Origin of the sequence: Pectinatus haikarae (genome assembly GCF_015732185.1) — a bacterium.
GTDB classification, from domain to species: Bacteria; Bacillota; Negativicutes; order Selenomonadales; family Selenomonadaceae; genus Pectinatus; species Pectinatus haikarae.
The window spans coordinates 115,344-197,348 of the sequence record NZ_WIQM01000014.1; the positions used below are offsets into that span (position 1 = coordinate 115,344).

The window sequence follows — 82,005 nt, forward strand, 5'->3', positions numbered from 1 at the left end:
TATAACTATTCCTGATCCCTCACCCATTACAAATCCGCTGCGGTTTTTATCAAAAGGACGTGACGCTTTTTCCGGATTATCGTTCATATCCGTACACAGTGCCTTCATAGAAGCAAAGCCCGCTACCGGCAACGGAGATATACAAGCTTCCGTACCCCCTGCCACCATAACATCAGCTTCTCCTCTTTGAATCACTCGCATAGCATCGCCTATTGCGTTAGTTCCGGTGGCACATGCCGTTATCGGGCAGGAACTTGGTCCCTGAAGGCCAAAAGTAATGGATGTCTGACCCGTTGCCATATTCGCAATCATCATCGGCACACAAAAAGGACTTACTCTATTCGGCCCTTTTTCCAATATGACAGTATATTGTTCATGCATGGTTTCTATACCGCCGATACCCGTACCAATAAATACGCCTATACGTTCTTTATCTTCTTTCGTCAAATCCATTCCGGCATCTTCAAAAGCAAGCCTGGTAGCCGTAATAGCAAATTGCGTATACCGATCCATTCTTTTTGCTTCTTTTTTATCTATAAAGTCGGTCGGCTCAAAATCATTAATCTGCCCCGCAATCTGAGCTTTAAATTCAGCAGCATCAAAATGCGTAATTTTTCCGATGCCTGATTTTCCGGACAGCAACCCTTCCCAAAACTTATTTTTGCCAATACCAATAGGTGAAACTGCACCTAGACCGGTAATAACTACTCTGTCTGCCAAAATATACACCTCGCCTTTAATTCGCTTCAGCAGCCTGTTGTTTCAAGCGCGCAAATATTTCCCTGACTGGTAATATCTCCTGTATTTTATGAATATATTCACCAGCAAAAACCAATCCTGTTTCAACGTCTCCCTGCTGCGCTCTTTCCAAAGCCTTTATAATACAGAAATTATGCTTGCAATTTTTCAAACAATTATCACACTGCTTAATCGGAACAGGCCCCTGCATTATTTTTTCTGAAAACGGATTGCGCACGGCACGACCTGGAAGGCCCACCGGACTTTGTATTACAACTATATCCTTGGGATCAGCCTTCAAATAAAAATCCTTTAAAGCCGGTGCCGCATTTGATTCCTCACTAGCAGCAAACCTTGATCCCATCTGGACACCGTTAGCTCCCATTTTTATAAAATCAACAATATCCTGACCCGTGAGAACTCCCCCTGCCGCAATAATAGGCAGACTGACTGCATTGCGAATCTCAGGAATCAATGTCTTTATCGAAATATCTGTTCCCAAATGTCCGCCCGCTTCTTTGCCTTCCACCACGACAGCAGCAGCGCCAAGATGTTGTGAAATTTTCGCCAGTTTAGCGGAAGATACTATCGGTACAATAGGAGTAGCCGATTCCTTGCCGATTCCAAACATATCACGGGAAAAACCAGCTCCCGCAACGACAAGGTCTATACCTTCCTTAATAGCAGTCTTCATTAATTCACTAAATTTTTTAGCAGCTACCATTATATTGATACCAATAATCCCAGATGTTAAAGAACGGGCCAAGCGAATTTCATATCTCAATTCGTCATTTGTCATACCGGACGCAGCGATCAAACCAATACCGCCTTCATTTGCTACTGCTGCAGCAAGACGAGCTGTCGACAGTCTTATTGCCATGCCGCCCTGAATAACCGGTACTTTTGCGATCTTATCGCCAATCTTAAGCTCCGGAAGTATCAAAATAACTCCTCCTATCACTTTCGCTTTTATCAGTTAAGGAGGGCAGAAGCCCTCCTTCTGATTAAGAGTCTTATTTGTTCTGGTCTATATAGGTTACAACATCCTGAACGTTTTTGATTTTTTCAGCAGCTTCATCTGGAATTTCAATACCAAATTCTTCTTCAAAAGCCATGATCAATTCAACAATATCAAGTGAATCAGCCCCTAAATCATCAATGAAAGTGGAGTCAATATTAACATCGTCTGCTTCAACACCTAACTGTTCTACAACAATATCTCTAACTTTTTCAAATGTCGACATATGTTGCTCACCTCCTCCCATAAAGTCAACTTATCTAATTTAATATCACATCACCATGCCGCCATCAACGTTTATAACCTGACCTGTTATGTAAGCAGCTCTATCAGAAACTAAAAACAGCACAGTGTTTGCTACATCTTCCGGACTTCCCATTTTACCTAAAGGGATATCACTTAATATATTTTCTTTTGCTTTATCTGAAATTACTGATGTCATATCAGTAGAAATAAATCCCGGTGCCACAGCATTAACTGTTATGCCGCGTGCAGCCAGTTCACGGGCAAGAGATTTAGTAAAACCGATCACACCTGCCTTTGCGGCTGCATAATTGGCCTGTCCTATATTTCCTGTCATCCCGACAACAGATGCCATATTTATTATTCTTCCGGCACGTTTCTTCATCATGAGTTTGGCAACTATCTTTGTACAGTTAAAAACGCCTGTCAAATTTGTATTTATAACAGCATCCCAATCCTGTTTTTTCATTCTGGCCAGTAAAGTATCACGTGTGATCCCCGCATTATTGACCAAAATATCAAGTGTGCCATATTCAGCAATTACCGCATCAATCATTTTTCCAGCAGCTTCCTCATCGGAAACATCAGCCTTTACAATAATGGCTTTACCGCCGTTACCAATAATTTCTGCTTTTACTGCTTCCGCAGCTTTGGTATTGCCTGCGTAGTTAACAGCAACCAGCGCTCCGTTTGCTGCAAGAGATAATGCTATTGAGCGGCCTATACCTCGTGAAGCGCCCGTAACCAAAGCTACCTTGCCTTCTAAAAGCATTTTAGCGAACCTCCTGCAAATAATCAAGCGTTTTTTGTAAAGAAGCTATATTTTCTACATTGAGAGATGTCAACATTTTATCAATACGTTTATTGAATCCGCATAAAACTTTTCCCGGCCCGGCTTCCAAATATACGTCCGCACCGTATTTTTTCATCGTTTCTATACAATCTTCCCATTTTACAGGGCTTGCTGCCTGTTTGACAAGACTCTTCTTAATGTCCTCAGCCTTTACAATCGACGCGCCGGTAACATTAGCCGTAACAGGTATATGCGCATCGTGTATCGCTATCTTATCAAGCTCTGCCGCAAGTTTTTCTGCTGCCGGCTGCATGAGGTCACTGTGGAAAGGCGCGCTTACCGGTAAAAGTACGCATTTTTTAGCCCCGGCCTCTTTAAGTTTTACCACGGCAGCATTCACTCCCTCGGTAGTACCCGCAACGACAACCTGTCCCGGGCAGTTAAAGTTCACTGCCTGAACCAAGGCCGTTTTGCTTATCTGCCCGCAGATTTCAACAATGATGTTTCTGTCAAGACCAATTACAGCAGCCATGCTGCCTTCACCGACAGGAACAGCCTCCTGCATAAAACTGCCGCGTCTGTTTACCAAATAAACAGCATCGGCAAAGTTTAATGCCCCGGCAGTGACAAGAGCAGAATATTCACCCAAACTATGTCCGCCGACTATGTCCGGTTCTATTCCATGTTCCTGCAAAATAGCGGCAGCAATAGCACTCACTGTCAAAATAGCCGGTTGTGTATTAGCTGTAAGACGCAGTTTTTCTTCCGGTCCGTTAAAACACATATCCATTATGGAATAGCCCAACGCATCATCCGCTTCTTTGAACATCTTCTTTGCAAGATCATAGTGTTCAAATAAATCTTTTCCCATACCTACTGATTGAGAACCCTGTCCTGGAAAAACAAATGCAAGTTTATTCATAAAGAACTATGTCCTTTCATTATCTTACTAAAATAATTATAATGCATAACAATTATCCGGTGACCAATTAGCTTATTCATGTGTTCTTTGCATATGATAAAAGAATATATGAATAGCGATCAAATCAGCGGTTATAGTTTTCTATGATTCTGAAAAGAAAACACCTATGCTATTAGGGAATACATCCTTATTTACAGCTGTTTTCAACTCTGTTAAATTCATTATCCATATGTGAAACTATATCTATAATAATTTGTCTGACCGGTTTTATCTCATTCAGCATACCGCTTATCTGTCCGATCATAACAGACCCATTTTCTACATCGCCCTTGTGCGTGGCCAAATTAAGTTTCCCCGCACCGAGTTTTTCAAGTTCGTCAGGAGCAGCTCCCGATTTTTCCAGTTCTTCAAATTTCCTTGTCAGCTTGTTTGACAGGACGCGTACAGGATGCCCTGTAGCTCTTCCCGTTACTACAGTGGATCGATCTCTGGCTTTAAGTACTAATTTTTTATAATTTTCATGGGCGATACATTCGTCCGATAAAACAAATCTTGTTCCCATTTGAACTCCTGAAGCACCAAGAGAAAAAGCTGCCAAGACACCTCTGGCATCTCCTATTCCACCGGCCGCAATGACCGGAACATCAACCGCATCAACTATCTGCGGTACAAGTGACATAGTGGTTATTTCCCCTATATGACCGCCGCTTTCAAGCCCTTCCGCTATAACTGCATCCACACCAGTTCTCACCAGCCTCTTTGCCAAAGCTACCGAGGCAACAACAGGTATGACCTTGCTTCCTATTTCCTTCAACGCAGGTATATATTCTCCTGGGTTCCCCGCTCCGGTCGTTATCACAGGAATTTTTTCCTCTAAGACTACCTGCATGACTTCTTTCACGAATGGAGACATCAGCATAATATTAACACCAAAAGGTTTCTGCGTCCATTTCTTAGCTTTTTGAATCTCTGCCCGCAGCATATCCGGAGGCATATGCCCGGCTCCTATAATGCCAAGCCCGCCGGCATTGGAAACAGCTGCTGCCAGCTCGGCTGTACCGATCCATGCCATACCACCTTGAAATATCGGATATTGTATATTGAGCAATTTGCATAATCTATTTTTTTCAAACATACTATTCCTCCTTAGCCCATTTCATGATGCATGACGCCCATGTAAGCCCTGCACCAAATCCGGAAAAAGCTAATATATCGCCCTTTTTAAAAGTCTTATTATGAGCTGCCTCGGCCAGTGCTATAGGAATAGATGCCGCAGAAGTATTTCCATATTTACCTATATTTACAATGACCTTATCCATGGATAGCTGCAAACGTTTGGCCCCTGTCTGGATAATGCGGATATTGGCCTGATGCGGAATAAGCCAGTCAATATTCTCTTTTTGCAGGTTCGCTCTTTCCAATGAATTTAAAACGGTTTCTCCCATAATTTTCACGGAAAAACGGAAAACTTCCTTGCCATTCATATGAAGATAGTGCAGTCTGTCTTTTACCGTAGCTGCCGATGCCGGATGAAGACTGCCGCCGCCCGGAATGTCAAGGCTGTCGCCGCCGCTGCCGTCAGCGCCCAGATCAAAGGAAAGCATACCATAACCATCATCAACTCGCCCGTAGACTGCGGCTCCGGCTCCGTCACCAAAAATAACACATGTATTTCTATCCTGCCAATCAATGAATCTGGACAGTGTTTCAGCTCCTATGACCAAAATCTTTTTGTATACGCCTGACTGAATAAATTGAGCTGCAACAGACGAAGCGTATATAAAGCCTGAGCAGGCTGCCGTCAGGTCAAATGCACCTGCGTGACTGGCCCCAAGCATATCTTGCAATACACAAGCAGTAGAAGGTATTATCCTGTCCGAAGATATTGTTGCTACTATTATCAAATCCAATTCGTCAGGTTCGACACCTGCATCCTTCAATGCCATCTGCGCTGCCTTGAAGGCTATGTTCGAAGTGGCTGTTCCTTCAGATGCTATACGGCGTTCATGTATGCCTGTCCGCCCTACTATCCAATCATCATTGGTATTGACCATTTTTTCAAGGTCAAAATTCGTCAGCTTATCCTCCGGCAGACAAAAGCCCGTGCCGAGTATACCGGCGCTATTTTTCCCTGTCATCAGCCAGCATCTCCTCTTTCTTTATATTTTCCCTTATGCGGCTTACTACATCCTGTTTAACATATTCACAAGCCACACCGATGGCACTTTTTATTGCCTTTGCATTGGAGCTTCCATGTGCTATTATATAGCATCCGTCAATACCAAGCAAAGGTGCACCTCCATATTCGGCATAATCTATCTGCTGCGCAAACTTTTTCAATGTGGGGGACAGAAGCAAAGCACCTATCTTTGCCAACAGACCGCCCTTCAATATAGCTTCCTTCATTAATTTAAGCAGCGTTTTTGCCAGACCTTCAGCAAATTTCAAAACTATATTTCCCACAAAACCATCGCAGACAACCACATCAAAAGCTCCGTTTGTAATATCACGGCCCTCAGCATTGCCCTTGAAACTAATGGTATGCATTTTTTCCAAAAGCGGATATGTACTGAGAACTTGCTCATTTCCCTTAGTGGATTCTTCTCCGATATTCAAAAGACCTACACGCGGTTTTTCCACGCCGAAAACACATTCGGAGTAGATTGACCCCATAAGAGCACTTTGGACAAGATGCTTCGGCTTACTGTCCACATTAGCACCTGAATCCATAAGAAGCGTAACACCGTGCCCTGTGGGAATAGGTGTAGCTATCGTAGGCCTGTCAATTCCTGTGATACGTCCCAATATAAAAAGTGCTGAAGTGACAGCAGCACCTGTACTTCCTGCGGAAATAACAGCATCGCACTCTCCGCTTTTTGCAAGCTGTGCCGCTATCACCAAAGAAGAATTTTTCTTTTTTCGTACAGCAGCAACAGGATGTTCACCCATTTCTATAACCTCAGCAGCATGATGAATAGAAATGCACAGTCGATTCCAGTCAGGTGTTTTATCTAATTCTTTCTTTATTTTCTCTTGATCTCCGACAAGCACTATTTCACAGTCAAAGTTTCGGGCAGCATCAATCGCGCCAGCGACTATCTGTTCAGGGGCGTAATCTCCTCCCATTGCATCCAGCGCTATTCTCATATTCAGCCTCCCTGTTTGTTGCTTGCTAAAGTATAGTGAACGATTGAATCATTCGTTTTGTTATTATACTGGCTTTAAATTAAAATATCAAGTAAAAGCTTAAAAATGCCAGCAATATTTATTAATAAAATGCAGCTGTATTACATAATTCAGCTGCATCTGAAACACCAGATCATCATCCATAAACAGAATAGTTTTCTTTAAGTAAATTGGAAATCGTATATTAATATAAAAAATAGATAATTCCACATATATTGCCAATTGCTTAAAAACAAAGGTTTTGTATACTGTCCAGATAAAAATAATGAGCAAGATATAGACAACATTATACCTTGCTCGATAGAAATTATTATTCCGCAGAAATTACTTCCTTGCCATCATAATAACCACATTCAGGACAAACATGATGCGGCATTTTAGGCTCATGGCACTGCGGGCATGATACAAAGCCCGGAGCTTCCAACTTCCAATTAGCACGGCGCTTATCACGGCGGGCTTTAGACATTTTACGCTTTGGTACTGCCATCAAAAACACCTCCTTAAAAGATCCAATACTAAACTAATTCTTTTCCAGCAGCTTTTTCAATACTGCCAAACGTACATCAACCACTGTACGGTCACAGCTGCACTCACTTTTATTGAGATTTACACCACATTGAGGACACAACCCCTTACAATCAGGTTTGCAGACATTGCTTATCGGTTGCCCGGCAATAACAACATCACGCACCAAATCAGCGATATCTATAGAATCGCCGCTGAATAAGTTCGCGTCCTGCAAAGCAGAAACATCTTCCTTATAAATTTCATCAAAAGCATGAACCTGATCTTCCGCAACTTCTTCCAGACAATGATCGCAAACAAAGCACCTATGACAATCTATCCTGCCTTCAAAGTGATACCCCACACCTGTATTTTCAGCTGTGCCTCTCACTTTTATTGTGCCATCAATATGATAATCGTCAGCAGGAAAATCAAATTCGCCGGCGGGTATATCAAAAACAAATTCGTATCTCCCACCACTAGCATTGTTTACATCGGATAACTTTATTTTCATCATAAGATAACAACCTCAACTTATTATAGCGGGCACTATATATTTTGTCAAATCAGTTTCAATTTTTTTTGCAAAACTCATTTTTCATCATATAATATATACATTAAAAGCATTTGAAAGGATACCAATATGAAAGTATTTGCCATAATTGCTGAATTCAATCCGTTTCACAACGGACATAAATACCTCATTGAGACAATAAAAAATAATTACAATGATGCTTTCTGCATCGCTTTGATGAGCGGCAGTTTCACGCAGCGCGGTGATACTGCTATTTTTGATAAATGGCAGAGAGCCTCCCTGTCCGTACTCGGCGGCGCCGATCTTGTTCTTGAACTGCCGGCCGCCTTTGCCGTCAGAAGTGCCGAAGGATTTGCACAAGGGGCAGTATCACTGCTCTGTCGTCTCGGCTGCATTGACATGCTTTGCTTCGGCAGTGAAACCGCTGACATAAATGCCTTAAAGAAAGCCGCACATCTTCTCAATCATCAATTGGATGGTAAAAAACTGCGCGAAAGCTTGAGGAGTGGTATGACATATGCTGCAGCAGTGGAAAAAGCAATTGAAGAATACATACCGCAGATAAATTTTTCTCTAAAAGCGCCCAATACGATACTGGCCATAGAATACCTAAAAGCCATGGAAAAAGAACAAGCCAATTTTTCTGCTATAGCGATAAAGAGAAAAAAAGCCAATCATGGAAGCAGCGTTTTCACCGGTTCTTTTTCAAGCGCTTCTTCTATAAGAAAAATTCTTAAAAGCGACAGTACATCATTACAAAAAATACAGTGCGCCATCCCTGACAGCTGTTATTTTTATATGCAAAGCATATTAAAAAATACCGACAACATTTCTTTTACAGAAAATCTGGCGCGCAGTATGATGGCAAAGATCCGTACGTCCTCTGCTGACAGGCTCAGACAATTCAGCGGCATTGGCAGCGGTCTTGAATATAGAATACTCAAGGCAGCCTGCACCGCCGACAGCATTGACGCTATGCTCAGTATGATGAAAAGCAAACACCTGCATTACAGCAGACTGCAGCGCAGTCTGCTGCATATTTTGATGGATCTGGATAAAGCTTCTTTAACTGACTTTGACATATTTGGTGCAGCCTATGCACGCGTACTGGCATTTAATGCAAATGGAAGAAAAATATTAAAAAAAATAAAAACAGATTCTTCCATCCCTCCCATCTTAAAAACGACCAAATTCTTTTCACAAAGACAATTTTGGCAGAATTCAGATGACAAACTGCAGAGCCTGCTGCATTACGATATACTCGCTACAGACCTGCACGCTCTTTCCTTCAATAAAGTAGCACCGGCCGGAAAAGATTTTTATCTATCCCCTGTCTATATAGATACCGATAATGTAAGTCCGCTATAAGTCAAGCATTACATCTATAATCATCGGTAATCTTATTCGAAATCACTTTCTTCAATTTTTTCATAGACTTCTACAGCAGAGGTAAACTCTTCATCAGTAGGTGTTAGATATTCATCCTCACCGATTTTGTTTTTTACGACCTTGGCAATAGTGGTATCATTCTCATGAAAAACTTCTTCGCTGCCATCTGAATCATCTTCATCTGTATTAAAAAAACTTAAGACAGCATATTGAGTTCCCTTCGCCATAAACTTCATTTCTTCATAAAAATAGTGGATATTGCCATCTTCGTCTGTCATTTCAATAATATTATCATCATTGAATTCTGCTTCTGTCTCTTTAAATTTATCGTTCATTTTTTTCTCCTTTTAATTTATACCAAAATCTTTAAACATGCGCTTTACATATCGCCAGCCTTTTTCCGCCTGCCGTATTGCACTCTCCATAATTTGAGGATTTCTGACGACTGCCGAAAGCAGCTTTTTGCGCCAACGTCGATAATCTGCATCAAGCAGCTGCAAAAATTCTTCCATTTCTTTTTCGACAGCCACTTGCGGTATATCTGCGGGAATTATTTTGCAGCCAGTCTCATTTATATCTGCGGTATCAGCATAAAAAGGTGCATATACATTGCATTCATATGCCGTTTTTATTTTATTCTCCAGAGACTTTATTGCCATTGATTCACCATGCACCAAAAATACCTGCCTTGGTCCTTTCAAATTGATATGCTCCATCCATTCAAGTATCTGATTGCAATCTCCATGCGCGGAAAATCCATCCAATTGCGCAATTCTAGCCCGTACAGCAATGTCTTCTCCCAATATTTTTACTCTTTTAACTCCGTCTGTGAGGCGTCGTCCTAATGATCCTTCAGCCTGGTAGCCAACAAAAAGCACTGTCGATTCCGGACGCCAGAGATTATGCTTTAAATGATGAAGTATTCTTCCTGCATCGCACATACCGCTGGCCGAAATAATTATAGCAGAACCTTCACTGCTGTTCAAAACCTTCGATTCTTCAGCAGTCCTGCACATCTTGATCTGCGGCATCGCGGGAAGCTTCCCATTTTGCTGCAGCATAGCGATCGTTTCATCATCAAACAGCTTCATGTTTTCCGCAAAAACCTTTGTCGCCGCTATAGCAAGGGGACTGTCTATAATGATCGGCACATCATCAATGCGGTGCATTTTCCACAGACGATACAGATAATAAAGCAGCGTCTGTGTGCGCCCGACAGCAAATGCCGGAATAATAAGATTTCCGCCACGATCCATTGTATCATTAATTATTTCTGCAAGCGCAGTTTCCTTGTCATATATCTGATGGACTCTGTCACCATACGTTGATTCGACAATCAAACAATCCGCATCATATATAGGCTCAGGATCTTTTATTATTGGCTGGCCCGGTTGACCGATATCACCCGAAAAAACAAATTTAACAGCTTTTTTGCCATTTTCATGCACGTATACTTCAATGAAGGATGAGCCCAGAATATGCCCCGCATCACGAAATACAGCACTTATTTCATTTGTAAGCCTAATTTCTTCACCATAATCAAGCGAAACAAACTGAGCAAGCGATTTTTGCGCATCTTCCACTGTATATAAAGGAGCAGTCGGCACTCTCCCTGTACGCATACCCTTGCGATTTATTATTTCGGCATCACTTTCCTGAATATGAGCACTGTCAGGCAGCATGATTCCCGCCAGATCACAAGTAGCTTTAGTGGCATATATACTTCCCTTAAAACCTTCTCTGCAAAGTTTCGGGATAAGACCGCAATGATCTATATGAGCATGTGTAAGTAATAATGCATCTATTTGCCTTGCCGAAAAAACAAACGGTTTATAATTCATTTCCCTCAGCTGACGGCCACCTTGAAACATTCTGCAGTCAATCAGTATTTTTTTCCCATTTGCTTCCAATAAGTAGCATGATCCTGTAACAGTATGAGCCGCTCCCAAAAATTGTAAATTCACCTATATTCCCCCCTCGGCACATTATTTGATAAACTGACAATGAATATCAGCTTACTCTGACAGAATTTTTCCCCAGTAATCCCTCGATTTCACCGATTACTTCGTTACTGCCGTCGATCCAGTATTCTTCCTGTGCCTTTATTTTTTTATTATTAGTGACAAAATAGAAACAAACCATATGATCGCCATGATGATCTACCAATATATCTTTTAAATTTTTCAACACTTCTTCCTTTTCCTGCATGGCATTTATTTGAATCCAGAAAGTCTCCTTATAATCGGCAAGCGCACATAATTTTCCTGCTATTATCTTAAAACCACTGTCTAGCAGATTTATTTTACCGGAAACAATAATTGCCGTTTCCGGCATTATAATATTTACCGCTTCATAAAAAACATTCGGAAAAACAACTACTTCTACGGTTTTAGTAAAGTCTTCAACTTGCAGCACACACATGGTATCCCCCTTGCGTGTGGTCATTTTTTTCACGTTTGCTATCAAACCGGCTATTTTTACATAAGTGTTGTCCCTGACATTTTCCTCTGTCAGCTGCGCAAGAGATTTTATATTTTTTAATTTTTCTCTGTACAGATCAAGCGGATGTCCCGTGATATAAAAACCTGTTATTTCTTTTTCCGAATTAAGCAGTTCCATTAATGGCAATTCAGGAATATCAGGCAATATAATTTTTTCTGTGCCGGTAGTCTCACCAAACAATGACAGCTGACCACTGTCGGCATCTTTTCTTTTCAGCAGCGCTGTTTCTATAAACTGGTCAATAATTTTTAGCAGTTGTGATCTTTTATCTCCAAAAGAATCAAAAGCCCCCGCACGTATAAGATATTCAAGAACACGTTTATTGACAACGCGGCTGTCAACACGGCAGCAAAAATCCATAACCGAAGAAAAGGGACCGTCATTTTTGCGTATCTCAATAATATCGATCATTGCTGCCTCACCAACATTTTTTATAGCTGCCAAGCCAAATCTTATTCCATTTTTTTGGAGATCGGCGGTAAACCCCGCTCCGCTCAGATTTATATCAGGCGGCAGTATCTTTATCCCCATATGTTGGCATTGTTCTATATAATTTTTGATTTTATCAGAATTTGTCATGAAGCTGGTCAGCATGGCAGCCATATATTCATGCGGATAATGAGCCTTCAGATATGCCGTCTGATAAGCTACAAGCGCATATGCGGCGCTGTGGGATTTATTGAAACCATAATCAGCAAAATTAACCAGCAAATCAAAGATCTTTTCGGCAAGATTTTTATCTATATCTTTTTCAGCCGTACCGAGCAGAAAATTTTCTTTCTGAGCCATAAGAACATCATGCTTTTTCTTGCCCATTGCCCTGCGCAGTATGTCAGCCTGTCCAAGAGTGAATCCTGCCAGAACCTGTACTACCTGCATGACCTGTTCCTGATACAGGACGACACCAAATGTTTCTTTCAAAATAGGCTCCAGCAATGGATGCATATAGCTTACCTTTTTTTTCCCACGGCGGCCATCTATAAAATCCGTTACCATGCCGCTGCCCAAAGGTCCCGGCCGGTACAATGCTACAAGCGGAATAAGATCCACGAATCCATCCGGCTGCAAATCTCTTACCAAGGCAGTCATGCCCGGCGATTCCATCTGAAATACACCGCAGGTATCACCGGTGCGAAGCATTTTTGCGGTTGCCGCATCATTCAGCGGAATATCTCCTATATCGATATTATTTCCTGTATTTTCTCTTATATTCTTTACCGCATCACTTATTACCGTCAGAGTACGCAGACCCAAAAAATCCATTTTCAGCAGCCCAAGCTGTTCAACATAATCTTTATCATACTGTGTAACCAGTGTACCTTCAGATATCTGTACAGGCACATAATCAGTCAGTGGCTGTCTCGCAATCACTATGCCGGCAGCATGAGTTGACGAATGCCGCGGCATGCCCTCGATATCTCTGGCAAAATCTATCATCCGATGTATAACAGCATCATTTTCATAAATATGGTGCAGTTCCTTTGAATTTTTCAAAGCTTTATCAAGTGTCATCCCAAGTTCTGTCGGCACCATTTTTGCTACTTTATCAACATCATTGTAAGGTATATCCAGCACACGCCCTACGTCACGTATAGCGCCGCGTGCTGCCATTGTACCAAAAGTGATTATTTGCGCAACGTGATCTTCTCCATAGCGGCGTTTGACATATTCAATGACTTCTTCCCGTCTTATATAGCAGAAATCAATATCAATATCAGGCATTGTTACTCTTTCCGGATTTAAAAACCTTTCAAAAAGCAAATCATATGCCAGCGGATCGATATCCGTTATACTTAGTAAAAACGCTACTATGCTGCCGGCAGCCGAGCCTCGGCCCGGTCCGACTACTATCTTATTATTGCGGGCAAAGTTGATAAAATCCCAGACTATGAGGAAGTAGCTGTCATATCCCATGCGGTTAATTATGCTCAATTCATAGTCCAGCCGTTTCCGCACTTCATCAGTTATATCGCTATAGCGCAAGGGAAGATTTTTTTCACATAGATCACGCAAATACTGTTTGTCACTGACTCCCTCAGGCAAGGGAAATTGCGGTAAATGCAAATGACCGAATTCAAAATCGACGTTGCATCGCTCCGCTATTTTGAGAGAATTACAAATAGCTGACGGTACAGACGGAAAAAGTGCATTCATCTCCTCTGCCGATTTCAAATAATATTCATCACTCGAAAATTTCATACGATCGGTATCCGTTAAAATTTTTCCCATTTGAATACACAGCAATACATCATGAAATTCGCTGTCTTTTTTTTCCAAATAGTGAATATCATTTGTAGCTATAAGCTCCAAACCCTTTTTTTGAGCCAATTCAATCAATACTGCATTGACTTTTTGTTCTTCTGCAAGACCATGATTTTGCAATTCAAGAAAAAAATTATTCTTGCCGAAAATTTCTACATACTCATTTAAAATTTTTTCCGTATCATCCGGTTCGCCATACAATATAGCGTGAGGAATTTCACCGGCTATGCATGCGCTTAATGCTATTATCCCTGTATGATATTCACGCAGCAGATCTTTATCAACCCTCGGTTTATAATACATCCCCTCTATATTGGCCAGAGACACCAGCTTGACCAAATTTTTATAGCCTGTATCATTTTCTGCCAGTAAAATCAAATGATGATATCTCACACCATTTACTTCAAAATTATCATGGCGGTCATGCGGTGCCACATAAACCTCACACCCGATAACAGGTTTTATTCCCACAGCTTTGGCTGCCTTATAAAATTCCACTGCACCGTACATATTGCCGTGATCCGTTATAGCAACTGCAGGCATGCCCATTTTTTTTGCTTTTTCCACCAATTTCTTTATGCGGCTCGCACCGTCTAACAGGCTGTACTCCGTATGTACATGAAGATGTACAAATTGATCCTGTTCTTTTATTTCCTGCATTTACCCTATTACCTCTGATTCATTTATTGTCTGTATAAACATTTTATCATATCCCTTCATATTATAAAACTGCCTTTACAGTTATCTTGACTTTAGCAGAGTGAACCCTTATAATAGGGACCAGTTTTAAAAAATAACATTTAGCAGTCTATGATGCAGAATAGTAGACTCAGGTATATTTTACAGAAAGCCGATGGTTGATGCAAATCGGTATATATCTGTTTTGAACTCACTGTTGAGACTTCCGATAAAATCGGCGTTGATAGCGTTAATATTTTGAGTGGGCAGCACTGCTGCCAATCAGGGTGGTACCGCGATATTATCGTCCTTGGCTTTTGCGCCAGGGGCTTTTTTATTTTAAGGAGGATTTTCAATGGAAAAATATTGCCCCCAGGAAATTGAAAAAAAATGGCAGACTCAATGGGATAAGGATGGTATCTATACTACTGTTGATAATGTGCCGGATAAGAAAAAATATTATGTTCTCGAAATGTTTCCTTACCCATCAGGAAATTTGCATATGGGCCATGTTAGAAATTATTCCATAGGCGATGTACTAGCACGCTTCAAAAAAATGCAAGGGTTCAATGTTCTTCATCCAATGGGCTTTGACGCATTTGGTATGCCCGCAGAAAATGCTGCGATCAAGCACGGTGTAAAACCGGCTGACTGGACTTATGACAACATGGACAATATGATCCGTCAGCAAAAACAGATGGGACTTTCCTATGATTGGAACAGACTTGTCCAAACCTGCCATCCCGATTATTACCGATGGACTCAATACTTATTCGAGGTTTTCTATAAAAAAGGACTTGCCTACAGAAAAAAGGCTACCGCCAATTGGTGCGATTCCTGCAAAACAGTTCTTGCCAATGAGCAGGTAATCGAGGGCCGCTGCTGGCGCTGTGACTCCCCTGTAGTAAAAAAAGATCTCACTCAGTGGTTTCTTAAAATAACAGATTATGCCGATACTCTGCTTAAAGATCTGGATAAGCTGCCCGGCTGGCCAAACCGTGTCAAAACAATGCAGGATAACTGGATAGGGCGCAGTGAAGGCGCGGAAATCATTTTTGAAATTCCTGATTTCGCTGAGCAGGTCACTGTATATACAACACGTCCCGATACAGCGTTTGGTATAAGTTATATGGTTTTAGCGGCAGAACATCCGCTTGTAGATAAATTGATCAAAGGACGCAATGACGAATCTCTGATACGCAGCTTCATTGAACGTGTACATAATCAAAGTGAGCTTGACCGTACTTCGGACAAATCAGAAAAGGAAGGCGTGTTCACCGGCGCTTATGCGATCAATCCGTTCAACGGTGAAAAAGTTCCTATCTGGATAGCAAATTATGTGCTGTTTGAATACGGCACGGGCGCAGTAATGGGTGTCCCCACACATGACAGCCGTGACTGGATGTTCGCCGGCAAGTATAAACTCGGCAAAAAAATAGTCATAACTGATGCTGAAAATCAGCTGACCCTGGATAGAATGACAGATGCCTATGTGGATGACGGTATATTAGTAAATTCCGGTGAATTTACCGGAATGAATAATCGCAAGGCTATTCCTGCCATGATCGACTGGCTGGAAAAGAACGGCTGCGGAAAACGGCGTATAAACTATCGTCTGCGCGATTGGCTCATATCCCGCCAGCGTTATTGGGGCGCGCCGATACCTGTTATTTATTGTGAAAAGTGCGGCACCGTTCTGGTTCCCGAAAAAGACCTGCCCGTGAAACTGCCGGAGGACGTGAAATTCGATCCGGGTGTTGTATCCCCGCTTGCCCACAGCGAAGCATTTGTAAATTGCACCTGTCCTCAATGCGGCGGTCCCGCTAAGCGTGAAACGGATACCATGGATACATTTATATGCTCATCATGGTATTATATGCGTTATGCAGATGCCAAAAACACCAAAGCTCCCTTTGACAGAGCTCTGGTCAACAGCTGGCTTCCTGTTGACCAATATATCGGCGGTATCGAGCATGCCATTTTACATCTTTTATATTCAAGATTTTTTACTAAAGTATTGAAGGATGCCGGTCTTGTGGACTTTGATGAACCTTTCACAAACCTCCTAACACAGGGCATGGTCATAAAGGATGGCTCAAAAATGAGCAAATCAATCGGCAATGTAGTTTCACCTGAGGAAATAATAGGTAAATACGGCGCCGATACAGCCCGTCTTTTTATCCTATTTGCTGCCCCGCCGGAGCGTGATCTTGAATGGAGCGATCAAGGCGTTGAAGGAGCCTGGAGGTTTTTAAATCGCATTTGGCGTATAGTCCTCCATTTCTCAACAGAAATAAAAGAAAACAAACAAACTGATATTTCGCTTCTCACGGTAAAAGAAAAAGAATTGCGCCGCATTCTCCATGTTACAATAAAAAAAGTCACCGAAGATATAGCGGAACGTTCCAATTTCAACACAGCTATAAGTTCTATCATGGAACTCGTCAATGCATTTTATGCCGCCAGAGATGAATCTCTGCAGGCTGGTCTGATCAACGAAACAGCTACTGATCTTTTACTGCTGCTGGCACCTTTTTCACCCCATATAACAGAAGAACTCTGGCAGAAACTCGGAAAATCCGACAGTATTCATAAAGCTGCCTGGCCAGTGTATGATGTTGAAGCAACCATTGCCGATGAAGTTGAAATAGTAGTGCAGTTAAATGGTAAAGTGCGCGAAAAAATTACGGTAGCTTCACAAATAACCGCAGATGAACTCAAAAAACAAGCTCTTGAACTTCCGCGCATTAAGGAATTGACTGAAGGAAAAACTATTATTAAAACCATTTGTGTTCCAAAAAAACTTGTAAATATCGTCGTAAAATAATTTTATCCGGTTTTGAATCGCTTTTTCTTAAATAAAACTCCGGAGGTATGAACTCACTTCATAAATCAGATTTATAGCCGATTTATAAAAGTTTTTTCATGCCTCCGGAGCTTTTTTATGCACAGAATCAAGTATTAGTTGTGCTTTTTACAGCAGTGCCCATTTTTTATATCGGCATTGCCGATGATAAAAATATTATCGGTGTATTAATATACGTCATTAATCACTGATTTCTGAAAAATTATACATCTGCATTAATCAGTAAAATAGGCCTGCAGTTCAGCATTATTTTTAGAGGCTTTTAATGCCAGCATCAATTTGATGCGCGCCTTTTGTCCGCTGCTTTCCTCTGCCAGAATGACCCCCGAAGAAAGCAGTGAGCCAGCGCTTCCCTCATAGCTATATATCGGTGCCACCCGTCCTGCAGTTACCCGTGTCGCCAAAATCACGGGAATATCATGGCTGCGGGCAATTTCCATTGCTTTTTTTACGGCAGGTGGCACATTCCCGCAGCCGAAGGCTTCCACCACAATTCCTTTGACACCTTTCTTGATCAAACATTCTATGAGAAAACCATCCATTCCTGCGGCTGTTTTTAATAAATAAACATCATTTTCCAATGAATCAGTATAAATTTTCTGTTGAATAGCGCGATGCCGTTTTACAACTACCTGATCACCATAAACATAGCCTATCGGACCCCACCACGGAGAAGCAAACGTCGCCATATTTACTGAATGAGTCTTTGTAACTTCGCTTGCCGCATGTATCTGATCATTTAAAACCACCGTGACACCTTGACCAAACATCTTCTGACTTATCGCTGCCTGAACTGCAGCCAGAATATTTCCCGGCCCATCCCAGCTCATATCAGAAGCACCGCGCATTGCCCCGGTCAAGCAAACCGGTTTTTGTGTATGCGTTGCCAAATCAAGCATATAAGCCGTTTCTTCAATAGTATCTGTTCCATGCGTTATGACAATGCCTGCAACTTCATCATCGGCAGCTTTTTTATCGACCAGCTTGGCAAGTTCAAACATCATTGCCGGAGTTATGTGTCCGCTTGGCACATTTGAATATTCAACAACTTCTACCTGCGCTATACCTTTAAGCGGAGGTACCGCTTCTAAAAGATCTTCACCACTGACCGCCGGAACAAGCCCGTCCTTTTCTCTGTCATATTTCATGGCAATAGTTCCGCCGGTAGTGATAGCTATAACTTTTTTCATTGTAACTTTACCTTCTTGTTTTCAACATTTTTAATACACCTTTTATCCAAAACTATTTTCTATTTATAAATTTCGTTTTTAACATTTCTTATATGTTAAAGTAAAAATTACTCTTATTATACAAAAATTGTATCTTTATGTATAGAAATTGTTTGCAATTTATAATTATTGGCATCTATAAAGAATGACTTGTTTTGTATCCGCTTTATTAGCTATACTTCTGATCATGTTCTCGTATGATATAAAAAATTCTTCTAAATTAATAAATATTGACAGTACTTTGTTCAGCAATAGCAAAAATTTCCGTTATATAATAAAGCTCGCCGCTATAAATATTAATAAGTGGAAATATACAGTTCGGCAAATTGATTGCGGAGAGTTGGCGGTTAATGATCTTATTACACATCGCGCACCACTGACGAAACTCAAACAACTGTTCGATCCAGTAGCCATAGAAAAAACACCGCCAGTCCTTGTAAGTACAATACAGGATTAGCGGTATTTTTTCTATACACTGTTTGATTGTTTACGATGCACAGATTAGTAAGAGAGTTTGTGATTATGCTACACCATAAATTTTTACGTCCGGATCAGTACTCCAAAGTGGTTTAAGGCCGGCGAATACATCATTCTGGAACATCTCGCTGGATAAGTAAGCCTTGGCATGTTCTACACCGTCAAAACCGTGAAGAACCTGAACATCTTCATCGCGAACCAAAAGATCCTTTGTCAAAGCACCTTCAATTGTGTCCAGGAATGAATCACGATAATCGTTATAAACCTCAGCTGCAGCCGGACGATTGCTTTTTGCAATTTTCATTGTGATTTCCAAATAAGCGTTTACTTTCATGGTATTACCTCCAAATTTTTATGTGATTCTTTTCGTTTATTTGAGTCTGCTATCATTATATTTTAAATGCTCTAAGAGGAATAGATATCAATAAAATTATTAGTCACTAATAATTTTCATAGTTACTTGTTGGCATAGGGATTGCCGTCTATAATAGGGATAAACTTGTTTCATGTTAGAGGGGATAAAATGTCAATATCGGTATTTACAACAATGTTAGGCTATATGATCGTATGTTCTTTTAAACCTGGTCCGGGAAATATTCTGGCGCTGAACACGACAATACAATTGGGTTGGAAAAAAGGAAAACGATTAATTTGGGGTATTTGTACAGGTTATGCTGGTGTGCAAGTCCTTTGCACATTAGTGGTATATGAATTAAATGATTTTTTTTCACCCATGATTATTATTATGAAATATATAGTTGGAATGAAAATACAATGCATTTATCAACACTACTATAAAATAATCAATTTTGTATTAAGCTTGTTTTTGTTATATTTCGCTTTCAATATTATAAGGGGAGAGTTTAATGTATCAACATAAACTAGACGAGGATATTCGATGTCCGCTTGAATATGGGCTTGAAATTTTTGGTGGGAAATGGAAATCAAGAATTATATGTGTTTTAGCTGAAAAAGGCACTTTGAGATATAGTATTCTTCGCAAAGAAATGAGCAATATAACAGATGCCGTTTTAGCCGCTACATTAAAAAACTTAATTTTGGATGAGATTATACAAAGGAAGTCATTTGATGAAATTCCTCCTAAAGTAGAATATTGCCTTACCAAAAAAGGAATGTCTGTAATTCCAGTTTTACAAAGTATTTGTCGATGGTCTGGGGCTTATCATAGGGAAGATAATGAAAATACAATGACACAATGTAAAAAATGTGATTATAAAGAAGGATACGGTGATAATTTATGATGGAGATTACCTATACAGAAGAAAAAATTTTTACCCAAGATAAAATACAAGAATTGTTTTTATCTGTTGACTGGGTATCAGGACAGTACCCTGCTCGCTTATATAAAGCATTAAAGAATTCTTCTACTGTTTTGACTGCTTGGGATAAAGAGCGGTTAGTGGGGCTTGTTCGAGTATTAGATGATAGTGAAATGGTAGCTTATATTCATTACGTTTTAGTAAATCCAGCGTATCAAGGAAAGAAAATTGCTGCAACTATGATTAGAATGATTAAGGAAAAATATAAAGACTATTTATATATTGAAATTATGCCGGAGGAAAGAAAAAATGCGGGTTTTTACAAAAAATTTGGGTTTGAAATTATGGAAGATGGTATAGCGATGCAACTATGCAATTTTAATAATAAATATTAAATATTTATATATTTAGGAATAGATAGATCATGAAAAACGGATTAATTCAATATTGCTTTTAAATGTAATTTGTCGGGAGTAGGTCATAGATGCTGTTCCATAAAAGTAAGAATAATCTGCATTTTTATAGGTTATAGTTTTGCAATATGTCCACTTACTCGACGGTGTTCCAGAAAAAAATTTTGCCGGTAATAATATATTATTACCGACAAAATTTTTATCCTCTTTAATTACACAGATTGCTCCAGGTATACTATTTCCTTATTATCGTCATATTCGATAAGTTCAGCATATCTTTCCCAGCCGATAAGCAGCTCAAGCTGCTTTTGTCCTATTTCTTCTCCAAAGGTTTGACTCTGCAGTTCTTCAAAAAATTCAATATTCATTTGTTTATTGGATTTTGACCGCAGGATGTTTATCATTTTCTGAACGAAGGGAATATGTTCCAAAAGCTGCTGCCTGAAAAGTTTTTTTCTTTCCAGAACTGTTGCTCTGGCAAATTCTACTCCATGCTCGGTAAGTTCAATATCGCCTTCTGTGACCTTTGTAAAATGCAGTAGAGCGGATGCTTCTATCAAAGGCAAGAAATCTTCCATATCCATGAGAAATCGATCAGCAAGTTTATACAGATCTATTTTTTCATTGAGATCTTCCAGCAGCTCCAGAAAACCTGTCAACGCACCTGCCGAAACTGATGGAATGATCAAATCTTTCTTTGTCTGCACGAGCATTTCTGTCATCGGTATTTTTTTCTTTGTCATTATCGAATATATCTCATCTACATAAGACAAAAATTCCGGTGATTTTCTGTCTCGCCAGCGCGGCAGAGATATATCTATATTTTTAATTATTGTTGCCGGACCGGAAGATAAAATTATGGCTCTGTCGGCCATATAAACGGCTTCCTCTATTCCATGCGTGATCAATACTATTGATTTTGTCGGTATTTTTTTATCAAGCCACAGTTCCAAAAGATCGCGCCGCAAATTTTCTGCCGTCAGTACATCAAGCGCCGAAAAAGCTTCATCCATGAGCAGTATATCAGGTTCACTGACAAGTGCTCTGCCTATTCCAACACGCTGCCTCATACCACCGGAAAGTTCTTTCGGATAAGCATTTTCAAATCCATCCAAACCAACAATATCCAAGACCTGCATTGATTTTTCTCTTTTATACTCCACAGATATTTTTTTTCGTTCCAGCCCCAGCATAACATTTTCTAATACAGTCAGCCATGGGAATAAGGCAAAAGACTGAAAAACCATTGCCACTCCCGGATTAACGCCTTTAATTTCCTTGCCCAGATAGGAAACGGTACCGCTGGAGCTCGGAATAAGTCCTGCAATAATTCTCAAAAGAGTTGATTTTCCGGAACCAGAAGGTCCAAGAACAGCCAAAAATTCGCCTTCTTTTACATGCAGATTTATATTTTCTAAAATTGTAGAATCAGATGTACCTTTTATTTTAAAAGTTTTATTTATTTCTTTTAATTCCAATAAATTTTTCATTGCTTCACCCCTTTTAATCAACATGATATTTTGTCTGTGCCATATAATACAATCGATGCCATATAAAACGATTTATCAGCACTACTAAAATGCACATGACAGCTATCCCCACCAAAATCCCATTCCAGTCACCGGCAGAGGTTGCTGTGCTGATATATGCGCCTATACCTGAAGCAGTGAGTGTATATTTTTTCCAACTGACAAGCTCAGAGATTATACTCGCGTTCCATGCTCCTCCTGACGCGGTTATAAAACCTGTTACCAAATGCGGAAAAATACTCGGCAATATCAGTGATTTCCACTTTTTCCAGCCGCTCAATTCAAAAATCTCCGTAGCTTCGATCAAATCATTTGGTATACTCATTGCCCCGGCAATAACATTAAAAAGAATATACCATTGCGTCCCCATCATCATTAACAAAATAGAACCGTATTCAAAATTGACATGGTATTCAACAAATAATATTGTAAAGAAGGGAAAAAGCATATTGGCTGGAAAAGAAGCGGCTATCTGCACCAAAGGCTGCATTTTCGCAGAAAGTCTGGGATTAAGTCCTATTTTAACACCCACCGGTATAGTCCAGAGTGCACCCAGGAAAAGTGCTGCCAATACGCGTCCTCCTGTATATAATCCCATGATAAATGCCTGATACAGATCATTGAAGCCTATGTCATACAGCATAAATACAGCCTCTTTTGCCGGTGCATAAAGCTCATACAAAAGAAATAGTGCAATAAATACTTTACATCCCCTTTGCACAAAATAGCCGGCATTTATACTCACATATGTATGCGGTGCTTTTTCCAACCTATCAAAGAACCACAATATACATCTGTTAAAAAAAATACCAATTGGTGCAAATATATGACTGTACAGCCAGTACATTATGAAAGACCTGTATAAAACATTATAGACAAAAGAATCCGGCTGCTCTTTAGCCTCAGAAAACTCAAGTTTAAAGCGCTGCCCCCATACGATAAGCGGCCGCCAAAAAAGTTGATCCACCAAAAGTATCATAACAAGCATGACCAGCATAGCATACAGCATTGCCTGTACATTGCCGGATTCGACTGCAACAGCGAGATAAGAACCTATACCCGGTAAATGAATATCTTCACCTAAAACACTGATTGCCTCACTGGCTGCCAAAAAAAACCAGCCGCCGCCGAATGACATCATCCCATTCCATATAAGGCCGATAGCAGAAATAGGCAGCTCCAGGCTGATGAATCTGCGCCAGGGGTTAAAATGCAGCATTTGCCCGGCTTCTTCCAGATCCTTAGGAATAGTCATCAAGGAATGATAAAAACTAAATGTCATATTCCATGCCTGTCCTGTAAAAATAGCAAAAATGGAAGCACATTCAACCCCCATCAGGCTATTGGGAAAAGCCGCCATAAAAGCTATTATAGTGGCTGATAAAAAACCCAGAACAGGAATAGATTGCAAAATATCCAAAACAGGAACCATTACAGATCCTGCCGTTTTCACCTTTGCCGCTATATATCCGTATATAAAAGTAAATAAGAGAGAAAAGAAAAATGCTATAAACATGCGCAGCAAGGATCTTCCCGCATAATAAGGAAGCATCAGCGGGGAAAGGTCTATATTCAGATGATCTCCCTGAACAAAAGGAATATTCATCCCCGAACTGAGTTTTAGTATAATATACAGAATTATAAAAATAACAGCAATTATTATTATGTCTGTAAAGGAAAATCTTCTCTTAGTTAAAGATTTGGTAAATATTTCCATGGTTTCCTCCTAAAGCTGATTTTATTATTTTTTTTACTATACTCTCGCCATCGTCCATATTTACCACCTCCATAAATACTGCTTCATAACTAAAATAAACCCTCCTAAGAAAGGCAGGAGGGTTCGCAAGCGCAAAATATAAGCATATTTTAATCGTCCAAGCTTTAGCACTGCATAACGTAGAGTAAAATACTCAGCTATTTCGGGTAATACCTTATTTCGATAAAACCTGTCCTACCCATTGGCATCTCTCGATGTTTCCGGGCAATAGCCTATGTTTATTGCAGGAACCTCACCTAACAAAACTATATATAATTATTTACTGGAATATATTATCACTTAAAAATATAAAATGCAATGGTAATTCTCGTTTCATCAAAACATTAATATAAGTTTAACAAAAGTATGTTTTTTAATTTGATGCTTTTACCCCATGGCAATAATTTTTTGACATTGCCGACAATAACCATAAAGCTCCAAACGATGATTCACAACAGAGAAGTGTGTAGATTCTTCAACACTTTTTTCAAAATCCTCCAAAGGACAATGTTCAAGCAAAACGATTTTTTTGCAGCGCATACAAATAAGCTGATGCTGATGCGTTTTCGGATAAAGGGAATACACAGACTTGTCATCCAAAAAAGATGTTCGTATCGTTATATTTTTTTCTGTAAATTTTTCAAGAACTCTGTACACTGTGGACAGATTTATGGAAGAATCACTTTTTATAGCTTGCAAATAAAGTTTCTCTGCAGTCTGAGGAGTCTGAATTTTCGCGAGAATAGACAGCAGTAAATTCCGCTGTTTTGTACTTTTCATACCATGTTCATTTAAATAATTTTTATAATTACCGCAATCATCCACTTTAAATAACCCTCCCAGATCTTACTATGCGTTTATAAGAGAGAACACAAAGCAGCAGCAGTACTGCATTTATTGCTATTATTCCTCCTGGTGCGGCATTTATCCAATAGGAAATGATTATCCCGGAAAAAATGTCTATATAACTGAATATTACACCAAAAAGAAGCGTTTTTCTAAAACCCATTTCCAATTGAAGAGCTGCTGCAATAGGCAGCGCAATCAACGAGCTGATAACTAAAATACCGACAATGCGTATTGAGATAGAAATAGTAGCGGCCACTATAATAGCAAATAAATAGTTTATAAGCCTTACATTGACTCCGGCAATAGCCGCTCCCTCTTCATCAAAAACCATAAACATAAGCGCCGAATAAAATTTATAGACCAAAAATAAAGAGACAACACTAAAGAACAGTACCCAGTAAAAATCTGTAAGTGTAACAGTCAAAATACTGCCGAACATCAATGAATCAATATTAGCATGCACTAGCCCTGAGCTTAAAAGTGTAATAGCTATGCCGATGGAAAGAGAAAGAATAATAACAAGTATCAATTCTGCATACGTGCGAAAATGTTTTCTCAACCATTCAATAATAATACTAAAAAGAGAAACCATTAAAAAGGCACTCAAAACAGGATTTTGCTCAAAAAGCATCCCCACAGAAATACCGGCCAATGACGCATGTGACAATGTATCCCCCATCATTGAATATCGCCGCAAAACGAGAAACATGCCAATAACAGGACATAATGCCGCAATAAAAATAGAAATTAAAAATGCATTCTGCATAAAACTATAGGTAAACATTTCCTTTATTCTCTCCTAAATCACTTTTAATATATTCCTTTACATATTGCTCCGGCAGACAGATGTGGCCTTTACCCTTTTCTATGTGATAAAACGCTGTAGAATTTTTCAATGCTGCCTGTAGATTATGTTCAACACAAATGACTGTTGTTTTATCCTGTCGATTAAGATGCAAAAGGAAATTATATATCTCAGCCTGACTTTGTCTGTCTATCCCATTGGAAGGTTCATCTAAAATAAGCAGCTCAGGGTCGCTTAAAAGTGCTCTTGCGATGAATACTTTTTGACATTGTCCCCCGGAAAGCTGACCAATTAAAGTATTTTCTTCGTTTTCCATATGCAGTAAAGTCAAAACATCGTTTATTTTTTTATTGACATATTTCCTCCTCACATTTTTATAGCAATACAATATTTCTTTTACTGTTATGGGGAAGTGTGTATTAAGTTGATTAAAGCGCTGCGGTACGTAAGCCATATTGGCAAAAGAATTCTCTATCGTCCCCGATGATGGTTGTAATAATCCTAATATCAAACGTACCAGCGTACTTTTTCCTGATCCATTAGCCCCTATTATTGATATATAATCCCCTGTATTCACCGAAAAATTTATATCTTGCAGCAAATTGGGTTTATTGCTGTAAGAAAAATATAAATGCTCTATATTTAGCATTGCGTCCTCCATATTTTTTCATATCGACAATATACTCTTTTATATTATACTTGACATTTTCCTTTTCTTATTATATCTTTATATTGTCTTAAATGCAAATAGTTTGCATTTGCATATCACAAAATAAATCTATATTGGTATAATAACATTATCTATTTGAAAAGGATGGCGTTTTTATGAAAAGAATTTTTCTTATTCAGATTTTTTTATTGATTGCTTTATTATCCATGACCGGTTGCAAGACCGGCAGCGAAGAACAGCAAAGTGCCGGTGAACCAGCAAAAATAAAAATTGCTGCCTCATTTGAAGCTGTCAAAGCCATCACTGAAGCTGTCGGCGGTGAACACGTCGAAGTTTATTCTATCATCCCTGATGGCACTGAGCCTCACAATTTTGAACCCACTGCCAAGGACCTGATGAATCTGCAAAATGCCGACTTATTTGTTTATAACGGATTTGGACTGGAAAGTTCGTGGCTTGATAAAGCGCTTTCCTCAACAAATGAAGAAAAAAAACTTACTGTAGTAGAAGCCTCAAAAGGAGCTGACCCCTTACTTCTTGATGAAAAATCTGATGACGGCAAAGCTGTTACCGATCCTCATATATGGCTGAGCATCAACGGAGCTGAACTTGAAGCAGAAAACATAAAGAACGCCTTAAATAATGCAGATCCTGCTCATAAAGATGATTATGAGAAAAATTTTCAAGCCTTTAAAAATAGTCTAGATGGATTGAAAAAAGAATATACTGCTAAATTTGCTGATTCTCAAAGAAAAGATTTCGTAACAGGACACGCTGCATTCGGTTATTTGGCAAAGGATTTTGGCTTAAAGCAAAACAGCGTTTCAGATGCGCTGCTTTCTGGTGAACCGAGTGCAAAAAAATTGAAAGAGCTCACAGATTATTGCAAAGAAAACAATGTTACTACTATTTTTGTTGAAGATATGGTAAGCCCTAAAGTTTCTGAGACATTAGCCCGTGAAGTTGGTGCTAAAGCCGTCGAAATATATACACTGGAAAGCCTTCCTGAGGGTATGGACTACATTTCAGCACTGAAATACGATCTTGAAAAAATATACGAAAGTCTTAACTGATTAAAGTTATCACTGATCAACAAAGATGAAGGCTGGTATTTTGTCCAGTCTTCATTTTTGTTGATTTTTTCTGTTCTCTTTTTAATTCAGAAAATTTTCTGCCGATATTTTTGTACAGCCTTATAAACCACACTAAAAAAAATAATATTGATTGGCAGAAAGATAAGTCCTTTTATAAACCGGCTCAGTAAAAAAGTCATTGCTGCTTTATGATAAAGCATACTAAGCCAAAGGGTGTTAAAAAATAAATCAACAATAACGAATAAAAATATAAAAGTACAGAATATTCGTTTCATTGAAATATTTTTATTATAAAAGCAATAACCGTATACATATCCGCTAAAAAAAGCACTGAGAGTGAATCCCGGAAAATAAAATCCCGGAGAAAAAAGCATACAGCCGAGTAAATCGGCAGCAGCTCCTACCATACCTCCGTGTAAAGGTCCGCAAATAGCTGCGTAAACAGCCAATGGTAAAAAGCCAAAACTTATCCGCAGAAATGGTGTTTGCACCGCGAATATATGTGTAAAAAGAATTATCAAAGCAACAAATATACCATTCAGAACAACCATTTTAGCTTTAAAGTGATACAAAAAAAACACCTCCATATATTTTAGCATGACGTCACTGCATATCAAGATGTTTTTCTTTTGATGCAGCAGCGGGATGCAATGAATGTACCGCAAGCTTAAAAGCTTTTCGTTCGAATGACAACTCCCCGTTCATCCGACACTTAACGCACAGTCACTTACTCTGCTAAATATTGATTTTTTATAAAGCCATAGTTTAAATTTAGAGATATTCTTGTTCTATTTTTTTTATAATTAACTGAAATGCCCTTTCACACAGCTTATTCAGTCGTACCGTGTTATCTGTCAGCTGCAGATAGCCAATAATTGCCTCAATACCCGTGCTGGTATGATAATCAGCAATACTTGCCGCACGCGGAGCGTGCGACTTTGCATTATAGGCTCTGCGAAAGATATCCCTTTCCTGTAAAGTGAGCTCTTCTTTTAAATTTTTATATGCATAAGCCTGATATACTGCCGATACTATTTTTGCTCCAAAGTCGTTAAGAACCTGAACTTTATTTTTCTCAAAGAGAAGAAGTCTGGTACGCACAAAAAGATGAAAATATGCATCGCCTATATAAGCCAGAACAAGCGGTGGCAGCAGCTCAGCTTCAACACTGTTATAATGCTGCCTTATATTACCGGTATCATCTGTTTCAAACATATGTCTGCACAAATATTGATACTGAGAAAAACGCATTATTTTTTCCACCGCGCCCCTGTGGGCGAATCTTCAATGATAATGCCTATTTTTTTCAATTCATCTCTCAATTTATCGGCAACGGCCCAATTTTTATCTTTCCGGGCGTCCTGACGAATTGAGATTATTATGTTCATCAATGAGTCAACAAGACGGCTGCTTCCTTCATCATCAGACTGTATCTGCAAAATCCCCAGAATATCCGTCATATCCGTATAGACAGATAAAACCTCGTTCAGATTTTTCCTGTCAGCAGCTACTTCCCCTGCTGCCACAGCCTGGTAATACACATTTATTTTTTTTGCCAGATCAAACATATCGGCAAGCGCAAGAGCCGTATTAAAATCATCCTCCATTGCAGCATAAAAACTTTCTTTTGCTTTTTGGGCAAACTGTGCTAAAGAAGCTGCACTGTCAGAATCAGCTCCTGCCGCCGACAACAATTCTTTCAGTGTGTTTTTAGCATTACTCAGACGGGAAAGTCCTGCTTCTGCCTCCTTCAACCGTTCATCGCTGAAATCAAGCGGACTGCGGTAATGAGTTGCCACAAGGAAATAGCGAAGTACCTCTGCGGGATATTTTGCCAAAATGTCTTTCACGGTAAAGAAATTATTTAAAGATTTACTCATTTTTTCCTGATTTATGGTAATAAAACCATTATGCAGCCAGTATCTGGCAAAGGAATGTTCATCACAGCAGTAGGACTGTGACTGAGCTATCTCATTTTCATGGTGCGGAAATATAAGATCACTGCCGCCGCCATGAAAGTCAAAGGTTTTTCCTAAGTATTTCAAAGACATAGTAGAACATTCAATATGCCAGCCCGGACGGCCTTTTCCCCACGGGCTTTCCCATGATGGTTCACCAGGTTTTGCAGACTTCCATAAGGCAAAATCCATAGGGTGATGCTTTCTGTTATCTATTTCGACACGCGCACCCGCCTGCATATCGTCAAGCTTACGACCGCTCAGCTTACCGTAACCAGCAAATTTTTCCACGCTGAAATAAACATCGCCATCCAGAGGATAAGCTGCACCTTTTTCTACAAGACCTGTGATCATTTTTATAATATCTTCCATATTTTCCGAAACACGCGGATATACATCAGCTCGTCCAATATTGAGCTTATCCATAACATCAAAATAACTTGCTATGTATTTGTCAGAAACCTCCTTCCACGTGCGGCGGCTTTCATTGGCAGAGCGAATTATCTTATCATCTACATCAGTAAAATTCTGGATATGTTTCACCTTATATCCAAGTTTGTGGAAAAAACGTTTTATGACATCCCAGGTAACAAACGGACGGGCATTGCCAATGTGAGTATCATTGTACGGTGTTATACCACAGACGTAAATACTCACCTGCCCCGGAATGACTGGTTTAAACTCTTCTTTTGTTTTAGTTAATGTATTATATACTTTTAGCATTTTTCGTATTCACTTCTTTTTCTAGATTTATTACCTTTTCTTCGAGATTTTTAACTTTCTCCAAAAGCCCTTTTATCATATCGAGCTCGGGATCAGGCAGTTTATCATGCGCTAAATCTACATCCAGTTCTTCAGCCAGTTCTTTTTTCAATGCTTCAGAAACAGCCTGATTTTTCGCATTATCAACTAAGGTATATTTGTCTACACGCCTTCCCTTCATCAGCACAACACGCCCTGGAATACCAACCACAGTCGCATACGCCGGGACCTCTTTAAGGACTACAGACCCCGCCCCTATTTTTGCATGATCGCCGACCGAAAAAGAGCCAAGGATCTTTGCTCCCGAGGATACTACTACATTATTGCCAATGGTAGGATGACGCTTTCCCTTTTCTTTTCCCGTACCACCAAGTGTAACCCCCTGATACAGGGTAACATTGCGCCCAAGTTCAGCAGTTTCACCTATAACAATGCCGGTACCATGATCAATAAAAAGACCTGGCCCAATGGTAGCACCCGGATGAATTTCAACACCAGTTAAAAAACGGGCAAAATTAGATATAAGACGAGGAAAAAGTACAAAATTACGGCAATAAAACCAGTGAGCAATACGATAGAACCAAATAGCATGAAGCCCCTGATAGCATAAAACAACTTCCAGCACGCTCCTGGCAGCAGGATCGCGTTCAAAAACCACTCTAATATCTTTTTTTAATATATGCAATAATTTCATAGCATTCTCCTAAAGAAAAAGGTGTGCAAAAAAACACTGTAACCTGTTTTTAGGACACACCTTTAGGTTTCCACTAAAATAAATGAAAAACTACCATCGCTTCTTAACAATACCCATCTTTATAATATCCCGTATTAATGAGCCCAGCAATAAAATCATACAAATACATTATCGCATCAGAATACAAAAACCGTAATAATCATAAAGCGGGCAGTACTTTTTCAATACGGTCAAAAACTCTTTCACGTCCGAGCACTTCAATGATTCCCGCTAAATCCGGTCCATGCATCTGACCCGTCACAGAGATTCTCACCGGCATATATACTTTCTTACCGCCTACTTTTAATTCTTTTGTTATCTGTTTAAATATAGGCTGTATATGCTCCGCATCAAAATCAGCGATTCCGTTCAATTTTTCTTTAAAAAGACCTATGACGGAAGGCACTGTCTCATCAGTCAGGATTTGTTTAGATTCAGCATCTTCGACAACAATATCATCATTAAAATAAAGATCTGCAAAATCCAGAAATTGTGCACCGTAGCTCAGATGGTCACGAATGATTTCAGTGAACCGCACTAGTTTTGCCATTTCATCAGCGGCTATAGGTTCATTCAAATATCCTTTTTCCAACAAATGCGGCACAGCCATCATTGTAATTTTTTTTGTACTTAATTTTTTCATATACTGGGCATTGAGCCAATTCAATTTATCTATGTCAAATACTGCAGGATTTTTTGCTACATGGTCCATTGAAAAAGCTTTTATTAATTCATCTATGGAAAAAATTTCTTTTTCATCCTGAGGTGCCCATCCCAAAAGAGCCAGAAAATTCACTAGCGCTTCAGGCAGATAACCCAGATTTTTATACTGTTCAACAGAAGTAGCACCATGACGTTTGCTCATTTTCGAATGATCTTTGCCAAGTATAAGAGAAATGTGGGCAAATACAGGTACAGTAAAGCCAAGTGCATCATATAACACTACTTGCCGCGGTGTATTGGATAAATGTTCTTCTGCTCTTATAACATGAGTGATATTCATCAACGCATCATCTATGACCACCGCAAAGTTATATACAGGAATGCCATCTGCCTTAACAATAACAAAATCGCCCACTCCGTTTGAGTCAAACTGCATATGTCCCCGCACCATATCATCAAACTCAACTGTTTCATTTTCCGGTGTACGAAATCTTATCGTCGGTTTTCTGCCTTCAGATTTATATTTTTCTATTTGATCAGCTGTAAGATGTCTGCAGTGCCCTTGATAAATAGGCATTTTATTTTCTTTCATCAAGGCTTCGCGTTCTGCAGCAATTTCTTCTTCTGTACAATAGCAGTAGTACGCTTTCCCTTCATCTACAAGCTGCTGTGCATATTTTTTGTAAAGTTCAAGGCGCTCCATCTGATGATACGGTCCATATTCACCGCCTACATCGACACCTTCATCCCAATCAAGACCGAGCCATTTTAAAGATGCCTTTATATTTTCTTCCGACTCTTTGCTTGATCTTACTCTATCGGTGTCTTCTACACGCAGTACAAATTTCCCATTAGAGTACTTTCTTGCGAGCAGCCAGTTAAAAAGTGCACTGCGTGCCCCTCCGATATGAAAAGGACCTGTTGGGCTCGGAGCGAATCGAACCCGGATTTGTTCTGACATTTAACTATTACCTCCAAATAATACTTGTACAGTATATTTTAGCAGAAATACCATTACACTACAACGTCTTTCCGCCAGTTTCAATAAGTGCCACGGCGTTCGAAGATATTCCCTCACCCTTTCCCGTAACTCCTAATTTTTCTTCCGTAGTTGCCTTTACATTGATCTGGTCTTTGCCGATTTTTAAGACATTGGCAATATTGCTGCGCATCTCTTCAATATACGGCGCCATTTTAGGAGCCTGAGCCACTATAGTAGAATCAATATTGGAAATAGCGAATCCGTTTTCTCTTAAAAGTTCTCCCACTCTGCGCAAGAGAACCATGCTTGAAATGCCTTCATATTTTTTGTCATTATCAGGAAAATGATAACCTATATCACCAAGTGCAGCCGCTCCCAGCAAAGAGTCAGCAATAGCATGCAGTAAAACATCAGCGTCCGAGTGACCAAGCAATCCCTTTTCAAAAGGAATATCCACTCCGCCTATGATCAGCCTGCGATTATCGACTAACCTATGTACATCATAACCGGATCCTATTCTTATCATTTCAAATCCTCGTTTTGAATATTTTTGCTTTCATTTCTTCAAGCGCATTGGAGATGGCAACAGATACTCCATTTTTCACTTTTGAAACAGCCTTTTTGCCAAGAACAGCTTCCGCATATATAAGATCGTCGGGCGATGTTATTTTTATATTTTTGTAATCTCCCATGACAACCCTCACCGGATGTCCAATATGCTCGACCAGGCTGGCATCATCAGTGCCAAAATATTTATCCAGTCTGGCTCTTTCATGCGCTTCAAGCAGTAAATCTTTTCTAAATCCCTGAGGTGTCTGCATCATCCATAATTTATTTCTGTCCGGTGTATTCACGACTGTATTATCATCACCAATCACCTTTATCGTGTTTGTTACCGGGACAGCAGCCACAGCCGCACCTGAACACTTCACTTCATCTATAACATTTTTTATTACACCAGATGTAATAAGAGGTCTGGCAGCATCATGAACAAGAACTATATCTGTATCGGCAGAAACTTCCATCAAACCATTATAGACAGAGTATTGACGTTCCGTTCCTCCTGCCACCACCTTGCAAGGTTTTATTCCCGGCAGAGAATTCAATACCTTGGATACTGGTTCTACTTCTCCCGGTGCAGCCACAATAATAAAATTATCCACTAAATTACAGCGTGAAAAACTCAAAAGAGTATGTATAAGGATTGGTTTATCAGATAAAGCGGCAAAGACTTTATTGAAAGAGGCTCCCATACGCCTTCCCTTCCCTGCGGCCGGAAAAATAGCCGTGATCACTTCATATCACCCTTCTTATGCTTCCTAAATAGGCTGCGGTATCACCGCAGCCTATTTAATTCATGATATCATATAACAAAATCCTATTTTTACTAAAATGTATAAACTCCATAATTTTATATTTCCGAACAATTGTGCCGCTCACTTTGGTTTCGCAAAGATCATCCGACCTGCTGCTGTCTGCAAAACTGACGTCACTGCTACCGGAAGAGTAGTATTTATATATTTCCTACCCCCTTCAACAACAATCATTGTACCGTCATCAAGATATGCCACTCCCTGCCCTTGTTCCTTGCCATCCTTCACTATTGTAACAGTCATAGCTTCACCGGGTATTACCACTGGTTTCAGCGCATTAGCCAACTCATTGATATTTAGAACAGAGACTCCCTGTAAATCTGCTACCTTATTTAAATTATAATCATTAGTTATAATCTTCCCGCCGGCTACCTGAGCAAGTTTGATCAGCTTGGAATCCACTTCACTTATTTCGTCAAAATCACGTTCATCTATTTGAACAAACATATCAAACTCTGTCTGTATCCTTTTTAAGACGTCAAGACCGCGACGGCCACGAGTCCTTTTTAAAAGATCAGAAGAATCAGCAATATGCTGAAGCTCTTCCAAAACGAATACAGGAATAAGCAGCGTACCTTCAATGAAGCCGCTCTGACATATATCAGCAATACGTCCGTCAATTATCACACTTGTGTCAAGCAATTTATAATCTGTTCTTAATGCTGATTTTTCCTCTGCATTCTTTTTATCTTTTGGTTGTTCTCTAAACAGACGAGGAAATAACGCAACTATCTCATTACGTTTTTTTATTGTTATATGTATACCCAGATATCCCAATACTATACTAAATATGATAGGCAAATAACTGCCGACGATAGGTACTCCAGAAAAAGCAGCTCCCAAAAGATTGGCGATAACAAGACCAATTGCCAATCCGCACACTCCAGCAATAACATCATGAATCTTCATTTTATTAAGCTGCGTTTCCACCCACATGGAAAATCTTTTTAATAAAATCAATAAATATGGTGAAACCACGTAACCGACAATTCCACCACCGACTATACCGCACAAACCTATTATCAAATGTGCCAGAGTAATACCAAAAACATTGAGATTGATATTGAGATATTCAGAACTTATCACCAAAGCAATCAGCGGACTGACCAGCTGCATGAGTGCCAATCCGAATATAGCAGCAAGAAGAACTATCAAAACACGCAATATCTTTTCTAACACAGACATCATCTCCAAAATAATAAAATATAATTGCAAAAATTTAGATCCGTTATTTACTCGAAGAACGGATCCAGAGCGGCATCTGTAAAAAATGCCGATATAATTATGAATATAAGGACTAAACTAAAATCAAAAGGATTATAAAATATATGAATTAATAGACTTATAATACTAAATGAAAAAGCTTTTGTCAAAATAAATGCCTTTATAGTATTTTGATTCTGTTCATAAAACATAAATTTTTCAAGCCGTCTGTTCCTATAAAAAAGTTAAAGGCAGTATTTCAAAATACTGCCTTTAATGCTTCTTTTACAGTAGTAACTCCGATTACAGATACATTTTTCATATGACCTATTGAGCTGATGTTCTTTTGAGGTATGATAATATTTTTAAAGCCGAGCTTGCAGGCCTCCTTAATGCGTATATCCGCACCGTTAACTGCCCGTACCTCACCCGTCAATCCCACCTCGCCAAAAACAACGGTTCTTTCTTTTACAATCTTATTAGTAAAACTTGAGGCAAGTGCTATGCATAATGCCAAATCACAAGCCGGTTCATCTATTTTTATTCCGCCTGCTACTTTGACATAAACATCACAAGCTCCCATACTCAAATTTATTCTTTTTTCCAGTACAGCCAATAACAGTTGTATACGCTTGATATCCACAGAATCGGCTGTCCGCCGCGGTGGAATATAAGGTGTCGCAGCAACAAGGGCTTGTATTTCCACCAACAAGGGCCGTGTTCCTTCGACTGTAGGAACTATTACAATACCCGGACCAAGCACCGTCTCCGATAAAAATAAGCTAGAGGCATCAGGAACATCTTTAAGCCCTGTATCACGCATCTCAAATAAACCCAGTTCATTTGTGCTGCCAAACCGATTTTTAATGGCACGTAAGATCCGATACTGAGCATTGCGTTCACCCTCAAAATAAAGCACGGTGTCAACAATATGTTCCAAAACACGCGGCCCAGCCAGAGTTCCGTCCTTGGTGACATGCCCGATTATGAAAACTGCTATTCCTCTGCTTTTAGCTATACGCAAAAGCTCAACCGCACACTCGCGCACCTGGCTCACACTGCCCGGAGCACTCTGCACATCAGGCCGGAAAATGGTCTGTATAGAATCCACTATGAGCAGCTCGGGCTTTTCCGCATCCACATGTATTCCGATACGTTCCATATCTGTTTCGCTGAGCACTTTCATTGTATCAGACAGCGCATTTATTCTTTCGGCACGCATACGTATCTGCTGCAGACTCTCTTCACCTGTTATATAAAGAACTTTTTTGCTTTTGGAAACACAGGAGCACACCTGCAGATTAAGGCTGGACTTGCCGACACCAGGATCACCGACAACCAGCACCAGACTGCCAGGAATAATACCACCACCCAGAACCCGGTCTAGTTCGGAAGAACCTGTGGAAAAACGGGGCATTTTTGCCAGAGAAATATCCGAAAGGAGCTGTGCAGATTGCGGACGATCAGTCAGGCCAAGTGATAAACCGTGTCTCACATCAGTTTTTACCGTTTCCTCCACCATAGTATTCCAGGAGCCGCATCCCGGACATTTTCCCATCCATTTGGGTGAATCATATCCGCAGCTTTGACAAACAAATACATTTTTCTTTTTAGGCAACAACATCACCATTTCCTATTTCTAATAAAGCGTGAAATGATTTTATAAAATGACCGGCCAAGCCAGAGGACAGCAATCAGAAAATTCAATAGAAAATTCATCATCCTCTTTATGACCGGTTCATTTTTTTGTAAAAAATTCCTGTGCTTCATTCATCCTGCAGCTTTGCAGCACCGCTGCCAGTCGCAACATCAGCTGCAGCAGTCTTTGCTGGTTCATTTGACTCATTTATAGGCTCTGTTTCCTGCAATGAAAAAGAAAGCTTGTCATTTTTTTTATCATATGAAACTTTTATCGTATCTCCATCAGCAAACTGTTTTTGCAAGAGACTTTCTGCCAGTTCGTCTTCAAGATGTTTCTGAATAGCTCTTTTTAAAGGGCGAGCTCCAAATTTTATATCTGTCCCTTTATCAAGAAGAAATTTTTTTGACTCATTATCAACATTTATACTTATACCAATGTTTTTTAATCTTTTTGTCACATCCAGCAGAAGAATATCCACTATTTTCATCAAGCTGTCCTTATCAAGCGGGCTGAAAACAATCATTTCATCAATACGATTCAAGAACTCCGGTTTAAAAAGATTCTTTACTTCTTCCATTATCTTTTTTGAACGGACAGCAAAATCTTCTGATGCGGCAGATCCCGTATTAAAGCCCATGGTTGAGGTGTTTTTTCTCAGTAATGATGCTCCGACATTCGATGTCATGATAATGACCGTATTTTTAAAATCCACCGTTCTTCCCTGTCCATCAGTAAGACGTCCGTCTTCAAGTATCTGCAGCAGCAAATTGAAAACGTCGGGATGTGCTTTTTCAATTTCATCAAGTAAAATTACTGAATATGGCTTTCTCCTGACAACATCAGTCAGCTGACCGCCTTCCTCATATCCCACATAGCCGGGAGGCGCACCGACCATACGTGACACAGTATGTTTTTCCATGTACTCAGACATATCAAAACGGACCATGGCATTTTCATCTCCGAACAGCACTTCAGCCAGTGAACGGGCCAATTCTGTTTTACCGACGCCTGTGGGCCCCAAAAACATAAACGAACCAATTGGTCTTTTGGCATCTTTAAGCCCTGCCCGAGCCCTGCGCACTGCCTTTGCTACAGCGATAACAGCAGTATCCTGTCCGACTATGCGTTTATGGATTGTTTCTTCCATATGAAGGAGCCGCTTTGCCTCTTTATCAGCCATGCGTCTTGCAGGAATGCCAGTCCATGATGATAGTACATCTGCTATATCATCATCTGTAACAAGGATTTGTTTCTCTTCTTTTGCTTTCAACTCATCATTGGATTTTTTCAGAGCATCTTTTATTTTACTTTCTTCATCACGTATATTGGCCGCTTGTTCAAAATTCTGAGCATCTATAGCGGTCTTTTTCTCAGTATCCAATTTATCCAGTTGTTCTTTGAGCTGCTTTAATTCTTCAGGATAAGAAATAGTTGCCAGTCTTACTTTGGAGGCAGCTTCATCCATCAAATCTATTGCCTTGTCAGGAAGAAAACGGTCATTAATATAACGCGATGACAGTTTTACTGCCGCCTTGACAGCTTCATCCGTTATTTTTGCCTGATGAAACTCTTCATATTTACTGCGCAAACCAAGCAAAATACTTATGGCATCTTCTTCAGACGGTTCATCAAGCAAAATCGGCTGAAAACGTCTTTCGAGAGCGGTATCTTTTTCTATATATTTTTTATATTCATTAAGTGTAGTAGCACCTATAACCTGTATTTCGCCACGTGATAAAGCCGGCTTCAGAATATTAGCGGCATCAATTGACCCTTCGGCAGCACCTGCACCAATAAGAGTGTGCAATTCATCTATGAACAAAATAATATTGCCGGCCTGCATGATTTCATCAATAATATTCTTTAAACGTTCCTCAAATTCACCGCGATATTTAGCGCCGGCAACCAAAGAACTCATGCTCAGACTCATAATACGCTTATTAGCAAGTATTTTTGGCATTACACCTTCAGTCATTCTTTTTGCCAGACCTTCGGCAACAGCAGTTTTGCCGACACCGGGTTCGCCTATGAGAACAGGATTATTTTTTGTGCGCCGCAGCAAAATTTGAATGACCCGCTCTATTTCTTTAGCCCGGCCGATAACCGGATCTATCTTATTTTTGAGGACAAGATCTTTGAGATCACGGCAATATCGATTTAGAAAGGGAGTTTTCTTCACAGCATCGGCCTCACTGCCCGAAGTGCTGCCGTCATTTCCCTCTGTATCATGCTGTCCATTATTGATCATGTCCATTATGGTAGAATGGATTATGTCAAGATCGACTCCCAAGGATACAAGTATCTTCGATGCTATTGCCTCATCCTGCCGAATAAGTCCAAGTAAAATATGTTCAGTGCCGATATAATTATGCCCCAGCGCCGCCGCCTCATCTTCCGCAAAATTCATGACCATTTTGGCCAAGGGAGTATAAGACAATGGATCTCCTGCCATAATAGGCGGAATAATAATAATGTTGTTGAGCCTGCTTTTCACCATATCTCTGGTTATACCGAGAGATGTCAGCGCTTTTGCTGCCAACCCTTTTTCTTCTCTGGACAGACCAAGCAGAATATGCTCCGTACCTATATAACCGCAACGCTGTTTATTCGCTTCATAATTAGCAAGTTCCAATACCTTTTCAGCACTGAAAGTCAATTTATTGTTATTCATGAGATCACTTCCTTATCAGATGAGCTGTCAGAAATTATTTCGCGTGCAATGTCAGCTCTTTTTTTATCAATTTCCCTTTGTGACATGTTTTCCTTTTCCTGCAAATTTGTTAAATAATTTGTTCTACCAGCAATGATGAGTTTATTGAAAACATCAACATCAATACTTGTAATTATCTTTTCGTCAATTCCTATGCGGACATTGCTGACCAAGGATAAAAGTTCTCTTTCTGAAAGGCTGCGTGCGTATTTCAAAATGCCTAATGCTCTCCAGGCCTGATCACACACCTTATCTTCGGCATATGCTAAAAGTGCCCGTCTCGCCTCACGTTCATGAGATACGATTTCCTGAACTGCCCTTGAAAGATTTTCCGTTAATTCCTTTTCATTGAAGCCAAGTGAAAGTTGATTCGCAATCTGAAAAAGATTGCCCGGAGCATTACTGCCATAAAACCCCCGCACTGCCAGTCCCAACTGCGGAGATATGTTTATAATTTTAGCGATCTGATTAGTTGCTGCCAATCCCGGCAGGTGGAGCAGCACAGAGGCTCTCAATCCTGTCCCAAGATTTGTCGGACATGCTGTTAAATATCCCATATTATCATCAAAAGCTATATCATATTCTTCTTCAATGCAATTATCAGTATCAAAAGCCGTCATCATCGGATCTGAAAGATCAAGGCCGCTCTTCATGCATTGAATCCGAAGATGATCATCTTCATTGACCATTATTGATATGTCACTGTCAGCATTTACAATTAATGATCTTGAATCTGAATGCTTTGTAAAATTACCGCTTATAAGATGTTTTTCAACAAGCACTCTTTTTTGGAGATCAGTAAGTTTATCCATATCAAGGCATATATAATTAGTTTTGGTAGTTGCTGATATTTTATCTAGAACACTCAAAAGTCTGCTTCTGGCATCAGCCAATTGCTCTGTTGATGCCCTGTTTGGAAAAGGAAGATCTTTAAAATTTCTGGCAAGACGTATGCGGCTCAATAGAACGATGTCACTGTCTGTCCCCTTACCGTCCATCCATGTAATATTATTGTCTGTAAAAATATTCTGCAGCATCATCCTAAGACCTCCCTTCATTCAGATTCAATTCTTTTTCAAGCCTTCGAATACAGTCACGCACCTGAGCAGCCTTTTCATATTCTTCGCTGTCCACATATGTTTCTATCTGCTTACGAAGTAAAGCAAGTTCCTGCTGTATATTTAATGTTTTTCCTGCACGATGAGGAATTTTTCCTGTATGTTTACTTGAACCGTGGATACGTCTAAGCAAAGGTTCAAGTCTGTTTCTGAATGTATTATAACACGTGCCGCAGCCTATTTTCCCCGATCGTGTAAAATCCATATATGTCATACCGCAGGAAGGACAGGCATATTCTTCTCCCGCCGGAGGTGCATTAGCCGGCGTGGTCTGCTGATCATTAGGAGAATTATTAAAAATTCCAGAAAGGAAATCATTGACAGAGAATATTTCCGGCTGGTTCTCAGAATGCTCCTGCATTATAAAGTCACCATATTTAGCAGCACATTCCTCACAAAGATAACGGTCAATTTTATTATTGCCATTTATCTGAGTAATATGCATACAAGCATCATTTTTCTTGCAGTTATCACATAACATTTTTTATTCCTCCTCTGCAAAATCAGCCAAAGTTATAAATAAGGAACGGAGAAACTTTACCCTGTCTGATGACGAAAGTTTATCGTAAATATTATTGAATGCTTGATAAATCAATGCAGCCTCTCTGTTTTTTAGCAGATCATGCCTTAACATATAATCTATCATATTATGGAGGTCTTTTATAGTAGTTTCTCCATTTATTTTGTCGATCAGATCATTATAAACCAGCTCTTGCAGCGGTACCCGCGTTATTCTTATAAATCCGCCGAGGCCTCTGCGCGATTCCACCACAAACCCCTTATCAGAAGTAAAGCGTGTATTCAAAACGTAGCTTATCTGTGAAGGGGCACATTCTATAACACCAGCAATATCAGCACGTTTCAATATTACATTGCTATTCTGTTGTGCAGCTAAACGCTGCAATATATAATGTTCAATAAGATCCGCTATATTACTCATAATCACTCACCTTCAAATCTTACTTATATTATAGTATATTATATTTGACTTTTTGACTTTTTGCAAGCATTTATTTCTTTTTTCTAAGTAATTATTTGCCGCTTTGAATTAATTATTTTGAGTAACATCACTATATATTTCAATGCTCATTCCTAAATAAAAACAGTGCTGCCCGTCATTTAACAGGCAGCACTGTTTTTATTTCACATACAAAATAACCTTTTCACCATTTATATTCCATTCTTTAGAAAATCCTTCCAATTTACCGGATTCAATGGAATCAGCCAAGACTATTTTTTGTATATCAGTACAATTTCTTTTAAGAATGGAAGCAATTTTTTCATTGCCGTCCACACAAACTTTTATTCTATCTGTGACTTCAAAACCGTTTTCCTTGCGCATAGTCTGTATTTTGCTGATTATTTCACGCACAAAGCCTTCTTCAATCAGCTCAGGAGTGAGTGTCGTTTCAATGGCAACCACAACCTTATTATAAGTTTCAGTTGCGAATCCCTCAGTCTGTGTCACAGAAATTTCAACATCCTCACGAACAAGAGTGAAAGCTCCACCAGACAATGATATTTTCAGGCTGCCATTTTTATCCAGTTCTTCTTTTGCCGCATGTCCATTAAGCGATGCAAGGACTTTTTTTATTTCATTAATCTGTCTACCGGCTTTTGGTCCAAGAATTTTAAACTGAGGTTTAAAGCTATATGCCAAATATTTTTCCATATCATCTTTAAAATCTACATTTTTTATGTTAAGCTCATCAGCAACAATAGCTTTATAGAAAGCATCCAGCACAAAAGGAGCTTTTACAAACATCTGCCCTATAGGCTGACGATTTTTTATATTTGCCGTGTTGCGTGCAGCGCGTCCCAAAGAAACAATTTCCAGCACAAGCTGCATATTTTTTTCTAACTCTTCATCTATATATGCTTCATTGGCAGTAGGAAAATCGCATAGATGGACACTTTCATTAGCATCTGTATAAGAGTTTCTCACTAAATTTTGATAAATAGTATCCGTTATAAAAGGAATCATTGGCGCCGCAAGTTTTATAAATGTAGACAAAGCCATATAAAGCGTCATATAGGCATTAATTTTATCTTCGGTCATATCCTTGCCCCAGAAGCGTTCACGGCTGCGGCGAACATACCAGTTGGATAATTCATCCACAAAATCCTGCAGTGATTTGGCTGTCTCCGTTACACGATAAGCCGATAAATTTGCATCAACGGATTTTATCAGACTATTAAGACGTGAAAGCAGCCACTTGTCCATCACCGGCAGGTTTTCATAGTCCAGTTCATATTTTGAAGGATTAAATTTATCAATATTAGCATAAAGAATATAAAACGCATACGTATTCCATAATGTTCCCAGGAATTTCCGCTGTCCTTCCTGAACGGCATCATCATGAAAGCGATTTGGCAGCCACGGTGCGCTGTTTTCATAAAAATACCAGCGGATAGCATCTGCCCCATGCTTCTGCAAAGCTTCCATCGGTTCTACGGCATTGCCTTTTGACTTGCTCATTTTTTGGCCATTCTTGTCCTGAACATGACCGAGAACAATTACATTTTTATATGCCGGTTTATCAAAAAGCAATGTAGATATAGCAATCAAAGAATAAAACCAGCCGCGAGTCTGATCCACCGCTTCAGAAATAAAATCAGCCGGAAATGTTTTTTCAAACAGTTCCTTATTTTCAAACGGGTAATGCCACTGGGCAAACGGCATTGCTCCAGAGTCAAACCAACAGTCTATTACTTCTGGCACACGATGCATTTTCCCTCCGCACTTAGGACATTTTATGGTAACTGTGTCAAGAAACGGACGATGCAGTTCTATATTGTCAGGACAATTATCAGACATAGCTTTCAACTCATCTATTGAACCGATTGAATGTTGATGACCGCATTCACATTCCCAAATATTAAGAGGTGTCCCCCAATAACGATTACGACTGATGCCCCAATCCTGAACATGCTCGATCCAATCACCAAACCGGCCTTTTCCGATAGTCGGCGGTATCCAGTTGACTTTGTCGTTATTCCTTATCAACTTTTCACGCACAGCTGTCATTCTTATGAACCATGATTCGCGCGCATAATAAATCAGCGGTGTATCACAGCGCCAGCAATGAGGATAACTATGCTCAAAATTTGGTGCATCAAAAAGAAGTCCTTTTTCAGCAAGATCCTTCAAAATAAGAGGATCCGCTTTTTTGACAAAAACACCCGCCCAATCGGTTTCCTCTGTCAGACAACCCTTTGCATCAACGAACTGTACAAAGCCAATATCATATTTGCGGCAGACGCGGGAATCGTCTTCACCAAATGCCGGCGCCATATGAACAATACCTGTGCCATCTGCTGTGGTCACATAATCATCACATGTAACATAGAATGATTTTTTCTTTATCTTCCCAATGGCAAATGGATACAGCGGTTCATATTCCTTGTATTCCAGTTCTTTACCGGGAAGTTTTTCAAGAACAGAAAAATCTTCGCCGAGGACCTTAGATGCAAGTGTTTCAGCCAAATAATATGTGTAATCACCACTTTTGGCTTTTACATACATTACTTCCGGATTTACGCATAAAGCCAGATTTGAAGGCAGCGTCCATGGTGTTGTGGTCCATGCGAGAAAATAAGCGTTCTCTCCCTTGACTTTGAATCGAACTATTGCTGAACGTTCTTTTACATCCTTATAACCCTGTGCCACTTCATGTGAAGAAAGTGGTGTTCCGCATCGTGGACAATAGGGAACAATCTTATGCCCCTGATATAATAGGTCTTTTTCCCAGATGGTTTTCAATGCCCACCATACAGATTCAATATATTTGTTGTCATAGGTAACATAGGGATCATCCATATCTGCCCAATAACCGACAGTTCGTGAAAATTCCTCCCACATCCCCTTATATTTCCATACACTTTCTTTGCATTTCTTTACAAATGGCTCTATACCATATTTTTCGATCTGCTCCTTGCCGTCAAGACCCAACAGTTTTTCCACTTCCAGTTCCACCGGCAGACCGTGAGTATCCCAGCCTGCCTTGCGAACGGTTTGATATCCTTTCATTGCTTGAAAACGAGGTATCATATCTTTGATAACACGGGTCAAAACATGACCTATATGCGGTTTGCCGTTAGCCGTAGGCGGTCCATCATAGAAAGTGAACATATTATTTTTTTCGCGCTGGTCTATACTTTTTTGAAAAATATTGTTTTCCTGCCAAAATTTTTCAATATTCTTTTCTCGCTGCGTAAAGTTCAAACTTGTTTCCACTTTTTCATACATACGATAATTCCTCCAAAGTAAAAGTAATATTTCGCCGGATTGCTGCTATTTGATACAAAAAAAGCCCTCACCCTAAAACAGGATGAAGGCCGGACTGATCATCATACCACCTATTTCACATACCACCATATGCAACCCTTTTAACGGCAGGACCCGGCATAAGCCTAATAATTACCGCAACCAAGTGCCGCATAAGCGCCCTTTTATTGAAGAAAATTTTCAGCCAGCGGCTCAGGAGTGATCTGCAAAAATATATATCGGCACCGATCTCACACTGTCATCGGCTCGCTGCAGCTGTCTATATTCCGCCCGTCTCCTTCAAAGCCTTTATTAATATTATGCTTGCTATAATATCACAAAATTGTTTTAAATTCAAACATGATCTTTTTTTATTTTTGAGCTATCCTCAAATTTAAAAATATTTTTTCATATAAATATTCACCTTTGATATCAAGGTAAAGACTTGAATGAAAAACAAATTATCAGATAAATGCATAAATTCCAGCTTGCTTTTTTTTACAAATACTAGTAAAATATACAACATGAGTAAATTAAAAACCGAATCCAGCTCAGGAGCGGGGGAACCAATTTTGGGGTGAATGTTGTTTTTTACAAGGGCCGGTTTCTTCTTCTGTCCCTAATCCGACAGCTAACCTCGCAGGTAATAAAAAAAACAAAGAGAGGAGTGGCCTTTTGAGTAAGATATTGCGATTGATTGCGTTATCGGCGTTATTTATGTGCTGGTTTTCAGTTGCCAGTGCGGATGCTTTTCGTGCGGGTGATCAAGGTACACAGGTAGCGGAGATTCAAGGGGAACTTGCAAACTTAGGTTATGATGTTGCTGCTGACGGGGACTTCGGTCCGGCAACACAGGAAGCTGTGAAAGAATTTCAGGCTTCAGCGGGAATTAGTGCAGACGGATTGGTAGGACCGCAGACCTATCAGGCACTTATGGGCAGAGCTATGCCTCAGGTAAGCCGCGGCTCGAATTATTACGCTCGGAGAATAATTCAAACATCGCTTCAATACATAGGTGTTCCGTATGTATTTGGCGGTACCACACCGGGTGGATTTGACTGCTCGGGATTTACTCGTTACGTATTTGCCAACGCGGGCATTTCGCTGCCGCGCACGGCTGATGCACAATATGAATTAGGAACACCTGTCGCATATGACGATTTGATACCGGGTGATTTGGTATTCTTTTCAACTTATACGTATGGTGCCTCTCATGTAGGAGTTTATATGGGTGACGGTAAATTTATTGATGCCTCGACTAGTCGTGGTGTCACCATTGATTCGTTGAATAGCGGCTATTGGAGCTCTACATATATTGGAGCTCGCAGAGTAATATAATGTATTTTTCTTAGGCAGGGGAAACTTCGGGTTTCCTCTTTTTTTATTTGCTATGCAGATGATTTATTTGCTATAATGTTAAAAATAACATGACTTTAAAAATGAGCTGTTCCCCGGATAAAGGGAGCCTTGTTTGGAGCTGAAATTCAAAATATGACAGACAATAATTTACTTGAACTTTGCCGCACTAATACTAACCTTACCGCTATGCAGATAAATCTACTGCAGCGCATCAAAATGGCATTGCCGTTTACAGCCGATTTAGTTATGGCAAATATCGGTTTATATGTCTATGCAAAACAGAAAACTGAATTTTTAATAATAGATCATATCAAGCCCCACACGGCATATACACCTTTCAAGCACAGTAAAGCGGGCCGCCTGAGAAAAATTCAAGAAGAGCCGCTCATAAAATATACCATTGAAACAGGAAAAAGCATGAGCGGCAAACGGGAATGGAGCTGGGGGAAATTCATAGAAATGCACACAGAGGCAATTTTTGATTCTTCCGGTATTGTTGCTGTGGCAAGCTTTGAAATGCAGCCGGGTGTGTCAAAAGTAGAGGGATATTCATATCTTTATCGAACAGCCTGTTCTCTGCTCACATACTCCCACAAAAATCTTGATGCATACATGTTCAGAGCATTGACATCCAGTGATGGAATAATAATCGCTGACAAGAACAACCGCATCGTATTTGCCAATACCGCGGCCATGCGTATTTATAATATTTTAGGTGTTATAAATCTGATAGGCTATCACCTATTTGATCACCAGTTGTCGCGGCGAATAACAAAAGAAACCATTTCTATTGATAAACCTTACGAAAAAGAATTGACCGCTGACAGTATCACTATAGTCAGACGAGACATTCCTATAAAAGTAGGAGGTAGTCTCTTATACAGGATAATTATCGTATCTGATGTTACTGAAGTCAGAAAAAAGGATAAAGAACTTTTGATAAAATCAGCTGTTATACAAGAAATTCATCACAGAGTAAAAAATAATCTGCAAACAATAGCAAGTCTGCTGCGTTTACAGGCACGCCGCAGCCAATCACAAGAAGTAAAAGCAGCTCTTAAAGAAAGTGTCAACAGAATTCTCAGCATATCAGTTGTACACGAATTTTTATCGCAGCAGCAAGAAGAAATTATTGACGTAACTAAAGTAACAAGAAATATATTAAACCTTATTTCCCAGAATATGCTGCCTCCCGACTTTAAGCTGACAACAAAATTTTCCGGCGGCACTGTGATCCTGCCTTCGCAGCAAGCCAGCAATTTGGCGCTTATTGTAAATGAACTTATATTGAATTCACTTGAGCATGCTTTTGAAAATACCGCTTCGGGAACCATAGGTCTTACAATAACCAAAACCAGAGAAAAATATATATTAGACCTATATGATGACGGACCCGGTTTACCAATAGGTTTTGAAAAGCGGCAGTCCCGTTCGCTTGGTCTTCAAATAGTACGAACTTTGATAGAAGATGATATGGACGGAAAATTTGAATTGTACAATAATAACGGCACGCATGCCAGAATAACTATTCCGCGGGATATTAGGGGTGAATGATTAGATGGATAAGTTAAAAATAGTCATAGCAGACAATGAGTCGATTATAAGAATGGACCTCAAGGAAATACTGGAAGAAGCAGGTCATGATGTAGTGGGTGAGGCTATAAATGGTAAAAAAGCTGTAGAATTGGCTAGAAAATACCATCCTGATCTTGTTATTATGGATATAAAAATGCCGGAAATGGATGGAATAGCAGCCGCCAAAATAATTGATGATGAAAAAATCGCACCTGTACTTCTGCTCACCGCATTCAGCCAGGCTGATATTGTAGAAAAAGCAAAACATTCCGGTGTTCTTGCTTATCTTGTAAAACCGGTACGCGAAGATAATCTTTTTCCAGCCATGGAAATTGCTTTAACACGCTTCCGGGAAATACAACAGCTTGAACTTGAATTGAATGACGCAAAAAACTCTCTGGAAATGCGTAAATTACTGGATCGGGCAAAGGGAATTTTGATGGATGCATACAGCTTAAGTGAATCAGAAGCTTATCGCCGCATTCAACAATACAGTATGGCAAAACGCAGAACAATCAAGGATGTTGCCGAAGCGATAATACGCTCTACATTGAAAAATAAACCATAATATTATTGCTCGTAATTATTGCACAACTCGATACAATAAATAGTATTTATTGTATCGATAAATATTGTTAAAAAAATCACATTAACCAATTGACAAGACAAATAATAAAATCTATACTATATTTAGATTAATTCGTAAAAATTATTCTATTCGATCGTTGTTTTTGATGTCGGTTATTTTTCAAATAAATAATATCATGCAGCAGCTTTTTGATGCTGGCATTTTTATGTCTTGACATCTGATCGGATTTCTGATTAAATGAAAGCTTTCGCTCATAACGAAGGCAATGTTTTTGCGGATAAATAACAATGCTTATCACACTTTTAATTGCATATCATAAAAGGAGTTGTTTTATTAATTATGGCAAAAAAAGTTAAAATTACTGAAACAGTATTGCGCGATGGACATCAGTCTCTTTTAGCTACTCGTATGCGTCTTTCTCAGATGCTTCCCCAATTGGAAGCTCTTGATGCGATTGGTTACAAATCTCTTGAAGCATGGGGAGGAGCTACATTTGACAGCTGTCTCCGTTTTCTTGGTGAAGATCCGTGGGAACGTCTTGATACGCTGAAAGCTCATCTTAAAACACCGATCCAAATGTTGCTGCGTGGTCAGAATCTTTTAGGCTATAATCATTATCCCGACGATGTTGTACGTGCTTTTGTAAAAAAAGCGGCTCAGCACGGTATAGGCGTTTTCCGTATTTTTGATGCACTCAATGATACGCGTAATCTCAAGACTGCTATTGATGCAGCTAAAAAAGCAAAAAGTGAAGTAAAACATTCTGTCGAAGTGCAGGGCTGTTTGGTATATACCATCGGTGGCCCGCACACTACCAAAGAATTTGCAAATCTTGCTGTAGAACTTGATAAAATGGGTGTAGATTCTATTTGCATCAAGGATATGTCAGGTCTGCTGAAACCCTATACAGCTTCTGAACTTGTAAAAGAACTCAAAGCGGCAACCAAGCTTCCTATTCAACTTCATACACATTGTACCAGTGGTTTTGGCTTTATGACATATTTAAAAGCAATCGAAGCTGGAGTTGATGTTGTTGACTGTGCACTGTCGCCTTTCTCCATGGATACATCTCAGCCTTGTACTGAAACCATGGTAGCCACTCTTGAAGACACTGAGTATAACACTGGACTTGACCGCAAGGCAATGACACCTATTGCTAAACATTTTCTTGGCGTTAAAAAGGAAATTATTGACGAATTTGGTCTTAAAGGATATTTTGATGTCAATCCTAATGTGCTTGATTTCCAGATTCCGGGCGGAATGCTTTCTAATCTTGTTAATCAGCTGAAAGAACAAGGAATGGAAGATAAATACCAGGATTTGCTTGACGAAATGCCTAGAGTTCGTGCTGATGTCGGTTATCCGCCTCTCGTAACTCCATCCAGCCAAATAGTTGGTACTATGGCTACGATGAATGTTATGACGGGAGAACGTTACAAAATGGTCCCTAAAGAATTCAAAGATCTCGCCCGCGGCAAATTCGGACGTACACCTGCACCTGTCAGCCAGGAAATGCTTGACAAGATAGGCATAAAGAAAGAAGATCTTATCACCGGTCGTCCTGCAGATCAGCTTGAACCGGGTATGGATAAATTTAAGGCAGAACTTGCAGGAATAGGTTATCCTAATGCCAGCGAAGAAGATATTTTATCTTATGCTTTATTCCCTCAGGTTGCGGAAGAATTCTTCAAAAAACGTACCATAAAGAAACTTGCTGAACTTGGACGTGCTAATGCAAGCGATGAAGATGTATTGCTTTATAATCTCAATCCGCAGATAGCAGAAAAATTTTTCAAGGGTTAATTAGTTTAAATGATTTATAGCAGAATTGCTTTACTATCCAATAGTCAATAATTCTCTATATGATATTTATAAAAGGGGCTGTGAAATAACACTCCTATAAAAACAAAAGAGGATCGCTGGCTCGAAAGAGCCGGTGATCCTCTTTTTGTGGTAAAATTTTACGTGTCTAATGAAAAATTCAACCATCAATTATTTTAAAACAAAACAGGCAGTTTTGCCACTATTTATTTCGGATTTTCTGGATATTTGTGATCCTGTGCTGGTTTTCGACAGATTCATGGAGGGAATCGACTTGGAGAAGTACCTGAAAAATGTTCCGGAACACGTTACCGGACGCATCAGGTACAACCCGACCAGCATGTTGAAAACAATCTTATTTGGATTTATGACAAATGGATATATCTCGCTTCGCGAACTCGAAGATTGCTGTAAAGTCAATCTTCGCTTTATGTATCTCATGGAACACGAGACTCCATCTTATCGCACGTTCGGCTATTTTATCGAAACTATGCTCAAACCATCGGTTGAGGAATTGTTCAGCGAGATCAACAATAAAATTTTTGCCAAAGATCATGTGGATTTGAGCCATCTGTATATTGACGGTTCGAAATTTGAGGCAAATGCTAATAAATATAGCTGGGTATGGAAGAAAGCGACTGAAAAATCTAGATATAGACTTTTTGAAAAAGTCACGGGATTACTCGATGAAATCAACGACGATCTTGCCAGCTTTGGCATCAAAATTGATACGAATTCCGAATACGTTCCTGAGTACCTAAGTGAAGTAACGGATCGGTATGCCAAAATCTATGAAATAGATGAAACAAAATTTGTCCATGGAAAAGGCCATCGAAAAACACCCCAGCAGAGCTATTACGAACGGCTTCAGGAATATACAGCGAAACTCAAAGAATATGTTGAAAAGATAACCATTTGTGGTCCAGACCGGAACAGTTATTCCAAAACAGATCACTGTGCGACATTCATGCGGATCAAGACAGATTATATGGGCAACGACCAGCTCCTGCCAGCCTACAACATTCAATTTGGTATTGCAGATGAATACATAGCTGTAGCTGATGTAAATCAATACCGTGCAGACATGGATTGTTTTGTTCCCTTACTGGAGAAATTTCATAATACCTACGGATTTTATCCAAAGTATCCAGTTGCTGATGCAGGATATGGTTCATACAACAATTATATTTACTGTGAGCAACACGGTATGGAAAAGTATATGAAATTTACTATGTACAAGAAAGAAACTACTGACGCAAAGTATCGAGATAATCCGTTTCGGGCAGTGAATTTCAAGATTGACGAAAAAGGCACACTGCGTTGTCCGGCCGGACAGGCATTTCATCTGCAATACAGACAAAATGTAAAAGGGAATCGATACGGACGTCAGGAAGAAGTTTACCAGTGTGAAAATTGCAGGGATTGTCCGTATGCCTCCGAGTGCAAGACGACAGATAAAAATAGGACGATACGAGTTAATCAGGAACTAACTTCTATACACCAAGAAGTTGTGGATAACCTAGAAAGCATTCAAGGCGCGCTTCTTCGAATGAATCGCTCGATTCAATCTGAAGGCACTTTTGGCATCATGAAAAATAACCGCTGGTATAAAAGAATCGTTCGAAAAGGCATGAAACAAGTACGTTTAGAGATTTTCCTGGTTTCCATCGGGCACAATCTTTATAAATACCACAATAAAAGACTACGTTTGAAGAAAGCCGCATAAACTGTAGAAAAGCAGTTTTTATGGGGAAAGGGGTTGTATGCCCTTTTTTCAGTAATTGCCCGCTTGTTGCCTCAAACTGTGTAGAAAAAGAGGCTGTGGACAAAATGATTTCTCATTTTGTCACAGCCCCTTTTATTTTTACATTTTACTTATAATCTATCTTTTATAGAACATTTTTCATATAAAATAAAAAAGCCTGCCAGCTTGAAAAATACTTTTCCAAGTGACAGACCCCTTTATCAGCATCTTTATGAGAATATGCTACTTTCCGTTAGATGTCAAATTATAATCAAACTTTGGTTTCGGATTTACCGGACTTTCTTCAGTAGCAGTATCATCTGTTTTATCATGGGTTCCTACTGTTGATTCAGAAGAAGCTGTCTGTTCATCGGTAGTTTCTCCGGCAGATGATGGATTGTTATTATCACCATCGCTGCTATCATTATCTTCGCTGAGACCGCCCTTCTCCATAAGTTCCTTTAACTGTGATGCAGTCAACGTTTCATGTTCGATAAGTTTTGCAGCCAATAAATGAAGTCTATCAATATTTTCAATAATAAGTGTACGACATTCTTCATATGCCTCTTCAATATAACGGCGTACTTCCTTATCTATCTCACAGGCCACTTCTTCGCTGTAATTTCTTTGATTATTGAGATCCCGGCCGAGGAATACCTGATGATCATTGCCCTCGCCAAAGGAAATAGGCCCTAACACATCACTCATACCATATTGCATAATCATGTCACGAACAATACGTGAAGCCTGCTTAATATCATTTTGAGCACCTGTGCTGATTTCTTTTAAAATAACCTCTTCAGCAACACGTCCGCCGAGCGTGACCTTTAATTGATCAATCAATTCGCTGCGTGTGTGATAGGAGCGATCTTCTTTAGGAAGGCTAAGCGTATATCCCCCCGCACGGCCACGCGGTATAATCGTCACCTTATGAACAGGATCTGCATTTTTTAGCAGCAGCCCGGCCAGAGCGTGTCCGCCCTCATGATAAGCTGTCAAACGTTTATCTTTATCACTGATGACTTTTGATTTTCTTTCCGGTCCGACCATTACACGTTCAATAGATTCTTCAAGCTCCGTCATTCCAATGGTTTTCTTATCACGCCGTGCAGACAACAAAGCCCCCTCATTTATCAGATTGCTCAAATCAGCACCGGTGAATCCGGGAGTCTGTCTTGCCAATATCCCCAAATCAACGGACTTATCAATGGGCTTATTTTTAGCATGTACATTCAATATAGCTGTCCTTCCCTTAATATCGGGGCGGTCAACTACGATCTGCCGGTCAAAACGACCGGGACGCAAAAGCGCCGGATCTAGGATATCAGGACGATTGGTAGCGGCTATGATAATTATTCCTTCATTGGCAGCAAAACCATCCATTTCTACAAGCAACTGATTAAGTGTTTGTTCACGTTCATCGTGTCCGCCGCCAAGTCCTGCACCACGCTGCCTGCCAACAGCATCTATTTCATCAATAAATACTATGCATGGTGCATTTTTCTTTGCCTGATCAAACAGATCACGGACGCGCGAAGCACCCACGCCCACAAACATTTCCACAAAATCAGAACCGCTTATTGTGAAAAAAGGAACACCTGCTTCCCCAGCTACAGCTTTAGCCAAAAGAGTTTTGCCCGTGCCGGGAGGGCCAAAGAGCAAAACCCCCTTAGGGATACGAGCACCCAAGTCATTAAATTTCTTAGGATGTTTAAGGAATTCGACAACTTCTTCCAATTCCTGTTTGGCTTCATCGGCTCCGGCCACATCTTCAAAGGTAACCTTAACCTTATTAGTATTCATTTTTGCACGGCTTTTACCGAAAGACATAACACGATTGCCGCCGCCTTGAGTCTGCTGCATAATAAAAAACCAAACACCAATAAGCAGAATAATCGGCAGAATAGAAGTAAAGATACTTGTCCACAGAGGTGGGTCTGGAGGATTTTCTGCCTTTATTTCCACACCATTAGTTTGCAGTTTTGACAACAGTGAGGTGTCGTTATTTGGATAAGTAGGAGCAATGGTCGTAAATTCTGTTCCATCAGATAATGTGCCGCTTATAGTATTGTCAATGATAGTTACCTTTGAAATATTCTTCGCATCTACCTGTTGCAAAAACGCAGTATAGTTAATCTCTGGTTTTTTAGATGAGTTATTATAAAAATGATCTATCAACGAAACTGCTATCAGTATGATTAATACATAAAAGCCGGCATTTCGTAGAAATTTATTCAATATTTAATCCTCCTTATTGTAGTGCCATATTATGTAAAGCCTATGAGACAACATTATATCATCAAATATGGAAATTCTCAATTGCCAGGCTCAGGCATACACTGACTTTTTCAAAATACCTATGTAAGGAATATTGCGATATGTACTAGCATAATCCAGTCCATAGCCGACAATAAATTCATCAGGAACATCAAAACCTATATAATCGCCTTTAATATCAGTCCGTCTGCCTTCCGGTTTATTCAGCATTGCACACAGCTTCACACTTGCAGCTTTCCTATGTTCAAAATTTTCCTTCAGATACTTTAACGTAAGCCCAGAATCTATTATATCCTCAACTATTATTACATGTTTATTCTCTATATCTGTATCAATATCCTTCAATATTCTCACTGTTCCGCTGGTTTTTGTGCTGGCACCATAGCTGGATGCTGCCATGAAGTCAAATTTCACAGGAAGTTTTATTTCACGCACAAGATCAGCAAAAAACACTATAGCGCCTTTCAATATTCCAACAGCCACTATTTCTTTGCCGTCATAATCAGCTGTTATTTGTTTTCCTAATGCAACTACACGCTCGCGAATCTGTTCCTCAGTAAATAAAATTCTTTCTAAATCCTTATGCATAAAAAGAGCCGCCTTTCATTTTGGAACGTTTATTGTTTTATCCGATAATCCGGCTGCTCTAAATAATGATACCTTTCAAACGTTATTCAGATTTTACACCGTTGGATAATAATGCTGCTGAAAAACTCAATTATTAAAATTCAATATACTGTTATCATCTAACAATGAGAGCCTGATGAAAACTGTTGTCTTTTCGGTTGGGACACAGCGGCTGTCCTGTTGAATTCCTGCAACCCAGACAATACCACGATCATCAAAAAGCACAGGGATTTTATCACGGCTGGCACGGGGGATTTTATTATCAATAAATAAATCTTTCAATTTTTTATGTCCGTTCAATCCTTTAGGAGAAAATACATCGCCGTTTTTCCGCAAACGCACTTTCAATCGTCCCGCTAGTTTACTTTTGTCTATAAAGCACACTTTTCTTGTTTTAAGTTTCTGTGATGCATTTACCACTTCCGCATTTATAGTGATACCCTTGTCAAATATCTCTGTATTGCCGGGAATCCGGAGCAAAACATATAGATCACTGTTCATGGTATCAATCTGTTCCAGGAAAATAATCAATTTGCCATATTCCACTGACGCTTTTAGTGAATTAGGCAGATCTATAACAGAACCTGTTTTATTTTTTAGAGATAATTTTATTATATCATCAATATGTATGTTTTTTATGTCTTTTAGATCATTGCATAAATCTGATATGGCCAGACGGATGATTTTCCTCTTTATGGCAACATGCTGAAGCAAAAGCTCTTCTAGGGAAAATATACATTTATTGCCGCTCCTGACAGCAATTTTCCTGTAAATAATCTGTGAGTATGTTGTCAGAAAGTCGTTTTCCTCTGCGAGAAGATCAGCTGTTCGGCATAATGACGCTTCAACATTAAAATTATAATTTTTCAGATATGGCAGTAATTCTATTCTTATCCGATTGCGTGTATATGCAATATCTCCATTAGTAGCATCATAGCGGGGATGTAAATCATAACTGACACAATAGTTTTCTATTTCAGCGCGTGTACAGTCAAGCAGAGGACGTATTATGTTACCCGCTTTGGGACGAATACCGGAAAGTCCGTCAATTCCAGCACCGCGCAATATATGCATAAGAACCGTTTCCGCTTGATCTCCACGATGGTGTGCGACAGAAATAGCGGAACAACCAAGAAGCGCAGCTGTCTCCTGAAGAAAATCATACCGAAGCTCTCGTGCAGCGGTTTCAAGTGATATTTTATGTCTGTCGGCATATGCACAGGCATCTACACTTTTGGAATAAAAAGGGACATGCTGTATACAGCAAAATTTTTCAACAAATTGCGCATCTTCCACAGAAGCTTTTCCTCTTATTCCATGTTCAACGTGCGCTGCAAATATTTGCAAATTGTACTCTTCTGCCAGCCGCATGAAAAGGTGTACCATGCATAAAGAATCCGGTCCTCCTGAACAAGCGAGAAGTATACGATCTTCTGCATGAAAAAGATGATATTTTTTATTGAATTCTATAACACGTGTTAACATTGTTCTCCCTGCTTTTAGGCAGCTACATACAAAAAGCACCCCTTTAATAGAGTGCTTTTGGAAAATTATAAATTATTCATAATGGCGTGAACCACGACCGCCGCGCTTTGAATCAGTTTTTTTCCGCAAGTCCGTAAGTTTTTCATCACTGTCTTTTAAGAATTTAGAGAGTTTGTCTTCAAAGGTCGGAGCCCCTATACTATTCTGCCGGCGAAAATCGGTATTAAAATTTTTTCGTGGGACAAATTTTACCGGAGCTGTATTTACCCTCGGTGCTACAGGCTGCGGAGGTTTTTTTTCTTGAAGTTGCTTTATAGATAGCCCGATTTTATTGCCGTCTATGGTAAGAACTTTAACTTTTACCTTATCGCGCTCTTTAAGAAAATCCTTTACATCCTTAACATATACATCGGCAACCTCAGATATATGAATCAGACCTACTTTACCCCCGGGCAGTTCAACAAATGCGCCAAAATTTGTTATTCCCGTCACTGTGCCTTCGAGTACATTGCCAACTTCAATTGACATAAAATTATTGAATCCTCCTTAAAGTTAAGCCATTTTAATGGTATTATACCCTTAGATTATCAACAGTGTCAAGGGAATAAAAATCAAATAAGGCTGAGATATAATTTATTTTAGGGTTTCTGCGCTAAACAGGATAGAATGATCGCGACGCCGTTCTCTTCACTTATCCGATGCGACATAGGGAATCTCATCTTTTCTTGTCATCCCCAATTCTTCACGGGCAATCTTTTCAATATATGCCGGATCCTGCAATGCTTGTTTTTCTTCACTAAGCTCTTTATTCTTTGTCTGCTCTTCCTCAAAACGCGTTTGAATAGCAGCACGTTCTTGTTCTATATTACTTATATATATCTGCTGATTTACCGCAATATAAATGAAATACCCCAGAGCTGCAAAAAGAATAATAACAAAAATATCAAAACGACGTTTTTTGATACAGACCACTTCCTCGAAAATAAACAAAGATATTATATATTATTTCTCACAGACTCACACACTCTCTTGCCCGTATGTTTAATAAACAAAATATTTCAGTCCTCAGCCAAAAACCCAGACATTGCATCGACAATTTTTGAGGCAGCGTAAGGCTCTTTCAGATTTCTGGCATTTTGTTTCATCCATAAAAGCCTTTCCTTATCAGTGAGAATTTCTTTGACGGTCTCACTGATGTGCTCTTTTTTCTGTACCCATATGGCTACGCCGTTATCTGCCAGATAAGTAGCATTTTCCGATTCAGGTCCGGGAATAGGCGCATGCAATACCATTGGCAGCTCTCTTGCCATTGCTTCGCTGATAGTCAAAGCCCCCGGTTTGCTTATCAAGAGTGTAGAAATAGCCATTAATTCATTAATGTTGTGAGAATAACCCCAAACCTTTATCAAATGACGAGAGTGAGCAATATGGCAGTTCACCTCTGACCATAATGAAATATTGGCACCCGCCACCACAAGGATTTGCATGGGCATTGCCAGATTTTCCAAGGCCTCGAGAGCATATTTTACACTGCCGAGCCCAAGACCGCCACCCATGATCAATATAATAGGCGTGTTATTGTTTAATTCAAATTTTGTGAGCAGTGCATTTTTATCAAATTGTTCACTGAAAACCTTATTTATCGGTATTCCGGTCACAGCTACACGCTCCGCACCTATACCGCGCTCAAGCAATTCCTGCTTAAGTCCCTCATGTGCGATAAAATACATGTCAACATTTTTGTATATCCATATCTGATGCAGACAAAAATCAGTGACCACCGTAAAAAGCATGGCATCAGTCTTTTTTTTGCTCTTTAAATATGATGCGGCAGCACAGGGAAAAGGATGTGTGCAAATTATAATGTCTGCACGATACTTTTCAATTATTGATGCCATATTGTGCTTCATAAAGTAAGCCAGCAGTACTTGAATAGAAGACCCCTTCATACGGCCTGATGTAAAATTGTAGAGAAATTCATAAAGTGCCGGTATAAAATCCAGCATTTTAAGATAAATCTCTTTCAGCAAGTCATTTAAATATGCTGTTTCAGGTGACATGAAGTCAACAACATTAATCTTTGCGGAAGGGTAGCGATTCTTTAATTCATTGTTGACAGCCGCAGCTGCTTTATTATGACCTGAACCAATAGATGCTGTAACAATAAGAATATTTTTCTGTGTCATGTCTGACTGTTCCTCCAACCTGCAAATAAAAGCAGAATTGACGTATAGTAATTTTGATGAAAATTCTTTCTTTAGAAATAAAAAAGCATACATGCATATATAATGAAGTTGATTTATTTGCCCAAAGCCATTATATGCATTCTGTATTTTATCATATACTTTTGGTTGTGTACAGCTTTCTGTAAATTCATCATACTTTTAGAATCATTATATAATGATTTCAGGCTGTTATGAAATTACCAATATAGTCAAATTTATTTTTGAGATCCTCTTTAGAAAAAGGATTTTGGCAAATTTTAACGAAAATAAGAATTATACAAATATATTATGGGGGAAATTATTATGAAAACGCTAAATAAAATAGTAGTTGCGGCTGACGGGTCTGTAGATGGCTGCAAAGCTGTGGATACGGCGATTCATCTTGCTGAAAAAAGCGGAGCACAGCTGGATTTTGTTTATATCTCCAGCCACATAAATAAAGACATCCCCAGTGATTTGGTCTTTAATGCGATATGGGACAAATTACCGGCAGGAGTAAGCGCAAGAAAACATGTTGAGACCGGCTCAGTTCATAAAGCTGTCATCGAGTTGGCCAGAAGAGAAAATGCTGATCTTATAATAATGGGAAGCAGAGGACTTGGTCTTTTCAAAGGAGCATTCATAGGCAGCAAAAGCCAAAAAGTGGTTGAATATTCAGACATCCCAGTCATGGTTGTAAAATAAAGGAGGGAGCAATATGCCTATCATTCCATACAAAGGTAAAAGACCGCAAATCGGCAAAAATGTTTTCATCGCGCCTACCGCTGTTATAATCGGTGATGTAACGATTGGGGATAACTCAAGTATTTGGTATAATGCCGTATTGCGAGGCGATATGAACTCTATTATAATCGGCAGCTACACTAATATACAGGACAACACCACAATCCACGTAATGGAATGCAAACCCACTATTGTCGGCAGTTATGTTACAGTAGGTCATAATGTAGTAATGCATTGCGATAAAATCGGTGATAATTGCCTTGTCGGAATGGGGTCAATATTGCTTGGCATGTGCACCGTCGGAGACAACAGCATTATCGGTGCCGGAACTTTGGTTCCACATAAGACCAGGCTGCCTTCCAATTCTATGATCTTAGGATCTCCTTATAAAGTAAAAAGAGAACTGCATGATGACGAAATAGAGGCCATCCATCAATCGGCCCTTAATTATCATCTTCTTGCCGAAAATTACACAGCTGAAAAGCAGGAGTGAATATAATAAAAATGGCGGAAAAAACATTGATTTTAATAAAACCGGATGCTGTTAAAGTCGGTAACACAGGAAAGATTTTATCCATTTACGAAGCAAGCGGCTTAAAAATTGTTGCCCTGCGAATGCTTGTGATGACCAGAGAGCTGGCTGCAAAACATTATGAAGAGCACATCGGCAAGACCTTTTACAGCCGATTGGTTGATTTTATGACTTCCGGACCTCTGGCAGCTGCAGTGCTGGAAGGAGAAACCGCTGTTGCCAAGGCGCGTGCCGTCAACGGTGCCACCGATCCTTTACAGGCCGAAGCCGGAACGATCCGCAAATTATTTGCAGAAGATAAAACGCACAATGCTGTACATGCTTCTGACAGCGTGAAAAACGCTGAGAGAGAAATATCCATATTTTTTTCAGAAGCAGAAATTTTTGATATTTGACTGGAGGAATTTAGATGTCTATTTGCACAAAGACTGGTGATAAGGGTGAGACCAGTTTATATACGGGACAGCGTATTGCTAAAAACTCTCTGCGGGTAGAGAGCTACGGCAGTGTTGATGAAATAAACTCCGCTTTAGCGATGGCAAGAGCGTCATCAGGCAAACCTAGAATCAAGAAAATCATCAAAGACCTGCAGCAGATGAATATGACCCTTATGGCTGATCTGGCAAGCATAGATGCAAAACCGCGAATCACAGAAAAGGACGTCGGCATTTTAGAAGATTTGATTGCCGAGCTGGAAAAGGCTCTGCCGCCTCTGAAAGCTTTTATAATACCCGGTGATACATTGTGCGGTGCGTTCCTCGATTCGGCTCGTACAGCAGCAAGACGCGCCGAAAGGAGAGCATTGACATTATCCCAAAGTGATGAATCCGCTGTGGCTCTCCAAGACAAGCTATTTTTAAATAGATTATCCGATCTGTGTTTTTTATTAATGCGTTTTGAGGAAACAGAAAAATAATGGACTGCCGCGTTTAGCGCGGCAGTCCATTATTTTTTTGTTTCTTCAACCAGTTCATTTATAATTTCACCAGCTATAATCATACCTACAATAGGCGGAATAAATGAATTACTGGACGGGATCTGACGCCGCTGCGTACATTTTCTGGCTGTTCCCGGTGGACATACACAATGCGACCGGCAGCTGTTCGCCGGGTCATCGATCGGCACAGAAGGTTTTTCTTTTGAAAAAACCACTTTCAACTTTTCTATGCCTCGTTTTTTCAATTCCTTGCGCATCACCTTGGCAAGAGGACAAACAGAAGTTTTATATATATCTGTTATTTCAAAAAGCAGCGGATTTGTCTTGTTTCCCGCTCCCATTGCACTGATTATGTGAACATTGTTCTTCTGAGCTTGAACCGCAAGATCCACTTTCCCCGTCACAGTATCAATAGCATCAACTATATAATCAAATTCCTCAAAATTAAAATTCTCGGCACTCTGCGGCGAATAAAAGGTTTTTCTCGGTCTGACGACACATTCAGGATTTATCTGCCGAATCCTTTCAGCGGCAACGTCGACTTTATACCTTCCTATCGTCTCACGCAAAGCATAAATCTGACGATTTATGTTTGTCAGGCATATTTTATCATCATCAACAAGCTCAAGAGTCCCTATTCCGGCTCTGGCAAGTGCTTCAACTGTGTAGCCGCCCACTCCGCCTATCCCAAAAACAGCGATTTTAGCATCAGCCAGCCTTTCCAAAGCCTTCCTTCCATATAAGAGCTCTGTTCGTGAAAATTGATTTAACATAAGGTTGCTTCTGTCCTTTTCTTTGAAATTATAATCAGCAGGAAAATAAACATCCCTGCAATTCGTTTTTGTTTAGGAACGAATGCACTTTTTGAGTATGTCATTATTCCTGAAACTATAATAGCATAAGTAGACAAAATTCCCAAATATTTCTTACCGCTGTCTGTGAGATTATTCATTCAGGCTATAATAAAGACACATTTATCAAGCCCGCTCAAATAAATTTTATTCAGTTACGCCATCTTTCATTATGGCTATTTCGTGGAAATCCATATCCTCCGATTTTGTTGTCTCACCTGAAGCAATTTGGAGTATCTGCTTAAAAAGGCTATCTCTCATAGTTTCCATAGGTATATCCTGCAGAAGCTTACCGGCGTCAAAATCTATCCAGTTGACCTTGTGCCGAGCCAGACGGGAATTGGTAGAGATTTTTAAAACCGGCACAATAGTTCCCCACGGTGTACCTCTTCCTGTGGAAAAAAGTATGAGCTGACAGCCCGCTGCCGCCAATGCTGTGGTCGAAACAGAATCGTTCCCCGGTGCGTCAAGCAGCTGCAGTCCTTTATTTTTTATAGTGTCAGCATAATCCAGGACGGCAGTTACGGCTGCCCGTCCGCCTTTTTGAACGCAGCCAAGAGATTTGTCTTCAAGAGTAGTTATCCCGCCTGCCTTGTTGCCGGGAGACGGATTATCCGATATTATCTGCCCATAGCGTTTAAAATAATTTTTAAAATTATTTACCAGATCAACAATATCGTCAAAAACCTCTTTGGTTTCAGCACGATTCATCAAAAGTGTTTCAGCGCCAAACATTTCCGGTACCTCTGTCAAAAGTGCCGTACCACCGCTGCCGATAAGCAGATCCGAAAGAGCTCCGATAAGCGGATTAGCTGTTATTCCTGACAATCCATCTGAACCGCCGCATTTTAGTCCTATCTTCAGTGCGCTTAACGGACATTCTGTCCTTTCAAATTCTGCGGCATATTTTACCAGCTGCCGCAGCAAGTTTTCCCCTTCCGCATTTTCATCCTGCACCTCCTGTGTAATAAGAAATCGTATACGTTTTTCATCATATTTTCCTAAAGCCTTTTTAAACTCTGCTATATTATTATTTTCGCAGCCAAGGCCCACTACCAATACGGCACCGGCATTAGGATGGTTTACTATATCTGCCAGAATACGCTGTGTTCTGAGATAATCATCTCCTATCTGCGAACATCCATACGGGTGGCTCACAGCTATGCACCCGTCAATATTTGTATAATCCGCACATAATTTTCTGCCTATTTTCTCTAAAAAACGAATTGTGCCAGTGACACAATTTACTGTCGGTACAATAAAAACTTGGTTGCGGATGCCTACTGATCCATCATTGCGTTTAAATCCCATAAAGCTGCCTTGCGTCGAAGGCAGCTCGGATCGTATACCCGGCATATACTGATAAGTCAAAATTTCGCCAAGATTTGTTTGCACATTATGCGTGTGGATATGGAAACCGGCAGATATATTTTCACTGGCATGGCCTATAGGAAATCCATATTTGATAATATTTTCATTCTTTGCTATATCTTTCAGCGCAAATTTATGACCAAAGTGAATATCATCATGCAAAATTATCTCTCTTCCGCCTGCTCTTACCGTGCTTCCGGCAGAGAGATCTTCTAACGCAACAGCGGCATTATCAATTTTATTTATTTGCAGTGCCTGCATATGCTACACCCCTCACAACAGCGATTCCATGACGGAACGGCTGCCTTCCTTATCCAATCGATACAAATATGCGCCGACAGACTGAACAATATTAAGTTCTGCCAGATCTGCGTCCCAAAGGACAACGTCCTCTATAACAGCTGCTGCGGTTGCCTCAGCTCCTTCCGGGGTACCGTTATACAGCTTCCAGGCCGCATCAAGCTTTATTATATTCTCCTCATCATCTGTCAGTTCGTATTCTATACCATCACGTAGTCCATATAAATGATTCTTATCCACGCGCACAGGTTTATATACAAATATATAAGCCGCAAAAGCGAATAAAAGTTCCTGCGGAAATTCATCAAATTTACGGTGATAATCAAGCAGGGAAGGCAATACTCTGATTTTAAATTTAGATGTGGAATTTAGTAATATACTAAGCAAATAATGTTTGATAAATGGATTTTGAAAACGCTCAATTACAGCTTCGGCAAAATCCTCAAGCATTTTTTTATCCATATCCACAGACGGAAGAATAATTTCTCTGATAGTATGACAGGCAAAGCGGCCTGCTGTTTTATCCTGCATCATTTCTGCCACCGTATCCAATCCGGCCAGAAACGCAGCCGGTACATTGGCTGTGTGTCCGCCGTTCAAAAGCCGTACCTTTCTCTGTCTGTATTTTGTTATGTCACTTTCGACCGCAACATTCAGACCGACTTTTTGCAGCGGCAGCTTTTCCTTCAGACAGTCATCACCCTCAATGGCAAAAAAATGAAACGGTTCTCCGCATACCAACAGCTCATCTGCGTAACCAAGTTCTTTATTGAATTCTTCCGCTTCATCTTTTGGATAACCGCTGACTACCCTGTCCACAAGCGTATTATAAAATTTATTATGTTCATTGAGCCATTCACAGAAGCTTGCCGGCAGATTCCATTGCCGGGCATATTTCATAATAAGCTTTTTTAAAAGTATTCCGTTGTCTTCCAAAAGCTCACAGGGAATAATATACATACCCTTATCGGCGGCACCATTATAATACCTATATCTGTGATATAAATATAGTGTTAGTTTCCCCGGAAACGACTGCGGCGGTGTCATCTCTGCCTTATCTTCATTATTATAGGAAAGTCCTGCCTCAGTGGTGTTGGAAAAAACATATTCTATCGCTGGATCCTCTGCACATTTAAGTACCTTCTGCCAATCCGTATATGGATTTATCCCACGGCTGACCGAAGTAATGATTTCCTTTTCATTAACAGTCGCACCATTTTGTACACCTCTCAGCACAGTTGTATAAAGACCATCCTGCGCATTAAGTTTTCCTATCACGCGGCCATGCGGTGTCGGCTGTACTGCAACGATCCGTCCGTTAAAAATATTTTTTTTATTCAAACGATCGATCATCCAATCTATAAAACAACGTAAGAAATTTCCCTCACCAAACTGAATTATTTTTTCCGGCAGATCATTTTTCAATTCCGGATGTAACATAAGATTCAGTGTCTGCATATTGATCACTCCTAAAATTTTATTACTACTTTCAACATGGATGCGGCATTTTTGCTGAAATCATAAAAAGCCTTATCCGCCTTATCAAAATCATAAGTATTGGTAACTATCTTTTCAAGATCTACTTCCCCTGCCTTGACTAAACCTATCAAGGCAAGAAAATCTTTTTTCAGCGCATTGCGTGATCCGAAGACATTAAGCTCCTTTTTCTGTAAAAGCGTAAAGTCAAAATCATGCTTGTTTTTACCAACACCTATCTGGACCATGCGTCCGCCAAACGCAGCTGCATCAATGCAGTTTTGGAAAGTGGACGGCAGGCCCACTGCCTCGATCGTAACATCAAAAAGATTATTTGATGTTACATTGTTCACTTTTTTCAGAAAATCTTCCGGTCTGTCATTTAAAATACCGCCAGCCAAGTGAAATGTATTTACAGCATAATTCATTTTTTGTTCCGAAATATCGGCAATATAGACATTTGCCCCTGCGGCCTTTGCCGCTATGGATGCCAAAACGCCTATGGTCCCCGCCCCGACAACAAGGACATTGTCACCTTTTTTCACATGTGCACGGCTGACACCGTGATAGCTGATACAAAACGGTTCTATCAAAGCCAATGTTTTCGCTGGCAATCCTTTTCCATCATATATACGCTCCACCGGCATAGTTATATATTCTGAAAAAGCACCATCTCTTTGTGCTCCTAATGTTTCGTTCTCTGTACAGCAATTTACCAGTCCACGCTGGCAGGAATAACATCTCCCGCAGTTAAAATACGGATTGCAGGTTACTGTCATGCCTGCTTTCAGATTTTGATCATTTTTATCAATTTCAACTATTTCAGCAGAAAATTCATGACCGGGGATACGCGGATATGAGGCATAAGCAAAAGTCCCGCGATATGTCCCGAGATCACTGCCGCAGATTCCCCCGTAAAGTACTTTAAGCAGCGCTTCCCCCTGCCCGCGCATCGGTTTTGGCGTATCGATAATTTCTACCTGCCCCGGTGTAGGAATAATAATTGTTTTCATAAAAAACGCACCTCTATATTTTTTCTATTTTTTCATTTATCATAGAAAGCAAAAACCATGCCAATTATAGGTACTATATATAACAGCCGCAACAGATCGTCAATAATGTCAATGCTGAATTTTTTTGCAGCTCTAAGAATAGGATGCAAACTCAATGAATATAAGATTTTATTATATATAGTACAAGATAAATATATATAATGATCTAATATAAAATTTATATAAAAATTTTTGCTCACTACAACAAATGGAAAAATCATACTCTTGATATACTTATTTATTTCATATTTGCATTTAATATTTTTCAAATATGAAATATTAATATTATGTCAAGCAATCTTCAGAATAATAAAATTACCACACAAACTTTATGCTATACTATTGTAATATCCTATATGCTAAACGCAGAGGATAAAATTTTCCATCGGAGATTCTAGTGATGAGGAGCGCTGAAAAGCTTTTATGAAAAAAAAATGGAACATTTCCCCTGCTGACGCTGCCGGACAACGTCTTTGGGCTGAAAAATTAAATATATCTCCGGCAGCCGCGGGGGTTTTGCTAAAAAGAGGATGGACACTGCAAAATGCACAGGCATTTTTAAATGTCCAAGAGCAAAATTTTTACGATCCCTTTTTGCTGCCTAATATGCAGGCGGCAGTCGCACGAATAAAAGCTGCTATCTTTAAAAAAGATCTTATAACTATATTTGGTGATTATGATGTAGACGGCATAACAGCAACCGCCGTCCTGTATAAAACCTTAAAAGAGCTCGGTGCTCTGGTCGAATATTATTTGCCTGACAGGCAAAGTGAGGGCTACGGAGTACACAAACAATCCATCGACAAATTCATAGGACAGACAAATTTACTTATAACAGTGGATTGCGGTATCCGTTCGACGGAAGAAATGGAATATGCCGGAAATTACATGGATGTAATAGTAACCGATCATCATCTGCCGGGACCACAGCTGCCGGCAGCTGTGGCTGTCATAGATCCTAAAAGAGATGACAGCTGCTATCCCGATGAAAACCTTGCCGGAGTGGGCGTAGCCTTTAAGCTCTGCCAAGCTCTGTGGCAGAATGTAAAAAACGAAGAATTCACCAAATATCTGGACATTGTCGCTTTGGGAACAGTAGCGGACATAGTGCCTCTTTTAAATGAAAACAGAAAAATAGTCAAATCCGGTTTAACTGCCATAGAAAATACCGGTCTTATAGAATTAATAAAATTATGCGGATTGAAAAAAGAAAATATCACGGCAGGGCATATAGGCTTCGTACTGGGTCCGCGGCTCAATGCCGCGGGACGTCTTAAGCATGCCGGTATCGGTGTAGAACTGCTTTTGACAGAAGATAGAGAAAAGGCCTCAGAGCTGGCCAAATATCTCGATGATGAAAATAAAATTCGGCAAAGTTTGGTAGAAAGCACTTTTGCCGAGGCGGTAAAAACAGTACACGCCAATAATTATGATAAAACAACCGCTATAGTAGCTGCCGGTCAAAATTGGCATCCAGGGATCATTGGTATTGTCGCATCACGCTTAGTAGAAGAATTCTATCGTCCGACCGTAGTGATCAGTCTCAATGAAGAAGCCATAGGAAAGGGATCATGCAGAAGCATCAGAGGATTCAATATATGTGATGCTTTGTCCGCATCAGATGATGTACTTGAATCCTTCGGCGGACATGCAATGGCTGCCGGACTGACTATAAATAAAACCAAAGTAGAGCTTTTCCGAAAAAAATTCACACAATATGCCGACGACTTTTTGACGGAAGAAAATTTACAGCCTTTATTGGAAATAGCAGAAGTTCTGCATCCGGAAGAGGTGACTAAAAAACTTATTACGGATATAGCACAGCTGGAACCGTTTGGTGTTGGAAATCCCGCACCCCTTTTCCTATGCGGCGGAGTACAGGCGAAAAATCCCAAAAGGCTAGGAAAAAATGGGGAACATCTTAAATTTGTATTTTCCGTAAAAGATAGGCTCTATACTGCTCTAGGCTGGGGATTCGGCGAGTTTGCCGACAAATTGGCAAATAAAAATGCGATCTTCGTTTTTCACCCCGAAATAAACATTTGGAATGGCAAAGAGCAAATTCAGTTTAACATAAAAGATATAAAAATGGATGAACGAAAATATCCTTCTCATGATGAAATAGGCTTGTTTTATATTTTCTTGAAAAAGACGTTATCTGCGGGAAAAACAGCAAGGCTGGACACTGATACTATCAGAAAAGCTTACACTCATTTTTCGGCAAAAGCCATTACTGCAGAAGAAATAGAATATTGTCTGCAGGTATTATCGGAAATAAATATAATAAATTTTAACAAAACCGATCATAGCATAGAACTTTTACCCTTGCCAAAAGAGAAAAAAAATATAAATACATCAAAAACATTTCTTCAGCAGTACATATGATAATTTGATCATCTATTTTAAACATTTTTGTCGAATACAGAGGGATATCTATACTTTTTAATATTGACGTTGACAACCATTATCATTATCTGTATTATATTGATATAGCCAATATATGTATTATTTTAGGAAATACCAATCTAATAATAACCGACACGGTTGTTTTGACAGATTCAGTGTTCCTCAAGTGCTAATTCAACATTAATGGGAGTGATAATGATGGCAGTTGTTGTTGGGCAGGATAAGATGACTCTGAATCGTGTTCACGCTGGTAGCAGTGTGAAAGTAGAATATCTGGAAACATCGCCTCTGAAAGAACGGCTTATGAGTATGGGATTAGTTCCCGGAACGATTATAAAAGTGCTGCGAAGCGCTCCGTTAGGCGACCCTATGGCAATCAGCGTACGGTCTTATAATCTGGCCTTGCGTCTTAATGACGCCGAAAAAATTGTGGTATCACCCACAGCATGATTTTCTGTGTGCTTTTGCATTTATATAGTGGAGTGCAATATTAATCAGAGAAAACAGTTTGATTATATGGAGGAATTAGATGTCAACATTATCTGTAGCCTTAACAGGAAATCCGAACACGGGCAAATCTACAATATTCAATGAATTGACGGGCGCACGTCAGAAAATAGGCAATTGGCCCGGAGTTACAGTAGATAAAAAAATGGGATATGTCAGTCACGACAACAGGGCAATTTCCATAGTCGATCTGCCAGGGACATATAGTATAAATGCGCGCTCACCGGAAGAACAGATAGTAATCGATTATCTGCTTAATGAAGGCCCCGATATCGTGGTAGATGTGGTCGATTCTTCAAATATAGAACGCAATCTTTTTTTGACGCTCCAACTCTTGGAACATCGCATCCCGGTTCTCATCGATCTTAACATGATGGACGAAGCGGCTGCACATGGTCTCAAAATTTCTTCCAAGAAGCTTTCAGAAGCTCTCGGTATGCCGGTAGTGGAAACAGTGGGCAGGAGCAATAAAAGTACACGGAAGTTACTGGATATATTTACTTCTACAGTAATGAACAATTATAAAAACAGTGAACTTATCGAAAATCATATCAAAACTGTTGAAGCTGTACGTACCGGTGATTTGAATGACGAGTTAAAAGAGGAAAAAATCATTTCTCTTCGCTATGAATTAATAGATAAGATCTCTGCTGATGTTCTGGTGAGAAATGATCCCAAAAAGAATTTTTCAGAACATCTCGACCGCATTCTTGCCAATGGTTTTTTGGCGCTTCCTTTACTCTTAGTGATACTTTATCTGGTCTTTTCCATTTCTTTTACCTGGGTGGGCAAACCACTGCAGGATGCCTTGGGTGATTTTATCAGTGACACACTCTCTCCATGGGTAGCCGGCGGTTTGGAATCATTGCAGGTCGCCCCGTGGCTTGATTCACTGATATCCGATGGGATAATTAATGGTATGGGTTCCGTAATTGCCTTTGTACCGCTTATTTTCACACTGTTTTTCTGTCTGAGTTTTCTTGACGGCACTGGCTATATGGCACGTATCGCTTTTGTCATGGATCCGATTATGCGGCGGGCAGGACTTACAGGCAAGGGCATAATGCCTTTAGTCATGGGTTTTGGCTGTGGTGTTCCTGCTATTATGGGCGCACGTGCACTCGATTCGGAAAAAGACAGACTGATATCAATCCTTATTACACCATTTTTAACTTGCAGTGCAAAACTCCCCATTATGGCTTTGTTCGCTGCAATGTTTTTTCCCGATAATGCCGTGAATGTGGTATTCTCCATGTATATCGCCGGACTTGTCATGGCTATCGTCATGGCAAAAGTATTGAGTTTTACAACTTTTAAAAACGAACGTTCCAGCTTCTTTCTGGAATTGCCTCCATATCGCATGCCAGATATGAAAACCGTGCTTCTGGAAACTTGGGACAAGGGCAAGGGGTATCTGATAAAAGCTGGAACTATTATATTTTCAATGTCTATACTCATTTGGTTTTTGAGCAATTACAATTTGAGCGGCCCCACAGAAGACATGGATCAAAGCTTATTGGCATCAGTCGGCTCCGCAATGTCTGCCTTATTTACTCTTCACGGTTTTTCCAGCTGGGAAAGTGGTGCCGCAATCGTTACGGGTATTTTGGCAAAGGAATCTGTCGTTTCGACAATGGGTATTATTTACGGAGTAAGCGGTGTTTCAACCGAAGCATCTGATGCCGCAGAAACAGCATCACAGCTTATAGGCAGCATGGGCGGAGCATTTACTGCACTTTCTGCATTAAGCTTCATGATATTTTCCCAGCTTTATACACCTTGTGTCACGGCACTAGGAACTATAAAAAAAGAAACCGGTAAATGGAAATGGGTTGCCTTTGCGGCTCTTTATACTTTTGCGGCCGCCTGGATAGTCTCGCTTCTGGTTTACCAGGGCGGAAAATTATTGGGATTTGATTAATTACAGGAGGATTTGACAATGACACTCACAGGAACAATATCAACGTATGTTATATCAGCTTTACTGCTGGCGGCTTTTCTGTACGGACTCTACCATATATACCGTAATTTTTTCAAGGGAGAAAGTTCCTGCTGCAGTGAAGGAAAATCATCTTCGTGCGGTTGTTGCAGCTGCCATGAGGAAAAAGCCGATCATAAAACAGTTTGAGAAAAAACAGATGCCGCATTAATGCCCCTGTGGCAATAATGACGTTTGCAGGTTTTAATAGTTGCCGTAGGATTTTAAGTCCTACGGCTTTTCTCTTAGCCTAAACCTTGCCCACAAAGTTGAAATAGATATCGTCTTGGGTACAGTTTTTCTTCTTTCACGGCTCGGAACATTCATGTACTACGATCTTCTCGACAAACTCACGTACAATTTTTGGGGGTCAGCTTCTGAATATAGATGTACCTGTACCTGTCCATAACTGCCAGAAAGCGGTCGGCATTCAACATAGTGTCTTTTAGGACGGATTTCCTGCTTCAGCTTGCCCAAACGCTGGGTAAGTTTCTGCCGTTCTATTGTCATAGCTTCCAGTCAATGCCTTGGTCGTAGCAGGCAAAGAAAAAGCATGATGAATGCCACGAAAGTATCATCACGCTTAAGGAGTTGGAGAGATAAAAAGGATGACTACTTGTTGTAACAAAGTCGCCACAGTTAGCTTACAATATGCCACCCACACCTTTAAATTTTTCTATAAAAGCAGATATTTTTTGAAAAACGGTTTGTTTTTTCATTAAATATTTAGGGTTAAGTGGGCTCATTTTAGGAAGTACTTCATTTAGTTCTGTTCCGTTTTCGCTGGCGTATTCTTTTTTTAATGAAGTGAGGAGGTACCGCTTTGCGGCATCTTGGTTAAGCTCTTCGGCATGAATTAATTCTTCCGCCTCTCGTTTTTGTTCAGCTTGAGCAAACGAGAAAAAGGCATCTATGATACTTACCTTGTCTGAAAATTTATCTAAGTCTGTTTGATTAATAAAATCGACCATCAAACTTTCTTTTGCACGATTACCTACACTGGAGCGAATCAAACGACGAACATCTTCCACCAAGGTTTCTTTGTCTTGTGATTTTTTATTTTTCTCAAATATCAGTTCTAGAATATAATCCAGATTTATCTCTTGTGATTTTAAAAGATCAACCTCAAAGACAACATCATCCCAATCAACCGAAGATGTTTCCTTTTGCTTCCCGGCGCTTTCCCTGCGGAGCCAGTCACGAATATCATTATAGGTGGAACGATAATCTTGAATTGTTCTTTCTTCCGGCATTGCTATTTCTTGCATAGCGGCGATTTCTTCATCGCTTACATAGCGGGTAGCTTTGAATGTTTCAACGGCTTGAGGGTCTTCTAAATTAACCGATTGCAAAGCTTTCAAACTCGCAAACTCATCATAGTTTTGTAGTATGTTCTCAACTCGCAAATACTCTCCAAATAGCTTAGAAAAGTCTTTTTTATCCTTTTCAGTTACGATTTTATCAATATTAGGAAAACGTGTGCTTAACTCCTTGACCACTTCTACATAGCCGCGACGGGCTTCACCAGTGGTAATGTCGGTAAAACCTTGCATATACTCTTTATAGCTTTTTTCCAACACAACATTTTTTGTATTTGTATCTCCAAAGAGCGTAATGGCGTCAACAGTTGCTTTTTCCAAATCCCTAAAGGTAACAATGTTCCCAAAAGTCTTTGTTGAGTCGTATATGCGGTTGGTTCTTGAAAATGCTTGAATCAAGCCATGGTAACGAAGGTTTTTGTCGACAAATAGTGTGTTCAAAGTTGGGGCATCAAAACCTGTTAAAAACATTCCTACCACAATTAAAAGATCAATTTCCTGCCTTCTAACTCGGTTTGCAAGGTCACGATAATAGTTTTGAAACTCTTTGCTCTCCACTCCAAAATTAGTTTTAAACATAGCATTATAATTACTGATAGCGTAAGTTAGGAACTCCTTTGCGCTGCTATCCATGGCTGTGGGCTCAAATGTTTCATTAACGATTTCACCAATTGCATTTTGCTCTTCGTTGGCGGCAAAAGAAAAAATGGTTGCAATTTTTAAAGGTTTTTCGCCTTCCTTTTGCAAGCTGTTTAACGACTCATAGTAAAGCTTTGCTGCGTCAACACTACTTACAGCAAGCATGGCATTAAATCCTTTTGCCCCAGCATGGGAACGATGGGTCTTTACCCTGAAATTATTAAGAATGTACTGAGAAATCTCTTTGATTCTTTCAGGATGAAGTAACGCTTCTTTTGTTTCGGCGGCGGTCAGCTTTTTCTCATCTCGCTCCATTTCAATTAATTTGAACTTAGGGCGAACATCGTTATAATCTACTTTGAATTTAAGCACCTTTTCATCTCTGATTGCATCAGTGATAACATAGGAATGTAATTCACGCCCAAACACTGAAGCCGTAGTTTCAGCACCAAGAGCGTTTTCGGGAAAGATAGGAGTGCCGGTAAATCCAAACTGGTAATATTGCTTAAACTTCTTATGAATGTTTTTTTGAGCTTCGCCAAACTGTGAGCGATGCGCCTCGTCAAAAATGAAAACGACTTGCTTCTTGTAGATGGGTAAATCTGCTTCGTTTTTAATCAGATTATTTAGTTTTTGAATCGTAGTTACAATGATTTTATTATCATCTTTTTCAATGTTGCGTTTTAGCCCTGCGGTATTTTCAGAACCATTCACACTATCAGGCGAAAAACGCTGATATTCCTTCATCGTCTGATAATCCAAATCCTTTCTGTCTACTACAAAAAACACTTTGTCTATGAAATCTAGTTCAGTAGCAAGCCGTGCGGCTTTAAAGCTTGTAAGCGTTTTACCGCTGCCGGTGGTATGCCAGATATACCCGCCGCTTTCATTCGTTCGCCATTTTTTGGCGTAGTATGAACTTTTAATCTTCCACAAAATTCTTTCAGTTGCAGCAATCTGATACGGGCGCATAATAAGTAAATTGTCGCTGATATCAAAAACAGAATAGTGCAGCAGCACACTGAGCAATGTATTTTTTTGAAAGAAGGTTGCGGTAAAATCCTTCAAATCTTTAATCAAGGTATTGTCTGACTTTGCCCAGTTCATCGTAAAATCAAAACTGTTTTTATCTCGTTTCGTAGTGTTAGCAAAATAGCGGCTATCTGTTCCGTTGGAGATTACGAAGAGCTGCAGATACTTAAACAGAGAGTTTTCCGAATTAAAACTCTCTTTGCTGTACCTATTTACTTGATTAAACGCTTCTTTGATGGCAATTCCACGTTTCTTTAATTCCACTTGAACCAAAGGAAGGCCATTGACCAAAACGGTAACATCGTATCGGTTTGCATGGGTTCCTGTTTGTTCAAATTGTGAAATTACTTGCAGCTTATTTTTGGCGATATCTTTTTTGTTCACCAGATAAATGTTTTGAATATGTCCATCGTCAAAAACAAAGTCATAGATATAATCGTTATGAACTTTACGTGTTTTGTCAATATGGGTATCACTTGGTTTATCCAAGTATTCTTCGCAGAACCTTTTCCATTCTTCATCACTAAACACCACATCATTAAGTATTTGCAGCTGCACTCGTACATTCTCAAGCATTGTCGTAAGTGTTGTTAGTTTGGGTAAATACTCATACCCTTGACTAACTAAATCTTGTATAAATTCTCTCTCAAGAGATGACTCTGTCTGATAAACTGCAGCTACTTCACGTACAAGTGAATATTTTTCATATTTATCTAAAACAATAAAGTTATTCGATTCAGCAATAGGTTTATAATCCGTCATATATCTCCCTCCCAATTATGAAATTTGTGATTCTTCTTAATTTCCTTTAATAAGAATGCCAAAACTCTTTTGTCATTCTCTGTTAATTGTACAATCTCTTCAGCTGAGTGCTTGGAATGGCTGGAAATATTAATAATTCTACTCTCGTAGGGATCGGTTTTACCATCTGCTGTTTTAGGTAAAATTTCACCCCAGTTTTCGTAGCCCAAAAATGTTGAAGTTTTTTCCAAAATGTTTCTAAGAAAATTAAAATGATACTTTTGAACTTGTCCTGTTTTAATCGCTTTTTCAATCTCTGCTTTTAGAAATAGATGATAGGAAAATGGGGCATCGTTACTTTGAGACTCTAAGTTATATTGACCATCTTCATCTTTTTTTAGAAAGTATTTTTTAAACGCCGCCTTCTTGAACTCATTATGTAGTACGTTATAAAAGAGAGGATTGTGGGTGGTAATAAGGAACTTCAGGTCAGACTTACTATTTTTTATCAGCTGCGCCAAATTTACTGCCAGTTCTATCAAGTGGTTATCATCTAATGAGCTTACGGGGTCATCTATAAATATATATTCTAAATGGTCAAACTGATGTGTCTCCCTTTCGCTTGCATCGGGAACATTTAAAACATCAACAACTTGTTCAAGCAGTGAATAAAAAACACTCCAAACAAAACAGCTTTCTTCACCTTTGGAAATTTTAATATTATCTGAACGCTCGTCGTTACCTCGTTCATAGGAAAAAGTTACTTCTGTAAAAGCTGGTATTCTTCTTTCTCTCCCGCTGTCCTCAATGGTGTACGATGCATTAAAATGTGGAGTTAATTTAGCATCGGTGTAATGTTGGAAATTTTCAATGATACGACCATCTTGCCCTTGGTCTTCAAAAATCCATTTTGTGAAAATGTTGGGTTGTATAATTAGCTTCGGTTCAATATCATTTGTTAAATCATTGTCCCAATAGAACAAATCCTCGGTAAAAGCATTATAGTAAATGATTTTCTTACTAGCTAGCCCCGTATCCTCTGTTTCTGTATCGCTTTTAGGTGCAACCAATTCTTTAAACTCTCTGGAAAGCCTTGTTTTACCTGTTCCGTTAAAGGCATAAATCAATTGAACTTTTTTGTGATTATTTTTTAGATCCTGTGCGATTTCATTTAAAGTTTTCCTCATACTACACCTCTAATTCAACCCTTGGAAAGGTAAGCAGCTTATCACGGTAATATTCGTACTGGTGTTGCCGTGCTTTTATCTCGGCAGGTAGACCGTTTGAGATATCATTGCAAAGGGTATCAAAGCGGTCGAGGATGTCCACGATGCGTTGTTGCTCGGCTAGAGGTGGTAGAGGGATTTTTAACTTTTCAATATCGTTCATATGCAAAGCAACATTAGCGCCACCCTTCATCAATGGAACCAATGTATAATCTTTAGTCTGTTCAAAGTAATAATACAAATATTTGGATAAAACCTCTGTTTCGTTTTTTATAATTAGAGCACATAGTATATTTCCTAACGCAAATTTTCCTTCTTGATAATATACATGATTTAAACTTGCAACACCATGCCCCCTTGATGATACTAACGGAATACACACTGCCTTAGCATCAAACTGATATGAATCACAAGATTTCCTTTCAGTTGTGGTGACCACCATAGGGTACTCACCGGGGATAGCTTTTTGAATGGGGGTTTTACCTTTTTCAATATAGCAGACCTCTTTTATAGAACTAACGCCATTCGTTTTCGCATGATCGAATAGTAAAGTACTATAATACTGATATTGTTGTTTTCTCGCTGTAAGTTCCGCTGTAAGTTCCGCTGTAAGCTCTGTGAAATTGTCCAAAATACGGACAATTTCTTCTTGCACAGGTAGTGGGGGAAGGGGAATGCGAAATAACTTGACTTCTTTTCCTGTAATAGCTGGATAACTAGCTCCCTTTTGCATTGCTTCAACATACGTTTGGAAATCAGTTGTGCTAATGATATGGTAAATATAATGTGGTGTAATTTTATTTGTGATTGGCCGCAAAATACAAAAGCCAGTACTACATATCTGACCATCAAATTCTTTTGGTATCGAGCAAAATCTCTGTAAAGTGGGGCGAGTTGTAGCGAATATAACGTCATCAACCTGTACTATTTGCTGTGCTCTGCTTGGAGCACTTGAAGCATCGATTGTAGTGGTCTCGATTATTCGATGTTCTACACGATCAACAGAAGTTAAGTCAATATATTGAAAATCAGAATCTTGTTCGCCCCATTTAATGTTGTAAGTGGATTGACAGATTGATCCCAAATCAACAAACTCCACCCCATTGGGGCAAAGCTCATTGATAAGTTCCTCCAATTTGCTCATTTACCTCACCTCGATTTCTGCAATAATCTCATCAATCTCAGCACGAAGCTTATCAATTTTTGCTACTGTTGTTTTGATTTCTGCGTTTAACACGTTGATATCAATTACTTCTCTTGTGTCCTTTGCCTCTACATAAGAGCTTACAGAAAGATTATAATTTTCTTCAGCAATTTTATCCTTATCGACTGACTTTGCCACATAGTCAACATCTTCTTTGCGGTCAAACATTTCCAGTATTTTTTCAATATGATCTTCTGTTAAAATGTTGTTATTGGTCTCTTTTTTGAAAAAGTCTTCGCCGCTGGCATCAATAAACTGTGTTTTCGTATCGCTTTTGTGCTTTGAAAGGACCAAAATATTAACGGCGATTGACGTACCAAAAAACAAGTTTGGTGCGAGAGAAATAACCGTTTCTACAAAGTTATTGTCGATCAAATATTGTCTGATTTTTTGTTCTGCGCCGCCACGGTAAAAGATACCTGGGAAGCAAACGATAACCGCACGCCCTTTGCCGGAAAGATAGCTCAGTGCATGAAGCACAAAGGCAAAATCTGCTTTAGACTTTGGTGCCAGTACACCGGCCGGTGCAAAACGATCATCGTTGATAAGGGTCGGATCCTCACTGCCAATCCATTTAATAGAATATGGTGGATTGGATACAATGGCATCAAAAGGCTTCTCGTTGCCATATTGGGGGTTTCTTAAAGTATCTCCTAACGCAATATTAAATTTGTCGTAATTGACATTATGTAAAAACATATTCATACGGGCAAGATTATATGTTGTATGATTGATTTCCTGCCCAAAAAAACCGTCTTCAATGATATGAGCATCAAATTGTTTTTTCGCTTGTAACAAAAGCGAACCGGAACCGGCTGCCGGGTCATAAATCTTATTGATTGTCGTTTGCTTGTGGATTGCTAATCGAGCGATGAGTTTAGAAACACTCTGAGGGGTAAAAAATTCGCCTCCTGATTTACCTGCATTGGCAGCATAATTAGAAATTAAATACTCGTAAGCATCGCCAAAGAGGTCAATCTGGTTATCTTCAAACTTACCAAAATCAAGTTCAGCAACGCCTTTGATGACAGCGGCTAAACGATTGTTTTTATCTTTTACTGTATTTCCCAATCTGTTGCTTGTTGTGTCAAAATCAGCGAATAGACCTTTGATATCTAATTCAGAGGGATAACCATTTGCCGAGCTTTCGATAGCATCAAATATACCTTTTAATTCGGTATTTAAGCTCTCATTTGTATTGGCAGTTTGGGCAATTTTAGAAAATAATTGACTTGGGTATATAAAATAACCCTTGGTTTTGATTGCATCCTCTTTGATTTCTTTAATTATGATATTATCATCAAGTTCTGCATACTTGACGCTTTCGTCTCCACCTTCAATATAATTAGAAAAGTTTTCACTGATAAAACGATAAAAAAGTGTTCCTAAAACATATTGTTTAAAATCCCATCCATCTACAGAACCACGGACATCGTTCGCTATTTTCCAGATTTTAGATTGCAATTCTGCTCTTTGTGCTGCACTTGACATATTTATTCCTCCATACAGCTATAATATTTTCAAATTTCGTAAATATATCCAGGTTAATACCCGTTGCTTTCCTTTTTATTGCCTTATGATCAACCATTATAAACAAATAGATAAAAAACCGGAAAAACGACAACAAAAAAAATCGCCGTAGTAACCATGAATATAGCAGTCGATATATTCGTATTCAATTTATAAAGCTGACTTATAGCAATTGAATTTATTGCAGCAGGTGCGGCACTGATCAATGTCATTGTATTTACAAACATCTTATTATCGCTGATCCAGAAAAAAACTAAATATGCCATAAAAGGTAAAATTATAAATTTTATCGGCAGCATCATAATCGCTTCCCGTAAATAAATTTTCAGTGAGGAAAATTTAATAAGAAAACCGATTGGCAGCATACCAATCCATGCGCCTATATGAACCAGTGAATCGAAAACAGGAGAAAAGATATCCGGACGCGGCACATGAAATAACGAGAGAAAAAAACCGATTATTACTCCTATCAATGCCAATTGGTTCCAGCTGACAAGAATGTCTCTCCATTGCGGGCGAAAATGTATATTTGCTGAACGGGATCTGGAAAGCTGGTGATAATAACCGGCCATTGGGATGCAGACCAAGAGAGTGAATACATTTTGAAAAATGGCAACTGCCTGTACATAAGCAAACCCCATTTCACCATACAGGACAAATCCGCAAAGTCCAATAAGAGTACCAATATTGGAAAGATAGCCTGTGAGCAGAAAAGCTCCTTCGGAACGGGGATTTTTGATGTGTTTAGTCAATGGGTACGATAAAAATCCCGGAATAAGACAAACAACGATACCGTATATCGGTATAATCAAAAAGTCTGCACCAATATCCATAAGCCAAAAACTTCCAAGTGCCAAGATTGTGGCGACGACCCTGATATTGACTTTAAGAAGCATATTGCAGGTTTCCATGCTCATCCACTTTTTTTGATGCAGCAGATACCCAATCATAAGCGGGAGAATGAGATCAATAAAAATATAAATTATACGAATATTTGACTGCTCCATTTAAAGACCCTTCTAAAAAAATTTATCCGATACTAACCCGCTCTAAGACTCCCGCTTCTGCAAGCGGTAAGTAAAGAGCGGTTAAGACCCTGGATAATTTTGACTACTATTCAGGCGGCATCAAAACGCCGTCTGAATTAAGTCTCCATTTATATCTATTATCAATAATAATGGATACATCAATATTGTCTGCGCGATTTTTATTTTACACATTTAATTTTTTTTGCTTTAACGCCGGCTGTAACCTTCTTAAAGAAGCGATCATTTATTTCCATAATCTCATGATCTTCCTGTCCGTAAAAATTAACCCTTCCGGCAGCAATACTACGCCCCGGATGAACCGGTTTTTTTATTTCCTGCCAGTAAAAGGCTTTTTCATTTTCCTGGCCCTTATTATCATAATAAATTTTATCTTCATCATCAGGCTTTTCCGAACCATCACATGCACTGAAATTTTGTTTGATCTGCTCTATGAAAATCCTGCACATTTTCTCAGGCATGTCTAATGTTCCTTCTGTATCTGCGCTTTCACCGTTATAGGCTGCTATGAATATGGCTTTGCCAAATATAATATGCTTTTCATCAGGTGAAGGGAAACGACGGTTAGGTTTCATCCCAAGCACTATACTGAGATCGTTTATCAGAATGAATAAAGATATTCCCTCCTGTATCTTAAAAAATTCTATCGCCCCATAGTTTCCTTCAAGTACATCCCGTATTGCTTCCTCATGTTTCAGTCCTTCTGTCGGCAAAAGCAGTATTTCCGGTTCTTTTTCCGGTTCAATTAAAATGGCATGCATTCTATTCTCTTCCATGATGGCTCCTTTATAAAAATTTTGCAGGGACTGACAGCCCGTTATATGCTTCTTCCGCTCTTTTCAGAAAAAATTTGCATATAGCTTCACTTTCTCCCAAACCATGAAGATGCGTCTTTACTTCAAACCCTTCTTTTTCAAGAATTGCCTTGTGCGAGTTACCGCTTTCACCGGCCATATCCTGGCAAACATGTTCCCCCGCCACTATCATGAACGGAATAAGTAAGATTTTTTTATGACCTTTTTCCTTCAGCTTGGGAATAACCGCATCCAAATCAGGATAACCATCCACCGTATATATATATGCGTGATTTTTCCACAGTCGTTCAAGTCTGTCCTGAATTACAGAATAATAAGCATTTGCCGGGTGCAGTGTTCCGTGCGCAAAAACCAGAACAGCATCAAAATTCTTGGAATAAATTTTCTGCTCCGCAAAAAATTCCTGAAAAACATTCTTAACATCATCGGCATGCGTTTTCTGCCCCATCCAATATAAAAGCGGTACTGCCAGCGTTATCTTTTTAAATTTTTCTTTATAAAGCTCAAATACCTTCTGCTTATATGCATATTCAATTCCGGGAATGATATCAAGTGTTATGACAGCGACTCTGGTAAACCTTTCCTTTAAAAGTTTTTCCAGTGCTTCTTCCGGCGTGTCATAAAGAATTCCTTCCCTTTCTTTTATCCGGCGTATAACAATATGTGATGTAAACGCAACAACTATTTTTTCTCCATCATATGCGGCTCTTATTTTAGCCGCTATATTCTCAATTGCAGCCTTCCGAGCCTGTTCCTGTGTCGTGCCAAAAGCTATTATCAATATTGCATCTTTATCAGGCAGTTCCTGCAGTGCCTTTGTCTGATGCGTCATAATGCCTATTTCAGTGGACTGCCTGCGCGCCTGTGTCCCGCCATGATATGCTGTATCAGTTATCTTTTCTTTAACCAGAATAATGTTCCTCCTTGATAACTATTTATTTCTTATTGAAGCAAATGTATGATATCATTAAAAAAAAATCGTGTCAAACAGATGCTCATATCATTTTGATATATCTGCCATATCCTTTTTCCTGCATCTCTTCAACAGGAATAAATTTCAATGCAGCGCTGTTCATGCAATATCTGAGACCGCCGTGTTCCTGCGGTCCATCAGCAAACACATGTCCGAGATGGCTGCCGCCCTGCCGGCTGATGACCTCTCTTCGCTCCGCAGAAAGGCTTCTGTCTGCACGTTCGTCAACAGCGTTTTCCTCTATCGGTCTGGTAAAGCTTGGCCAGCCTGTACCCGAATCATATTTATCAGCAGAGCTGAACAACGGTTCGCCTGTCACGATATCCACATATATGCCTTTTTTATGACTGTTCCAATATTCATTATTAAACGGCGGTTCTGTTCCGCATGACTGTGTGACCGCATATTGTTCCGGCGTCAGCGTCCGCTTCAATTTTTCGTCAGAAGGCTTTTCATAATAATTCTGCCCTGCATTATTATGGCTCTTTCCGACGTC

At 39.6% G+C, this 82,005-nt stretch carries 72 protein-coding genes, 3 riboswitches and 1 other annotated feature (1 of these 76 cut by a window edge); of the genes, 20 read left to right on the top strand and 52 right to left on the bottom strand.

All coding sequences use genetic code 11. From position 1 onward, the window contains the following. From fabF to I6758_RS08995, 10 genes are all read right to left on the bottom strand, one after another. Positions 1–720: the 5' portion of a beta-ketoacyl-ACP synthase II gene (fabF, locus tag I6758_RS08950; protein WP_196604899.1), read on the bottom strand. 522 nt of this gene lie to the left of the window's left edge; only the first 720 of its 1,242 coding nucleotides appear in the window; its start codon is at positions 718–720; the stop codon falls past the left edge of the window. A gap of 16 nt (positions 721–736) precedes the next feature. After that, a complete protein-coding gene (locus tag I6758_RS08955; RefSeq protein WP_196604901.1) occupies positions 737–1,681 on the bottom strand; it encodes an NAD(P)H-dependent flavin oxidoreductase in 945 nt (314 codons plus the stop codon). A 70-nt stretch (positions 1,682–1,751) separates the two neighbouring features. Beyond that, on the bottom strand, positions 1,752–1,982 hold the full coding sequence (locus I6758_RS08960) for an acyl carrier protein (protein ID WP_196604902.1): 231 nt from the start codon (positions 1,980–1,982) through the stop codon (positions 1,752–1,754). A 45-nt stretch (positions 1,983–2,027) separates the two neighbouring features. Continuing rightward, positions 2,028–2,771: a 3-oxoacyl-[acyl-carrier-protein] reductase gene (gene fabG, locus I6758_RS08965; protein WP_196604904.1), complete on the bottom strand. Its 744-nt coding sequence runs from the start codon at positions 2,769–2,771 to the stop codon at positions 2,028–2,030. A gap of 1 nt (position 2,772) precedes the next feature. Next, positions 2,773–3,714, bottom strand: a complete 942-nt coding sequence (gene fabD, locus I6758_RS08970) for an ACP S-malonyltransferase (RefSeq protein WP_196604906.1) — start codon at positions 3,712–3,714, stop codon at positions 2,773–2,775. Positions 3,715–3,901: 187 nt separating this feature from the next. Beyond that, positions 3,902–4,849, bottom strand: a complete 948-nt coding sequence (fabK, locus tag I6758_RS08975; protein ID WP_196604907.1) for an enoyl-[acyl-carrier-protein] reductase FabK — start codon at positions 4,847–4,849, stop codon at positions 3,902–3,904. Between the two features lies 1 nt (position 4,850). Next, on the bottom strand, positions 4,851–5,852 hold the full coding sequence (locus I6758_RS08980; protein ID WP_196604909.1) for a beta-ketoacyl-ACP synthase III: 1,002 nt from the start codon (positions 5,850–5,852) through the stop codon (positions 4,851–4,853). Next, complete coding sequence (gene plsX, locus I6758_RS08985; RefSeq protein ID WP_196604911.1) at positions 5,836–6,861, bottom strand: phosphate acyltransferase PlsX; 1,026 nt, start codon at positions 6,859–6,861, stop codon at positions 5,836–5,838. The genes I6758_RS08980 and plsX overlap by 17 nt, the downstream gene beginning before the upstream one ends. 349 nt (positions 6,862–7,210) lie before the next feature. Continuing rightward, a complete protein-coding gene (gene rpmF / locus I6758_RS08990) occupies positions 7,211–7,387 on the bottom strand; it encodes a 50S ribosomal protein L32 (RefSeq protein WP_196604912.1) in 177 nt (58 codons plus the stop codon). 33 nt (positions 7,388–7,420) lie between these two features. Next, the gene (locus I6758_RS08995) at positions 7,421–7,921 is read right to left on the bottom strand and encodes a YceD family protein (protein WP_196604914.1); all 501 of its coding nucleotides are present in this window, start codon (positions 7,919–7,921) and stop codon (positions 7,421–7,423) included. Positions 7,922–8,047: 126 nt separating this feature from the next. Between I6758_RS08995 and I6758_RS09000 the strand changes: the two genes are divergently transcribed. Then, complete coding sequence (locus I6758_RS09000; RefSeq protein WP_196604916.1) at positions 8,048–9,307, top strand: tRNA(Met) cytidine acetate ligase; 1,260 nt, start codon at positions 8,048–8,050, stop codon at positions 9,305–9,307. 32 nt (positions 9,308–9,339) lie between these two features. On the opposite strand, the gene I6758_RS09005 is transcribed toward I6758_RS09000, so the two are convergent. The 3 genes from I6758_RS09005 to I6758_RS09015 are packed head-to-tail and all read right to left on the bottom strand — an operon-like array spanning position 9,340 to position 14,752. After that, positions 9,340–9,663, bottom strand: coding sequence for a DUF1292 domain-containing protein (locus I6758_RS09005; RefSeq protein ID WP_196604918.1), 324 nt, complete (start codon positions 9,661–9,663; stop codon positions 9,340–9,342). Between the two features lie 12 nt (positions 9,664–9,675). Beyond that, positions 9,676–11,292: an MBL fold metallo-hydrolase RNA specificity domain-containing protein gene (locus I6758_RS09010; RefSeq protein ID WP_196604919.1), complete on the bottom strand. Its 1,617-nt coding sequence runs from the start codon at positions 11,290–11,292 to the stop codon at positions 9,676–9,678. 46 nt (positions 11,293–11,338) lie between these two features. Continuing rightward, a complete protein-coding gene (locus I6758_RS09015) occupies positions 11,339–14,752 on the bottom strand; it encodes a DNA polymerase III subunit alpha (protein WP_196604920.1) in 3,414 nt (1,137 codons plus the stop codon). Between the two features lie 141 nt (positions 14,753–14,893). After that, positions 14,894–15,085 (top strand) — a binding site (T-box leader). A gap of 40 nt (positions 15,086–15,125) precedes the next feature. Between I6758_RS09015 and leuS the strand changes: the two genes are divergently transcribed. After that, entirely contained in the window at positions 15,126–17,597 is a 2,472-nt protein-coding gene (gene leuS, locus I6758_RS09020) for a leucine--tRNA ligase (protein WP_196604922.1), read from the top strand. Between the two features lie 254 nt (positions 17,598–17,851). Here the strand turns inward: leuS and I6758_RS09025 are convergent, their stop codons facing one another. Further along, the gene (locus I6758_RS09025; RefSeq protein ID WP_196604924.1) at positions 17,852–18,826 is read right to left on the bottom strand and encodes an asparaginase; all 975 of its coding nucleotides are present in this window, start codon (positions 18,824–18,826) and stop codon (positions 17,852–17,854) included. 184 nt (positions 18,827–19,010) lie between these two features. On the opposite strand from I6758_RS09025, the gene I6758_RS09030 reads away from it, so the two are divergent. After that, the gene (locus tag I6758_RS09030; protein WP_196604925.1) at positions 19,011–19,322 is read left to right on the top strand and encodes a hypothetical protein; all 312 of its coding nucleotides are present in this window, start codon (positions 19,011–19,013) and stop codon (positions 19,320–19,322) included. Between the two features lie 63 nt (positions 19,323–19,385). Here I6758_RS09030 and I6758_RS09035 read toward each other — a convergent pair whose 3' ends face one another. Next, positions 19,386–19,676, bottom strand: coding sequence for a hypothetical protein (locus tag I6758_RS09035; protein ID WP_196604927.1), 291 nt, complete (start codon positions 19,674–19,676; stop codon positions 19,386–19,388). Between the two features lie 189 nt (positions 19,677–19,865). Between I6758_RS09035 and I6758_RS09040 the strand changes: the two genes are divergently transcribed. Genes I6758_RS09040 through I6758_RS09050 form a run of 3 tightly spaced genes read left to right on the top strand, consistent with a single transcriptional unit; the run spans position 19,866 to position 21,017 of the window. Next, on the top strand, positions 19,866–20,222 hold the full coding sequence (locus tag I6758_RS09040; RefSeq protein WP_196604929.1) for a LysE family translocator: 357 nt from the start codon (positions 19,866–19,868) through the stop codon (positions 20,220–20,222). Further along, positions 20,209–20,604 carry a winged helix-turn-helix transcriptional regulator gene (locus tag I6758_RS09045; protein ID WP_196604931.1) on the top strand — a complete coding sequence of 132 codons (396 nt, stop codon included), beginning with the start codon at positions 20,209–20,211 and terminating at the stop codon, positions 20,602–20,604. The genes I6758_RS09040 and I6758_RS09045 overlap by 14 nt, the downstream gene beginning before the upstream one ends. Continuing rightward, complete coding sequence (locus tag I6758_RS09050) at positions 20,601–21,017, top strand: GNAT family N-acetyltransferase (RefSeq protein ID WP_231038606.1); 417 nt, start codon at positions 20,601–20,603, stop codon at positions 21,015–21,017. Before I6758_RS09045 ends, I6758_RS09050 begins: the two co-directional genes overlap by 4 nt. 230 nt (positions 21,018–21,247) lie before the next feature. Here I6758_RS09050 and I6758_RS09055 read toward each other — a convergent pair whose 3' ends face one another. From I6758_RS09055 to I6758_RS09075, 5 genes are all read right to left on the bottom strand, one after another. After that, positions 21,248–22,525, bottom strand: a complete 1,278-nt coding sequence (locus I6758_RS09055) for an ABC transporter ATP-binding protein (RefSeq protein WP_196604932.1) — start codon at positions 22,523–22,525, stop codon at positions 21,248–21,250. A gap of 13 nt (positions 22,526–22,538) precedes the next feature. After that, positions 22,539–24,281, bottom strand: coding sequence for an ABC transporter permease (locus I6758_RS09060; RefSeq protein WP_196604933.1), 1,743 nt, complete (start codon positions 24,279–24,281; stop codon positions 22,539–22,541). 141 nt (positions 24,282–24,422) lie between these two features. Next, positions 24,423–24,592: riboswitch (M-box (ykoK) riboswitch) on the bottom strand. Positions 24,593–24,707: 115 nt separating this feature from the next. Continuing rightward, positions 24,708–25,145: a Fur family transcriptional regulator gene (locus I6758_RS09065; RefSeq protein WP_196604935.1), complete on the bottom strand. Its 438-nt coding sequence runs from the start codon at positions 25,143–25,145 to the stop codon at positions 24,708–24,710. 1 nt (position 25,146) lies between these two features. Further along, the gene (locus I6758_RS09070; protein ID WP_196604936.1) at positions 25,147–25,953 is read right to left on the bottom strand and encodes a metal ABC transporter permease; all 807 of its coding nucleotides are present in this window, start codon (positions 25,951–25,953) and stop codon (positions 25,147–25,149) included. Then, entirely contained in the window at positions 25,940–26,623 is a 684-nt protein-coding gene (locus I6758_RS09075; RefSeq protein ID WP_196604938.1) for a metal ABC transporter ATP-binding protein, read from the bottom strand. Before I6758_RS09075 ends, I6758_RS09070 begins: the two co-directional genes overlap by 14 nt. A gap of 176 nt (positions 26,624–26,799) precedes the next feature. Between I6758_RS09075 and I6758_RS09080 the strand changes: the two genes are divergently transcribed. Further along, entirely contained in the window at positions 26,800–27,717 is a 918-nt protein-coding gene (locus I6758_RS09080; protein WP_196604940.1) for a metal ABC transporter solute-binding protein, Zn/Mn family, read from the top strand. A gap of 86 nt (positions 27,718–27,803) precedes the next feature. On the opposite strand, the gene I6758_RS09085 is transcribed toward I6758_RS09080, so the two are convergent. From I6758_RS09085 to ileS, 14 genes are all read right to left on the bottom strand, one after another. After that, the gene (locus I6758_RS09085) at positions 27,804–28,310 is read right to left on the bottom strand and encodes a folate family ECF transporter S component (RefSeq protein WP_196604942.1); all 507 of its coding nucleotides are present in this window, start codon (positions 28,308–28,310) and stop codon (positions 27,804–27,806) included. Positions 28,311–28,374: 64 nt separating this feature from the next. Then, positions 28,375–28,475: riboswitch (THF riboswitch) on the bottom strand. A 34-nt stretch (positions 28,476–28,509) separates the two neighbouring features. After that, positions 28,510–28,989, bottom strand: coding sequence for a Mini-ribonuclease 3 (locus tag I6758_RS09090; protein WP_196604944.1), 480 nt, complete (start codon positions 28,987–28,989; stop codon positions 28,510–28,512). Further along, a complete protein-coding gene (gene cysS, locus I6758_RS09095; protein WP_196604946.1) occupies positions 28,989–30,419 on the bottom strand; it encodes a cysteine--tRNA ligase in 1,431 nt (476 codons plus the stop codon). Before cysS ends, I6758_RS09090 begins: the two co-directional genes overlap by 1 nt. Beyond that, positions 30,403–31,152, bottom strand: coding sequence for a serine O-acetyltransferase (gene cysE, locus I6758_RS09100; RefSeq protein WP_196604948.1), 750 nt, complete (start codon positions 31,150–31,152; stop codon positions 30,403–30,405). Before cysE ends, cysS begins: the two co-directional genes overlap by 17 nt. Positions 31,153–31,351: 199 nt before the next feature. Beyond that, positions 31,352–32,815, bottom strand: coding sequence for a glutamate--tRNA ligase (gene gltX, locus I6758_RS09105; protein WP_196604950.1), 1,464 nt, complete (start codon positions 32,813–32,815; stop codon positions 31,352–31,354). A 58-nt stretch (positions 32,816–32,873) separates the two neighbouring features. Next, a complete protein-coding gene (gene ispF / locus I6758_RS09110; protein ID WP_196604951.1) occupies positions 32,874–33,362 on the bottom strand; it encodes a 2-C-methyl-D-erythritol 2,4-cyclodiphosphate synthase in 489 nt (162 codons plus the stop codon). Between the two features lies 1 nt (position 33,363). Beyond that, on the bottom strand, positions 33,364–34,131 hold the full coding sequence (ispD, locus tag I6758_RS09115; RefSeq protein ID WP_196604952.1) for a 2-C-methyl-D-erythritol 4-phosphate cytidylyltransferase: 768 nt from the start codon (positions 34,129–34,131) through the stop codon (positions 33,364–33,366). Positions 34,132–34,272: 141 nt separating this feature from the next. Continuing rightward, complete coding sequence (locus I6758_RS09120) at positions 34,273–35,388, bottom strand: PIN/TRAM domain-containing protein (RefSeq protein WP_196604953.1); 1,116 nt, start codon at positions 35,386–35,388, stop codon at positions 34,273–34,275. A gap of 283 nt (positions 35,389–35,671) precedes the next feature. Continuing rightward, positions 35,672–37,036: a DNA repair protein RadA gene (radA, locus tag I6758_RS09125; RefSeq protein ID WP_442417722.1), complete on the bottom strand. Its 1,365-nt coding sequence runs from the start codon at positions 37,034–37,036 to the stop codon at positions 35,672–35,674. Positions 37,037–37,178: 142 nt separating this feature from the next. Continuing rightward, the gene (locus I6758_RS09130; RefSeq protein WP_196604954.1) at positions 37,179–39,725 is read right to left on the bottom strand and encodes an ATP-dependent Clp protease ATP-binding subunit; all 2,547 of its coding nucleotides are present in this window, start codon (positions 39,723–39,725) and stop codon (positions 37,179–37,181) included. Then, complete coding sequence (locus tag I6758_RS09135) at positions 39,722–40,804, bottom strand: protein arginine kinase (protein WP_196604955.1); 1,083 nt, start codon at positions 40,802–40,804, stop codon at positions 39,722–39,724. The genes I6758_RS09130 and I6758_RS09135 overlap by 4 nt, the downstream gene beginning before the upstream one ends. A gap of 1 nt (position 40,805) precedes the next feature. Next, positions 40,806–41,363 (bottom strand): UvrB/UvrC motif-containing protein, encoded by a 558-nt coding sequence (locus I6758_RS09140; protein WP_196604956.1) that lies wholly within the window; start codon positions 41,361–41,363, stop codon positions 40,806–40,808. A gap of 3 nt (positions 41,364–41,366) precedes the next feature. Then, a complete protein-coding gene (locus I6758_RS09145) occupies positions 41,367–41,822 on the bottom strand; it encodes a CtsR family transcriptional regulator (protein ID WP_196604957.1) in 456 nt (151 codons plus the stop codon). A 198-nt stretch (positions 41,823–42,020) separates the two neighbouring features. Further along, the gene (ileS, locus tag I6758_RS09150) at positions 42,021–45,131 is read right to left on the bottom strand and encodes an isoleucine--tRNA ligase (RefSeq protein ID WP_196604958.1); all 3,111 of its coding nucleotides are present in this window, start codon (positions 45,129–45,131) and stop codon (positions 42,021–42,023) included. A 546-nt stretch (positions 45,132–45,677) separates the two neighbouring features. After that, positions 45,678–45,810, top strand: a riboswitch (cyclic di-AMP (ydaO/yuaA leader). Between the two features lie 56 nt (positions 45,811–45,866). On the opposite strand from ileS, the gene I6758_RS09155 reads away from it, so the two are divergent. From I6758_RS09155 to I6758_RS09175, 5 genes are all read left to right on the top strand, one after another. Further along, complete coding sequence (locus I6758_RS09155) at positions 45,867–46,487, top strand: C40 family peptidase (protein ID WP_370871617.1); 621 nt, start codon at positions 45,867–45,869, stop codon at positions 46,485–46,487. A gap of 153 nt (positions 46,488–46,640) precedes the next feature. After that, positions 46,641–48,062, top strand: coding sequence for a histidine kinase N-terminal domain-containing protein (locus I6758_RS09160; protein ID WP_196604960.1), 1,422 nt, complete (start codon positions 46,641–46,643; stop codon positions 48,060–48,062). Positions 48,063–48,066: 4 nt separating this feature from the next. Next, positions 48,067–48,651: an ANTAR domain-containing response regulator gene (locus I6758_RS09165; protein ID WP_196604961.1), complete on the top strand. Its 585-nt coding sequence runs from the start codon at positions 48,067–48,069 to the stop codon at positions 48,649–48,651. Positions 48,652–49,011: 360 nt separating this feature from the next. After that, positions 49,012–50,475 (top strand): pyruvate carboxylase subunit B, encoded by a 1,464-nt coding sequence (locus I6758_RS09170; RefSeq protein WP_196604962.1) that lies wholly within the window; start codon positions 49,012–49,014, stop codon positions 50,473–50,475. Between the two features lie 214 nt (positions 50,476–50,689). Beyond that, positions 50,690–52,219 (top strand): transposase, encoded by a 1,530-nt coding sequence (locus I6758_RS09175; RefSeq protein ID WP_196604963.1) that lies wholly within the window; start codon positions 50,690–50,692, stop codon positions 52,217–52,219. A gap of 261 nt (positions 52,220–52,480) precedes the next feature. Here the strand turns inward: I6758_RS09175 and ftsH are convergent, their stop codons facing one another. The 6 genes from ftsH to I6758_RS09205 form a co-directional block, all read right to left on the bottom strand. Next, positions 52,481–54,475, bottom strand: coding sequence for an ATP-dependent zinc metalloprotease FtsH (gene ftsH, locus I6758_RS09180; protein WP_196604964.1), 1,995 nt, complete (start codon positions 54,473–54,475; stop codon positions 52,481–52,483). 90 nt (positions 54,476–54,565) lie between these two features. Continuing rightward, complete coding sequence (gene hpt / locus I6758_RS09185) at positions 54,566–55,102, bottom strand: hypoxanthine phosphoribosyltransferase (protein WP_196604965.1); 537 nt, start codon at positions 55,100–55,102, stop codon at positions 54,566–54,568. Between the two features lie 126 nt (positions 55,103–55,228). Next, positions 55,229–56,626: a tRNA lysidine(34) synthetase TilS gene (tilS, locus tag I6758_RS09190; RefSeq protein ID WP_196604966.1), complete on the bottom strand. Its 1,398-nt coding sequence runs from the start codon at positions 56,624–56,626 to the stop codon at positions 55,229–55,231. A gap of 72 nt (positions 56,627–56,698) precedes the next feature. Beyond that, positions 56,699–57,154, bottom strand: a complete 456-nt coding sequence (locus tag I6758_RS09195) for a S1 RNA-binding domain-containing protein (protein WP_196604967.1) — start codon at positions 57,152–57,154, stop codon at positions 56,699–56,701. Between the two features lie 159 nt (positions 57,155–57,313). Beyond that, positions 57,314–57,616: an FtsB family cell division protein gene (locus tag I6758_RS09200; RefSeq protein ID WP_231038607.1), complete on the bottom strand. Its 303-nt coding sequence runs from the start codon at positions 57,614–57,616 to the stop codon at positions 57,314–57,316. Positions 57,617–57,684: 68 nt separating this feature from the next. After that, complete coding sequence (locus I6758_RS09205; RefSeq protein ID WP_196604968.1) at positions 57,685–58,812, bottom strand: MGDG synthase family glycosyltransferase; 1,128 nt, start codon at positions 58,810–58,812, stop codon at positions 57,685–57,687. Positions 58,813–59,154: 342 nt separating this feature from the next. Between I6758_RS09205 and I6758_RS09210 the strand changes: the two genes are divergently transcribed. The 4 genes from I6758_RS09210 to I6758_RS09225 are packed head-to-tail and all read left to right on the top strand — an operon-like array spanning position 59,155 to position 61,022. Then, positions 59,155–59,535 (top strand): universal stress protein, encoded by a 381-nt coding sequence (locus tag I6758_RS09210; protein WP_196604969.1) that lies wholly within the window; start codon positions 59,155–59,157, stop codon positions 59,533–59,535. 13 nt (positions 59,536–59,548) lie between these two features. Continuing rightward, the gene (locus I6758_RS09215) at positions 59,549–60,067 is read left to right on the top strand and encodes a gamma carbonic anhydrase family protein (RefSeq protein WP_196604970.1); all 519 of its coding nucleotides are present in this window, start codon (positions 59,549–59,551) and stop codon (positions 60,065–60,067) included. Between the two features lie 11 nt (positions 60,068–60,078). Beyond that, on the top strand, positions 60,079–60,501 hold the full coding sequence (ndk, locus tag I6758_RS09220; protein WP_196604971.1) for a nucleoside-diphosphate kinase: 423 nt from the start codon (positions 60,079–60,081) through the stop codon (positions 60,499–60,501). A 14-nt stretch (positions 60,502–60,515) separates the two neighbouring features. Continuing rightward, on the top strand, positions 60,516–61,022 hold the full coding sequence (locus I6758_RS09225; RefSeq protein WP_196604972.1) for a cob(I)yrinic acid a,c-diamide adenosyltransferase: 507 nt from the start codon (positions 60,516–60,518) through the stop codon (positions 61,020–61,022). Positions 61,023–61,051: 29 nt separating this feature from the next. Here the strand turns inward: I6758_RS09225 and I6758_RS09230 are convergent, their stop codons facing one another. The 4 genes from I6758_RS09230 to I6758_RS09245 all read right to left on the bottom strand — a co-directional run bounded on the left by I6758_RS09230 (position 61,052) and on the right by I6758_RS09245 (position 66,054). Then, positions 61,052–61,816 carry a tRNA threonylcarbamoyladenosine dehydratase gene (locus I6758_RS09230; protein ID WP_196604973.1) on the bottom strand — a complete coding sequence of 255 codons (765 nt, stop codon included), beginning with the start codon at positions 61,814–61,816 and terminating at the stop codon, positions 61,052–61,054. Positions 61,817–62,041: 225 nt separating this feature from the next. Next, complete coding sequence (locus I6758_RS09235; protein WP_196604974.1) at positions 62,042–63,526, bottom strand: UxaA family hydrolase; 1,485 nt, start codon at positions 63,524–63,526, stop codon at positions 62,042–62,044. A 12-nt stretch (positions 63,527–63,538) separates the two neighbouring features. Further along, the gene (locus I6758_RS09240) at positions 63,539–65,023 is read right to left on the bottom strand and encodes a tagaturonate reductase (protein WP_196604975.1); all 1,485 of its coding nucleotides are present in this window, start codon (positions 65,021–65,023) and stop codon (positions 63,539–63,541) included. Positions 65,024–65,034: 11 nt separating this feature from the next. Beyond that, entirely contained in the window at positions 65,035–66,054 is a 1,020-nt protein-coding gene (locus tag I6758_RS09245; RefSeq protein ID WP_196604976.1) for a zinc-binding alcohol dehydrogenase family protein, read from the bottom strand. Positions 66,055–66,516: 462 nt separating this feature from the next. Here I6758_RS09245 and recJ point away from each other — a divergent pair, with 462 nt between their 5' ends. From recJ to I6758_RS09265, 4 genes are all read left to right on the top strand, one after another. Further along, positions 66,517–68,478 carry a single-stranded-DNA-specific exonuclease RecJ gene (recJ, locus tag I6758_RS09250; protein WP_196604977.1) on the top strand — a complete coding sequence of 654 codons (1,962 nt, stop codon included), beginning with the start codon at positions 66,517–66,519 and terminating at the stop codon, positions 68,476–68,478. Between the two features lie 246 nt (positions 68,479–68,724). After that, positions 68,725–68,949: a FeoA family protein gene (locus tag I6758_RS09255; RefSeq protein WP_196604993.1), complete on the top strand. Its 225-nt coding sequence runs from the start codon at positions 68,725–68,727 to the stop codon at positions 68,947–68,949. A gap of 79 nt (positions 68,950–69,028) precedes the next feature. Then, positions 69,029–70,927 (top strand): ferrous iron transport protein B, encoded by a 1,899-nt coding sequence (feoB, locus tag I6758_RS09260; protein WP_196604978.1) that lies wholly within the window; start codon positions 69,029–69,031, stop codon positions 70,925–70,927. An 18-nt stretch (positions 70,928–70,945) separates the two neighbouring features. Next, positions 70,946–71,134, top strand: coding sequence for a hypothetical protein (locus I6758_RS09265; protein WP_196604979.1), 189 nt, complete (start codon positions 70,946–70,948; stop codon positions 71,132–71,134). Positions 71,135–71,628: 494 nt separating this feature from the next. On the opposite strand, the gene I6758_RS09270 is transcribed toward I6758_RS09265, so the two are convergent. The 8 genes from I6758_RS09270 to msrB form a co-directional block, all read right to left on the bottom strand. Continuing rightward, on the bottom strand, positions 71,629–74,736 hold the full coding sequence (locus tag I6758_RS09270; protein ID WP_196604980.1) for a type I restriction endonuclease subunit R: 3,108 nt from the start codon (positions 74,734–74,736) through the stop codon (positions 71,629–71,631). Then, a complete protein-coding gene (locus tag I6758_RS09275) occupies positions 74,733–75,902 on the bottom strand; it encodes an AAA family ATPase (protein ID WP_196604981.1) in 1,170 nt (389 codons plus the stop codon). The genes I6758_RS09270 and I6758_RS09275 overlap by 4 nt, the downstream gene beginning before the upstream one ends. A gap of 1 nt (position 75,903) precedes the next feature. Beyond that, on the bottom strand, positions 75,904–77,085 hold the full coding sequence (locus I6758_RS09280; protein WP_196604982.1) for a restriction endonuclease subunit S: 1,182 nt from the start codon (positions 77,083–77,085) through the stop codon (positions 75,904–75,906). Then, complete coding sequence (locus I6758_RS09285) at positions 77,086–78,636, bottom strand: type I restriction-modification system subunit M (RefSeq protein ID WP_196604983.1); 1,551 nt, start codon at positions 78,634–78,636, stop codon at positions 77,086–77,088. A gap of 89 nt (positions 78,637–78,725) precedes the next feature. Next, entirely contained in the window at positions 78,726–79,682 is a 957-nt protein-coding gene (locus tag I6758_RS09290; RefSeq protein WP_196604984.1) for an AEC family transporter, read from the bottom strand. A 200-nt stretch (positions 79,683–79,882) separates the two neighbouring features. After that, entirely contained in the window at positions 79,883–80,497 is a 615-nt protein-coding gene (locus I6758_RS09295; RefSeq protein WP_196604985.1) for a hypothetical protein, read from the bottom strand. 10 nt (positions 80,498–80,507) lie between these two features. Beyond that, the gene (locus I6758_RS09300) at positions 80,508–81,368 is read right to left on the bottom strand and encodes a sirohydrochlorin cobaltochelatase (RefSeq protein WP_196604986.1); all 861 of its coding nucleotides are present in this window, start codon (positions 81,366–81,368) and stop codon (positions 80,508–80,510) included. Positions 81,369–81,531: 163 nt separating this feature from the next. Beyond that, the coding region (gene msrB / locus I6758_RS09305) for a peptide-methionine (R)-S-oxide reductase MsrB (RefSeq protein ID WP_269140344.1) at positions 81,532–82,005 on the bottom strand (474 nt) is incomplete at its 5' end.

Excerpts from the sequence above, each read along its gene's own strand:
- feoB (WP_196604978.1), top strand. The coding sequence starts at position 69,029 with ATGTCAACATTATCTGTAGCCTTAACAGGAAATCCGAACACGGGCAAA.
- I6758_RS09130 (WP_196604954.1), bottom strand. The coding sequence starts at position 39,725 with ATGAATAACAATAAATTGACTTTCAGTGCTGAAAAGGTATTGGAACTT.
- ndk (WP_196604971.1), top strand. The coding sequence starts at position 60,079 with ATGGCGGAAAAAACATTGATTTTAATAAAACCGGATGCTGTTAAAGTC.
- I6758_RS09195 (WP_196604967.1), bottom strand. The coding sequence starts at position 57,154 with ATGTCAATTGAAGTTGGCAATGTACTCGAAGGCACAGTGACGGGAATA.
- I6758_RS09295 (WP_196604985.1), bottom strand. The coding sequence starts at position 80,497 with ATGGAAGAGAATAGAATGCATGCCATTTTAATTGAACCGGAAAAAGAA.
- I6758_RS09165 (WP_196604961.1), top strand. The coding sequence starts at position 48,067 with ATGGATAAGTTAAAAATAGTCATAGCAGACAATGAGTCGATTATAAGA.
- I6758_RS09055 (WP_196604932.1), bottom strand. The coding sequence starts at position 22,525 with ATGAAAAATTTATTGGAATTAAAAGAAATAAATAAAACTTTTAAAATA.
- I6758_RS09075 (WP_196604938.1), bottom strand. The coding sequence starts at position 26,623 with ATGCTAAATATAGAGCATTTATATTTTTCTTACAGCAATAAACCCAAT.
- I6758_RS08995 (WP_196604914.1), bottom strand. The coding sequence starts at position 7,921 with ATGATGAAAATAAAGTTATCCGATGTAAACAATGCTAGTGGTGGGAGA.
- I6758_RS09005 (WP_196604918.1), bottom strand. The coding sequence starts at position 9,663 with ATGAACGATAAATTTAAAGAGACAGAAGCAGAATTCAATGATGATAAT.
- recJ (WP_196604977.1), top strand. The coding sequence starts at position 66,517 with ATGAAAAAAAAATGGAACATTTCCCCTGCTGACGCTGCCGGACAACGT.
- I6758_RS09050 (WP_231038606.1), top strand. The coding sequence starts at position 20,601 with ATGATGGAGATTACCTATACAGAAGAAAAAATTTTTACCCAAGATAAA.
- fabG (WP_196604904.1), bottom strand. The coding sequence starts at position 2,771 with ATGCTTTTAGAAGGCAAGGTAGCTTTGGTTACGGGCGCTTCACGAGGT.
- radA (WP_442417722.1), bottom strand. The coding sequence starts at position 37,036 with ATGTTGTTGCCTAAAAAGAAAAATGTATTTGTTTGTCAAAGCTGCGGA.
- I6758_RS09030 (WP_196604925.1), top strand. The coding sequence starts at position 19,011 with ATGACTTGTTTTGTATCCGCTTTATTAGCTATACTTCTGATCATGTTC.
- I6758_RS09245 (WP_196604976.1), bottom strand. The coding sequence starts at position 66,054 with ATGAAAACAATTATTATTCCTACACCGGGGCAGGTAGAAATTATCGAT.
- I6758_RS09090 (WP_196604944.1), bottom strand. The coding sequence starts at position 28,989 with ATGCGTTTTTCTCAGTATCAATATTTGTGCAGACATATGTTTGAAACA.
- I6758_RS09170 (WP_196604962.1), top strand. The coding sequence starts at position 49,012 with ATGGCAAAAAAAGTTAAAATTACTGAAACAGTATTGCGCGATGGACAT.
- I6758_RS09025 (WP_196604924.1), bottom strand. The coding sequence starts at position 18,826 with ATGAAAAAAGTTATAGCTATCACTACCGGCGGAACTATTGCCATGAAA.
- cysE (WP_196604948.1), bottom strand. The coding sequence starts at position 31,152 with ATGAAATTATTGCATATATTAAAAAAAGATATTAGAGTGGTTTTTGAA.
- I6758_RS09060 (WP_196604933.1), bottom strand. The coding sequence starts at position 24,281 with ATGGAAATATTTACCAAATCTTTAACTAAGAGAAGATTTTCCTTTACA.
- gltX (WP_196604950.1), bottom strand. The coding sequence starts at position 32,815 with ATGTCAGAACAAATCCGGGTTCGATTCGCTCCGAGCCCAACAGGTCCT.
- I6758_RS09225 (WP_196604972.1), top strand. The coding sequence starts at position 60,516 with ATGTCTATTTGCACAAAGACTGGTGATAAGGGTGAGACCAGTTTATAT.
- I6758_RS09240 (WP_196604975.1), bottom strand. The coding sequence starts at position 65,023 with ATGCAGACACTGAATCTTATGTTACATCCGGAATTGAAAAATGATCTG.
- I6758_RS09140 (WP_196604956.1), bottom strand. The coding sequence starts at position 41,363 with ATGTTATGTGATAACTGCAAGAAAAATGATGCTTGTATGCATATTACT.
- I6758_RS09080 (WP_196604940.1), top strand. The coding sequence starts at position 26,800 with ATGAAAAGAATTTTTCTTATTCAGATTTTTTTATTGATTGCTTTATTA.
- I6758_RS09255 (WP_196604993.1), top strand. The coding sequence starts at position 68,725 with ATGACTCTGAATCGTGTTCACGCTGGTAGCAGTGTGAAAGTAGAATAT.
- I6758_RS09280 (WP_196604982.1), bottom strand. The coding sequence starts at position 77,085 with ATGAGCAAATTGGAGGAACTTATCAATGAGCTTTGCCCCAATGGGGTG.
- I6758_RS09285 (WP_196604983.1), bottom strand. The coding sequence starts at position 78,636 with ATGTCAAGTGCAGCACAAAGAGCAGAATTGCAATCTAAAATCTGGAAA.
- I6758_RS09155 (WP_370871617.1), top strand. The coding sequence starts at position 45,867 with ATGTGCTGGTTTTCAGTTGCCAGTGCGGATGCTTTTCGTGCGGGTGAT.
- fabK (WP_196604907.1), bottom strand. The coding sequence starts at position 4,849 with ATGTTTGAAAAAAATAGATTATGCAAATTGCTCAATATACAATATCCG.
- ileS (WP_196604958.1), bottom strand. The coding sequence starts at position 45,131 with ATGTATGAAAAAGTGGAAACAAGTTTGAACTTTACGCAGCGAGAAAAG.
- I6758_RS09035 (WP_196604927.1), bottom strand. The coding sequence starts at position 19,676 with ATGAAAGTAAACGCTTATTTGGAAATCACAATGAAAATTGCAAAAAGC.
- fabD (WP_196604906.1), bottom strand. The coding sequence starts at position 3,714 with ATGAATAAACTTGCATTTGTTTTTCCAGGACAGGGTTCTCAATCAGTA.
- I6758_RS09000 (WP_196604916.1), top strand. The coding sequence starts at position 8,048 with ATGAAAGTATTTGCCATAATTGCTGAATTCAATCCGTTTCACAACGGA.
- leuS (WP_196604922.1), top strand. The coding sequence starts at position 15,126 with ATGGAAAAATATTGCCCCCAGGAAATTGAAAAAAAATGGCAGACTCAA.
- I6758_RS08980 (WP_196604909.1), bottom strand. The coding sequence starts at position 5,852 with ATGACAGGGAAAAATAGCGCCGGTATACTCGGCACGGGCTTTTGTCTG.
- I6758_RS09230 (WP_196604973.1), bottom strand. The coding sequence starts at position 61,816 with ATGTTAAATCAATTTTCACGAACAGAGCTCTTATATGGAAGGAAGGCT.
- I6758_RS09135 (WP_196604955.1), bottom strand. The coding sequence starts at position 40,804 with ATGATGCTGCAGAATATTTTTACAGACAATAATATTACATGGATGGAC.
- I6758_RS09235 (WP_196604974.1), bottom strand. The coding sequence starts at position 63,526 with ATGCAGGCACTGCAAATAAATAAAATTGATAATGCCGCTGTTGCGTTA.
- I6758_RS09040 (WP_196604929.1), top strand. The coding sequence starts at position 19,866 with ATGTCAATATCGGTATTTACAACAATGTTAGGCTATATGATCGTATGT.
- I6758_RS09215 (WP_196604970.1), top strand. The coding sequence starts at position 59,549 with ATGCCTATCATTCCATACAAAGGTAAAAGACCGCAAATCGGCAAAAAT.
- I6758_RS08960 (WP_196604902.1), bottom strand. The coding sequence starts at position 1,982 with ATGTCGACATTTGAAAAAGTTAGAGATATTGTTGTAGAACAGTTAGGT.
- I6758_RS09205 (WP_196604968.1), bottom strand. The coding sequence starts at position 58,812 with ATGACACAGAAAAATATTCTTATTGTTACAGCATCTATTGGTTCAGGT.
- I6758_RS09015 (WP_196604920.1), bottom strand. The coding sequence starts at position 14,752 with ATGCAGGAAATAAAAGAACAGGATCAATTTGTACATCTTCATGTACAT.
- I6758_RS09070 (WP_196604936.1), bottom strand. The coding sequence starts at position 25,953 with ATGTTTACCTATAGTTTTATGCAGAATGCATTTTTAATTTCTATTTTT.
- rpmF (WP_196604912.1), bottom strand. The coding sequence starts at position 7,387 with ATGGCAGTACCAAAGCGTAAAATGTCTAAAGCCCGCCGTGATAAGCGC.
- cysS (WP_196604946.1), bottom strand. The coding sequence starts at position 30,419 with ATGCTAAAAGTATATAATACATTAACTAAAACAAAAGAAGAGTTTAAA.
- I6758_RS09270 (WP_196604980.1), bottom strand. The coding sequence starts at position 74,736 with ATGACGGATTATAAACCTATTGCTGAATCGAATAACTTTATTGTTTTA.
- tilS (WP_196604966.1), bottom strand. The coding sequence starts at position 56,626 with ATGTTAACACGTGTTATAGAATTCAATAAAAAATATCATCTTTTTCAT.
- I6758_RS09160 (WP_196604960.1), top strand. The coding sequence starts at position 46,641 with ATGACAGACAATAATTTACTTGAACTTTGCCGCACTAATACTAACCTT.
- I6758_RS09210 (WP_196604969.1), top strand. The coding sequence starts at position 59,155 with ATGAAAACGCTAAATAAAATAGTAGTTGCGGCTGACGGGTCTGTAGAT.
- ispF (WP_196604951.1), bottom strand. The coding sequence starts at position 33,362 with ATGATAAGAATAGGATCCGGTTATGATGTACATAGGTTAGTCGATAAT.
- plsX (WP_196604911.1), bottom strand. The coding sequence starts at position 6,861 with ATGAGAATAGCGCTGGATGCAATGGGAGGAGATTACGCCCCTGAACAG.
- I6758_RS09145 (WP_196604957.1), bottom strand. The coding sequence starts at position 41,822 with ATGAGTAATATAGCGGATCTTATTGAACATTATATATTGCAGCGTTTA.
- I6758_RS09275 (WP_196604981.1), bottom strand. The coding sequence starts at position 75,902 with ATGAGGAAAACTTTAAATGAAATCGCACAGGATCTAAAAAATAATCAC.
- I6758_RS09290 (WP_196604984.1), bottom strand. The coding sequence starts at position 79,682 with ATGGAGCAGTCAAATATTCGTATAATTTATATTTTTATTGATCTCATT.
- hpt (WP_196604965.1), bottom strand. The coding sequence starts at position 55,102 with ATGCATAAGGATTTAGAAAGAATTTTATTTACTGAGGAACAGATTCGC.
- I6758_RS09300 (WP_196604986.1), bottom strand. The coding sequence starts at position 81,368 with ATGACGCATCAGACAAAGGCACTGCAGGAACTGCCTGATAAAGATGCA.
- I6758_RS09045 (WP_196604931.1), top strand. The coding sequence starts at position 20,209 with ATGTATCAACATAAACTAGACGAGGATATTCGATGTCCGCTTGAATAT.
- I6758_RS09265 (WP_196604979.1), top strand. The coding sequence starts at position 70,946 with ATGACACTCACAGGAACAATATCAACGTATGTTATATCAGCTTTACTG.